The 112,760-nt window shown below is 60.3% G+C and carries 109 protein-coding genes (1 of these 109 running past the window's edge); 54 read left to right on the forward strand and 55 right to left on the reverse strand.

The annotated features are described in order from the left end of the window. Positions 1–601 carry the 3' portion of a PspA/IM30 family protein gene (locus tag D1820_RS01955; protein WP_118069977.1) on the forward strand. It extends 77 nt beyond the left edge of the window, so the window shows 601 of its 678 coding nt (coding positions 78–678); the start codon falls outside the window, past its left edge; its stop codon occupies positions 599–601. Between the two features lie 78 nt (positions 602–679). Then, positions 680–964: a hypothetical protein gene (locus D1820_RS01960; RefSeq protein ID WP_014874314.1), complete on the forward strand. Its 285-nt coding sequence runs from the start codon at positions 680–682 to the stop codon at positions 962–964. A 79-nt stretch (positions 965–1,043) separates the two neighbouring features. On the opposite strand, the gene glyA is transcribed toward D1820_RS01960, so the two are convergent. Continuing rightward, a complete protein-coding gene (gene glyA, locus D1820_RS01965) occupies positions 1,044–2,342 on the reverse strand; it encodes a serine hydroxymethyltransferase (RefSeq protein WP_118067693.1) in 1,299 nt (432 codons plus the stop codon). Positions 2,343–2,512: 170 nt separating this feature from the next. Here glyA and D1820_RS01970 point away from each other — a divergent pair, with 170 nt between their 5' ends. Further along, a complete protein-coding gene (locus tag D1820_RS01970) occupies positions 2,513–3,274 on the forward strand; it encodes an NAD kinase (RefSeq protein ID WP_082035072.1) in 762 nt (253 codons plus the stop codon). A 359-nt stretch (positions 3,275–3,633) separates the two neighbouring features. Here the strand turns inward: D1820_RS01970 and D1820_RS01975 are convergent, their stop codons facing one another. The 3 genes from D1820_RS01975 to D1820_RS01985 form a co-directional block, all read right to left on the reverse strand. Then, complete coding sequence (locus tag D1820_RS01975) at positions 3,634–5,076, reverse strand: amidase family protein (RefSeq protein ID WP_118067694.1); 1,443 nt, start codon at positions 5,074–5,076, stop codon at positions 3,634–3,636. A 144-nt stretch (positions 5,077–5,220) separates the two neighbouring features. Then, on the reverse strand, positions 5,221–7,110 hold the full coding sequence (gene prpE / locus D1820_RS01980) for a propionate-CoA ligase PrpE (RefSeq protein ID WP_118067695.1): 1,890 nt from the start codon (positions 7,108–7,110) through the stop codon (positions 5,221–5,223). Positions 7,111–7,422: 312 nt separating this feature from the next. Further along, positions 7,423–9,711, reverse strand: coding sequence for an NADP-dependent malic enzyme (locus tag D1820_RS01985; RefSeq protein WP_118067696.1), 2,289 nt, complete (start codon positions 9,709–9,711; stop codon positions 7,423–7,425). A gap of 152 nt (positions 9,712–9,863) precedes the next feature. On the opposite strand from D1820_RS01985, the gene D1820_RS01990 reads away from it, so the two are divergent. The 6 genes from D1820_RS01990 to D1820_RS02015 all read left to right on the forward strand — a co-directional run bounded on the left by D1820_RS01990 (position 9,864) and on the right by D1820_RS02015 (position 16,329). Continuing rightward, the gene (locus D1820_RS01990) at positions 9,864–10,961 is read left to right on the forward strand and encodes a cupin domain-containing protein (RefSeq protein ID WP_096788984.1); all 1,098 of its coding nucleotides are present in this window, start codon (positions 9,864–9,866) and stop codon (positions 10,959–10,961) included. Positions 10,962–11,100: 139 nt separating this feature from the next. Next, the gene (locus tag D1820_RS01995; protein WP_118067697.1) at positions 11,101–11,493 is read left to right on the forward strand and encodes a cytidine deaminase; all 393 of its coding nucleotides are present in this window, start codon (positions 11,101–11,103) and stop codon (positions 11,491–11,493) included. A 3-nt stretch (positions 11,494–11,496) separates the two neighbouring features. Continuing rightward, positions 11,497–12,807, forward strand: a complete 1,311-nt coding sequence (locus tag D1820_RS02000) for a thymidine phosphorylase (protein ID WP_118067698.1) — start codon at positions 11,497–11,499, stop codon at positions 12,805–12,807. After that, a complete protein-coding gene (locus D1820_RS02005) occupies positions 12,807–14,027 on the forward strand; it encodes a phosphopentomutase (RefSeq protein ID WP_118067699.1) in 1,221 nt (406 codons plus the stop codon). The genes D1820_RS02000 and D1820_RS02005 overlap by 1 nt, the downstream gene beginning before the upstream one ends. Before the next feature lie 140 nt (positions 14,028–14,167). Continuing rightward, on the forward strand, positions 14,168–14,800 hold the full coding sequence (gene upp, locus D1820_RS02010) for a uracil phosphoribosyltransferase (protein ID WP_118067700.1): 633 nt from the start codon (positions 14,168–14,170) through the stop codon (positions 14,798–14,800). 206 nt (positions 14,801–15,006) lie between these two features. Then, positions 15,007–16,329: an SPOR domain-containing protein gene (locus tag D1820_RS02015; RefSeq protein WP_118067701.1), complete on the forward strand. Its 1,323-nt coding sequence runs from the start codon at positions 15,007–15,009 to the stop codon at positions 16,327–16,329. Positions 16,330–16,417: 88 nt separating this feature from the next. On the opposite strand, the gene D1820_RS02020 is transcribed toward D1820_RS02015, so the two are convergent. Further along, positions 16,418–17,428 (reverse strand): hypothetical protein, encoded by a 1,011-nt coding sequence (locus D1820_RS02020; protein WP_118067702.1) that lies wholly within the window; start codon positions 17,426–17,428, stop codon positions 16,418–16,420. A 113-nt stretch (positions 17,429–17,541) separates the two neighbouring features. Beyond that, positions 17,542–19,170 carry an AMP-binding protein gene (locus D1820_RS02025; protein ID WP_118069979.1) on the reverse strand — a complete coding sequence of 543 codons (1,629 nt, stop codon included), beginning with the start codon at positions 19,168–19,170 and terminating at the stop codon, positions 17,542–17,544. A 169-nt stretch (positions 19,171–19,339) separates the two neighbouring features. Here D1820_RS02025 and D1820_RS02030 point away from each other — a divergent pair, with 169 nt between their 5' ends. After that, positions 19,340–20,005 (forward strand): sulfotransferase family 2 domain-containing protein, encoded by a 666-nt coding sequence (locus D1820_RS02030; protein ID WP_118067703.1) that lies wholly within the window; start codon positions 19,340–19,342, stop codon positions 20,003–20,005. A 164-nt stretch (positions 20,006–20,169) separates the two neighbouring features. After that, positions 20,170–20,859 carry a Hint domain-containing protein gene (locus D1820_RS02035; RefSeq protein ID WP_040173098.1) on the forward strand — a complete coding sequence of 230 codons (690 nt, stop codon included), beginning with the start codon at positions 20,170–20,172 and terminating at the stop codon, positions 20,857–20,859. Between the two features lie 151 nt (positions 20,860–21,010). Here D1820_RS02035 and D1820_RS02040 read toward each other — a convergent pair whose 3' ends face one another. From D1820_RS02040 to D1820_RS02080, 8 genes are all read right to left on the reverse strand, one after another. Beyond that, a complete protein-coding gene (locus D1820_RS02040; RefSeq protein ID WP_118067704.1) occupies positions 21,011–23,212 on the reverse strand; it encodes a 3-hydroxyacyl-CoA dehydrogenase NAD-binding domain-containing protein in 2,202 nt (733 codons plus the stop codon). Between the two features lie 23 nt (positions 23,213–23,235). After that, a complete protein-coding gene (locus D1820_RS02045) occupies positions 23,236–24,447 on the reverse strand; it encodes an acetyl-CoA C-acetyltransferase (protein ID WP_040173105.1) in 1,212 nt (403 codons plus the stop codon). Positions 24,448–24,457: 10 nt separating this feature from the next. Then, positions 24,458–25,096, reverse strand: coding sequence for a glutathione S-transferase family protein (locus D1820_RS02050; protein ID WP_118067705.1), 639 nt, complete (start codon positions 25,094–25,096; stop codon positions 24,458–24,460). Between the two features lie 281 nt (positions 25,097–25,377). After that, positions 25,378–26,529, reverse strand: a complete 1,152-nt coding sequence (locus tag D1820_RS02060; RefSeq protein WP_118067706.1) for an acyl-CoA dehydrogenase family protein — start codon at positions 26,527–26,529, stop codon at positions 25,378–25,380. A gap of 66 nt (positions 26,530–26,595) precedes the next feature. Continuing rightward, positions 26,596–26,808: a hypothetical protein gene (locus D1820_RS02065; RefSeq protein WP_014874334.1), complete on the reverse strand. Its 213-nt coding sequence runs from the start codon at positions 26,806–26,808 to the stop codon at positions 26,596–26,598. A 138-nt stretch (positions 26,809–26,946) separates the two neighbouring features. After that, positions 26,947–28,728 carry an acyl-CoA dehydrogenase C-terminal domain-containing protein gene (locus D1820_RS02070; RefSeq protein ID WP_118067707.1) on the reverse strand — a complete coding sequence of 594 codons (1,782 nt, stop codon included), beginning with the start codon at positions 28,726–28,728 and terminating at the stop codon, positions 26,947–26,949. 80 nt (positions 28,729–28,808) lie between these two features. Continuing rightward, positions 28,809–29,210, reverse strand: a complete 402-nt coding sequence (locus D1820_RS02075) for a MerR family DNA-binding transcriptional regulator (protein WP_014874336.1) — start codon at positions 29,208–29,210, stop codon at positions 28,809–28,811. Between the two features lie 374 nt (positions 29,211–29,584). Further along, the gene (locus D1820_RS02080) at positions 29,585–29,962 is read right to left on the reverse strand and encodes a MerR family DNA-binding transcriptional regulator (RefSeq protein WP_024097600.1); all 378 of its coding nucleotides are present in this window, start codon (positions 29,960–29,962) and stop codon (positions 29,585–29,587) included. A 116-nt stretch (positions 29,963–30,078) separates the two neighbouring features. Here D1820_RS02080 and D1820_RS02085 point away from each other — a divergent pair, with 116 nt between their 5' ends. From D1820_RS02085 to D1820_RS02095, 3 genes are read left to right on the forward strand one after another with little or no spacing between them, the layout of a single operon-like run. Next, positions 30,079–30,501, forward strand: a complete 423-nt coding sequence (locus D1820_RS02085; RefSeq protein ID WP_040178706.1) for a PaaI family thioesterase — start codon at positions 30,079–30,081, stop codon at positions 30,499–30,501. Continuing rightward, positions 30,498–31,064, forward strand: a complete 567-nt coding sequence (locus D1820_RS02090; RefSeq protein WP_118067708.1) for a PaaI family thioesterase — start codon at positions 30,498–30,500, stop codon at positions 31,062–31,064. The genes D1820_RS02085 and D1820_RS02090 overlap by 4 nt, the downstream gene beginning before the upstream one ends. Positions 31,065–31,070: 6 nt before the next feature. Next, positions 31,071–32,402, forward strand: a complete 1,332-nt coding sequence (locus D1820_RS02095; protein WP_118067709.1) for an MATE family efflux transporter — start codon at positions 31,071–31,073, stop codon at positions 32,400–32,402. A gap of 34 nt (positions 32,403–32,436) precedes the next feature. Here the strand turns inward: D1820_RS02095 and arsC are convergent, their stop codons facing one another. The 3 genes from arsC to D1820_RS02110 are packed head-to-tail and all read right to left on the reverse strand — an operon-like array spanning position 32,437 to position 34,168. Then, positions 32,437–32,778: an arsenate reductase (glutaredoxin) gene (gene arsC / locus D1820_RS02100; RefSeq protein ID WP_118067710.1), complete on the reverse strand. Its 342-nt coding sequence runs from the start codon at positions 32,776–32,778 to the stop codon at positions 32,437–32,439. After that, the gene (locus D1820_RS02105; RefSeq protein ID WP_118067711.1) at positions 32,775–33,833 is read right to left on the reverse strand and encodes a quinone-dependent dihydroorotate dehydrogenase; all 1,059 of its coding nucleotides are present in this window, start codon (positions 33,831–33,833) and stop codon (positions 32,775–32,777) included. Before D1820_RS02105 ends, arsC begins: the two co-directional genes overlap by 4 nt. Next, positions 33,830–34,168, reverse strand: a complete 339-nt coding sequence (locus D1820_RS02110) for a DUF952 domain-containing protein (RefSeq protein WP_118067712.1) — start codon at positions 34,166–34,168, stop codon at positions 33,830–33,832. The genes D1820_RS02105 and D1820_RS02110 overlap by 4 nt, the downstream gene beginning before the upstream one ends. Positions 34,169–34,320: 152 nt before the next feature. Here D1820_RS02110 and D1820_RS02115 point away from each other — a divergent pair, with 152 nt between their 5' ends. Continuing rightward, entirely contained in the window at positions 34,321–35,898 is a 1,578-nt protein-coding gene (locus D1820_RS02115) for a bifunctional UDP-sugar hydrolase/5'-nucleotidase (RefSeq protein WP_118067713.1), read from the forward strand. 99 nt (positions 35,899–35,997) lie between these two features. Further along, positions 35,998–36,306 (forward strand): DUF1992 domain-containing protein, encoded by a 309-nt coding sequence (locus D1820_RS02120; RefSeq protein WP_118067714.1) that lies wholly within the window; start codon positions 35,998–36,000, stop codon positions 36,304–36,306. A gap of 101 nt (positions 36,307–36,407) precedes the next feature. Here D1820_RS02120 and D1820_RS02125 read toward each other — a convergent pair whose 3' ends face one another. Beyond that, on the reverse strand, positions 36,408–36,899 hold the full coding sequence (locus tag D1820_RS02125; protein WP_096871091.1) for a MarR family winged helix-turn-helix transcriptional regulator: 492 nt from the start codon (positions 36,897–36,899) through the stop codon (positions 36,408–36,410). Positions 36,900–37,065: 166 nt separating this feature from the next. On the opposite strand from D1820_RS02125, the gene mnmH reads away from it, so the two are divergent. Next, positions 37,066–38,127: a tRNA 2-selenouridine(34) synthase MnmH gene (mnmH, locus tag D1820_RS02130; RefSeq protein ID WP_118067715.1), complete on the forward strand. Its 1,062-nt coding sequence runs from the start codon at positions 37,066–37,068 to the stop codon at positions 38,125–38,127. A gap of 36 nt (positions 38,128–38,163) precedes the next feature. On the opposite strand, the gene selD is transcribed toward mnmH, so the two are convergent. The 7 genes from selD to D1820_RS02165 form a co-directional block, all read right to left on the reverse strand. Continuing rightward, positions 38,164–40,323 (reverse strand): selenide, water dikinase SelD, encoded by a 2,160-nt coding sequence (gene selD / locus D1820_RS02135; RefSeq protein WP_118067716.1) that lies wholly within the window; start codon positions 40,321–40,323, stop codon positions 38,164–38,166. Positions 40,324–40,412: 89 nt separating this feature from the next. After that, positions 40,413–40,793, reverse strand: a complete 381-nt coding sequence (locus tag D1820_RS02140) for a Na+/H+ antiporter subunit G (protein WP_040173140.1) — start codon at positions 40,791–40,793, stop codon at positions 40,413–40,415. A 9-nt stretch (positions 40,794–40,802) separates the two neighbouring features. Continuing rightward, positions 40,803–41,072 (reverse strand): K+/H+ antiporter subunit F, encoded by a 270-nt coding sequence (locus tag D1820_RS02145; RefSeq protein WP_014874349.1) that lies wholly within the window; start codon positions 41,070–41,072, stop codon positions 40,803–40,805. Further along, positions 41,069–41,566: a Na+/H+ antiporter subunit E gene (locus D1820_RS02150; protein ID WP_014879732.1), complete on the reverse strand. Its 498-nt coding sequence runs from the start codon at positions 41,564–41,566 to the stop codon at positions 41,069–41,071. Before D1820_RS02150 ends, D1820_RS02145 begins: the two co-directional genes overlap by 4 nt. Then, a complete protein-coding gene (locus tag D1820_RS02155) occupies positions 41,563–43,125 on the reverse strand; it encodes a monovalent cation/H+ antiporter subunit D (protein WP_118067717.1) in 1,563 nt (520 codons plus the stop codon). Before D1820_RS02155 ends, D1820_RS02150 begins: the two co-directional genes overlap by 4 nt. Next, on the reverse strand, positions 43,122–43,475 hold the full coding sequence (locus D1820_RS02160) for a Na+/H+ antiporter subunit C (protein WP_102897153.1): 354 nt from the start codon (positions 43,473–43,475) through the stop codon (positions 43,122–43,124). Before D1820_RS02160 ends, D1820_RS02155 begins: the two co-directional genes overlap by 4 nt. Positions 43,476–43,477: 2 nt before the next feature. Further along, entirely contained in the window at positions 43,478–46,339 is a 2,862-nt protein-coding gene (locus D1820_RS02165) for a monovalent cation/H+ antiporter subunit A (protein WP_118067718.1), read from the reverse strand. A 264-nt stretch (positions 46,340–46,603) separates the two neighbouring features. On the opposite strand from D1820_RS02165, the gene D1820_RS02170 reads away from it, so the two are divergent. Both D1820_RS02170 and D1820_RS02175 read left to right on the forward strand, forming a co-directional pair. Then, the gene (locus tag D1820_RS02170) at positions 46,604–47,167 is read left to right on the forward strand and encodes a rhodanese-like domain-containing protein (RefSeq protein WP_118067719.1); all 564 of its coding nucleotides are present in this window, start codon (positions 46,604–46,606) and stop codon (positions 47,165–47,167) included. After that, complete coding sequence (locus tag D1820_RS02175) at positions 47,167–48,027, forward strand: PHB depolymerase family esterase (protein WP_118067720.1); 861 nt, start codon at positions 47,167–47,169, stop codon at positions 48,025–48,027. Before D1820_RS02170 ends, D1820_RS02175 begins: the two co-directional genes overlap by 1 nt. 106 nt (positions 48,028–48,133) lie before the next feature. On the opposite strand, the gene mdoH is transcribed toward D1820_RS02175, so the two are convergent. From mdoH to D1820_RS02225, 10 genes are all read right to left on the reverse strand, one after another. After that, the gene (mdoH, locus tag D1820_RS02180; protein WP_118067721.1) at positions 48,134–50,044 is read right to left on the reverse strand and encodes a glucans biosynthesis glucosyltransferase MdoH; all 1,911 of its coding nucleotides are present in this window, start codon (positions 50,042–50,044) and stop codon (positions 48,134–48,136) included. Next, on the reverse strand, positions 50,041–51,564 hold the full coding sequence (locus D1820_RS02185) for a glucan biosynthesis protein (protein ID WP_118067722.1): 1,524 nt from the start codon (positions 51,562–51,564) through the stop codon (positions 50,041–50,043). Before D1820_RS02185 ends, mdoH begins: the two co-directional genes overlap by 4 nt. Continuing rightward, positions 51,561–52,832, reverse strand: coding sequence for an OpgC family protein (locus D1820_RS02190; RefSeq protein ID WP_096871101.1), 1,272 nt, complete (start codon positions 52,830–52,832; stop codon positions 51,561–51,563). Before D1820_RS02190 ends, D1820_RS02185 begins: the two co-directional genes overlap by 4 nt. A 23-nt stretch (positions 52,833–52,855) precedes the next feature. Further along, positions 52,856–54,220, reverse strand: coding sequence for a tetratricopeptide repeat protein (locus D1820_RS02195; protein ID WP_118067723.1), 1,365 nt, complete (start codon positions 54,218–54,220; stop codon positions 52,856–52,858). Between the two features lie 374 nt (positions 54,221–54,594). Then, positions 54,595–55,815, reverse strand: coding sequence for a CaiB/BaiF CoA-transferase family protein (locus tag D1820_RS02200; RefSeq protein ID WP_118069981.1), 1,221 nt, complete (start codon positions 55,813–55,815; stop codon positions 54,595–54,597). Beyond that, a complete protein-coding gene (locus tag D1820_RS02205; protein WP_118067724.1) occupies positions 55,802–57,466 on the reverse strand; it encodes a thiamine pyrophosphate-binding protein in 1,665 nt (554 codons plus the stop codon). Before D1820_RS02205 ends, D1820_RS02200 begins: the two co-directional genes overlap by 14 nt. 81 nt (positions 57,467–57,547) lie before the next feature. Next, entirely contained in the window at positions 57,548–58,075 is a 528-nt protein-coding gene (locus tag D1820_RS02210; RefSeq protein WP_118069983.1) for a DUF302 domain-containing protein, read from the reverse strand. Between the two features lie 99 nt (positions 58,076–58,174). Further along, positions 58,175–59,245 carry a YeeE/YedE family protein gene (locus D1820_RS02215; RefSeq protein ID WP_118067725.1) on the reverse strand — a complete coding sequence of 357 codons (1,071 nt, stop codon included), beginning with the start codon at positions 59,243–59,245 and terminating at the stop codon, positions 58,175–58,177. 88 nt (positions 59,246–59,333) lie between these two features. Beyond that, positions 59,334–59,669 carry a helix-turn-helix transcriptional regulator gene (locus D1820_RS02220; RefSeq protein WP_014879745.1) on the reverse strand — a complete coding sequence of 112 codons (336 nt, stop codon included), beginning with the start codon at positions 59,667–59,669 and terminating at the stop codon, positions 59,334–59,336. Positions 59,670–59,688: 19 nt separating this feature from the next. Continuing rightward, a complete protein-coding gene (locus D1820_RS02225) occupies positions 59,689–60,156 on the reverse strand; it encodes a hypothetical protein (protein WP_118067726.1) in 468 nt (155 codons plus the stop codon). A 300-nt stretch (positions 60,157–60,456) separates the two neighbouring features. On the opposite strand from D1820_RS02225, the gene D1820_RS02230 reads away from it, so the two are divergent. From D1820_RS02230 to D1820_RS02280, 11 genes are all read left to right on the forward strand, one after another. Continuing rightward, a complete protein-coding gene (locus D1820_RS02230; protein ID WP_118067727.1) occupies positions 60,457–61,194 on the forward strand; it encodes a cytochrome c biogenesis CcdA family protein in 738 nt (245 codons plus the stop codon). 49 nt (positions 61,195–61,243) lie between these two features. Then, entirely contained in the window at positions 61,244–61,819 is a 576-nt protein-coding gene (locus D1820_RS02235; RefSeq protein WP_118067728.1) for a thioredoxin family protein, read from the forward strand. 197 nt (positions 61,820–62,016) lie between these two features. Continuing rightward, entirely contained in the window at positions 62,017–62,493 is a 477-nt protein-coding gene (gene soxX, locus D1820_RS02240; protein ID WP_040173172.1) for a sulfur oxidation c-type cytochrome SoxX, read from the forward strand. A 50-nt stretch (positions 62,494–62,543) separates the two neighbouring features. After that, complete coding sequence (gene soxY / locus D1820_RS02245; protein ID WP_118067729.1) at positions 62,544–62,960, forward strand: thiosulfate oxidation carrier protein SoxY; 417 nt, start codon at positions 62,544–62,546, stop codon at positions 62,958–62,960. 49 nt (positions 62,961–63,009) lie between these two features. Continuing rightward, complete coding sequence (gene soxZ / locus D1820_RS02250) at positions 63,010–63,339, forward strand: thiosulfate oxidation carrier complex protein SoxZ (RefSeq protein ID WP_014874370.1); 330 nt, start codon at positions 63,010–63,012, stop codon at positions 63,337–63,339. A gap of 73 nt (positions 63,340–63,412) precedes the next feature. Beyond that, positions 63,413–64,264: a sulfur oxidation c-type cytochrome SoxA gene (soxA, locus tag D1820_RS02255; RefSeq protein WP_118067730.1), complete on the forward strand. Its 852-nt coding sequence runs from the start codon at positions 63,413–63,415 to the stop codon at positions 64,262–64,264. 99 nt (positions 64,265–64,363) lie between these two features. Further along, the gene (gene soxB / locus D1820_RS02260) at positions 64,364–66,061 is read left to right on the forward strand and encodes a thiosulfohydrolase SoxB (RefSeq protein WP_118067731.1); all 1,698 of its coding nucleotides are present in this window, start codon (positions 64,364–64,366) and stop codon (positions 66,059–66,061) included. Between the two features lie 76 nt (positions 66,062–66,137). Then, on the forward strand, positions 66,138–67,409 hold the full coding sequence (gene soxC, locus D1820_RS02265) for a sulfite dehydrogenase (protein ID WP_118067732.1): 1,272 nt from the start codon (positions 66,138–66,140) through the stop codon (positions 67,407–67,409). After that, the gene (locus D1820_RS02270) at positions 67,393–68,442 is read left to right on the forward strand and encodes a c-type cytochrome (protein WP_118067733.1); all 1,050 of its coding nucleotides are present in this window, start codon (positions 67,393–67,395) and stop codon (positions 68,440–68,442) included. Before soxC ends, D1820_RS02270 begins: the two co-directional genes overlap by 17 nt. 160 nt (positions 68,443–68,602) lie before the next feature. Further along, entirely contained in the window at positions 68,603–69,853 is a 1,251-nt protein-coding gene (locus D1820_RS02275) for an Hsp70 family protein (RefSeq protein WP_118067734.1), read from the forward strand. Positions 69,854–70,110: 257 nt separating this feature from the next. Beyond that, positions 70,111–70,851 carry a lytic transglycosylase domain-containing protein gene (locus D1820_RS02280; protein ID WP_254683345.1) on the forward strand — a complete coding sequence of 247 codons (741 nt, stop codon included), beginning with the start codon at positions 70,111–70,113 and terminating at the stop codon, positions 70,849–70,851. Between the two features lie 35 nt (positions 70,852–70,886). Here D1820_RS02280 and D1820_RS02285 read toward each other — a convergent pair whose 3' ends face one another. After that, positions 70,887–71,894, reverse strand: coding sequence for a GlxA family transcriptional regulator (locus tag D1820_RS02285; RefSeq protein WP_118067736.1), 1,008 nt, complete (start codon positions 71,892–71,894; stop codon positions 70,887–70,889). A 275-nt stretch (positions 71,895–72,169) separates the two neighbouring features. Here D1820_RS02285 and D1820_RS02290 point away from each other — a divergent pair, with 275 nt between their 5' ends. From D1820_RS02290 to D1820_RS02300, 3 genes are all read left to right on the forward strand, one after another. Continuing rightward, entirely contained in the window at positions 72,170–72,802 is a 633-nt protein-coding gene (locus D1820_RS02290) for an ATP-dependent Clp protease proteolytic subunit (protein WP_040178225.1), read from the forward strand. A 140-nt stretch (positions 72,803–72,942) separates the two neighbouring features. Beyond that, complete coding sequence (gene clpX / locus D1820_RS02295) at positions 72,943–74,211, forward strand: ATP-dependent Clp protease ATP-binding subunit ClpX (protein WP_040173193.1); 1,269 nt, start codon at positions 72,943–72,945, stop codon at positions 74,209–74,211. Positions 74,212–74,305: 94 nt separating this feature from the next. Continuing rightward, positions 74,306–74,665, forward strand: coding sequence for a RidA family protein (locus D1820_RS02300; protein WP_118067737.1), 360 nt, complete (start codon positions 74,306–74,308; stop codon positions 74,663–74,665). Positions 74,666–74,690: 25 nt separating this feature from the next. Here D1820_RS02300 and D1820_RS02305 read toward each other — a convergent pair whose 3' ends face one another. Continuing rightward, complete coding sequence (locus D1820_RS02305) at positions 74,691–74,978, reverse strand: hypothetical protein (RefSeq protein WP_118067738.1); 288 nt, start codon at positions 74,976–74,978, stop codon at positions 74,691–74,693. 172 nt (positions 74,979–75,150) lie between these two features. Here D1820_RS02305 and D1820_RS02310 point away from each other — a divergent pair, with 172 nt between their 5' ends. The 3 genes from D1820_RS02310 to D1820_RS02320 all read left to right on the forward strand — a co-directional run bounded on the left by D1820_RS02310 (position 75,151) and on the right by D1820_RS02320 (position 76,446). Continuing rightward, positions 75,151–75,537 carry an NADH:ubiquinone oxidoreductase subunit NDUFA12 gene (locus tag D1820_RS02310; RefSeq protein WP_014874382.1) on the forward strand — a complete coding sequence of 129 codons (387 nt, stop codon included), beginning with the start codon at positions 75,151–75,153 and terminating at the stop codon, positions 75,535–75,537. Positions 75,538–75,631: 94 nt separating this feature from the next. Further along, positions 75,632–76,084 carry an outer membrane lipid asymmetry maintenance protein MlaD gene (mlaD, locus tag D1820_RS02315; protein ID WP_014879763.1) on the forward strand — a complete coding sequence of 151 codons (453 nt, stop codon included), beginning with the start codon at positions 75,632–75,634 and terminating at the stop codon, positions 76,082–76,084. Beyond that, a complete protein-coding gene (locus D1820_RS02320; protein WP_102897133.1) occupies positions 76,084–76,446 on the forward strand; it encodes a DUF2155 domain-containing protein in 363 nt (120 codons plus the stop codon). The genes mlaD and D1820_RS02320 overlap by 1 nt, the downstream gene beginning before the upstream one ends. On the opposite strand, the gene aat is transcribed toward D1820_RS02320, so the two are convergent. The 9 genes from aat to D1820_RS02365 form a co-directional block, all read right to left on the reverse strand. Then, the gene (gene aat / locus D1820_RS02325) at positions 76,410–77,042 is read right to left on the reverse strand and encodes a leucyl/phenylalanyl-tRNA--protein transferase (RefSeq protein WP_118067739.1); all 633 of its coding nucleotides are present in this window, start codon (positions 77,040–77,042) and stop codon (positions 76,410–76,412) included. The genes D1820_RS02320 and aat overlap by 37 nt on opposite strands. Before the next feature lie 118 nt (positions 77,043–77,160). Next, positions 77,161–78,513 carry an acetyl-CoA carboxylase biotin carboxylase subunit gene (gene accC / locus D1820_RS02330; RefSeq protein WP_040178231.1) on the reverse strand — a complete coding sequence of 451 codons (1,353 nt, stop codon included), beginning with the start codon at positions 78,511–78,513 and terminating at the stop codon, positions 77,161–77,163. A 9-nt stretch (positions 78,514–78,522) separates the two neighbouring features. After that, positions 78,523–79,026, reverse strand: a complete 504-nt coding sequence (accB, locus tag D1820_RS02335) for an acetyl-CoA carboxylase biotin carboxyl carrier protein (RefSeq protein ID WP_040173212.1) — start codon at positions 79,024–79,026, stop codon at positions 78,523–78,525. A gap of 159 nt (positions 79,027–79,185) precedes the next feature. Then, positions 79,186–79,722: a LuxR C-terminal-related transcriptional regulator gene (locus tag D1820_RS02340; protein ID WP_040173213.1), complete on the reverse strand. Its 537-nt coding sequence runs from the start codon at positions 79,720–79,722 to the stop codon at positions 79,186–79,188. A 196-nt stretch (positions 79,723–79,918) separates the two neighbouring features. After that, positions 79,919–80,674 (reverse strand): ABC transporter ATP-binding protein, encoded by a 756-nt coding sequence (locus D1820_RS02345; RefSeq protein ID WP_040178235.1) that lies wholly within the window; start codon positions 80,672–80,674, stop codon positions 79,919–79,921. An 11-nt stretch (positions 80,675–80,685) separates the two neighbouring features. After that, a complete protein-coding gene (locus tag D1820_RS02350; protein WP_024097550.1) occupies positions 80,686–81,441 on the reverse strand; it encodes an ABC transporter ATP-binding protein in 756 nt (251 codons plus the stop codon). Positions 81,442–81,453: 12 nt separating this feature from the next. Next, a complete protein-coding gene (locus D1820_RS02355; protein ID WP_118067740.1) occupies positions 81,454–82,656 on the reverse strand; it encodes a branched-chain amino acid ABC transporter permease in 1,203 nt (400 codons plus the stop codon). 4 nt (positions 82,657–82,660) lie between these two features. Further along, positions 82,661–83,683: a branched-chain amino acid ABC transporter permease gene (locus tag D1820_RS02360; protein ID WP_014874392.1), complete on the reverse strand. Its 1,023-nt coding sequence runs from the start codon at positions 83,681–83,683 to the stop codon at positions 82,661–82,663. Positions 83,684–83,835: 152 nt separating this feature from the next. Next, a complete protein-coding gene (locus D1820_RS02365; protein WP_014874393.1) occupies positions 83,836–85,182 on the reverse strand; it encodes a substrate-binding protein in 1,347 nt (448 codons plus the stop codon). 232 nt (positions 85,183–85,414) lie between these two features. Between D1820_RS02365 and D1820_RS02370 the strand changes: the two genes are divergently transcribed. The 5 genes from D1820_RS02370 (at position 85,415) to D1820_RS02390 (ending at position 91,748) form a co-directional block, all read left to right on the forward strand. Next, a complete protein-coding gene (locus D1820_RS02370) occupies positions 85,415–86,728 on the forward strand; it encodes a short-chain fatty acyl-CoA regulator family protein (RefSeq protein WP_118069985.1) in 1,314 nt (437 codons plus the stop codon). A 99-nt stretch (positions 86,729–86,827) separates the two neighbouring features. Continuing rightward, positions 86,828–87,271 (forward strand): response regulator transcription factor, encoded by a 444-nt coding sequence (locus tag D1820_RS02375; protein WP_102897128.1) that lies wholly within the window; start codon positions 86,828–86,830, stop codon positions 87,269–87,271. Beyond that, positions 87,268–87,603: a hypothetical protein gene (locus D1820_RS02380; protein WP_040173223.1), complete on the forward strand. Its 336-nt coding sequence runs from the start codon at positions 87,268–87,270 to the stop codon at positions 87,601–87,603. The genes D1820_RS02375 and D1820_RS02380 overlap by 4 nt, the downstream gene beginning before the upstream one ends. Continuing rightward, positions 87,603–90,281 (forward strand): sensor histidine kinase, encoded by a 2,679-nt coding sequence (locus tag D1820_RS02385; RefSeq protein ID WP_118067741.1) that lies wholly within the window; start codon positions 87,603–87,605, stop codon positions 90,279–90,281. The genes D1820_RS02380 and D1820_RS02385 overlap by 1 nt, the downstream gene beginning before the upstream one ends. An 81-nt stretch (positions 90,282–90,362) precedes the next feature. Then, positions 90,363–91,748 carry a FliM/FliN family flagellar motor C-terminal domain-containing protein gene (locus D1820_RS02390; protein ID WP_118067742.1) on the forward strand — a complete coding sequence of 462 codons (1,386 nt, stop codon included), beginning with the start codon at positions 90,363–90,365 and terminating at the stop codon, positions 91,746–91,748. 116 nt (positions 91,749–91,864) lie between these two features. Here the strand turns inward: D1820_RS02390 and D1820_RS02395 are convergent, their stop codons facing one another. The 4 genes from D1820_RS02395 to D1820_RS02410 form a co-directional block, all read right to left on the reverse strand. Continuing rightward, a complete protein-coding gene (locus D1820_RS02395; RefSeq protein ID WP_096871122.1) occupies positions 91,865–92,323 on the reverse strand; it encodes a TIGR01244 family sulfur transferase in 459 nt (152 codons plus the stop codon). 11 nt (positions 92,324–92,334) lie between these two features. After that, on the reverse strand, positions 92,335–92,766 hold the full coding sequence (locus D1820_RS02400; RefSeq protein ID WP_118067743.1) for a DUF6691 family protein: 432 nt from the start codon (positions 92,764–92,766) through the stop codon (positions 92,335–92,337). Then, complete coding sequence (locus D1820_RS02405; RefSeq protein ID WP_118067744.1) at positions 92,766–93,194, reverse strand: YeeE/YedE family protein; 429 nt, start codon at positions 93,192–93,194, stop codon at positions 92,766–92,768. Before D1820_RS02405 ends, D1820_RS02400 begins: the two co-directional genes overlap by 1 nt. Positions 93,195–93,313: 119 nt before the next feature. Then, positions 93,314–94,177 (reverse strand): MBL fold metallo-hydrolase, encoded by an 864-nt coding sequence (locus D1820_RS02410; RefSeq protein ID WP_118067745.1) that lies wholly within the window; start codon positions 94,175–94,177, stop codon positions 93,314–93,316. A 345-nt stretch (positions 94,178–94,522) separates the two neighbouring features. On the opposite strand from D1820_RS02410, the gene D1820_RS02420 reads away from it, so the two are divergent. Then, positions 94,523–94,753, forward strand: a complete 231-nt coding sequence (locus D1820_RS02420; protein ID WP_118067747.1) for a hypothetical protein — start codon at positions 94,523–94,525, stop codon at positions 94,751–94,753. Between the two features lie 111 nt (positions 94,754–94,864). Here D1820_RS02420 and D1820_RS02425 read toward each other — a convergent pair whose 3' ends face one another. Next, a complete protein-coding gene (locus D1820_RS02425) occupies positions 94,865–95,086 on the reverse strand; it encodes a hypothetical protein (RefSeq protein ID WP_014874403.1) in 222 nt (73 codons plus the stop codon). Positions 95,087–95,299: 213 nt separating this feature from the next. Here D1820_RS02425 and D1820_RS02430 point away from each other — a divergent pair, with 213 nt between their 5' ends. The 4 genes from D1820_RS02430 to preA all read left to right on the forward strand — a co-directional run bounded on the left by D1820_RS02430 (position 95,300) and on the right by preA (position 99,150). After that, positions 95,300–95,563 (forward strand): DUF2312 domain-containing protein, encoded by a 264-nt coding sequence (locus tag D1820_RS02430; protein ID WP_014874404.1) that lies wholly within the window; start codon positions 95,300–95,302, stop codon positions 95,561–95,563. Positions 95,564–95,736: 173 nt separating this feature from the next. Then, positions 95,737–96,132, forward strand: coding sequence for a RidA family protein (locus tag D1820_RS02435; RefSeq protein ID WP_118067748.1), 396 nt, complete (start codon positions 95,737–95,739; stop codon positions 96,130–96,132). A 326-nt stretch (positions 96,133–96,458) separates the two neighbouring features. Next, positions 96,459–97,793: an NAD(P)-dependent oxidoreductase gene (locus D1820_RS02440; protein WP_118067749.1), complete on the forward strand. Its 1,335-nt coding sequence runs from the start codon at positions 96,459–96,461 to the stop codon at positions 97,791–97,793. Between the two features lie 52 nt (positions 97,794–97,845). Beyond that, positions 97,846–99,150 (forward strand): NAD-dependent dihydropyrimidine dehydrogenase subunit PreA, encoded by a 1,305-nt coding sequence (preA, locus tag D1820_RS02445; RefSeq protein ID WP_040173250.1) that lies wholly within the window; start codon positions 97,846–97,848, stop codon positions 99,148–99,150. Positions 99,151–99,271: 121 nt separating this feature from the next. On the opposite strand, the gene D1820_RS02450 is transcribed toward preA, so the two are convergent. After that, on the reverse strand, positions 99,272–99,892 hold the full coding sequence (locus D1820_RS02450; protein WP_096789024.1) for a TetR family transcriptional regulator C-terminal domain-containing protein: 621 nt from the start codon (positions 99,890–99,892) through the stop codon (positions 99,272–99,274). Positions 99,893–100,132: 240 nt separating this feature from the next. Between D1820_RS02450 and D1820_RS02455 the strand changes: the two genes are divergently transcribed. The 8 genes from D1820_RS02455 (at position 100,133) to D1820_RS02490 (ending at position 108,827) form a co-directional block, all read left to right on the forward strand. Further along, positions 100,133–101,383 (forward strand): Zn-dependent hydrolase, encoded by a 1,251-nt coding sequence (locus D1820_RS02455; RefSeq protein WP_118067750.1) that lies wholly within the window; start codon positions 100,133–100,135, stop codon positions 101,381–101,383. 123 nt (positions 101,384–101,506) lie between these two features. Next, positions 101,507–102,961 (forward strand): dihydropyrimidinase, encoded by a 1,455-nt coding sequence (gene hydA, locus D1820_RS02460; RefSeq protein WP_118067751.1) that lies wholly within the window; start codon positions 101,507–101,509, stop codon positions 102,959–102,961. Positions 102,962–103,021: 60 nt separating this feature from the next. Next, on the forward strand, positions 103,022–103,861 hold the full coding sequence (locus D1820_RS02465) for an ABC transporter ATP-binding protein (RefSeq protein WP_118067752.1): 840 nt from the start codon (positions 103,022–103,024) through the stop codon (positions 103,859–103,861). Between the two features lie 105 nt (positions 103,862–103,966). Further along, positions 103,967–104,884, forward strand: a complete 918-nt coding sequence (locus D1820_RS02470; protein WP_118067753.1) for an ABC transporter permease — start codon at positions 103,967–103,969, stop codon at positions 104,882–104,884. 85 nt (positions 104,885–104,969) lie between these two features. After that, positions 104,970–105,815, forward strand: coding sequence for an ABC transporter permease (locus tag D1820_RS02475; RefSeq protein ID WP_118067754.1), 846 nt, complete (start codon positions 104,970–104,972; stop codon positions 105,813–105,815). 119 nt (positions 105,816–105,934) lie between these two features. Continuing rightward, the gene (locus D1820_RS02480) at positions 105,935–106,921 is read left to right on the forward strand and encodes an ABC transporter substrate-binding protein (RefSeq protein WP_014874414.1); all 987 of its coding nucleotides are present in this window, start codon (positions 105,935–105,937) and stop codon (positions 106,919–106,921) included. Between the two features lie 147 nt (positions 106,922–107,068). Next, positions 107,069–107,275 (forward strand): DUF6500 family protein, encoded by a 207-nt coding sequence (locus tag D1820_RS02485; RefSeq protein WP_254683346.1) that lies wholly within the window; start codon positions 107,069–107,071, stop codon positions 107,273–107,275. A gap of 292 nt (positions 107,276–107,567) precedes the next feature. Continuing rightward, the gene (locus tag D1820_RS02490; RefSeq protein WP_254683347.1) at positions 107,568–108,827 is read left to right on the forward strand and encodes a 4Fe-4S dicluster domain-containing protein; all 1,260 of its coding nucleotides are present in this window, start codon (positions 107,568–107,570) and stop codon (positions 108,825–108,827) included. A 33-nt stretch (positions 108,828–108,860) separates the two neighbouring features. Here D1820_RS02490 and D1820_RS02495 read toward each other — a convergent pair whose 3' ends face one another. The 3 genes from D1820_RS02495 to acs all read right to left on the reverse strand — a co-directional run bounded on the left by D1820_RS02495 (position 108,861) and on the right by acs (position 112,216). After that, the gene (locus tag D1820_RS02495; protein ID WP_118067757.1) at positions 108,861–109,361 is read right to left on the reverse strand and encodes a flavin reductase family protein; all 501 of its coding nucleotides are present in this window, start codon (positions 109,359–109,361) and stop codon (positions 108,861–108,863) included. A gap of 201 nt (positions 109,362–109,562) precedes the next feature. Next, positions 109,563–110,246 (reverse strand): adenylate kinase, encoded by a 684-nt coding sequence (locus D1820_RS02500; RefSeq protein ID WP_118069987.1) that lies wholly within the window; start codon positions 110,244–110,246, stop codon positions 109,563–109,565. Positions 110,247–110,254: 8 nt separating this feature from the next. Continuing rightward, the gene (gene acs / locus D1820_RS02505) at positions 110,255–112,216 is read right to left on the reverse strand and encodes an acetate--CoA ligase (protein ID WP_118067758.1); all 1,962 of its coding nucleotides are present in this window, start codon (positions 112,214–112,216) and stop codon (positions 110,255–110,257) included. Positions 112,217–112,760: the final 544 nt, after the last annotated feature.

Consider the following 112,760-nt stretch of genomic DNA (forward strand, 5'->3'; position numbering starts at 1 on the left):
TGAGTTAATCGACCAGAAGATCCGCGCCGGTGAGGCAGATCTGACCCGCGCCAAACAGGCGCTGGCCGGTTTGATCCAGAAATCCCGTATGGAGACCCGTCAACTGGAGGCGGTCACAACGCGGATCAACGATCTGACGGAGCGGGCCCGAGCGGCACTTGCAGAGGATCGCCAGGATCTGGCGCAGGCTGCGGCCACCGCCATTGCCGAGCTGGAAAACGAGCAAGCCATGCGTCGCAGCACGGTCGACATGCTGGAGCAGCGCAGCCTGCAGCTGCGCCAATCCGTAGAATCCTGTCATCGCCGTCTGATGGATCTGAAACAGGGCGCAGTTGCAGCACGGGCCACCCGCAAGGCGCAAGGCGCGCATAGTGGCATGGCGCGGGGCGAAGCATCCGGCGACACGCTGGGCGAGGCTGAGGCGCTGATCAATCGTGTGATGTCTGCCGAGGATCCGTTTGAGCATAGCGAAATCCTGAAGGACATCGAAACCGGGCTGAGCCATGGCACGGTGGCAGACGATCTGGCGGATGCCGGGTTCGGCGCCCCGACACGCAGTACGGCTGCGGATGTTCTGGCGCGGCTGACGCCGAAAAGCTGACACATCGCCAGCGCCCAGAAATTGGCGCAGCTTTCTTAAGTATTTGAAAAACCAAGACCACCAACCGGGAGAGACCCAATGACCAACGCACGCAACGACAACAACCTGATCATCACCCTCAATGTGGCCGGTGTGGCCGTGGCTTACGGGATGCTGGGGATTTCGCTCTGGCTTTCGACCGAGGTGCCGCTGGCAACCAAAGGCTTCTGGGGTATGGGCATCATGCTGCTGACACTGAGCCTGATCAACGTTGTGAAATACCGCTTTGACATCCGTTCAAGCGAGGACCGTATCCGCCGCATCGAAGAGGCGCGCAATGAGAAGATGCTGGAAGAGGCGTTGGCTGAGACCAAACCGCTCTGATCCGGTAGGCAGTCACAGCCCAAAAAGACAACCGCCGCGCACCAAGGGTACGCGGCGGTTCTTTTTTCATTCGAACGGCTTAGTGGTTCGGGTAGAGCGGGAAGCGGGCGCAGAGGGCGGCCACTTTCTCACGTACCGAAGCCTCGACCGCAGCGTTGCCATCTTCGCCATTGGCGGCCAGACCGTCGACAACTTCGATGATCAGATCCGCGATCTCGCGGAATTCTGCTTCTTCAAAGCCACGGGTGGTGCCCGCCGGGGTGCCAAGACGGATGCCCGAGGTCACAGTCGGCTTTTCCGGGTCGAACGGGATGCCATTCTTGTTGGTGGTGATATGGGCGCGGCCCAGAGCCTTGTCCACGATGTTGCCGGTCACGCCTTTGGGGCGCAGGTCGACCAGCATGACATGGGTGTCGGTGCCACCGGTGACGATATCCAGACCGCCCTTGATCAGCTGATCCGCGAGGGCCACGGCATTGGCGCGCACCTGCTTCTGGTAGTCTTTGAACTCCGGACGCAGTGCTTCCCCGAAGGCGACAGCCTTGGCGGCGATCACATGCATCAGCGGGCCACCCTGGATACCGGGGAAGATCGCGGAGTTCACCTTCTTTGCGATATCGGCATCGTTGGTCAGGATCATGCCACCGCGCGGGCCGCGCAGGGTTTTATGCGTGGTGGTGGTGGCAACATGGGCATGCGGGAAGGGGGAGGGGTGCTCACCCGCGGCGACCAGACCGGCGAAATGCGCCATGTCGACATGCAGGTAGGCGCCAACCTTATCAGCGATCTCGCGGAAGCGGGCAAAGTCGATGACGCGCGGGATGGCGGAACCACCGGCGATGATCAGCTTGGGCTGATGCTCAACTGCGAGGGCCTCAACCTGGTCGTAGTCAATCAGGCAGTCTTCTTCGCGCACACCGTAGTGAACGGCGTTGAACCATTTGCCGGACTGGTTGGGGCGCGCGCCGTGGGTGAGGTGGCCGCCGGAGGCCAGATCCATACCAAGGATGGTGTCGCCGGGTTTGATCAGCGCCTGGAACACACCCTGGTTCGCCTGCGAACCGGAGTTGGGCTGCACGTTTGCGAATTCACACCCGAACAGTTGCTTGGCGCGGTCGATGGCAAGGTTCTCTGCAACATCAACGTATTGGCAGCCGCCATAGTAGCGACGACCCGGGTAGCCCTCGGCGTATTTGTTGGTCAGGACGGTGCCCTGCGCCTCCATCACGGCGGCGGAGACGATGTTTTCCGACGCGATCAGTTCGATCTCGTCGCGCTGACGGCCAAGTTCATCCGTGACTGAGCCGAACAGCTCCGGATCGCGCTCGGCGAGGGATTGGGTGAAAAAACCGGGGTCGCGGGAAGTGGTCTCGGTCATGCTGCTGGCTCCATGAGTTGGCGTTCCATTTGTGAGATTTCCTATCGGAAACACCACCGCCCTGAAAGCCCGGAATACGACGAATTCCTTGCTGAGAGCGGCAAGACTGGCAATCTTGGGAAAGCTGTGATTGTTTCGGAACGAATTGCGTAACACCGGAAACAGATTTGATGACCATGAGAATCGCCTTTCTGGCCAGCCGGGCTCCGGTGGCGCAGTCAGCACAAGCCGAAATGGTAAGACGATACGGCACTGTGCCGAAGGAAGACGCGGATGTGATCGTCGCCTTAGGCGGTGATGGCTTCATGCTGGACACGCTGCATGAGACGATTGACCTGCCCGCGCCGGTCTATGGCATGAACCGGGGCACCATCGGCTTTTTGATGAACGAGTATAGCGCCAGCGGGCTGCTGGCGCGGTTGCAGGCTGCAGAAGAGGAAATCATCAACCCGCTGTCTATGGTGGCCATGGATGGTGAGGGGCGCAGCCACCGGGCGCTTGCCATCAACGAAGTGTCCTTGCTACGGGCCGGGCCGCAGGCGGCGAAGCTGAAAATCTCTGTCGACGGGCGGCAACGCATGGCGGAACTGGTCTGTGATGGGGCGCTGGTCTCGACGCCTGCGGGATCCACCGCCTATAACTATTCCGCCCATGGTCCGATCCTGCCGATCGGATCCGACGTACTGGCGCTGACCGCTATCGCTGCGTTCCGCCCGCGCCGCTGGCGTGGCGCATTGCTGCCCAGCAATGCCACCGTGCGGTTTGACGTGCTGGAGCCGGAGAAGCGACCGGTGATGGCTGATGCGGACTCTGTCTCCTTTGCCAATATTCGCTGGGTGGAGATCGCAACCCAGACCAAGATCCGCCACAAGATCCTGTTTGATCCCGGCCACGGACTGGAAGAGCGGTTGATCTCGGAACAATTCACCTAACGAAAGAGGGTGCTACCTTAAGGTTGTATCACGCGTTTGTGAACGCGGGCCTCGCGATTTTGTGCGATAATCGAACTCTACATAAGGCCGATGCCAGCGGTGACAGCCAAAGGGCATAGCGTCCCCGACGAGGGGCGCACGATCTACCGGGATGGCCATCGGCCCCTTATTTAAGCACCTAAACTTTGCGTTAGCCGGACTGTGCGGTGGTCACCATCTGCGCGCGTTTGGGTCCTCGAAGGCGGGAAACGCCGGGGCGATGGTCCCGCATCCTTCGTGTGATGATTTTCGTGAACGAGTATCCGGTGGTATCGGAATATCCGGGGGTCGGCGCATACCGAGCCCCGGATTTCTTTGCGTCACCCGCTTGCAATTGGCATCCGTCGCCAAAGTGCGTCGCACATGGGACCAATGCGATCCTCGATTGCGATACAGGCGTCCACCGCCATGTCCTCGCGCCACCGGGGGGCTGCGATCTGTACATTGATCGGCTGTGGTCCGGATGGCAACTCGGCAAGGCGGCTTGGCACTGAGGCGGCGGGCAGGCCCAGAAAATTCATCGCATAGGAATAGACTGCACACCCCAGCACCTCATGCACACCCGTGGCACCTTCCGTGTCACGATCCGGTTTGAAGAAGGGCTGTGGCAGGAAGGGGGTCAGCACAAGCGGGTAGCGCTGCATGAACAGTGACCAGTCTCGCGCGTATTGTGTGCGTTTGGCCATCATCTGCAGGAGCTCCACCCCGGCGAAGGGGGGGAATTCCTGAAAATAGACTTCAAAGATATCGCGCACGGTTTGTGAGCCGGCTGCATCAACGTCGCCCTTCATCAGGGCATAGACCTCCCCCATCAGGGCGCGATAGCCGGTGCGGCCTGCGTCGAAGACATCCGGGAGGGTGACTTCTTCGACCTGATAACCCGCATCCAACAGGGCTGCACGGGCGTCATCCAAGGCGGCGTTGACCTCGGTGTGCAGATCATAGCCGTAGGTCTCCTTGGAGAAGGCAACGCGGATCGGGCCGTCCGGTGCGTCGCCACGCCAAGGCATGGGCACATGGAACGGGTCGCGCGGGTCTGGCGTAATCAGGCTGGGCATCGACAGATGCAAATCGCGGGCGCTGCGGGTGATCAGCCCTTGGACGGACATGCTTTGCGCCAGAATGCCCCGTTCCGCCGATTGGCTGGGATTCCAGGCGGGCACACGGCCAAGGCCGGGTTTTACCGTCACCGCACCATTGGCAGCGGCGGGGAAGCGCAAGCTGCCGCCAATATCGTTGCCATGGGCCAAAGCGCCAATTCCCGCCATCACAGCGGCCCCGGCACCACCAGAGGAGCCGCCCGGCGAGATATGCCGCCCCCAAGGGTTATGCGTACGACCATGCAGCGGATTGTCGGTGTCGGCCCGGAAGGAAAATTCAGGTGTATTGGTGCGCCCGATCACCACTGCGCCTGCGTCCTGCAGGTTCTTCACCACCGGGGCATCATCCGGTGCAATCAGATCCTTCAGTGCGCTGACCCCATTGGAGGTCGCATGCCCCGCCTGATCGACGTTAATCTTGATCGTGACAGGGACGCCGTGCAGCGGGCCACAGGGTGTGCCGCCGGCGCGTGCTTTATCCAGCTTTTGCGCGCGATCAAGGGCGTCGCTGCTCAGATCTTCCACCACCGCATTCAGATCGGGATTTACAGCAGCCATGCGCGTGAGAGAGGCCGTGACCGCCGCCTCCGCCGTCAGATCGCCCGCTATGGTGCGTTGGCTCAGTTCTGTCGCGCTCAATCGCCAGATGTCGCTCTGTGTCATATAGATGCCTCCTTGCTGGCAGGGTAGGCGGGGGCATCCGAGTTGCAAGGGAAACCGCACGGCAAAAAGCCGAAAACCTGTTCAGGTTTCCGGCAACTATTCAGTATCAGAACAAATCTGGTGCCCAGTACGGCCGGGTGCGCGCTACTTCGCGTAGCCAAGCCCCTGCAATGCAGTGGTGATCTCATCCAGAATAGCGGGATCGTCGATGGTCGCGGGCATTTTCCAATCGGTGCCATCAGCGATGTTTACCATGGTGCCCCGCAGGATCTTGCCGGAGCGGGTCTTCGGCAGCCGGTCCACGACGCAGGCCAGCTTAAAGGCGGCAACCGGTCCGATTTTCTCGCGCACCAGCTTGACCACCTGCGCGACAACCGCGTCATGTGGGGTCTCACAACCGGAATTGAGGCAGAGGAAGCCGAGGGGCATCTGCCCTTTCAGACTGTCGCTGACGCCAATGACCGCACATTCGGCCACATCTGGGTGGCCTGCCAGAACCTCCTCCATCGCGCCAGTGGACAGGCGGTGGCCCGCGACATTGATGACATCATCCGTGCGCGCCATGATATAGAGATAGCCGTCCTCATCCTTCATGCCGGCATCACCGGTTTCATAATATCCGGGGAAGGTGGTGAGGTAGCTTTTCCTGAACCGGTCTTCGGCATTCCACAGCGTCGGCAGCGTGCCAGGCGGCAGTGGCAGTTTTACCGCAATCGCGCCCAGTTCGCCTGCCGCAACAGGGTGGCCGCCCTCGTCAAGGATATCGACCTCATAGCCGGGCATCGGCACCGCAGGCGAGCCAAGCTTGGTCGGCAGTTCTTCGATCCCCAGCGGGTTGGCGGCAATCGACCAGCCGGTTTCTGTCTGCCACCAGTGGTCAATTACCGGCACCTTCAGCTGTTCCTGCGCCCAGGTAATGGTGTCAGGATCCGCACGCTCACCGGCCAGATAGACCTGTTTGAGGCCGCTGAGGTCGTATTTCTTGACGTATTCGCCCTTTGGGTCTTCGCGCTTCACTGCCCGGAACGCGGTGGGGGCGGTAAAGAAGCTTTTGACGTTATGTTCGGAAATCACTCGCCAGAACGTGCCCGCATCCGGTGTGCCGATGGGTTTGCCCTCAAACACGATGGTGGTGTTGCCATGGATGAGCGGACCGTAACAGATATAGCTGTGGCCCACGACCCAACCCACATCTGAGGCCGCCCAGAACACATCGCCAGGATCGACGTTGTAGATGTTCTTCATCGTCCAGTTCAGCGCCACCAACTGCCCGGCGGTGTGGCGGATCACGCCCTTGGGCTGGCCGGTGGTGCCGGAGGTATAGAGGATATAGGCTGGGTGATTGCCCTCAACCGGGACGCATTCTGCGGGTTCGACGCCATATTGGAACCCGTGCCAGTTCACATCGCGGCCTTCGACCAGCTCTGCCACTTCCTGCTCGCGCTGGAAGATCACGCAGAAGTCCGGTTTGTGGGTTGCCAGCTCAATCGCGCCGTCCAGAAGGGGTTTGTAATGCACCGTGCGCCCCGGCTCCAGCCCGCAGGAGGCGGCGATGATCGCCTTGGGCGTGGCGTCATCGATGCGCACGGCGAGTTCATTGGCCGCAAATCCACCAAAGACCACAGAGTGCACAGCCCCCAGACGGGCACAGGCCAGCATGGCCTCCAGTGCCTCGGGGATCATGGGCATATAGATGATGACGCGGTCGCCTTTCTCCACGCCCTTGGCGCGCAGGGCGCCGGCCAATGTGGCGACACGGTTGCGCAGTTCAACATAGGAGATTTCGCGCTTCGTATGGGTGATCGGGCTGTCGTAGATGATCGCTGTCTGCTCGCCGCGCCCCTGTTCGACATGGCGGTCGACGGCGTTGTAGCAGGTGTTCACCTTGGCATCGGCGAACCACTCATAAAGGTCATCGCCTTTGTCGGTCAGGGCCTTGCTTGGTGGGCTGTCCCAGCTGATCGCCTCAGCTGCCTCCATCCAGAATTGTTCCGGATTGGCCTTCCAGCCCTCATAGACCTCTGAATACGACATGCGGTTCCTCCTCACTCATCCTTGGCAATGAGTTAGGCGCATGGACCGTCACCGGGCAAGCGCGCTGCGCGACGTCGCGTCAGATTGGCGCAAGAAATTTGCATTTTTTGCCAATTCTATGTTGCAAAGTTTTGCAAACAGGGTCCGTTCGCGGAATTAACAGCAAGATGGCGGTGGGTTTGCAAAGTCTAGCTGGTGACTGCGCGTTGGACCCCTGGCAGAGGTCAGGTCGCAGGCGCAGTGATTCTATGCGTGCGCCTGCGGGCATTTTGCGTGTTGCTGACAAGTGACCGGCAAGTCGGATGTCAGATGTCAGCTATAATGGGTGACTGGTGTCCCGGCGATGGCGGCCATGTTCAGCAGCCCCCGTGCGGTGATCGACGGGGACACGATATGCGCCCGGTTGCCCATGCCCATCAGGATTGGCCCGACCTCCAGCCCTCCGGCGCGCATTTTCAGGATATTGCGCACGCCGCTCGCCGCATCGGCATGGGCAAAGATCAGCACATTGGCTTCACCCTCCAGCCGTGAGTTCGGGAAAATCCGCGCGCGCAGTTCGGGATCCAGCGCGGTGTCGATATTCATCTCGCCCTCGTAGATGAAATCGCGGGGCGTCTCGTCCAAAATCTGGATCGCAGCGCGCAGGCGGGCACCGGAATCGCAACGGGTGTTGCCAAACTGAGATTGTGAACAGAGTGCAATTTTCGGCTCCAGACCGAACCGACGGACATGACGCGCGGCACCGATAACGGTCTGCGCAATCTGTTCGGGGGTGGGTTCAATCCGCACATGGGTGTCCCCGATGAACAGCGGCCCATCCTCAAGGATCACCAGTGACAACGCACCATGTGGCTCATAGGTGCCGCCGCCAAGGACCTGGTTCACATAGTTCATATGCCAGCGATATTCACCAAAGGTGCCACAGATCATGCTGTCGGCCTCTCCGCGATGAACCATGATGGCACCAATGGCGGTGGTGTTGGTCCGCATGATCGCCTTGGCCAGATCGGGTGTCACGCCTTCGCGCTGCATGACGCGGTGATAGCTGGTCCAGTAATCATAGTAGCGCGGATCGTTTTCCGGGTTCACAATCTGGAAATCGGTGCCGGGACGAATACGCAGTCCAAGGCGTTCGCAGCGGGTTTCGATCACCTCTGGGCGACCGATGAGGATCGGTGTCTCGGTGGTTTCTTCCAGAATGCCTTGGGCAGTGCGCAACACGCGCTCATCCTCGCCCTCGGTGAAGACGATGCGCCGTGCGGCGGCCTTTGCCGCCTCAAACACCGGTTTCATCAGGAGCGCGGATTTGAACACGGTTTGGTTCAGTTTGGCCCGATAGGCTGCAAGATCGTCTATGGGGCGTTGCGCAACGCCACTTTCCATCGCGGCCTTGGCCACGGCGGATGACACCACCCCAACAAGGCGCGGATCGAATGGTTTAGGGATGAGGTAGTCCGCACCAAAGGTCAGCTGTTCCCCCTGATAGGCGGCGGCGGCTTCGGCAGAGGTGGTCATGCGCGCCATTTCGGCGATGCCCTCGACGCAGGCGATCTGCATCTCGTCGTTGATCTCTGTCGCGCCGACATCCAGCGCTCCGCGGAAGATGAACGGGAAGCAAAGCACGTTATTGACCTGATTTGGGAAATCGCTGCGGCCGGTGGCGATGATCGCATCAGGAGAGACCTTGCGTGCCACATCCGGCAGGATTTCCGGGTTGGGGTTGGCGAGGGCAAAAATGATCGGCCGGTCGGTCATCTTGGCGACCATCTCCGGCTTCAGCACATTCGGACCAGAGAGGCCGAGAAAGAGGTCGGCGCCGTCAATGACCTGATCCAATGTGCGCAGATCGGTCTTCTGTGCAAAGGCCGATTTATGCGGATTCATATCCTCGGTGCGGCCCTCATAGACCAGACCGTGTAGATCGCAGAGCCAGATATTCTCGCGCTTCACACCCAGTTTCACCAGCATATTGAGGCAGGCAATGCCCGCAGCGCCGCCACCGGTCGACACGATTTTGATATCTTCAAACCGTTTTCCCGCCACATGCAGCGCGTTTTTGGCGGCAGCACCCACGACAATCGCGGTGCCGTGCTGGTCGTCGTGAAAAACCGGGATGTTCATCCGCTCGCGGCAGATTTTCTCAACGATGAAGCAATCCGGGGCCTTGATGTCTTCAAGGTTGATCGCGCCGAAGGTTGGTTCCAGCGCACAAACAATATCGGCGAGCTTTTCTGGATCGCTCTCGTTCACCTCAATATCGAAACAGTCGATGCTGGCGAATTTTTTGAACAGGACGGCCTTGCCCTCCATCACGGGTTTGGAGGCCAGCGCACCGATATTGCCCAGACCCAGAACCGCCGTGCCATTGGTCACCACCGCTACCAGATTGCCGCGTGAGGTGTATTTTGCCGCATCCGCCGGATCGGATTTGATTTCGATACAGGCCTCGGCGACTCCGGGCGAATATGCGCGCGCCAGATCCCGGCCATTGGCCATCGGCTTGGTCGCGCGGATCTCCAGCTTCCCCGGATTGGGATAGGCATGGTAATGCAATGCGGCGTCGCGCAGGGTTTGGGTATCGGATTTCGGATTTTTGGTCATCAGGCGCTCCAGAGACTATAGTTTAGTGTTAAACGACTTTTGACGTCAGGGAAACAGGCTATTCATGGCTGCCGCTGCAGGGGTGGGCAAGTGCTTGCACCTGAACACGCTTCGTCTCACTGTGGTGAAAAAATACCTCAAGGGAGCGACAAATGACCGATACGATTGCGGAGCTGCGATTGCCCACGCAGGAGCTGCGGGACGATATTCCATTTTATACCAAAACACTTGGAATGAAGCTCGATTCCATCTACCCGGCAGATGATCCGGCGATCGGGGTGTTCTCCGGCCATGGTCTGCGGCTGCGGATCGAACGGGGCGCGAGTGAAGCCCCCGGCACCATTCGTATTTTGACAGACGATCCTGACGGGTTTGCAGAAGGCGCCCGCCGGTTGACAGCCCCCAATGGCACCAAGATCGAGATTGAGGAGCGCAACCCGCCACTGGTGATGCCGGAAACTGTTCACAGCTTTGTGGTGCGGCGACTGAAGGATCAGGCCCCCTGGATCATCGGGCGGGCTGGCATGCACTACCGTGATCTGGTGCCGGACCGGTTGGGCGGGTCAATCATTGCCAGCCATATTCGCATCCCTGATGGGGGGCCGGTTCCGGATATGGTGCATTTTCACAAGGTCGGCTTTCAACTGATCTTCTGCATCCATGGCTGGGTTGATGTGGTCTACGAGGATCAGGGCGAGAAGATGCGGCTGACGGCGGGCGACTGTTTCATTCAGCCGCCGGAGATCCGTCACCGGGTGCTGGAAGCCAGCGACAATGTGCAGGTGATCGAAATTGGCGTGCCCGCTGAACACGTGACCGAGATCGATCATGAGATGACGCTGCCGACACCCCATCTGAGACCAGAACGCGAATGGCAGGGCCAGCGGTTTGTCTACAACACGGCCGAGGGTGCCGAATGGGCGCCGTTCCGCCTGCCGGGGTATATCTGCCGCGACACGTCGATTGCCGAGAACACCAAAGGCGTGGCCGGGGTGCAGGTGGTGCGCCGGGGCGAGGGCGCGCCGCAGTGGGCGGCCCATGACACCGATATTCACTTCACCTTTGTAATGAATGGCACGCTGACCCTCGAAGGGCAGGGACGAGAGCCGTTTCAGCTGGAACAGGGCGACGCATTCGTCATTCCACCGGGCATGAAGACCCGGTTGAGCGCGCCTTCGGCTGATGTGGAGCTGCTTGAAGTGACCTTGCCCGGGGTGTTCAACACCACATTGGGCGACCCATCAGCCTGAGGCGCGATCAGCGGGTGGCGGCTTGGGCCGGATGGTGTGTTACAGTCGCCAGCATGTGCCGGGGGGGCTTTCACTCCCTCGGCAAAATCCGCTAGGGTCACCAATTCTGACCAAATGATCAAAAAATTAGGGAATCGCCATGAACCTCAAAGACGCTGCCACCGCCGTTCGTGAAAACGCACACGCGCCCTATTCCAATTTCAAGGTCGGCGCAGCGATCAGAGCGGCGTCCGGAACCGTCTATGTTGGCTGCAATGTTGAAAATGTTGCCTACCCTGAGGGGACCTGCGCTGAGGCGGGCGCCATTGCGGCCATGGTGGCTGCCGGTGAGACGCAGTTGGAGGCTGCCTATGTGATTGCCGACTGCCCCGCACCGATCCCGCCCTGCGGGGGCTGCCGTCAGAAACTGGCCGAGTTCGGCGCCGCTGACGTGCAGGTGACGCTTGCCACAACCGACGGTCTGGAGCGTGAGACCACCATTGGTGACCTGCTTCCGGGGGCCTTTGGCGCGGATCACATGGAGCGGAGCTAAGCTATGGATGCGCGCGCAATCATTGCCAGCCTGCGCCGGGGAGACACCCCGCGTGACGCAGATTTACGCTGGTTTGCTGAAGGGCTGGCCAATGGCACGGTGTCCGATGCGCAGGCCGGCGCTTTTGCTATGGCGGTGTGTCTGCGGGGATTGGGCGTGGAGGCCCGCCGGGCGCTGACGCTTGCAATGCGGGACAGCGGTGATGTGTTGCGCTGGGATCTGGATGGGCCGGTGTTGGATAAACACTCCACCGGCGGCGTCGGCGATTGTGTGTCGCTGCTGCTGGCCCCGGCCTTGGCGGAATGCGGGGCGTATGTTCCGATGATTTCGGGGCGGGGGCTGGGCCATACCGGCGGCACGCTCGACAAGATGGAAGCCATTCCGGGCGTCAGCACCCAGGTGTCCGAGCAGGACCTGATGGCCATGATGCAGAGCGTGGGCTGTGCCATCGTCGGGGCCACGGCGCAGATCGCTCCGGCGGACAAGCGGCTATATGCGATCCGCGATGTGACGGCCACCGTGGACAGTCTCGATCTGATCACCGCGTCCATCCTGTCGAAGAAGCTGGCCGCAAGTACAGATGCGCTGGTGCTGGATGTGAAGATCGGCTCCGGTGCCTTCATGAAGACGCTGGAAGAGGCGGAGGCCCTCGCGCGCAGTCTCAGTGAGACGGCGAATGCGGCAGGGTGCCGAACCTCGGCGTTAATCACTGATATGAACCAGCCGCTGGCACCTGCCTTGGGCAATGCGCTGGAGGTGGCGGAGGTCATGCGGGTGCTGACCGGCGTGTCAGGTCAAAGCGGTGCATTGGCGGAGCTGACGGCGGCGCAGGGTGGTGTGTTGCTGGCCCATGGTGGGCTGGCGGCGGATGCCGAGGTGGGGGCTGCGATGATCCGCAAGGCGATTGCCAGCGGAGCCGTCGCTGAGCGCTTTGCCCGGATGGTGGCCGCCATGGGGGGACCGGGTGATTTTGCCGAAACCTGGCAGAGCATCCTGCCGACCGCGCCGGTGCAACGCGTTATAAAAGTGGAGCAGGCCGGCTATGTCAGCGCCATTGATGGCGAAGCGCTAGGTCTGGCGGTGGTCCAGCTGGGCGGCGGACGCATGATCGAAAGCGATGTGGTGGACGCTGCTGTTGGGCTGTCGGAACTGGCGCCGCTGGGCCGGAAGCTATCTGCAGGCGACCAGCTGGGGATCGTTCACGCAGCGGATGAGGCGGCGGCGGAAGTGGCCGAGGCACGTCTGCGCGCGGCCTATCAGCTGTCAGAGGCTGCGCCGGAGGTGCCGCCCCTGATCTACAAAAGGATTTCATAATGCCGCGCGCGTTTCTTGTGGTGATGGACTCGGTCGGGATTGGCGGTGCGCCGGATGCCGGGGCTTATTTCAACGGCGATCTACCTGATCTGGGCGCCAATACGCTGGCCCATATTGCCCAGACCTGCGCAGAGGGACGGGCGGAGGAGGGGCGCAGTGGCCCCCTGCACCTGCCCAATCTGGATCAGTTGGGCCTGGGAGCTGCGGTCGCGCTGGCGTCCGCTGTGCCCTGCCCGGATCTTGGGGGCGCCGGGATCACCGGGCGTTGGGGCGCGGCCCGCGAGATCAGCCGGGGCAAGGACACGCCATCGGGTCATTGGGAACTGGCCGGGCTGCCGGTGCCATGGGATTGGTGTTACTTCCCCGATCAGACACCGGCCTTTCCGGACGACTTGGTTGCACATGTCTGCGCAGCGGCAGGAACCGAGGCGATCCTTGGCAATTGTCATGCATCGGGCACTGCGATCATTGCCCAACATGGCGCCGCGCATATGCAGTCGGGTTTGCCGATCTGCTATACCTCTGCTGACAGCGTGTTTCAGATCGCAGCGCATGAGGAAACCTTTGGTCTGGACCGATTGCTGGCGCTCTGCGAGGCGGTGGCGCCTTATCTGCATCAAATGAAAGTGGGTCGCGTCATTGCGCGGCCCTTTACCGGAACACCGGAGGTTGGATTCCAGCGCACCACCAATAGGCGTGACTATGCCATTATGCCACCTGCGCCGATCCTGACCAATTGGGTGCAGGACGCAGGCCAGCCGGTGCATGCCATTGGCAAGATTGGTGATATCTTCTCTATGCAGGGGGTAGATACGCTGAAAAAAGGCGACGATGCGACCCTGATGCAGCATCTCCACGATGCGGTGGCAGAGGCCGAGGAGGGGAGCCTTATCTTTGCCAATTTTGTGGAATTTGACAGTCTCTATGGGCACCGGCGCGATATCTCGGGCTACGCGAGGGCGCTGGAATGGTTCGATACAGAAATCGGTCGATTGCTGCCACTGCTGCGGGACGGAGACCTGCTGATCCTGACTGCGGACCACGGCAACGATCCCAGCTGGCCGGGGACCGATCACACGCGTGAACAGGTGCCGGTGCTGATCGCCGGGGCCGGGGTCGGCCCCCTGGGCACCATTGGGTTCGCGGATGTGGCGACGACGGTTGCCGCGCATCTGAACGTGCCTGCGCGGGGGCCGGGGCGACCAGCACTCAGGACATAATGAAGCGGGCCGGTGAAGGATCCCGGCCTGTTATCCCCGTAGTGTTTGCGGGGTATTACGCCAATACACGGCAAATCCGCCTTGCCTGTCCTGCGGTGCAAGGACTAAGAGAGTTTGAATTTTCCTGAAAGGAGTGCCCAATGTCCGATCACCTGACCGTTGTCGATCACCCGCTGGTGCAGCACAAGCTGACCCTGATGCGCGACAAGGGCACGTCAACCGCCGGGTTCCGTCGCCTGCTGCGCGAGATCACCCAGCTGTTGGCCTATGAGATCACCCGCGAGATGCCGCTGACCACCACCACCATCGACACACCGATGGAAGAAATGGAAGCGCCGATCCTTGCGGGTAAGAAACTGGCGCTGGTGTCGATCCTGCGGGCGGGCAATGGCATGCTGGACGGCGTTCTGGAGCTGATCCCCTCGGCGCGGGTCGGCTTTGTCGGCCTCTACCGGGATGAGGAAACGTTGCAGCCGGTTCAGTATTATTTCAAGGCCCCGGAGGAGCTGAAGGATCGTCTGGTGATCGCGGTTGACCCGATGCTGGCCACTGGCAACAGCTCTGCGGCGGCGATTGATCTGCTGAAAGAAGCCGGTGCCAATGACATCCGTTTCCTGTGCCTGCTGGCCTCGCCCGAAGGGGTGGATCTGATGAAAGAAACGCACCCGGATGTGCCGATTGTAACAGCCTCTCTCGACCGTGAGCTGAACGAGAAAGGGTATATCCTGCCGGGACTGGGCGACGCGGGCGACCGGATGTTCGGGACCAAGTAGCCATTTGCTGTTTCGGCATGTGCCGCACGTAGAAACAGGGGCGTCCGATTGCGGGCGCCCTTGCTGCATTGCGGGGGGCTCCCTGCTTGATCCGGGCCTATCGGGCGCGCTGATGCCTTTGGGAACTTTCGCTAATTTGCGGAAACCCTGCTTTACTCAGATTCGCTTTTCAGGCATCCTGCCGCCATATATTGTGGGGCTTTCGGATGACGCTTACTAGAATTATTGCAAGTGCCTTGATCGCGGCGGCCAGCTTTGGCGGGGCGCATGCGCAGTCAGCCCGCACCACCGAAGCCCCGGCTGAGTTTCCGCCTGCCTCCTTTGAGGGCAAGCAATATGTCGACAGTCGCGGGTGTGTTTTCATCCGGGCGGGTATCGACGGCACTGTCACATGGGTGCCGCGCGTGACCCGAAGCCGCAAGCAGCTGTGTGGTTTTGAGCCGACACAAGTGGCTGCCGCACCAAGCGCGCCGAAAGCGACCTCTGCACCGGGACCTGAGTTGATCACGTTGCCAGCAGACCAACGCGCGAATGGCGCGGAGATCACCGTCGCAGAAGAGAGCACACCCCTGGTCGCAGCATCGACCGCGCCGCGCAGTGTCACGACCATCAAGCCACAGCGCAGCGCGGTTCGGCAGGCCAAGCCGGTGCGGACTGCGGCCTCTACCGGCTCGGTGCCGCGACAGCGCCCGCTGCTGGATGACGCCTATCGCCCGCCCACCGCCGCGCCCACCGTCGTCAGTCAGGGCTATGGCCGCTGTCCCGGTGCTTCGGCGCTGAGCCAGCAATACATCAACCAGACTGGTAATGTGCGCTGCGGCCCGCAGGGGGGCAGCAACCGCCTGTCATCGGTTCTGGACCCTAACACCCGCGTGGTTCCCAAACATGTCTATCAGGAACGCGCGCTGAGCCGTGGTCTGAAGGTGCCTGAGGGCTATCGTCGGGCCTGGGGCGATGATCGCCTGAACCCGCGTCGGGCCGAAATGTCACTCGGCGGTGTTCTGGCGCGTGCCAATGGCGGGGTGCCTGCCGGATACGTGCGGGTTGCCCGTCAGGACCGTTACAATCCGAACCGGGGGCCGCAGGGGACCGCAATCTGGACACGCACCGTCCCGCGCGAGGGGATCCGCCGCCCGGTAGACCGGCCTGTTGTGACCCTCTCTGCAAGACAGCGGGCTGATGCCGCGGCAGCCGTGGCGCAGGATGATATCCTCGTCACCCGTCTGTCCACGCGTTCGCAACCTTCGGCGGGCACCACCCCGCGCCGAGAGGCCTCAGCGGCCATGTCTGCGCCTGTTGCGCCCTCCCGCTATGTGCGGGCCGCGACCCTTGCCGATGTGACGCAGGCGGAAGCGGTGGCACAGCGGCTGCGCCAAAAGGGACTGCCGGTACGTCTGGGACGGGTCAACCGCAAGGGACAAACCTTGCAGGTGGTGCTGGCCGGGCCATTCACTGGTGGGCAGGCGGCTCAGTCGGCCCTGTCCAAAGTGCGCGCAGCAGGTTTTGCCGGGGCGCGGTTGAGCAAGTAGGCAGCAGATCAGCAGATTGGCACAGGGCATGCTAAGGGCGCGTGGTTTGCGACGTCTCAGGATCCCCGTGAGAGCAACTTGGGCCGGTTCAGCCGCAGATGCTCTGCAATTGAACCCAGTCACGATCATTCAGCACCGGCTGTAGCTCGCGCCCGGCCATCGGGTCGGCTTCGATCAGGCCAAGCACCGTTTTACCGGTGATGTCCTGCGCATAGGCGTAGGGGCTGGAGGGCACCGCTGCGCGCGCGAACTCCGCGAGCGTCGTGGTCTCATCCGGGGTCGGGCGCGGCGCGCTGATGACGGTTTCTGCGTAACGGTCCAAGGTCGCTCGTGTCAGCTCACCGGTTGTCAGCATCCTGAAGGTCGCCCGGATGCCCCCGGCGGCCAGCAGTTCAGCCAGCGGGTCCTGTTCCACAGCGCGGGCGCGTTCAACCAGAACGGCGCCAGCTGCGACAGCCGGATCTTCGTGATCCTCGACCAGATCACGGTTCAGCAGGACGATACCGCCAGGCAGATAGAGGCTGCTGGCCACACCGCTGCGCAGGATGACCAGCTGGCGTACATCCAGCCGCTCCGCCAGCCGGTCCAGAATGGGCGCGGTCTCCAGCGTGCTGCAGGCCTGACCCGACACCCGCTCAATCCGGCCGAGCAAGGCCTGCCCCAGCGCCTTGCGCTTGATATCCGGCACCACGTCGACCGTATGGGACAGCAGCGCATTGGGCAGCCAGAACACGGCAAGCCCGGCCGCAACCGCTAATGTCGAGAGCAGCGTAACAGCGCGCAGGCGGCCCGGGCGGGCCCGCGCGCGGGTGAGGGCAGATTGCAACCGGTTGATCGCATCCAGCATGGCCGTTTCATCTTCGGCAATCTCCAGCGTCTCGCCGTGATCTCCGTAGGGATGAAAGAGGGCCGGGAAACTGCCGGGATTCTGGCGTTCAAGTGCTGCAAGGGACCAATGCGCCAACGGCCGGTCATTCATATCGGCGATGGTCAGGGTTGCGTCCCCGACCGAAACGATAACATCGCGCCGCTGCGCATCAGGGGCGGCGCGCCACAGGGCTGCAGCCTCAAGCCGTTGATATTCCCGCAATGCCGTCATGAAAAACGATGCACCCTTACCGCTAATTGTTCACAGATCAAATAGCACGGCGATCCGGGCGTCAGCAATTGACTTTGCGACAGTTCCGTCCGCGCGTGCTTTATGAACCCATGTCAGAGTGCCTTGGCCTGCTGGCGCAGTTCAAATTTCTGGATTTTCCCGGTCGAGGTTTTCGGAAGCTCCTGAAAAATCACCTGTTTTGGGGCTTTGAAACCTGCCAGTGTTTCGCGGGCAAAGCGGATCAGATCGGCGGGGTCCACGGTTGCGCCGGGCTTCAGTTCGACAAAGGCGCAGGGCACCTCACCCCACTTATCGTCGGGTTTGGCGACCACGGCTGCAAGGTTTACATCCGGGTGCCCCATCAACACGCCCTCCACCTCAACCGAAGAGATATTCTCGCCGCCGGAGATGATGATATCCTTCGCGCGATCCGCGATCTGGATGTAGCCATCCGGGTGCTGCACAGCGATATCACCTGAGTGGAAATATCCGCCTTGGAAGGCTTCGGCGGTGGCATCGGGGTTCTTCAGATAGCCTTTCATGACCGAGTTGCCGCGCATGACAATTTCGCCCTGATCCTGGCCGTTCATCGCGATCTGCTGCATGTCATCGGACATGACCGTGATATGATCCATCATCGGGAAGGCGACGCCCTGACGGGCCTTGATTGCGGCACGGCCCTGCTGGTCCAGCGTATCCCAGCTGTCACCTTTCCACAGGCATTCGGTGACATGGCCGTAGGTTTCCGTCAGCCCGTAGACCTGTGTGACATGAAAGCCGAGCGCCTCGATCTTCTCCAATGTCGCAGGGGCGGGCGGGGCGCCTGCGGTAAAGACCTCAACCGTGTGATCGAACTGGCGACGGTCGTCCTCGGCGGCGTTCACCAGCATATTGAGCACGATGGGCGCGCCGCCGAAATGGGTCGCGCCTTCATCGGCGATTGCATCGTAGATCGCAGGCGCGGTGATATCGCGACAGCAGATCAGCGTGCCCCCCAGAACCGGCATCATCCAGGTGTGGTTCCAGCCGTTGCAATGAAACAGGGGGACAATGGCAAGGTATTTCGGCTGCATCACCATGCGCCAGGAAATCACCGTGCCCATGGTCATGAGGTACGCGCCGCGATGGTGATAGACGACACCTTTGGGCCGACCCGTGGTGCCGGAAGTATAATTTAGCGCAAGGCTTTCCCATTCGTCCTGCGGCATGATCCAGTCGAAATCATGGGCCGCAGCGGCAAGGATATCCTCATAGATCGGATGGCGGCCTGATGCCGGGTGGCCCGCTTGATCATCCGGCACCTCGATAATCAGCGGTCCCGGGCCATCGCAGGCGGCCTTTGCCTCCTCGGCGAGGGTGAGGAACTGGCTGTCGACCAACACCACCTTGGCCTCTCCATGATCGAAGATATAGGCGACCGTGCTGACATCCAGCCGTGTGTTGATGGTATTCAGCACAGCGCCACAGGCGGGCACCCCGAAATGCGCCTCGGCCTGGGCCGGCAGATTGGGGATCAGCGTGGCGACGACGTCACCGGGGTGGACACCCATCCCGGCCAGAGCTGAGGCCAGCCGCGTGCAGCGGTCGTAATAGGCGGCATATGTCTTGCGATGAGTGCCGTAGACCAGGGCAGGCACATCGGCAAACACATGTGCGGCGCGACGCAGATGTGACAACGGTGTCAGTGGCACATAGTTGGCGGCTGTCTTCTCCAGTCCTGACTCGTCCGACATCCAGCCCATTTCGGCCTCCTCAAGATGATTCATGCGTCGTTGGTTCAAGATATTGCGCATAGTTACACCCAAGGGAAGGCATAAGGCAGTTTTGTTTTTCAATGACAGCGGGCGACCACGCTGCCACACCGTGTCAGCCCGGGTTTTCTTCGGGGAGTAAACCGCTTAGCTTGGCGCCATGATCCTGTCACCCGGCCGTTCCTACGTCTTTGTGCATATTCCGAAGACCGGAGGCACCGCGTTGTCGCTGGCGCTGGAGGCGCGGGCCATGGCGGATGATATGATGCTTGGCGATACGCCAAAGGCCAGCAAGCGGCGGCGACGCCTCAAGGGCGTTAAAACGCGGGGCCGATTGTGGAAACATTCAACACTGGCGGATATCGACGGGCTGGTGCCCGAGGCGCAGCTGTGGGGTCTCTTTGCCTTTACACTGGTGCGGAACCCGTTTGATCGGGTGCTGAGCCTTTATCACTGGCTGCGGGCACAGAGCTTCGATCACCCTTCGGTTCCGCTGGCGAAGACGCTGGATTTTCCCGATTTTGCCTGTCATCCCAAGATGCTGGCAGCGTTTCGTGCCACCCCGGCGCGCGCCTATATGCGGCGTGCGGACGGGGTGGAACAATGCGCGTGCTATATCCGGCTTGAGCATTTCGCGCAGGACGCCGCACCCCTGTTCGATCACCTGGGGTTTGAGCTGCGCCTGCCCGTAGCCAATGTCTCTGAGCGCCCGCGCGGCTGGCAAGCGGCCTATACAGATGCGGCACGTATGGCGGTGGCAGAGGCCTGTGCAATGGATCTTGCCCAGTTTGAATACTCTTTTAACGATTCACCGATAGACCAGTAGTCGAGAGATGGAATCACGGGGTTTTCGAAGCCTCCGCCAAAATGGCGCAGCTTTGATCCGAAATCGTGAACAGCTTTCCCGCAGGTCGGCTCTTGTCGCCTGTCGGACGGGTAACGTGACGGGTCATGCAGAACGTATGGCTGCCTTGGTGAAAGGGAAAACCGATGCTGGATTGGCTGCTGAAACGCAAGCTCTCTCCGATGGCCGAGGCTCTGGCGACAGAGTATCCGTTGGTCGCAGCCGGACAGGGCGGGATCCTGTCGGGCACGCATGTGGCCTCACATCTTGGCTGGCGCCCGATTGAGGCCCTGGCCGTGGGCGATATGGCCCTTACCTTTGACCATGGGATGCAGCCCATCGTCGATATCCACCGCGAGACGCTGTTGCTGACCAGCGGTGCCCCCAATCCACTGACATGTCCGGTCTATATTCCGCAGGATGCGCTGAACAATCGCGCGCCGCTTTGGGTGATGCCGAACCAGGGAATTCTGATCGAAAGCGATCTGGCCTGTGACGGGCAGGGCGATCCCTTTGTGGTGGTGCCAGCCTGCGCGCTGGAAGGCTATCGCGGGATCCGCCGCGCGGAACCAGAGACCCGGCTTGAGATCGTCGTACCGCGTTTTGCACAGGACGAAGTCATATATCTGGAGGCGGGCCTGCTGGGGTTCAGCGTCTCACCGCGTGACCTGCTGTCGTTCGACACAAGCGCGCAGCCGGATCTTTATCGCGTGCTGCAGCCCGAGACCGCCCGAGAACTGGTGATCGATATGATCACTGAGGAAAGCGTCTGGGCCACGACCCTGCCGATGGGGCCGGGTGGTCATGGCGCGGCAGAATATGCCGCGATGGTCTAAACCGCCGAACACAGACTGCGTCGACCAAGGCCGCCATCCGATCCGGAGGCGGCTTTTTTCGTGTCTACATGCCCTTCATCGGATGTGTTGACGTGAAAAAGCGGCGCCCAAGGGCGCCGCTTTCAGATGCGTTTGGACTGCGGTGGCCTGATCAGGCGGCCTTCTCGGCCTCAGGATTGAAGCGACCGTAGAAGGTCTGACCTTTCTCCGCCATCTCCCGCAGCAGCGGCGGGCAGGTGAAGCGCTCACCGTATTTCGCAGTCAACTGATCGCAGCGCTCAGCCGCATAGGGCGTGCCGATGATGTCGAGCCAGCTCAGCGGACCACCGGACCACGGCGCAAAGCCCCAGGCCAGAATAGCGCCCACGTCGCCTTCGCGAATGTCCATCAGAACGCCCTCTTCCAGTGCGCGCACGGCTTCCAGAACCTGTGCGAACATCAGGCGTTCCTGCACCTCGATCAGATCGGGCTGCTCTTCGGCCTGCGGGTATTTCTCCTGCATGCCCTTCCAGTAGCCCTGACGCTTGCCCTTGTCGTCATAGTCAAAGAAACCAGCGTTGGACTTGCGCCCGAGACGGCCCTGTTCTTCCATCCAGAAGATCAGGTCATCCGCTGCACTCTCCGGATAGGCATCACCCATCGCCGCCTTGGTGGCGCGGGCAATTTTGGCGCCCAGATCGATCGAGGTCTCATCGGTCAGTTGGATCGGCCCAACGGGGAAGCCCAGCTGACGTGCGGCATTGTCGATCAGCGCCGGGGCGACGCCCTCGGTGATCATCCGTGCGCCTTCGTTCACGTAAGGGATGATGCAGCGGTTACAGTAGAAGAACCGGGCATCATTGACCACGATCGGTGTCTTGCGGATCTGACGCACATAGTCCAGCGCCTTGGCGACCGCGCGGTCACCGGTTTTCTCACCTTTGATGATCTCCACCAGGAACATTTTTTCCACCGGCGAGAAGAAGTGAATGCCGATGAACTGTTCCGGGCGCACCGAGGCCTCTGCCAGGCCGGTGATCGGCAGGGTCGAGGTGTTGGAGGCGAAGATGCAATCCTCAGGGATGATCGCCTCGACCTTTTTGGTCATCTCGGCTTTGACGCCGGGATCTTCAAACACCGCCTCAATGATCAGATCACAGCCTTTGAGCGTGTCCAGATCCGGGGTTGCGGTGATGCGTGACAGCATCGCCTCTTTCTTCTCGGCGGTGACTTTGCCGCGCTTGATGCCCTTGTCGAGATAGCTCTCGGTATAGGCCTTGCCCTTGTCAGCGGCGTCCTGATCACGGTCAACCAGCACAACCTCCATGCCAGCCTGAGCGGAGACCAGCGCGATGCCTGCCCCCATCATGCCAGCACCCAGAACGCCGATTTTCTTCACGGACTGATCCTCGATGCCCGCAGGACGCACGGCGCCTTTTTCCAGCGCTTCCTTGTTGAGGAAGAGCGAGCGGATCATCGCCTCGGAGGAGGGGTTCATCAGCACATGCGTGAACCAGCGCGCCTCGATCTTCAGCGCGGTGTCAAAGGGCACGAGCGCGCCCTCATAGACGGCACTCAGCAGGGCCTTGGCCGCCGGGAAGGCGCCGAAGGTTTTGCCATGCACCATCGCAGCGGCACCAAGGAAGGTCATGAAGCCCGCAGGATGATAGGGCGCGCCACCGGGCATCTTGTAGCCCTTCGCATCCCAAGGTTTGACGATATCGGCGTCTTTCGCCTCCAGAACCCAGGCACGCGCAGCGGCCAGAGGATCTTCGACAACTTCGTCGATGATGCCAGCGCCCTTGGCTTTCTTTGGATCAACCAGCTTGCCTTCCAGCAGGAAGGGAGCCGCTGCCATGGCGCCCATCTTGCGCACCAGGCGGGTGGTCCCACCAGCACCGGGGAAGATGCCAACCATGATCTCCGGCAGGCCGATCTTGGCCTTTGGGTTGTCGGCGGCAAAGATACGATGCGTGGACAGCGGCAGTTCCAGACCAATGCCAACGGCGGTGCCGGGCAGGGCTGCTGCGACCGGTTTGCCACCCTTGTTGGTCTTGGGATCCATGCCGGCCCGCTCGATCTTGCGCAGGCCTTCGTGCATTTTCATGATGCCTTCGAACAGGCCCCGCGCGGGCTCGTCACCGGCATCCTCTTTCATCTTGGCCAGCACATTGAGGTCCATGCCACCGGCAAAGTCTTTCTTGCCAGAGGTGATCACGATGCCCTTGACCGCGTCATCGGCCAGCGCGTCCTCGACCAGACCGTCGAGGTTGATCATGGCTTGGCCGTTGAGCACGTTCATAGTCTTGCCGGGGCAGTCCCAGGTGATGATGGCGACGCCGTCGGCGTCTTTTTTCATTGTGAAATCAGACATATCTTCTTCTCCTGCCGCCTGGGTTACACGCGTTCAATGATGGTGGCCGCGCCCATGCCGGACCCGATGCAAAGCGTAGCAAGGCCAGTCTCCCGGTCGCTGCGCTCTAGCTCATCCAGCAGCGCGCCGAGGATCATCGCGCCGGTGGCCCCCAGCGGGTGGCCCATTGCGATGGAGCCTCCGTTGACGTTCACCTTGTCGTGGTCCACGCCAAAGGCCTGCTCAAACCGCATCACAACACTGGCGAAGGCCTCATTGACCTCAAACAGGTCGATATCGCCAATTGCCATGCCATTGTCGCGCAGGATTTTCTCCGTAACAGGCACGGGACCGGTCAGCATGATGGTGGGGTCGGTGCCGATCTTGGCTGTTGCTTTGATGCGCGCGCGCGGCTTCAGGCCCATCGCCTCGCCGAATTCCTTGTCGCCGATCAACACAGCAGCGGCGCCATCCACGATACCGGAGGAGTTTCCGGCGTGGTGAATGTGATTGATCCGCTCCAGATGCGGATACTTCAGCATGGCGATCTTGTCGAAGCCGGGCATCTGCTCGCCCATCATTTGGAATGCGGGGTTCAGACCGCCCAGCGACTGCATATCGGTGCCGGGGCGCATGTATTCGTCGTGGTCCAGGATGGTCAGCCCGTTGATGTCACGCACGGGTACGACGCTGCCAGCAAACCGGTTGTCGTCCCATGCAGCCTTGGCGCGGCGCTGGGATTCCATTGCCATTGCATCAGCGTCATCACGCGAGAACCCGTATTCGGTGGCAATGATATCCGCTGAAATCCCCTGTGGGACGAAATAGTTGTCGATTGCGATAGCGGGATCAACCGCGATGGCGCCACCGTCCATGCCCATAGGCACGCGGCTCATGGATTCCACGCCACCCGCGATATAGGCGTGACCGGCGCGGCCACGGACCTGGTTGGCGGCCATGTTCACCGCTTCCAGACCGGAGGCGCAGAAGCGGTTGATGGAGACACCGGGGATCGATTCATCCAAGTCAGACGCCAGAACAGCGGTCCGCGCCAGGCAGGCGCCTTGCTCACCGACTTGGGTGACATTGCCCCAGATCACATCCTCAACCGCGTGACCTTCGAGGTTGTTGCGGTCTTTCAGAGCGTTGAGAGCCACTGCCGACAGCCGCGCGGCTGTCACTTCATGCAAGGATCCATCCTTGCGACCCTTGCCGCGCGGGGTGCGCACGGCGTCATAGATATAGGCTTCGGTCATATCAGTCTCCTCAGGCTCGGTCCGACGGGTTGCCGGGCATTAGATCGTAAGGGGCTTTCCAGCCCGGTTGGGCGCTCAGCCGTGAGAGCCAAGCGTCGATATTAGGCCATTCAGCTCGCACGAAGCCGAAGGGTTCTGGGTAATAGAGATAAGAACAGCAGGTCAGATCGGCGTTGGTGAGGCCGTCGCCCACGATCCAGTTGCGTCCCTCAAGGTGTTTGTCCAGGATCGCATAAGCCGCCTTCAGCCGACCTTGCAGGAAGGCGATTACCTCCTGCGGGCGTTTGTCAGCGGGCAGGAAATTCATCAGGAAGCGGCAGAGCCCGGCGTTGGAGGACAGTTTGTGATTGTCCCACAGTTGCCAGCGCAATATCTCACGCGCCTCTTCCGCTGTCTTGCCGCCAAATTTGCCATAGGTATCTGACAGATACTGCTGGATCACACCAGACTGGCTGAGCGTCAGATCTCCGTCGACCAGAACCGGGCATTCTCCCATGTCATTTACGTCGCTGCGAAAGGTCTCGCCGCGTGTGGTGCCGCTGAAGAAATCAACAAAGACCGGCTCCCAAGCGATCCCGCCCAGTTCAAGCGCCAGCGCGGCCTTGTAGGAATGGCCGCTCTCACCGAAACAATGGAGTTTGATGCTCATGACATGTCCTTCCTGTCGCCGGAGCGCGTGGGGGTTTCACACCCCCACACCCCCGTGGAGTATTTGTGGAAAGATGACGGAGTGTTCACTCCGCGTTAACAGTGGTGACGCGACGATGGCAGTGCGGGACAGGCTGGAGAGCCGATGCTCGTGAAAGGTGACGGCGCGCCGACCCATTAGGCGGAGAGCTCGGGGGGAGGCGCGTCTCATCCTTTCACCTTTCCCCAAATACTCCCGCCGGAGGCATCCGGCACTGTCAGTATGGCCTGCCGTTTGCCGTGTCACAGGGACCTCGCAATCAGTTCCTTCATGATCTCATTGGTGCCGCCATAGATCCGCTGGACGCGGGCATCTGCCCACATTTCTGCCACAGCATATTCCTGCATGAAGCCATAGCCACCGTGCAGCTGAACACACTCATCAAGCACATCGCCCTGAGTGTCCGTGATCCAGTATTTCGCCATCGCGGCCTTCTCGACCGTCAGCTTACCCTGGAGATGTTCGACCATACATTCGTCCAAGAAGGCCCGCGCGACCTTGGTTTTGGTCTGGCATTCCACAAGTTTGAACCGGGTGTTCTGAAACTGGGTGAGCGGGCCGCCAAAGGCTTCGCGCTCCTTGCAATAGGCGATGGTGCGTTCCACGGCGCCTTCCATCGCGCCAACTGCGCCACAGGCAATGATCAGCCGTTCCTGGGGCAGCTGCTGCATCATCTGGTAGAAGCCCTGGCCCTCGGTCCCGCCCAGGATATTCTCTGGCGCGATTTCCACATTGTCAAAGAACAGTTCCGATGTATCGGCGGCATGGAGGCCCACCTTGTCGAGGTTGCGACCACGGCTGAAGCCATCGGCTCCATCGGTTTCCACAGCCACCAGAGAGATGCCTTTGGATCCTTGCGAGGGGTCGGTTTTGGCGGCAATCAGGATCAGGTTAGCGTGCTGGCCGTTGGTGATGAAGGTTTTCTGACCGCTCAGCCGATAGGCGTTGCCGTCTTTGACGGCCTTTGTCTTGATGCGCTGGACATCCGACCCGGTGGAGGGTTCTGTCATTGCCAAGGCGCCGACCAGCTCACCGGTGATCATCTTGGGAAGCCAGCGCTGTTTCTGCTCTTCAGTGCCATAGGCCAGCACGTAATGCGCGACGATGCCTGAGTGGATACCGTGTCCCCAGCTGGCAAGATTGGCGCGGCTGCCTTCGATCAGGATCGCGGCCTCATGGCCGAAATCACCACCGACACCGCCGTATTCTTCCGGTACGGAAGGGCAGAGCAGGCCAAGCGCGCCGGCCTCATTCCAGGTGGAGCGATCCATCATTCCCTGCTTGCGCCAGGTCTCGAATTTTGGCGCCCATTCACGCGTGATGAACTGCGCTGTCATATCAGCCAGCATCTGGTGCTCGTCGGTCATCCAGCTGGAGTGTTGCTCTGCGCTCATGGGGCTCCCCTTGGTGTCTGTATCGTGCCTTGTGGCATCTGTTGTCTGCTGGTGGTGCGTGCCCACCTATCGTTTGCGGTCCTCAAGCTCGGCATTGAAGAGCCGCAGCCGGTGGGTGAGGTTGTCGCTGTCTGTCACGCTGTCGAAATTCTCAAACAGAAAGGACAGGGCCTCGCCTTCGTCGAGGCCAGCCTCCTGAGAGAATTTTCGCAACCGGCGGTAGCCGTCTTCGGTCATGGCGACCGGCAGGCGGCGTGTGAGGCGAAAGCGTTTTGGCATGGTCTCTCCTCCGATTGCGGCACACCGAAACGTGTCCGGAGCGCCAGTCTGTTATGTCGGCCCCGATGTCAGATAACCGGGGGCAGGTCACGGAGCCCCCTATGACAATAAGGGGCTCCGATCTTCTTAAATCGCGGCTCAGAACTGGTCTGCGGCCAGCGCCATAACGGTGTCGCCACCGGTCTGGATACGGCTGAGATGCAATGCAGTCGCAGGCAGTTGGCGTGCCATGTAATAGCGCCCGGTCGCGATTTTTGTCTCGTAGAACGCGGCGTCAGAAGACCCGGCGTCAAGCTCAGCCTGCGCAGCCTTTGCCATCTCGGCCCACATCAGGCCGAGGCAGACATGGCCGAACATGTGCATGAAGTCATAAGAGCCGGAGAGTGCGTTGTTCGGGTTGGTCATGCCGTTTTGCATGAAATACATGCCAGCGGCCTGCAGATCCTTCGACGCAGCTTTCAGAGGTTCAATGAACTCCTTGCTGTAAGCCTCGGAGATATCGCCGTTTTCCTTGCAGAAGCCTTTGACCATCTCAAAGAACGCCATGACATGCTTGCCGCCGTCCTGCGCCAGCTTACGGCCAACCAGATCCAGAGCCTGAACGCCGTTGGCGCCCTCATAGATCATCGCGATCCGCGCATCGCGGGTGTACTGCGACATACCCCATTCTTCAATATAGCCGTGGCCACCATAGATCTGCTGGGCCTGAACGGTCATGTCATAGCCCTGATCGGTGAGGAAACCTTTGATCACCGGGGTGAGCAGCGAGATCAGCCCGTCGGCGTCCTTGTCCTCGGCGCGGTGCGCCTGGTCGATCATCTTTGCCCCCCAGAGGATAAAGGCGCGCGCGCCTTCGGCAAAGCTTTTCTGATCCATCAGGTTGCGGCGAATGTCCGGGTGAACGATCAGCGGGTCTGCCGGGCCATCCGGGTTCTTCACGCCGGTGACATCGCGCCCCTGAAGACGATCCTTGGCGTATTCCAATGCGTTCTGATAAGCGGCCTCGGCCTGGGCCAGACCCTGCATGCCAACACCGAGACGGGCCTCGTTCATCATGGTGAACATGGCGCGCATGCCCTTGTGCTCGGTGCCGAGCAGGTAACCGGTGGCGCTGTCATAGTTCATCACACAGGTTGAGTTGCCGTGGATGCCCATTTTCTCTTCGATCTTACCGACCGACACGCCGTTACGGTCGCCGAGTGAGCCGTCTTCCTTGACGATGAACTTCGGGACGATGAACAGCGAGACGCCCTTGATTCCGTCGGGGCCGCCGGGGATCTTGGCCAACACCAGATGGATGATGTTGTCGGCCATGTCGTGATCACCGGAGGAGATGAAGATCTTCTGACCGGTGATTTTATAGCTGCCGTCGTCCTGTGGCTCGGCCTTGGTGCGCATCAGACCCAGATCGGTGCCGCAATGCGGTTCGGTCAGGTTCATGGTGCCGGTCCATTCGCAGGAGACCATCTTCGGCAGGTAGGTGTCTTTCTGCGCGTCGGTGCCATGGGCGAGGATGGCGGAGGCGGCCCCATGGGTCAGGCCCTGATACATGGTGAAGGCCTGGTTCGCGGCAGAGAACATCTCTCCCACGGCGGTGCCCATGATATAGGGCATGTTCTGGCCACCGTATTGCTCCGGCATGTCGAGACCGGTCCAGCCGCCTTCCTTCACTTGCTCAAACGCGGCTTTGAACCCGGTGGGGGTATAGACCACGCCGTTTTCCAAGCGGCAGCCCTCGGTGTCACCTACGGTGTTCAGCGGGTGCAGCACTTCGCTTGAGATCTTGCCGGCCTCTTCCAGAACGGCGTTGGTGAAATCGGCGTCCAGCTCGTCGTAGCCGGGGATGGCCTTTTCAGAGATCTTCAGAACATTGTGCAGAATGAACTGGGTGTCTTTGATCGGGGCGGTATAACTGGGCATCGCGGTCCTCGCTGTGGTTCTGCGGTGTCTGTCTGGATCGCCTCTCCCGCAATCGGGACAGGCAAGCATGGGGCCGGGATCTATTCCGCGGCTTCTTGTTTGGCGGTCATTGAGGCGATCACGCGATCCCCCCAACGCAGTTGCTCTTTCAAGTCGTCAATCGCCTCGTTCAGCTCATCGCGTTGGCGCTCCATATCGGCGAGACGCTCGCAGGCGATGTCATAGGTACGGGTCAGCTGTGTCAGCTGCTGGTCGCCCATATGATAGAGGTTCAGAAGTTGCCGGATTTCCTCGAGGCTGAAGCCAAACCGCTTGCCACGCAGGATCAGCTTCAGCCGGGCCTGGTCGCGTTTGGTGAAGAGGCGTTTCTGACCCTCGCGGATTGGAAACAACAGCTCTTTGGCTTCGTAAAACCGCAATGTGCGCGGCGTTACGCCGAACTCATCGCACATCTGGCGGATGGTCTTGGTTTCATCGGTCATCGTCGTAACTCATAACTGCTGGGTTGTGAGACTAAGGTGAGCAGCTTGCCCGGCGTTTACAACAGTTAGTTGACGTTGACGTAAGTTGAACGCTGCGTCACTTTTTGAGGTGACGTAGGATCCGGTAGAGTGACGCAGCGTTATCTCGTTTGTGTCGCAACGGTTTGCCCTGTGAAATAGGGGTGTTTTGAAGTTTTACGGGCATAATATGCGCGGATTTTGCGTCTATTATGTTCGATTAATTGGACTGAAGTCGCCGCGCTGCGATCGCAAAAATCGTGGGGTGATTTGGGTGGAATCACAAAACGCCCCACCAAACTGGCGGGGCGTTTCGGGTGGTGAGCCGATGATAAGTTCCCCCACAGGGGCAACGGTCAGGCGTCTTGCGACAGCAGGCTCAGCGTCGTGGCGCGCAGGTCGTGAAGCTCCTGCAGGGCCTCGTCCAGCTGCTCGCGCTGCTTGCGCAGCTCCCCCATCTGGCGGTCGGCCATTTCGACAAACGCGCGGTTTTGCGCCTCATCGCCCTCATTCTCATAGATCAGCAGCCATTGGCGGATCTCTTCCAGCTGAAAGCCGAACTTACGTCCACGCATGATCAGCTTCATCCGGGCGCGCTCACGGGCGCCATAAAAGCGGGATCGACCTTCACGGTCGGGCTGCAACAATTCGATGTACTCATAGTAGCGAAGCGTGCGCGGGGTCACGTCGAATTCGCTGCACATCTCCTTGAATGACAATTTCTGTTCGGTCATTCTCAATTCTCCCTTACCCGCAAACTAAGCGCAACCGACAGGGGGTTCAACCGCTGGGCTTGCTCTTCGGCCAAGGTATGGCTGATAAAGAGGAAATCAAAACAACGGGGGGCCTCATGGTCGACAAGACGCGATTTGCGCGACAGTTCATAGAAGCCATTCCTCACGCGCAGGAGCTGGGGATGAGGCTGACGGAACTGGGGGAGGGCACCGCCGAGATTATCATGCCCTATGATGAGAAGCTGATTGGGGATCCGGAAACTGGGGTTATTCATGGGGGGGCTGTATCGGCGCTGATGGATACCTGTTGCGGCGCTGCGGTGATGTGCCATCCTTCGGGACCAGGGGGGACTGCAACCATTGATCTGCGCATTGATTACATGCGCGCGGCAACTCCCGGACAGCGGATCCTGACCCGTGCCACCTGTCATCACATGACCCGCAATGTCGCCTTTGTGCGCGCCACCGCCATGGACGAGGACGAGGCAAACCCGGTCGCGACCGCTGTTGGCGCCTTTACAGTGGAGAGCAAGTTTTGAGCCGCCCCCGTCCCGAACCCGTCCAAGTGGTGAAACAGCGGCGCGATGCAGCGCTCGCCGCCCTTGTGGCGTCCGTGCCCTATGCGCGCTTTCTCAACATCACATTTGACCGCCGCGGGGATGAGCTGACGGCCCAGTTGAATTTTGACCACAAACTGATTGGGAACCCATTTCTGCCTGCCATTCACGGGGGCGTGACAGCCGCGTTTCTGGAGATGACAGCAGTCATGACCCTGACCTGGGCTAACCTCTGGGAGCGCATCGAAAGCGGCAGTCTTGATGTTGAGGAATTGGCCGCTGGTAAGCTGCCGCGCCAGCCCAAGACCATTGATTTCACTGTGGACTACCTGCGGTCTGGCCTGCCGAGGGATGCCTACGCACGGGCCACGGTGTCGCGGTCTGGTCGCCGCTATGCCTCTGTCCATGTAGCGGCTTGGCAGGATCACCGGGACAAGCTCTTTGCCCAGGCAACGGGTCACTTTCTGATGCCGCAGGAGGCGGCCACGCACTCCTCGACCTCGCCGGAATTTGTGGCGGATGCTGCGCCGGGCGATAAGGCTTAGGCACAGATGACAAGCGTCGCCGCCGAAGGGGCCAAGCCGATCACCCATAAGCGCGTGTTGAAAATCGCGCTGCCGATCGTGCTGTCAAATGCCACCGTCCCGATCCTGGGCGCGGTGGATACCGGCGTGGTTGGCCAGATGGGGCAGGCGGCGCCAATTGGCGCGGTTGGCATCGGGGCGGTCATTTTGGCGACGATCTACTGGATCTTCGGATTTCTGCGGATGGGCACCACAGGGCTCGCTGCGCAGGCGCGGGGTGCTGGCGACTGGGCCGAGACAGGCGCGCTGCTGACCCGGGGCATCCTACTGGCTTTCGCTGCGGGCGCCATGTTCATCGCCGGACAGGCCGCTGTGTTCTGGGGCGCCTTTGCGCTGGCGCCAGCCAGTGCCGAGGTCGAAGGGCTGGCGCGGGCCTATCTGGAAATCCGGATTTGGGGCGCGCCCGCGACCATCGCGCTTTATGCGGTGACCGGCTGGTTGATCGCGGTGGAGCGGACGCGCGGGGTCTTTGTGCTCCAGATCTGGATGAATGGCCTCAATATCCTTCTGGATCTGTGGTTTGTGCTGAGCCTTGGCTGGGGCGTTGAGGGTGTCGCCGCCGCGACCCTTATTGCGGAGTGGAGCGGTCTTGCGCTGGGGCTTTGGCTGTGTCGCGATGCCTTTGCGGGGCGTCAGTGGCGCAACTGGGCGCGGGTCTTTGATCCGGTTCGGCTCAAGCGTATGATGCAGGTGAATGGCGACATCATGATCCGCTCCGTCTTGCTGACCGGATCTTTCACCACCTTCCTGTTCATTGGGGCCGATCTGGGCGATGTCACGCTGGCGGCCAATCAGGTGTTGCTGCAATTTGTTGAAATCACCGCCTTCGCGCTAGACGGCTTTGCCTTCTCCGCAGAGGCGCTGGTCGGCAGCGCTGTGGGGGCCAAGGCGCGGATGCAGCTGCGGCGCGCGGCGGTTGTAGCCAGCCAATGGGGCGTTGGCGGCGCAATTGCGCTGGGGCTGCTCTTCTGGCTTGGCGGTGGGTGGCTGATTGACGTGATGTCCACGTCTGAGGAGGTGCGCGCGGCGGGACGTGATTATTTGATCTGGGCGGCCATCCTGCCGCTGATCAGCGTCGCCAGCTATATGTTTGACGGCATTTACATCGGCGCCACCTGGACCCGCGATATGCGGATCGCGATGATGCAATCAGTGGCAATCTACGCCGTTGCGCTTGTTCTTCTGGTGCCAACACTGGGCAACCACGGGCTTTGGGCGGCGCTGATGGTGCTGAATTTGGCGCGCGGCACCACGCTTGGTCTGCGCTATCCACGACTGGAGGCGCAGGTCGGCAGCTAGCGCGGCGGACTTTTCTCGAAATACTCGGGAGTGGTCAGAGGAGCGCAGTGAGACCCTCGGTTGGACGACCGATAATTGCGGTCTCCTCGGTGATTGCGATGGGACGCTCAATCAGGATCGGGTGGGCCGCCATCGCTGTAATCAGGCGCGTGTCGTCATCGGCCGTGCTGAGGGTCAGCTCTTTGAAGATCTTCTCACCCTTGCGCATCATATCGATTGCGCGAACACCAAGCTTTGCCTGAACCGCAGTCAGCTCAGCCTCTGACGGGGCATCTTTGAGATAAAGCCGCACAGTCACCGTCGCGCCGCGTTCTTCCAGCAGGGCCAGACCCGCACGGGATTTGGAGCAGCGCGGGTTGTGCCAATATGTGATCATAGCCAGTCTCCTCTTTTACTGCCAACGGCCTCAGCGACGTTGGAGAACCCGTCTCCCGCCAGCAGCTGATCCAGCCCCCGCGCGATGTCACCGGCCAGCGACAGCCCCGCATAGACCATGGCCGTATAGAATTGCACCGCCGTGGCGCCGGCGCAGATTTTGGCATAGGCCTGCTCCGGGGTGGAGATGCCACCGACCCCGACCAGCGGCACACGACTGTCGAGCAGCTCAGACAGCTGCGCCAGAACGCGGGTGGATTTCTCAAACAGTGGCGCTCCAGACAGTCCGCCCGCTTCGCCGCGATGGGCGCTGTTCAGCCCTGTCCGCTCAAGCGTGGTGTTGGTGGCAATCACCGCATCAATCCCGGTTTCAACAACGACTTCGGCGATATCTTCGATCCCGGCGCGATCAAGGTCCGGGGCGATTTTCAGGAATACAGGCACCCGCCGATCCAACCCGTCGCGGGTCTCGATCACGCCGTTGAGCAGGGCCGAGAGCGCCGCCTTGCCCTGAAGGTCGCGCAGTTTTTCGGTGTTGGGAGAGGAGACATTGACCGTGGCGAAATCCAGATGCGCGCCGCAATGGGCCAGCACTTTAGCAAAATCTGCCGCGCGGTCGCTGCTGTCCTTGTTGGCGCCAAGGTTGAGGCCGATCACAGCATCCTTTGGGCGGGCCGCGAGGCGCTGGCCGATCACGGCCATCCCCTCATTGTTGAAGCCGAACCGGTTGATCGCGGCCTGATCTTCGGTCAGGCGGAACAGGCGGGGCTTGGGGTTGCCGGGTTGGGGCCGGGGGGTGGCGGCGCCTACTTCAATGAACCCGAAACCGGCCTGGCTCAGCGGGCGCAGCGCCTCGGCGTTTTTGTCGAACCCTGCAGCCAACCCAACCGGGTTGGGCAGATCAAGGCCCGCGATCCGCGTCGTAAGCCGCGCAGATGTGACCGGGCCAGGCGTCGGCGTCAGACCCATTTTCAGGGCCTTGATCGACAGGCTATGGGCAGCCTCTGGATCACAGCGGTGCAGCGCCGCAAGGGCGAGACGTTCGGTCAGGCTCACGCCATGTCCTCCGGGAATTGATGGGTGCCATCAACCAGCGGCAGCGGCTTGGCCCAGAGCACGTCCTCCATGGTCATCTTGCGATAGAGATGCGGGAACTCGGCCCCACCGCGCGAGACCTCCCAGCGCAGGTCATCGCCAAGGTGATCGGCCTCTACCGCGATCAGCCAAAGTCCGTCAGCCCCTGCGAAATGTTTGGCCGCTGTTTCCTGCGATTGGCTGGCGGTGGAGAAATGAATGTAGCCATCGCTGAGGTCGATCGGGGCGCCGAGGGTCTCGCCCTCTGTCTGCAGGTTGGTCCATTCGTCGGTGCGGAAGATTTTATAGATCAGCATGGCGCGGTGATGCCCTGCGTGTCCGGCTGAATCAAGGCCGAATATGGTGCCTGTTGACGCAAGGGCAGTGGGGTGGTGGATTTTTCCCCTTTGACTGCGCCCGCGTTTCCCCGCACCATTCGCCCAATAGAACAATAAGGGAGTATGTTTTCATGATGACGCGTTTTTTGACGTCTGTTGCCGCGCTTGGCCTGACGGCGGGGGTCGCCGCAGCGGATTACAAGCTGACCATTCTGCACACCAATGACTTCCACTCGCGGTTTGAGCCGATCAGCAAATATGACAGCGGCTGCCGCGAAGGTGACAATGCCGAAGGCAAGTGCTTTGGTGGATCCGCGCGTCTGGTGACCGCGCTTGCAGATGCGCGCGCGCGCAGCAACAACAGCATTCTTGTGGATGGGGGCGACCAGTTTCAGGGGTCGCTTTATTATACCTACTACAAGGGCAAAGTTGCCGCCGAGATGATGAACAAGCTGGGCTATGACGGTATGACCGTTGGCAACCATGAGTTCGACGATGGGCCTGAGGTGCTGCGCGGCTTTATGGACTCTGTTCAGTTCCCGGTTCTGATGTCCAATGCGGATGTCAGCGGTGAGCCGACACTGGCGGATGTACTGAAGAAATCCACCGTGATCGAGCGCGGCGGTGAGAAGATTGGCCTCATTGGTCTCACCCCTGAAGATACGCCTGATCTGGCGAGCCCGGGCAAGAACATCACCTTTACCAATCCGGTAGATGCGGTGCAGGGCGAGGTCGACAGGCTGACTGCCGAGGGCGTGAACAAGATCATCGTGCTCAGCCATTCGGGCTATGCTGTGGACCAGCGGGTTGCGGCCGGCACTACAGGTGTCGATGTGATCGTCGGCGGTCACAGCAATACGTATCTCTCCAACACCTCGGACAAGGCGGCAGGCCCTTATCCGACCACAGTGAATGACGTGGCCATCGTGCAGGCCTATGCCTATGGCAAGTTCCTGGGCGAACTGAACGTGACCTTTGACGATGCCGGGAATGTCATTGAGGCGGTGGGTGAGCCGCTGATTATGGACGGCACCGTTACGGAGGACGAAGGCACCGTTGCTCGTATCGCTGAGCTGGCCAAACCGCTGGATGAGATTCGCAACAAGGTTGTTGCAGAGAGCGCAGAAGCGGTTGACGGCGACCGCAACAATTGCCGCGTTCAGGAATGTCAGATGGGCAATCTGGTGGCCGATGCCATGCTTGACCGGGTGAAGGATCAGGGCGTCAGCATCGCCATCGCCAACTCTGGCGGGATCCGCGCCAGCCTGGAACCCGGTGAGGTCACCATGGGCGAGGTCCTGACGGTGCTGCCGTTCCAGAACACGCTCTCGACCTTTGAAATCACCGGTGAGGAGGTGATTGCCGCGCTGGAGAACGGGGTAAGTCAGGTTGAAGAGATCAAGGGCCGCTTCCCGCAGGTCGCTGGTCTGAAGTTCACCTGGGATCCCAAGGTTGCCCCTAATGAGGGCCGCATTCAGGATGTCATGGTTGGCGAAGGTGACAGTTTCGCACCGATTGATCCGGCCAAGACCTATGTGGTCGTCACCAACAACTACGTTCGCAATGGCGGCGACGGCTACAAGGTCTTCGCGGGTGACGACAAGAACGCCTATGACTTCGGCCCGGATCTGGCTGACGTGATGGCAGAATATCTGGTCGAAAATTCGCCCTATAAACCCTACACCGACGGCCGCATCAGCCAGAAGTGAGTGACGGCAGCGGCTGCGCTGCTTATTAAAGTAAACCGGACCGCGCCATATATCTGGCGCGGTCTTTGTTTTTTGCCTTTGTTGGGGCATAAGACGGTTATGGACCACCCGCTGATTGACCTTATCAATGCCCGCATCGAGAAGGCGGAGGCCGATGGCGCTTTTGACAATTTGTCAGGGGCAGGCAAGCCGCTGCGCCAAGTCGATGATCCGGAGAACGCGCTGGTCAATCGCTTGGTTCAGGAGACTGGCGGGGTGCCGGAATTTGTCAGCCTGTCCCGGACACTGGCCGATCTGCGACAGCAGCTGATCGATACAGGCGACCGGACAAGGCGTCAGGACATCATGAAAGAGATGTCGATGCTTGAGGCCCGTATCGATCTGGCACGTAAGGCATATGGAAAATAACGCCCCATCGGTGGATGTTTGCTGGTAGGGGCCGGTCGGGTCATCCCGTCGTTCGTAACGTGCCGATATTATTCAGCCCCTTGGGCGTTATGGGAGTTTAGTCAGTCGTCTTTCAGCGGGGCTGCCGGGGCACGGTGCGGTGCGCGGCGCAAACGGTCGCCGACCTGCGTAGCCTTCGTCAGCAGCGTGGTCATCTGCACCTGCTCGGCGGGGCTGAGGCCGGTCAGAATATCGGCCTGCAATTCCTCAACTATCGGTAGGGCGCGGCGCAGCAGAGAATGCCCGCTGTCGGTCAACGTGACCACCCGAGCGCGCCGATCCGTCGTTGAGACATCGCGCTGGATCAGCGCTTTGGCTTCCAGCCGGTCGATCACCTTGCCAAGCGTCGCCCGATCATAGGCTATGCGGGCGGCAATCGTGGCCTGATCTACGCCGGGTTCATGGGCCACCGCTTCGATGGCGGCAAACTGAACCGGGGTCAGGTCGATGTCATTGCGCGCCATATGGTCCGCAAACAGCGCTACAGAAATTTGGTGCAATCGCCGGATCAGATGGCCCGGGAACTGCAAGGTATCTACCGGTGGCTCTGACATGTCCTACCTCCCGTTGGACAAAAGGATCCCATGCACATCCGACAGGGCCGGGTGCGGTGGAACAATAGATAGAATTTCAAACGAATCTTCGAGCCATAATAAAATGTTTACAGGGCGAAGGGAATGCGACTTTTCCTTACGTCCGTGGCGCTGTAGATCATCGGATATGGCCATTCGTTTTACATCGCTATCCGATATCCTCGATCAGGACTACGATTGTGTCATTGACGTGCGGAGTCCCGCCGAATTCGCCGAGGATCACTGGCCCGGTGCCATCAACCTGCCGGTTCTGGACAATGAAGAACGCGCCGAAGTCGGAACGATCTACGTTCAGCAAAGCCCGTTTTTGGCGCGCAAAGTGGGTGCGGCCAAAGTGTTTCGCAATGCCGCTGATCATGTCGAGCAAAGCCTCAGCCATCACCCCGGCTCCTGGCGGCCACTGGTCTATTGCTGGCGGGGTGGTCAGCGCTCGGGCAGCTTTACCTGGTTGCTGCAACAGATCGGTTGGCGCGCGGACGTGGTTGAGGGCGGCTATCAAAGCTACCGCCGTCTGGTGAATGACTATCTCTATAATACCGAACTGCCGCATCGTTTTGTGGCGCTTGATGGCTATACTGGCACCGCGAAAACCGACATTCTGAAACGGGTTCAGTCCCTTGGTGGGCAGGTTTTGGATCTGGAAGGGCTGGCGCATCATCGCGGCTCACTGCTGGGCGATCACCCGACGCCGCAGCCGAGCCAGAAGGCGTTTGAGTCTGAAATAGCTGGCCAGTTGGCGCGGATGACACCGGATCGCCCTGTACTGGTGGAGGCAGAATCCAGCAAGATTGGTGCGCGGATCATTCCGCCGCGACTGTGGTCCGGAATGAAACGCGCCCCGCGGATTGAGATTGAGGCTTCCATTGCTGCGCGCTGCCGCTACCTGTTGGCGGGGTACGACGACATCCTGTCCAACGGGGATATGCTGCGCGTCCGGTTGGATGGGTTGCGGGCGCATCGCTCCAACGCTGTGGTCGATGGCTGGTTGCAGTTGATTGATGCAGGCGACAAACCAGCGCTGACCGAGGCGTTGATGGTGCAGCATTACGATCCGGCTTATGAGGCTGCGCGCCGGAGCATTGGTGCCGATGTTGTCGTGACACTTCGGGCCGGGGATCTTGGGGAGGCTGATCTGGATCGGCTGGCCGCAGATCTGCTTGGTGAACTTGATCAGTTGTCGCTCGGATAACCTCCCGTGCCGGAGGTCTGCAACGCTACACCCACCTTAGACGAGGGTAATCGCGCCTGCCGTATCTGACATATGGCCGATGATGGTGGCATTCGGGGCATGGGTGCGCAGTTGCGGCAACAGGGCTTCTGCCTGCCTCACGGGGAGCGCAGCCAGCAGGCCACCGGCCGTTTGCGGATCAAACAACAGATCCTGCACACCACCGGTGGAAATCTCCGGCAACTGGGCGGCGTTTTCCGCAAACAGAGAGGACCGGATCCCCCGCGCCGACAGGGCAGCGGCACCGGGCAGATAGGGCATCGCATCAAGACGAAGCTCAGCGCCGAGCTTGGATGCCTCGCGTATTCCAAGGAGATGCCCCAGCAGCCCGAACCCGGTCACATCCGTCATCGCATGGGCACGGCACAGCAGCTCAGCAGCCTGGCCTTGCGGCTGGCTCATGGAGGTCAAAGCCCCCGCCACGACCGCCCCATCAGCAGCCCCGGTCATTTCAGCGGCCATGATCACACCGGTGCCAAGCGGTTTGGTCAGGATCAGCGCATCTCCGGGCTGCGCCCCGGCCAGGGTGATGGGCTGTCTGTGACAGAGCCCGGTGACACTAAACCCGATGGTCAGCTCATCCCCGACAGAGGTGTGGCCTCCAACGATATCGGCCCCCGCGTCGCGGATGATCTCACCGGCGGCGACCATGATTTCATGCAGGGTCCGGGCCTGCAGCTCCGGTGACAGTTTTGGCAGGATCAGATTGGCGGTGGCGGCCTGCGGGGCGGCGCCCATGGCCCAGATATCGCCAAGCGCATGCACCGCCGCGATCCGCGCCATCACAACAGGGTCCGCAGTAAAAGCCCGCAGGTGATCGGTGCTGAGAACCTGTTGCTGCCCTCCAGTCATCAACAGCGCTGCATCATCACCGGGCAGGGGCGTGATATCCGCGCGCCGCACCTCTGGCGCTGAACTGAGCGTGGCCTTCAGCGCGCGGGCGCCAACCTTCGCGCCGCAGCCACCGCACATTGGCTTTTCTCCAAGTACCTCGGGCAGGTCATGGGTGTGTTCCGGGGGCAAAGCCGGGGTTTCCATCTGCGGAAGGTCGCGGAACTGCGCCATGAAGGTCTGATCAATGTGGTCTTTCCACCGCCAGATCCAACTGCCGGAGAAGGTCAGGCCGAAGCGTTCGCCAACGGCACTCTTGTCGCCCATGGAGATCAGTTTCAGATAGTCCTTTTGCGGTTGATACTGGCGCAGCGGATCCTTGGTCAGGCTGGCACGCAGATTGTGAAAAAGCACCGGCGCCTGACGCACTGCGTAGACCCCGGCCTTGGGGTGTGGATCCGTGCTGAAATGGGCGCAGTCGCCGCTGGCAAAGACATCTGTCTGGCTGGTTTGCAGGGCGCGGTCCACGCGGACAAAACCATGGTGCAGGTCCAGACCGCTATTGGAAATCCAGGCATACGGGCGCGCGCCCGCCGCGCCTGTTGTGAAATCGGAGTGGATGGCCCGACCATCATCCAGCACCACATGGGCGGCTTCAATCTGTGTGATCGTAGCCTGCTCAATCACGGTAACACCCAAATCATGCAGCGCTTTTCGCAGCTGGGCCTGAGCTTTGCTGCCTGCGTCATCAAGGATGGTGCCACGGTCAATCAGCGTGGCCTGGGCCAGTCGCCTGCGGGCGCGCAGGGCATGGGCCATGGCGAGGATCAGTTCCACCCCGGCCACGCCACCGCCGATCACCGCAACATGGGCCGGGCCATCTCCCTCCAGATATGTAGCCCAGCTGGCGGCAAAGCGGCCCAGCGGCTTGGCCGGGATCGCGTGGTCCATGAAACCGGCCATGTCCGGCATCGCGGACGTGATGCCGAGATTGATCGCTGCAACGTCGTAGGCAATAGGCGGGCGGCCCGCGACATGTACCTGCCGGGCGGTCGTATCGATGTGTTCCGCAGCCCCGAGAATAAGCCGCGCCCCTGCAAAGCGCGCCAGCTTAACCAGATCAATGTCCAGCGCGCCCCGATCATAGTGCCCGGCGACGAAGCCGGGCAGCATCCCGGAGTAGGGCGCGGTGGGGCCGGGGTTGATCACGGTCAAACGCGCGCCTGCCAGGGGGCGCATTCCCCATTTGCGCAGCACCAGCGCATGCGTGTGCCCGCCGCCGATCAATACCACGTCTTTGGTCAGGGGGAGGGGGGCTGCATGCATTGTTGTCGTCCACCGGTCTGCGCAGGGTCACCCGGACAGGTTGGGTCCCGGATGAAAGACCCCCGCCGAAAGGGGCGGGGGGTGTTTGGTCAGACCTCAGGCCCGATCACCTCGTTCTCGGGCTTCTTATGGGTCGCCCAGATTTTGTCCTCGCCTGCGTCCGGCAGGCTGTCCGGGGTGTCATGGCGGTGGATATGCACCTTGGCAATGAAATTTGCCGTGATCGGGGCGGTCAGGAACAGGAACAGCGTAATCATCAGCTCATGCACGGACAGGTGGTGCTCATAAACCGCTGCATGGGTCATTGAGGCCAACAGCACACCGCCGACGCCCAGCGTTGTTGCCTTCGTTGGCGCATGCAGCCGCGACATGCGGTCGTTGAGTTTCAGCAGGCCAAAGGAGCCGACGATACCGAACACCCCGCCGATCACGAGAAACCCGGCAATGACGATGTCAAAGAATTGGTCCATGGTCTCTCCTCACTCGATGATATTGCCGCGCAGGATGAACCGCGCATAGGCCACAGTGGAGACAAATCCCAGCATGGCGATGATCATTGCCGCCTCAAAGAAGATCTCAGTCCCAAGCGCCAAGCCGTAAAGCACCATCAGCGCGATCGCGTTGATGAACATGGTGTCCAGAGCAAGGATCCGGTCAGCAACATCCTCGGCCGAGACGACCTTCCAGAGGTTCATCAGCAGCGACAATGCAAAGCAGACGAACGCAAAAATTGCAGCAGTTTCGATCATTCGAAGATCTCCTTCAGGCGACGTTCGTAGCGGTCTTTGATGTCGTCGCGCACCGCCTCCGGATCGGGCGCATCCAGGCAATGCACAAGCAGCGCATGGCCCTCGGCCGAAAGGTCCGCCGACACGGTGCCCGGGGTCATGGTGATTGTTGCGGCCAATACCGTGATTGCCTCAGGTGTGCGCAGCTCCAGCGGCACAGTCACCCAATTGGGGTGACGGCGGGAATTGGGTTTGAACAGCACGATCTTGGCGACCACCAGATTGGCAACCACAATATCGTAAAGCACGATGAGGACATAGCCGATGATCTTCATCGGGCCTTTCATCTTCAGCTGTTGCGGCCAGTAGGGCTGCGTCAGGAAGGGGATCAAAACCCCCAGCATGAAGCCAAAGACCAAGGAGTTCAGAGACCAGCCGTTGACCAGCAGCAGCCAGGTCACAGTCAGAACCAGCGTTAGGATCGGGTGCGGCAGTATGCGGCGCATCAGCTTCATTTTGAGCCCCCCCCGAGGACGGTTTCGATATAGGCGATTGGCGTGAACAGCTGGGCCGCGGTTGCATCGGCATAACGCGTCATCGGCCCGGCAAAGACGGTGAGCATTACAAGTGCGGTCATCAGGGCAAAGCAGACCACCAGCGGCAGGACCGGTGCCGCCGCAGGGGCTGCGGTTGCCTCGCCGTCAAACAGGTCGTCACTGTCAGCCTCTGTGTCTGCGTCACTGTCGCTGTCTGGCAAACCATGGCTTTTCCAGAAGATCAGCGTGCCAGCACGGGCCAGGCCGATGATCGTCACCAGAGAGCCGATCAGGATTACCGCCCAGATCCACCAGACCAGATCATGATCGCGGGCGGCGTCCATCACCAGCAGCTTGCCAATGAAGCCGGAGAGCGGCGGCATCCCCGCCAGCGCAATCGCAGCAACAAAGAACATCACAGACAGAAGACCGCTCTGCGGCATCAACCGCATCGCCGCAACCGCGCCGCCCTGACGTTCCATCACCTGATCGGCTATCAGGAACATCAGTGCTGTCGCTAGCGTCGAATGGACAATGTAGTAGAGCGCCGCGCCGGTGGCAGCAGGGGTAAACAGCGCGATGGAAATCAGCAGAGTCCCCATCGATGTGATCGCGCCAAAGGCCACCAGCCGTCCGATCTCGCGGGAGCCGAGGACACCGACAGCCCCCACCGCAAGCGTCAACAGCGCCGCAGGCAGCAGCCAGTCGCCAACCAACCCTTCGGTGATTGCGACGTCCGGGCCAAAAATCAGGGTATAGACGCGCAGGATCGAATAGGCGCCGACCTTTGTCATGATCGCAAACAGGGCAGCAACAGGCAGGGGCGCATGGCTGTAGGAGGCCGGCAACCAGAAATGCAGCGGCAGAACCGCAGCCTTGATCGCAAAAACCAGGAGCAGCATCACTGCGCCCACTCTAAGAAGCGCGGTTTCTTCGGCGGACATCTCGGCCACACGGACCGCCAGATCCGCCATGTTCAGCGTGCCGGTGACGGCGTAGATGGTGCCTAGGGCAAACAGAAACAGGGTGGAGCCCAAGAGATTATAGACCACATATTGCACACCGGCCTGAAACCGTTTGGCACCGCCTGCGTGGATCATCAGCCCGTAGGACGCAATCAGCAGCACCTCGAAGAACACAAACAGGTTGAAGGCATCCCCGGTCATGAAGGCCCCCAGAATGCCCATGATCTGGAACTGAAACAACGCGTGGAAATTAGCACCACGAGAGTCCCAACCGGTGCCAATTGCATAAAGCACCACCGCCAGCGCCAGCACCGAGGTGAGGACGATCATCATCGCCGACAACCGATCCAGCACAAGCACGATCCCAAAGGGGGCCGGCCAGTCGCCCAATTCATAGACCTGCACGGTGCCATCCGCCGCTTGCGCGGCCAGCGCCAGCGTCAGGCACAGCACCAGTACGCTGCTGGCAACGGAAAAGATCCGTTGCAGGTCCAGATGGTAGCGCAGCACCATGATAATGAAGGGTGCGACAAGGGCCGGCAGGACAATCGGCGCAATCACAAGGTGGTTCATGCGTCTTCTCCTGCTTTCGCATCGTCGTCGCTGAGGTTGATCCGGTCATCCTGCGACGACAGATAGGCCCCAAGCGCGATCATCACGACAACGGCAGTCATGCCAAAGGAGATCACGATCGCGGTGAGCACCAGCGCCTGCGGCAGTGGATCGGTATAGGGCACCTCTTCGTATTTGTTGAGGATCGCTGGCGCGTTGGTCATCAGGCGTCCGGTGGCAAACAGGAACACGTTCACCGCATAGGACACCAGCGACAGCCCAAGAATAACGGGAAAGCTGCGACGGCGCAGGATCAGGTAGATGCCGGCCGCGGTCAGAACGCCCACGGCCGAAGCGACTAGAATTTCCATAATCAGCCCTCGTTCTCGGTCTTGGCCACATCATCGCGGGCCGGGTTGATATCCATCGCATGGGTGCTGTCGGTCCCCGGCTGCCAGGCAAAGCGCGACAGGCTCTCCAGCGCCAGCAGAACCGCGCCGACAACCGCCAGGAACACGCCCAGATCAAACAGCGCCGCAGTGGCCCATTCAAACTCCTCCAGCGGTGCCCAATGGATGTAGCCAAAGGCGCTGGTCAGGAATGGCTGGCCACTGAACCACGACCCCATGCCGGTTGCGGCGGCAATCAGCACGCCGGATCCGATGATGCCATGGTAGGGGTAGCGCTGCCGCTCGGTCGCCCAGGCAAAGCCAGACGCCATATATTGCATGATGACAGCAATCGCTGCGATCAGACCGGCGATAAAGCCACCGCCGGGCAGGTTGTGCCCGCGGAAGAAGATATAGGCCGCCACCATCAGTGCCAGCGGCATCATCACTCGGGTCGCCACCACCATCATCATCGGATGGGAGTCACCGGCCTGTGGCAGATCCGGTTTACGGTTCAGCAGATAGGCCCGCACGCGGGTGCCCAAGACCGCTTCGGTCAGGGCAAAAATCACCAGTGCAGCAATCCCCAGCACGATGATCTCGCCAAAGGTGTCAAAACCCCGGAAATCGACCAGGATTACATTGACCACATTGGTGCCGCCGCCGCCCTTGTAGGAGTTCTCAAGGTGAAAGCCGGAAATCGTCTCGCCGATGAAATCACGGGTCATGAGGGCATAGATCAGCCCGCCGACGCCCAGACCTGCAACGCTGGCAATGGAGATATCGCGCAGACGGGCACCGCCGGAGCTTTCGACCGGGGTTTCCTTCGGCATGAAGTTCAACGCCAGCAGCATCAGGATGATGGTGACCACCTCGACCGAAATCTGCGTCAGGGCGAGATCCGGGGCCGACATGTAGTTGAAGCCCATGGAGACCACGAGACCAACAACGCCAATCAGCACCAGTGCCAGCAGGCGATTTCGGTGCATCGCGACAAGGAAACCGGTGGCGATCAACAGGCTGGCCCAACCGAGGATCGGGATCAGGCCCACATCCTGAAGGGTTCGTGTCGGCGCCGCCAATGTGCCGGATTGGTAGGCATAATAGGACAGCACCGCCGTGAAGGTGATCATGATCCCGCCATACCGCGGCATAGAGCCATTGTGCATCCCGTCGGTGATCCCGCGCGCGAGGCGGGTCAGGGCAGCAATCAGCGCCTCGAAAATCACCTTTGCCTCAGGGCGCGGAGTGGCATTCCACAGTCGCATCAGTGGCTTGTGCAGCATCAGCAGCACCACACCGCCAACAACCGCGACCATCGACATATAGAGCGCCGGGGTAAACCCGTGCCAGAGTTTCAGAGAGTAATAGGGCAGCTTCTCGCCACCGATGACCGCAGAGGCTGCTGTGGCGACAAGTGGCCCGACAATCTTCGCCGAGAACAGGCCGATCAGCACCACCAGACCCACAAGGAACGCAGGCGCCAGCCACATACCGGCACCCGGATCATGCGGGGTCGCCGGATAATCATCTCGTTTCGGACCGAGGAAAACATGGGCGATAAACCGGAACGAATACGCCGCAGAGAACAGCGCCCCGAGCAGCGCGAGGCCAGGCACCAAGTAATGTGAGCCAGCCCAGGCCGTGTGCACGGTTTCCTCGAGCATCATTTCCTTGGACAGGAAGCCGTTGAAGGGCGGAATACCGGCCATCGACAGTGCCGCAACCGTCGCAATGGCAAAGGTGATCGGCATCAGGTGCCGCAGGCCGCCAAGACGCTTGATGTCACGTGTATGGGCCTCGTGGTCGACAATGCCGGCACTCATAAACAACGCCGCCTTGAAGGTCGCGTGGTTGATGATGTGGAACACTGCGGCCACCGCCGCAAACTTGGTGCCAAAGCCCAAGAGCATGGTGATCAGCCCCAGATGGCTGACGGTTGAAAACGCCAGAAGCGCCTTCAGATCATCCTTGAACAGGGCGATGATCGCACCCAGCACCATGGTGATCAGCCCGGTTGTCGCAACGATATAAAACCACTCAGGCGTGCCGGCCAGAACGGGCCACATCCGCGCCATCAGGAACAGACCTGCTTTCACCATCGTGGCAGAGTGCAGATAGGCCGATACCGGGGTGGGCGCCGCCATTGCGTGGGGCAGCCAGAAATGAAACGGGAACTGGGCTGACTTTGTGAAAGCGCCGATCAGGATCAGGATCAAGGCGGGAAGATAGAGCGGCGAGGCCTGAATGACCTCCTTCGCGCCGAGGATGACGGTCAGGTCATAGGAGCCAACGATATTGCCGAGGATCAGCATGCCCCCGATCATGGCCAGACCACCCGCACCGGTGACAGTCAACGCCATGCGCGCGCCCTGGCGCCCTTCCGGCAGATGCTTCCAATAGCCGATCAGCAGAAAAGAACTCAGCGAGGTGAGTTCCCAGAAAATCAGCAGCAGCAGGATGTTATCGGATGTGACAATCCCCACCATCGCGCCCTGAAACAGCAGCAGATAGGTGTAGAAATTGCCCATCGGATCTTCGCGCGACAGGTAAAACCGCGCATAAAGGATGATCAGCAGACCAATGCCAAGGATCAACCCCGCAAAGAGGAAGCCTAGTCCATCAAGAAAGAAGTTGGCGTTCAGCCCCAGGGCGGGCAGCCAGTCGAATTGCGCCTGAATGACCTCACCGCGCATCACCGCCGGGGCGTGCAGCATCAGTCCGACAAACGCGAGCAATGTTGTCAGGCCTGCCGCCGATGCCGAGGCATTGCGCCCGGCACGGATCAATAGCGCGGGGAAAACCGCGCCCAGAAAGGGCAGGGCTGCAATCAGGAACAGGGACACGTGCGGTTCTCCTCCATGCACAGGGCCAGATCGTTTGCTGCCTAAGCAATTTTTCGCAACTGTGCCAGCCCCGACCGCGCCTGCAAACCCTGCAAAAGCGGCGATCAGGTTAGTTTTTTGCGCACCGCACCGGTTTGATGCGATCTGGTGTCAGGTTGACAAGAACTTGATCACCATGCGGGATGTCTCATGCTGAACACTATGCAGGAACCTGCTAGGTCTTGGATCATGTAGGACGGCGCCTGTAGTGAGGGGAGAGGCCAGATGTCGCATTCTCAATCAAAACGGTCAGATAATTCCAATCCTCAGTCCAAAGGCGGCGACGGCACTCCACAACTCACGTCCGGGCTGGGCGGTTCTGTGATCTCGCGGCGTCGGTTCCTGCGTGCCGGTGTGGCTGTTGGCGGGTTGGCCGTTGCGGGTGTCGGTGGATACGTCTGGTGGCGCCGCCAGCCCCCGGACCATGATTTGCCGCGCCTGACGGTCGAAGAGGCCTTTGCAAAAGCCAAGGCAGATGAGCTGATCCTGGTGGATATCCGCACCCCGCGCGAATGGCGGGCGAGCGGCGTACCCGTTGGCAGCCATCAGATTGATATGCGGCGCGACGATTTTCTGGCGGCGCTTGATCAGGTTACCGGCGGCAATCGCAGTGCGGCGCTGGCGCTGATCTGCGCGCGCGGCGTGCGTTCGGCCCGTGTGACCCTGGCGTTGGATGCGGCGGGGTATTCCAACGTGATCGACGTACCGGAGGGGATGCTCGGCTCTGCCGCTGGTCCGGGCTGGTTGCGCAGCAATCTACCCGTCGCCCGCTGGACGGGGCAGGGCTGATGCGTCCCGCGATTGTGCGCGCTGGTCGCTGGTGCTTCGGTTTTGCTGTGGCGTTGTCCGGGGTCTCACTCGCATCTGTGGCCGTGGCTGAATGTGGCCCACGGGATGATGCCTGTCAGATAAAGGAGGGGGATTATCACATCGTCCTGCCTGACACGCAACTCGGCGCGGCAATCCCGGCAGTGATGTTTCTGCACGGCTATGGCGGCTCGGGCGAGGCCGCCCTGCGCAATCAGGCGATGGTCGATGGGCTGACCGGGCGCGGCTATGCGGTCATCGCACCCACGGCGCTGCCCCGCAATCCCGGCGGCCCGCGCTCTTGGGCGTTTTTGCCAGATTTCGGTGGCCGTGACGAATCCGCCTTCTTCGACGCAGTCATGGAAGATGCCGAAAAGCAGTTTAACATCGACCGAGAGGCGATTGTTTTATCAGGATTTTCCGCAGGTGCCTTCATGGTCAGCTATCTCGCGTGTTCGTCACCTGATCAGTTCCTTGCCTATGCAACGGTGTCGGGCAGTTTCTGGCGGCCTCAACCAGAGAGCTGCGCGGGCCCAATCCGCCTGATGCATACTCATGGATGGGCGGATGAGGTGGTGCCGCTGGAAGGGCGCTATCTGGGAAATCGGCGCTTCCAGCAGGGCGATATCTTTGCCGGGCTGGAGTTGTGGCGGGATACCAACGGGTGCGACACACATGCGCCAAGCCGCAGTTGGTCCGCTGGCGGTCAGCTGCGGCGTCGCTGGGACTGCGGACCGAACGCGGATATCGAATTGGTGCTGTTTGCGGGCGGTCACCGGGTGCCACGGGATTGGACCAATTGGCTGTTGGATTGGGTCGAGAACAGCGCACTGTCGCAATGAGGCAACAAGTTTCGCGGTCATATTGATGTCGATATCTCAATAAAAATACCCTGAGAAATTTCCTAAAATCTCTCAGGGTTTACGTATTCACACAATTTCGGGCGTGTCACTCAGCTGCGGTGCGATGCGTCGGCACGGTCTCCAATGCCATGCGCAGCCGATTGCGTCGGGCGCGGGCGATGCGGGTGATGCGGGGTTCTTTGTGGACTTCGCGTGTTGCCAGAAGGGCCTTGGCAAAGCGCTGCAACGGCACACCAGAGAGCGCCGACAGCGGCACCGCCAGCACCAGCGATAGCGCGATCGGCAGCAGCCAGACAGAGACCACACCCGCCAGAATACCGCTCCAGAGGGCAACCCCGCTGACAGTTTCCAGCGCATGGCACGTTATCAGCGTCCGCCAGGAATAGCGGCCACCGTCGCGTGCCTGTGGCGACCAGCCTTTTTGCAGGCCGAAGGTGGTACGCAGCACAGCAATCATCTGCTGTACCATCAGGATAGGTGCATAAAGGATTGCAAGTAGGATTTCCACGAACAGCGACAGGGTAAACCGCCCCGCGCCACCATATTCGGAGAACCGGCTGCCGGTCATTGGCAGGGCGACAACAGCCAGCAATTTTGGCGCCAGCAACATGGCATAGATCAGCAGGATCACCAGCACATGGCGTGGCTCTGACATGTCGGGCCAAGACGGCATCAGCGGGTTGGTTTCGCTGAAGTAGGTGAGGACAGAGGCCTCCTCGCCGCGTCCGATCAGTGCCCAGATTACCAGCAACGCGAACCAGACCGGTGCCATCAGATAACCGATGGCCCCATGCAGCAGATGGAACCGCGACAGCGCGCGAAAGCCCTTGGCGTTCAAGAGGTTCAGGTGCTGCAGGTTGCCCTGACACCAGCGCCGGTCCCGTAGCACGTGATCAATCAACGTCTGCGGTGTTTCCTCGTAGGAGCCACGGATACGCGGCAGGAACTGAACACTCCAGCCTGCACGGCGCAGAAGGCCCGCTTCGACGAAGTCATGGCTCATGATCAGCTTCTCACCGCCAAAGACCGAGCGCAGCGGTGGCAGCCCTGCGCAGGCGGCAAAGGCGCGGGTGCGGATGATCGCGTTATGGCCCCAGTAGTTGCCCTCGTGTCCAGCCCAGCGGGCCAGCCCCTCGGCCAGCGCCAGACCGTAGACGCCATTGGCGAATTGCTGCATCCGGCCAAAGACAGACTGCGCGCCGATCAGCTGGGGGTAGCTCTGAATGAGGCCCGCGCCGGGATCGCGGGCCAGCGCATCCGCCAGATGGGCGATCGCGCGTCCCGTCATCAAGCTATCGGCATCCAGCACCAGCATGGCATCCCAGCCCGCGCCCCAGCGGCGCACCCAATCGGCGATATTGCCAACCTTGCGGCCAGCGTTATCTTCGCGGCGGCGATAGTAAAGCTGGGTTCCGGCAGGCAGCATCGCACGCAGAGCCTCTACGCTGGCGCGTTCCTGCGCGGCGATGGCGTCATCGCGGGTGTCGGACAGGATGAACATTGCATAGTCATGAACCCCGCCACGGGCATGCAGTTCTTCCAGCATCGACTGGGCATTGCCCAGCACATACCAGGGCACCTCATTGTAGATCGGCATCAAGAGCGCGACCTTCATCCGCTGGGGGCGGCCTCGTCCCAGGGCGCGCGGCCGTTGCGAAAGACCCCAGAGGCCTAGAAGAACGGTCGAGACCGAAAAGCAGATCCAGAAAAAGTTGAAGGAAATCAGTACCAGAAGCGCGATTTCCAGGGTGGAGAACCCGTCAGCAGCAAACCAGTCCTTCATCCCCCAGGTCAGCAGGCCAGTTGCCGCCATCGCCGGGGAAAAGGCCAGCACCCGCCAGAGCGCAACCTGCCCTTGCGTTGCCTCACCCGTCTGTGCGGATGTGGGGATCCGGTCAGCGAGAGCAGGGCAGGCCTGATCCTGAAAATAGGCGCCGAAGTTCTGCTCCGGCATGGCAAGTGGCTGTTCCGGCGGGGTCAGCGAAAAATTGGTCATTTGGTCCACCGGTATAGCCAGACTTCTGACGCGGGCTGACCGTCCTTGCGCAGCTCTGCGCGCAGCTCGACATGATCGCGCTCGCCCGGATCAAAGGCAAACGCCAGCCGCAAACCACCGGTTTCCGGGTTTTCCTGCAATACGCCTTCGGTCGGGGTGACATGGGGAGAGGTGATATGCGCCTCAAGATCATCCACACCGCCCGCGAACATCGGGTGGGCGGCAAAATCGATGGTCATGATGCGACCGGGATCCCCGAAAATCCGCGCACCGGCCGCCGTGTTGATCACCTGTGGCACAGATAGGTCCGGACCATCGCCCCAGGTCAGCCGGTAGTCGATATTGATTTCGGAACCGGGCGCGTAACTCTCACGTGGGCGCCAATAGGCGACGATATTATCGTAGATTTCTTTGTCGGCCGGGATTTCCACCAATGTGACCGCGCCCTTGTCCCAATCCCCCTTCGGCTCCACCCACAGCGCCGGGCGCTGGTGATAATGGGCCTCCAGATCTTCGTAGTCCGACAGCAGCCTTGGGCGCTGCATCAGGCCAAAGCCACGCGGGTTTTCATCGACAAAGGAAGACAGTTGCAGCGTTTTCGGGTTGGCCAACGGCCGCCATAGGGTTTCGCCATTTCCGTTGACCACCAGCAACCCGTCGCTGTCATGGACTGCTGGGCGGAAATCATCAAACCGGTTGCGGTTGGTCTGATCGAAGAGGAACATCGACGTGAGTGGTCCAAGCCCGATATTGTCCAGCTCTTCGCGGGCAAAGAGGCGCGCCTCGACCTCCATCACGGTGTTCTGACCGGGCAGGATATCGAACCGGTAGGCACCAGAGACCGAAGGGGAATCCATCAGAGCATGGACCACCATATTCTTTTGCCCTGGCACTGGAGCTTCGAGCCAGAACGATATGAATTCAGGGAATTCTTCACCCTTTGCGGTGGCCGTGTTCACGGCCAGTCCCCGTGCCGACAGCCCATAGGTATGGGCGGCCCCGATGGCGCGGAAGTAACTCGCCCCTTGAAAGACGCAGAACTCGGTTTTCTTGCCCGGTTCTTTCAGATCGGTGCGCAGGCGAAAGCCGGAATAGCCAAGGCTGTCGTCAATGCTGAGATCAGGCGCCTTATCGGTTTTGTCAAACAGGGACAGATCAAAGGCCACCGGCTGTGCCAGACCATTTTCAACGGTGAAAATCTCTACCGGGCGGGGGAAGTAGAGCCCCGGCAGGAAGAAATCGACGTTGTAACTGCGCGGGGTTTTCGACCAGAGCGCGTCACGGCTGCGGAACCAGCGGGTCTGATAGTCCTCATAGCTTTGCTCCTGCCAGTCCTGCGGAACGCTGGCGCGGGGCGCATAGGGGGCGGCTGCGAGATCGCGGGCAAGGGACACCACGGTTTCGCGCGAAAAGGCAGGACCACCCGTCGCCAATGCGGGCGATGTCAGCGCCCCAAGCGCAAACGGAGCGGTGCTGGCCAGGGCCGTTGCCAGAAAGGTGCGTCGCGAAAATGCTCTCATCTCTTGGTTTTCCATGGATGCGATTTGAACCAGGCAGCGATATAGGCGCAGCCAATGATCAGGCCAAACCCTGTGAGGTTGAAAAATGCGGTTGTCAGGACAGACCGGTCCGTCAGGTCCATGGCAAAGCCAAGGAGCCGTGCCAGTGCCATTGAGAAGACAAAGACCGCAAGCGATTGCTGACCGACCTTGGTGATCAGCGACAGGAGCACGGCCCAGATGCGGGCCGCCGTAGACTGGCCGGATGCGATCAGCCGTCGACCACCTTCACCAGCGATCACCCAACCGAGATAGGCCAGCGACAGGAAGTGCCCAAAGCGCAGCAGGCCAAAGTCGGTTTTCTCCCGCCATTCCGCCGTCTGTTTCCAGGTAGGACGGATGAGGTCGGCAAGATCCTGGTTCCAGGCCTCGACCCAGAGAAAGACCTTCCAGGACCCAAACGGGGCCAGCAGGACGAGGTAGGCTGCGGCCACGACCACCAGCACGCGGGAAACGGGCGGGGCTGGCAGCCAGCCCTTCATGAAGGCAAAACCGGTAAAGAACAAAAGTTGCCAGCCAAAGGGATTGAAGAACCATTCCCGGCTGGACCAAGGTTCAGCCGAGAGCGACAGCCCATCCGGCCCAAGGCCAACCATATAGGGGTTGGCGAGCAGCCAGATCCCGATTGAAGCGGCAGCCACCGCCCAGATCCCGATACGTTCCAGCCCCATCATCAGCGGCATCAGCGCCAGAACAACCAGATACATCGGCAGGATGTCGAAATAGTTCGGCACATAGCTGAGCGTCATCAGCCCGACCAGCTGCGGCACCGGGTTTTCAAAGAACGGGCGCAGATTGAGCGAGGCGATATAGCTTTTGTCGAAGCTGCCATAAAGATCCAACGCCGCCATGCTGGTCGCGATAAACACAAACAGCCCGATATGGGCCCAGAACACCTGCCAGCAGCGAAACAGAACCCGTGCGCTGCCCATCAGCCATCCTTGACGGCCAAAGGTGCCGCCGAAGGCGATGGCCGATGCCATGCCGGAACAGAAGACAAAGATCTCTGTCGCGTCTGAGAAGCCAAACCGCGCCGGGATCCATCCTGTCCAGCGGTTGCCGGGGATATGGGCACAGAGGATGATGAACATCGCTATGCCCCGGTAGAAATCCAGACGTGGATCACGGGGTGCACGCGGCTGCACATCCGATTGCGGAGCAACCGGGCGATTGGCCACTGGTGTGGTCTCGGTGCCCTTGGCACCGGGAAAGGGCGAGATGGTCGCCATAGGCTGTTGTGTCCTTACTTCGGTTACTCTGCCGGGACGCTTTGTGCGCCTGGCGCACCACGTCCGGCAGTAATCAGGGCGCGGCGCGCCTGGGCATAGCTGTCTTCGGCGCCGCCTCGCTGGGCCCGCCGTTCATTGAGGATGGCCTCCACCGCATCCAGACGCCCCGCCCGGAGGCCTGCATCAATGGTTACGCGTTCAAAGACATCCCGCTGGGCATGACTGCCACCGGCCAGTTGCAGCGAACTGCGACCCGTCGCCAGATAACCGAAGGCCTCGCTGTAGTTGCCTTCGCCAAACGCCTCCAGCCCCAGTGCCAGACCACATCCGGGCGTCGCCATACGGGCATCGCTCTCACTTGCGCCGCGACGGGCGTCGGCATGAATACGTTGCACCAGCTGGCCGGCCTCAAGTTTGCGGTCATCACCAACCAGCGCCAGCAGATAATGCAGGTCAGCAAAGATCAGACAGCCATCCTCGGTTCTGTTAGCACAAAGCTCGGCCAATTCTTCCCAGCGATCGCCAATGGCCACGCCCTCCAATTCCAGCCGCATCAGCAGTGAGGTGGCGTTGGAGATGTCGCGGTAATCATCCGTTTTGTCTTTGCGAATTTCATGATCATAGAGCGCCAGAACCTGTTCGGTTTGACCCTGATCCAAGTGCATTAGCGCTTTGTGCCACCAGACGTGGTAGCGGAAATTGTTGCAATGTGCCCAGGCCTCCTCGCGCCCAGTGAGCCAGTCCAACCCGGCGCGTGAATTGCCTGTCATGTCATGCACATGGGCCACTGCGTGCAGGCCCCAGGCATCATCCGGCGCCATCCAGAGCGCCTGTCGGCCAGTCGCGTCGGCCAGATCGTAAGCGCCCGTCTCCTCAAGCGAGAAAGCATGACAGCCAAGCAGATATCCCCGCCCGGCGTGATCAGGCGCATAGGCAGGCAATACGCGTTCAATGGATCGACGCATGCCCGTGCTGTCACCCAGAATGAAGCGGATCGCATGGCTCAGTTTCATCGCCAGCGCATCCTCCGGGTGGCTGCGCAGCACCGTCTCCATCTCGGCAATTGCAGCGGAGGGACGCCCCTCTAGCCAGGCTCCGAGTGCTGCAATGTAGTGACGCTCGCGCGGGAGGGCGCCGTCTTCGGTAGCCTTGGCGGCGGCATAGGCGTCATGGGCGGCCTGCATCAGCTCTGCCCGGCCCAAGAGCAGGACAAACATGCCCTTGGCAGCCTGCGCCAGTGCAAATTCCGGGGCGGCGTCCAGCAGGGCACCGAGATGCGTTGGCGCCGCGGCGGCATGTGACAGAACCCCCATCTGTACGGCGTTCCAGTTCTCTAGGGCTACGGCGTCTGTCAGGCTGGTGTCCTGGCCAAAAATATCTTGCATCATCGTTTGTCCGATCCGTGTCAAAAACGAAAGCAGTGGCGCTTTGTCGTCGAGCCTAAAGCACGCTATCGCGTCTCGCGATGCCCGCTCGCGGTTTGGTGAAGTGGCGTGTGCAATCTCGTGGGAATAGGGAGCCAACCATGTCGATTGGCAGCGATTTCCCGCATTTTTGCCTATCTGGCAAGCCCGGGATGCCTGACTTTGGCCGAACACCGCCAGTTTCTGTAACACTCGGCCAGATCCTGCCGGTTGCAAAGCGCTAAACGGACTGTTTTCTGCGGGTTCTTAAGGGGATAGGGGCGGCGACCGCCGCGAATCCGCCCGCGTCAACGCAGGCGGATTAAGGGAGCAGAGGTGCTGTGTCGCCGCAAGCGGGGTCAGCGACTCTCTTCGGCAAAGGGGTCCGCCCCCGGTGCCAGAAGGTCAGTGCTGTCGCCACAGGTCGGTGGCGCGTGCCGATAGGTGACCGGTGTGCGCGAGAATTTCAGCGGGTTGCCCAACAGCCTGACAGGCCCGGCAGCAGAGGTCATCTCAATTGTCATCTCGCGGGCCGCAACCTGATCGCTGGCAAAAACCTGATCCAGCGTTTGCACCGGCCCGGCAGGCACCTTGCGGGCCTCCATCGCGGCGATCACCGCGTCGGTGCTATACTGGCGGAGAGCAGGCACCAGAATATCGGCCAGCGCATCGCGGTTCTGCAACCGTGCTGGATTTGTGGCAAACCGCGGATCCCGCGCCAGTCCATCCAGCCCGAGAAAGGACAGGAACCGGCCAAATTGCGCGTCATTGCCCACCGCCAGAATCACATGCCCATCGGAGGTTTCATATAGCCCATACGGCACAATGCTCGGATGCTCATTGCCGCGCCGTTTCGGGGCGGTCCCTGTATTGAGCGTGGCAACACCTTCGTTGATCAGCCAGGCGATCTGCGCATCAACGAGCGCGATATCAACCTGCTGGCCCTCGCCGGTCTGCTCCCTGTGGCGCAGGGCAGCCAATATGCCGACGCAGGCATACATGCCGCACATCACATCGGCGATGCCGACGCCGACCTTCATGGGGCGCCCGTCCGGTTCACCGGTCAGCGACATGATCCCGCCGTAGCCCTGCGCCATCAGATCATAACCGGGCTTCTGCGCGTTGGGGCCGGTCTGCCCGTAGCCTGAGATGGACCCATAGACGAGATGCGGAAACTCTGCATGCAGGCTGTCGTAATCGAGCCCGTATTTGGCCAGCCCGCCGGGTTTGAAGTTCTCCAGCAGAATATCTGCTTCGGCGGCGAGGCGGCGGATCACCTGCTGCCCCTCGGCGGTGGAGATATCCACCTCGACGGAGCGTTTGTTGCGGTTCGCGGCCATGAAATAAGCTGAAAGATCGGATTGCTGACCCTCGGCATCGACCACATAGGGTGGTCCCCACTGGCGGGTGTCATCGCCGCCGCTCTGCGGATTTTCCACCTTCAGCACGCTGGCGCCCAGATCGCCCAGCATCTGGGTGCAGGTTGGTCCCGCCAAAATGCGGGAGAGGTCCAGCACCTTGATGCCTGTGAGGGGACCGTGGGGCAGTTTGCCGTCGGTGGTTGAATCAGATGAGCCCATCATAGGCCTCCCGGTCAAATTCTGCGGCAATAACGGTGAAATGTTCGGCCTGCTGTGCCTCATTCAGGGCGGCGCGCAGGCTGGCGCGGTCGCGAACGCGCACACCGTTACCGCCAAAGGCACGGCCCATGGCGGCAAAATCATGCAGGCCAAAATCAACACCGGCATTGTCGAGGCGGCGCTGGCGTTGTTTGAGGTCAATCAGCGCAAGGCTCGCATCGACAAACACCACGAAAATCGGGGCCACCCCCAGTTCCGCCGCGGTGGACAACTCCCCCGCGACCATGAGGAAGCCAGCATCGCCGGAGAAGCTGACAACCGTGCGCTGCGGCTCGGCCAGTTTGCGGCCAATGGCCATCGGCACCGCGCAGCCCATGGTGCAAAGGCCCGAGGATTGGATCAGCGCGCGGGGCTCCTGACAGCGCCACATTTGCGAGAGCAAAATCCGATGTGCGCCGCTGTCCGCCGTGGCGAGCGTATCGACGGGCAGGACTGACTGACATTCTGCGATAATCGCGGCGGGTCCCCAGTCGGCATCTGCCGCAAATGCCGCAGCAAGGGCGCCGCGAGCCGCTTCCGGCTGTCCGTCAGGCCAGTGCTGATGTGCTTGGGCCGTATCATCAGCAAGCTGTGCGCCGACGGTCAGTGCCCGCAGGCTGGGGGCGAGGCCTGCCACAACAGTCAGGCTGGCGCTGTGCATGTAATGGGTGTTGTCTTCGGCGCAGATGTCGATCACCCGCTGGCGGCTGCAATCCCAAGCGTTGCGCCAGCCCGGGCGCATTTCAATCGGGTCATACCCCAGCGCCAGGATCAGATCGGCCTCCCGCACCAGCGGCAGCAGGTGACGATCCGCCAGAGGCGACAGCCCGGCACCGCCGAGGCAGAGCGGATGATCCTCAGGCAGGATACCCTTGGCCTTGTAACTGGTCACAAAGGGGATCTGGTAATGTTCAAGAAAGGCGCGCAGGCTTGCCCCGGCGTCTTCGGCAACAGCATCAAGACCGATCACCGCAAGGGGGCGGTCTGCCTCCGCCAGCCATGCGCGCGCCTGCGCCAGGTCAGCGGGCTGGGGCTGCGTGGCTCTGGCAGGCGCGAGGCAGGGGCGGTGAGTGCCGGCAGGGGCATCAGCGACAGAAATCGGCACATCGACATGCACCGGCCCGTTGCGTGGCTGGGTTGCAACGCGCAGGGCCTTGTCTGCAATCACACCAGCGGCCTCTGCATCAAGGCGATAGCTGGCTTTGGTGATTGGGGCGAACACTGCCTGATGATCCAGCACCTGATGGGTGTAGGTCGCAGCCTCGACCGCATCGACGCAGCCGGTCAGCACCAGCATCGGCACGCGGTCCTGATGGGCATTGGCCACCACATTCACCCCGTTCAGCGCGCCGGGGCCAAGGGTGGCGACCAGAATAACCGGCGCGCCATCGCTGTGATGCACACCTTCGCCCATGAAGCCGGCACTGTTTTCATGCTTGGCGAGGTGAAAGGTGATCCCCACCTTGGTCAGGGCATCGACAAGGGTCAGAACCTCACCGCCGGGCATGCCGAAGGCGTGGCGGCATCCCGCCGCATATAGCCGCTGTGCCAGCACATCAGCGGCGCGCAGTGGGTCAGTGGCCGCCGCGGCTGCGGAATTGGTTTCAGTCATGAAATCTGCCCTTCGTGAACCTGTCCCGCCAAATTGCCGGAACCGGGCAATGTTGCAAGCCTCCTCACGGGGGTGTGAGCGTCAAGGTGCCGACTGCACAGCCTTTTGCGCAATAGCCTCAAGATGTTGGTCCAGCTCGGCTGCGATGTCTGCGAGCTCTGGCCCGCCCTCCGCCAGATAGGGGGCAAAGACATGGATGGCGGTTTTGTAAGAGAGAGTGGCGTCACCGTTGTCCTCTTCGATCACATAAAGTCGGATCGGTGCCTCGATCATTGCGGCAGTTGAGCGGCGCAGAACCCGCACCGCGTAGTCATTGTTGAAAACACCGATCACCCGATTGCCGGGAATGGTGATGCCGCGCGCGGCGGCGGCCTTGGTCGGGCCTGCTTGGGTGACAACAACTAGGCCCTGTGACTTGGTGGCCGTGATTACGTCGCGGACCAGCTGCGCATAAGGTTTGGTGGTGTGATGTACGGCCCAGCCAGGACGGTTGGTGAGCGGGCCTGCTGCGACGACAGCCGTCTGCAGCAGTGCGAGGCCTGTCAGGACGACGACGGCAGCTGCGCGTTGCAGCGACATCCTGCTGAGCCGGATCAGATCCCTAACCATTGCCATGAACTCCCTCTGTTGCCGACAGTCTATGACGTCTGCAGGTGTTCCCCCGGTCACATTTTTGTGGTCCCCGACAGGCTCTTGGGCTGGCGCGCGTCAGGCCACGCGGCGAAACCCGGTGATCAACTGGCGCAGCCCCAATGCAGCCCCGGCGAAGATCGACAGGAAGGTCACCGGCGCCGACAGCGACAATAGAGAAAACGCACTCAGCCCCTGACCAATAGTGCAGCCCATGGCCAGCACGGCGCCAATCCCCATAATTGCGGCCCCGATGATCTGGCGGCGCAGCTCTCGCGGATCATCGCAGGCTTCCCAGCGGAAATGCCCCTTGATCAGCGAGCCGATGAAGGCGCCCAGCCAGACACCGCTGACCGAGCCGACAGCAAAGCTGATCGGGCGCAGGCTGCCGGTCATGGTCCACATGATGGTCTCTCCCAGCGGCGCGGAAAACGAATGCGAGACAACAGGCACCGCGTCAAAACCGGTGCGCGCGATATAGCTGCTGCCCGCCCAGCCGCTGACAACGGCAAGCGCCACCAGCGCCGCCCAGCCGATGGCGGCAGGGGCCTCGCGCACCTCCCGCCCCGAGATGGAAAACAGCAGGATTGCCCCACCAATGGCAAAGCCGATGGGTGTGAGCGCCAGCCCGAGCCGATCGGCCAGATGATGTGCAATTCCTGCAGGCAGGTCGTCGGTGATGGGATCCTGAAAAAAGATCAGGTTGCGAAAGGGGGCGAGGGGGCCTGACAACACCACAAAGGTGGACACCCCCATCACCAGAACAATGACAAAACTGCGCAGATCGCCGCCGCCGAGACGTGCAATGGCGCCATATCCACACATCCCGCTGAGCGCCATTCCGTAGCCAAAGAGCAGCCCGCCCGTGATTGAGGCCAGCGGCATCCAGCGGATGGCGAGGTATTGCGATTGCACCGGTTCAAACCAGCCCAGTGCAATCAATCCGAAACTGCCAAGGATTGCCATACCGATGGCCATGCCCCACATCCGCATACGCAAGGAAGAGCCGCCATAGAGCAGATCCTCAATCGCGCCCAGCGTGCAGAAGCGACCCAGCCGCGCAGTCAGCCCCAGAAGCACGCCACCAAACAGCCCCAGAAGGGCGGTCAGATGCGTGTCGCTGATGAGATCGGACAGGGCTTCGGGCATCAGAGGCGGGCTCCGCCGGTTTCAGGTCTGCGGGGGTGGCCGAACATGACGGCTCCGCAAACGAAACCGGAATGGCCGGTCGCTGCGGTCAGCCGTCTTTGCAGAACAGCTCATAGACCACTTCGAGAATGCGGCGCGGGCGGTCATCGGCCAGCCGGTAGTAGATGGCCTTGCCCTCACGACGAGGAATGACCAGGCCTTCGAGGCGCAGGCGTGACAGCTGCTGTGAAACAGCGGCCTGCCGTGCGGACAGCAGTTCTTCCAATTCGGTGACCGATTTCTCACCCGATACCAAATGGCACAGGATCATCAGGCGCCCCTCATGGCTGATGGCCTTCAGAAAATTCGAAGCACGGGTGGCGTTGTCCACCATCGTGTCGAGATCTTCGGGATCCATATCGGCGGAAAACTGTGGCAGGGCCATATCGGTGTTCTCTCCTGGTTCAACCATTGGTGGCCAAGGGGGCGGTGGTCTGGTCGGGGGCGCTGTGCGAGGAGCCTGTCGGCACGAAACCGGCATGTTCCTGCAGTAGCCCGGTGATCAACGGCCAGAAGAAATCCTCTCCCGGATAGCCTTCCAGTCTGGCCATTTCATGCCCGTCTTCAACGATCAAGAAGGTTGGCGTGAATGTGACCCGGCGTGACAGGGTCAGATCCTCCGGCATCGCGCGCAGATCGGCCCGGCGTAGCGGGGCAAAGCGACCTTCGGCGGTTTTGGGGTAAATCGGCGCAATCTCGGCGTCCCAGCGCGCGCACCAGGCGCAGCCGGGTTGCTCGACCATCACCAGTTCCGCGGCATCGGCAGTCTTAGCCAAAATGCCCGTCGTCGCCAAAAGGGCCAACGCCGCCAGGGAGGCACTGGCAGCGCGACGAATGCGGTGCAGTAGGGGTATCAGAGGGGTGAAGGCCATGATTGTTGGGTCTCGATGATCAGCTGTGTGTCCGTGATGCGCTAGTGGCGGGCCAAAGTCGGGCCATTGACGGCCCGGTCTGGTCGGTGTCTATATGTACTACGTAATTTGAATATGTGAATAGTACAAGTTTCACAGAGCAGACTGTGCCCTCAGGACGTCGGCGGGCGCTGCCACCTCTGCCACGCACCCGCGGCGATCTCGTTCGTGTCAGCAATTGGCGGGACATCGCTGTCGGTGCGGCGCGGCGATCACGGTCTGAACAGGTCGAACACATATGGTCGCAAGGGACCCAAGAACATGCTGGAAATTTCCCTGTTTGGGGCTGTGATTGCCGGGCTTTTGTCGTTCTTCACCCCCTGTGTTCTGCCGATGGTGCCGTTTTACCTGTCCTACATGGGCGGGCTCTCCATGGCTGAGCTGCGCAGCGAAGATGACATTGCGCCAGGCGCGCAGCGTCGGCTGGTGCTGGCGTCGATCTGTTTTGCCGCTGGCGTGACCACCGTGTTTGTACTGATGGGCATGGGCGCCACTGCGCTGGGGCAGTTGTTCGGGCAGTATCTTGATATCCTTGCCTATGGGGCGGCGGCCCTGCTGCTGGTGTTTGGTCTGCATTTTCTCGGGGTCGTGCGCATTCCGCTGCTGTACCGCGAAGCCCGGGTTGAGAGTAGCGCGTCGCCCGCGACCTATGCCGGGGCATATATGATGGGGCTGGCTTTCGGCTTTGGCTGGACGCCCTGTGTGGGGCCTGCCTTGGCCTCGATCCTGATGATCGCCTCTGGCATGGGCGATATCTGGCGTGGTGGGCTGCTGTTGCTGGTCTATGGCGCGGCGATGACCGCACCTTTTGTGATCGCAGCCCTGTTTGCGCGTCCGTTTCTTGGCTTTGTGGCGCGCCACCGGGCGGCCTTTGCCTGGGTGGAGAAGGGGATGGGGGTCATGTTGATAGTTTTTGCGGTGCTGATCGCGACCGGCAGTGTGCGCTATATTGCCGAGGCGATGATCCGCTGGTTTCCTGCCTTTACGAACATTGGCTGATCAGTGGTGCGCCGTGCGTCTATTGTGAACCTGAACGGGAGGATGAGAGATGAGACGATTGTGGATTGCCGTGCTGTGGCTGCTCTGCGCCGGGCCCGTTTTGGCAGTAGAGCTGGGCGACGATGGCCTGCACAAAACCCCCTGGATGCGCGAGACCTTCAAGGATCTGCGCGAGGATCTGGAGGAGGCCAACGCCGAAGGAAAACGGCTGGTTCTGTTCTTTGAGCAGAGAGGCTGCATCTACTGCACCAAAATGCACGAGGAGGTGTTTCCCAAACCTCAGATCAGCAGCTACATCGCGGACAATTTCTTCGTCGTGCAGCTCAATCTTTATGGTGATGTGGAGGTGACGGATTTCGACGGCGAAACCCTGTCCGAAAAGGATATGGCGCGCAAATGGGGCATCCTGTTTACGCCGACCATGATGTTCCTACCCCAAGAGGTGCCCGCGGTTCCGGCCCCTCAGGCGGCGGTGTCGATCATGCCGGGGGCCTTTGGCGTTGGAACCACGCTGGACATGTTCACCTGGGTTAAGGAAGAGCGCTACAATCTTGATAACGGTGAAGATTTCCAGCGTTATCATGCCCGTCGCATTCAGGAGCGCGACAACGGCTCTGCTGATTGAGGGGCTGCGTGCCCCGTGCCTGACATGCCAGCCAACCTGCAGCAGCTGCGTGTTGCGACCTCTCTTGGGCGGGTCATATGAAACGACATAATAAAATTCAAATTACTGAATTTGATGTTGCGTAAAGCGGGTGAGGTCGCCTAGGGTAACCGCCAGCGAAGCACGCCAAAAGCGCGTGGGAGCCAATGGGAGGAAACATGAAGCAAATATCTCTGACACTGGCAGCTTGTCTGGCCGGGACAGTTGCGTTTGCCGCTGAGATTGCGCCGAAAGACGTCGGCTACGACGAAGATGGCGCCGTTGCCGCATCGCTCAGCGGGGCTGCCGGGGATGCCGCCAGTGGCGCATTGCTGGTTGGCGATAAATCCAAGGGCAATTGCGTGGCCTGCCATCAGGTGACCGCGCTGTCCGATGTGCCATTCCACGGCGAAATCGGCCCCGCGCTTGACGGTGCAGGCAGCCGCTGGAGCGAAGCCGAACTGCGCGGCCTCGTGGCCAACGCCAAGATGACATTCGACGGTACGATGATGCCGGCCTTCTACAAGGTCGATGGCTTCATTCGTCCGGGCGATGCCTACACGGGCGAGGCGGGCACTGAGCCGCTGCCGCCCATCCTGACCGCTCAGGAAATCGAAGATGTGGTCGCATTTCTTGCGACCCTGAAAGAAGACTGACGCAAAAGACCGGGATCTTTTTGCGCCATCAACGTCAAAGGAGACATACGATGGAGTTCTCACGTCGCGACACACTTGGTCTTGGCCTTGGGGCCGCTGCTCTGACCATGCTGCCCCTGCGTGTCGTTGCTGCAACCGAGGATCGGATTGCAGAATTCACCGGTGGTGCGAAGATGGCCGACACCGGCCTGACACTGACCGCGCCGGAAATCGCTGAAAACGGCAATACGGTTCCAATCGCGGTCGATGCCCCCGGTGCCACCGCCATCATGATTCTGGCGACCGGCAACCCGACCCCTGGCGTGGCGACCTTCGCCTTTGGCCCGCTGGCTGCCAGCCAGTCTGCCTCCACCCGGATCCGCCTTGCAGGCACGCAGGATATCGTGGCCGTAGCCAAGATGGCCGACGGCAGCTTTGCCAAGGCCAGTTCCACCGTCAAGGTAACCATCGGCGGCTGCGGCGGCTAAGCGCGACCTGTCATTCAGGCTCACCCCATAGATATCAGGAGTTTACGACATGGCATCCGGTGTAAAACCCCGCGTCAAAGTCCCCAAGAAAGCAGCCGCAGGCGAAGCGGTGACCATCAAGACGCTGATCAGCCACAAGATGGAAAGCGGTCAGCGCAAAGACAAGGAAGGCAATGTCATTCCACGGTCGATCATCAATCGCTTCACTTGCGAATTCAACGGCGAGAGCGTTGTCGATGTGACCATGGAACCTGCCATTTCCACCAACCCGTATTTCCAGTTTGATGCGACCGTCCCCGAAGCGGGCGATTTTGTCTTCACCTGGTATGACGACGACGGGTCGGTCTACACGGAACAAAAGTCGATCGCGATCGGCTGATCCCTTCCGGATCCATAGGCAAACGCCCTGTCCGGGACACCGGGCGGGACGACCACCCAAGGGAGGAAACAACATGAACAATAAGGCAATCACTGCAATTGCCATGGCGATGGCGCTGCCTGTCGCGGCTTATGCCGAGGCAGATGACGACACGCTGGTCGTCAACGAAGAGATTGAAATGGTCACCAAGACCACGGCACCTGGCCATATCTCTGACGCGCTGGACGAGGTGATGTCGGGCTGGCATTTCCGCTCGGACGAGACGCAGGCGCTGCAAATGGATGATTTTGACAACCCCGCGATGGTGTTTGTCGATCAGGCCATTGATACTTGGTCCAAGGTTGAGGGCACCGCGGAGAAATCCTGCGCTTCCTGTCACGACGATGTCGAGGAAAGCATGGCAGGTGTCCGCGCGGTCTACCCCAAGTGGAACGAGGACGCAGGAGAGATCCGCACCCTTGCGATGCAGATCAACGACTGCCGTGAGAGCCAGATGGGCGCCGATAAGTGGAAATACACCGGCGGTAAAATGGCGGCCATGGAGGCGCTGATTTCAGTGCAATCACGTGGGATGCCGGTGAATGTGGCCATCGACGGACCGGCCCAGTCCACCTGGGAGCAGGGCAAGGAACTCTATTATACCCGCACGGGTCAGCTGGAACTCTCCTGCGCCAATTGCCATGAGGACAACTATGGCAACATGATCCGCGCCGACCACCTGAGCCAGGGGCAGATCAATGGTTTCCCGGTCTACCGGTTGAAGAACACCAAGCTGAACACCGCCCATGCGCGGTTCAAAGGCTGCGTGCGCGACACCCGCGCGGAGACTTACAAGCCGGGGTCGGCTGAGTTCGTGGCGCTGGAGCTCTATGTGGCTTCTCGGGGCAATGGCCTCTCGGTCGAGGCGCCGTCTGTCCGTAACTGATCTAGCGTGGCCCCGTATCAGCAATGGTACGGGGCGCGTTTCCACTTATTTCATTCAAACATGCGAATATATCGCATGTCTCAGTAGAAAGATAACCCAATGATCTCGCGGCGTGATTTCATGCAGGTCTCCATGGCAGCCTCCGCTTTGGTCGGTGCCTCCGGTTTTGGCAACTGGGGTCGGTTGGCGGCCCAGCAGAAGCTGACACAGGATCAGCTTTTGCAGTTTGACACTTATGGCAATATCAGCCTGGTCCATGTCACCGATATTCATGCCCAGCTGAAGCCGATCTATTTCCGCGAACCGTCGATCAATCTGGGCGTTGGCGAGAACAAGGGCCAGGTGCCTCACATCACCGGTGCGGACTTCCGCAAGGCGTATGGGATCGCTGATGGCAGCCCCTCCGCCTATGCGCTGACCTACAATGATTTTACGTCGCTTGCGCAGGGGTATGGCCGCGTTGGCGGCTTGGACCGGGTATCCACAATTATCAATGCGATCCGGGCCGACCGCCCGGATGCGCTTCTGCTTGATGGCGGCGACACTTGGCACGGCTCCTACACCTGCCATCACACGGTCGGCCAGGACATGGTCAATGTGATGAACGCGCTGAAGCCGGATGCGATGACCTTCCACTGGGAGTTCACGCTGGGCTCTGACCGGGTGAATGAGATCGTGGAGGGGCTGCCCTTTGCGGCTCTTGGCCAAAACATCTTTGATGCGGAATGGGATGAGCCGGCTGAGCTGTTCAAACCTTATAAGTTCTTCGACCGTGGCGGCGCGAAGGTCGCCGTGATCGGTCAGGCCTTCCCCTATATGCCGATTGCAAACCCCGGCTGGATGTTCCCGGAATACTCCTTCGGGATCCGCGATGAGCATATGCAGGAGATGGTCGACGAGGTGCGCGCCGCTGGTGCGGATGTTGTCGTGGTGCTGTCGCACAACGGGTTTGACGTAGATAAGAAAATGGCCGGAGTGGTCAGCGGCATCGACGTGATCCTGTCGGGCCATACCCATGACGCGCTGCCCGAGCCGGTTCTGGTCGAGCAGACCCACATCATTGCCTCTGGCTCCAACGGGAAATTTGTCTCCCGCGTCGATCTGGACGTGCGCGATGGCCAGCTGATGGGGTTGCGGCATAAGTTGATCCCTGTGTTTTCTGATGTGATTGCGCCCGATCCGGTGATCACTCAGCTGATCGACGATCAGCGCGCCCCTTATGAGGCCGACCTGGCTGAAGTGATCGGACAGACTGATGAGCTGCTCTATCGGCGCGGTAACTTCAACGGGACCTGGGATGACCTGATCTGCGACGCGTTGCTAAGTGAACGGGAGGCCGATATCGCCCTGTCGCCCGGTGTGCGCTGGGGACCGTCCTTGTTGCCGGGCGATGACATCACCCGCGAGGATATCTGGAACGTCACCTCCATGAGCTATGGTGCCGCCTATCGCAATGAGATGACCGGCGAATTCCTAAAGGTTGTGATGGAGGATGTGGCCGACAATATCTTCAATCCCGATCCCTATTACCAGCAGGGCGGCGACATGGTGCGGGTTGGCGGCATGGGCTACCACATCGACATTACCAAGCCGCAGGGTGAACGGATCAGCAATATGACGCTGCTCAAGACTGGGGAAGCGATTGATCCGGCCAAGACCTACATCGTTGCTGGCTGGGCCAGCGTGAATGAAGGCACCGAAGGCCCGCAAATCTGGGATGTGGTCGAAAACCACATTCGTAAGATGGGCACCGTCACCCTTTCCCCGAACAATTCCGTACAGGTGTCGGGCGTCTAAGCCCGGCATCCGCCAAAAAATTTTACGCTGATGAATTCACGAAAGTGAATTTTTCGATGTAAGGAGACGATCAGAGATGAACGACAAACCGAAACAAACCAGCCCTTCACGCCGCCAGTTTCTGGCCGGTGCTGCGGCGGTCGGGGCAGGGGCGGTGACGGGCCGCTCGGCACAGGCCGCGACCCCTGATCCGCTGATCACCGAGGTGCAGGACTGGGCCTCTGGTCTGGGCGACGGAGTGGATGCGACGCCCTATGGCTTGCCCATTGAGTATGAGGCAGATGTGATCCGGCGCAATGTGGAGTGGCTGACGGCGGACACCATCTCGTCGATCAACTTCACCCCGATCCACGCGCTGGACGGCACCATCACCCCGCAGGGCTGCGCGTTTGAGCGGCACCACTCGGGCGCGATTGAACTGCGCAAGGAAGACTACCGGCTGATGATCAACGGGCTGGTCGATACCCCCTTGGTGTTCACCTATGCGGATCTGGAGCGTTTCCCGCGCGAAAACCGCGTCTATTTCTGCGAGTGTGCGGCGAATTCCGGCATGGAGTGGGCGGGCGCGCAGCTGAATGGCGCGCAGTTCACCCACGGTATGATCCACAATATGGAGTATTCCGGTGTTCCGCTGCGCACTCTGCTGGAGGAAGCGGGTGTAAACCCCGCAGGCAAATGGGTCTACGTGGAGGGCGCGGATGCCTCCTCAAACGGCCGCTCCATCCCGCTGAAAAAGGCGATGGATGACGTGCTGGTCGCCTTCAAGGCCAATGGCGAGGCGCTGCGCAAGGAGCATGGCTATCCCGTGCGCCTGGTGGTGCCGGGCTGGGAGGGCAATATGTGGATCAAATGGCTGCGCCGGGTTGAGGTGATGGACCAGCCGGTCGAAAGCCGCGAGGAAACCTCGAAATACACCGATACGCTGGCTGACGGCACCAGCCGCAAATGGACCTGGGAGATGGACGCGAAATCCGTCGTCACCAGCCCCAGCCCGCAATCGCCGATCAAACATAGCACGGGGCCGCTGGTGATCACAGGGTTGGCCTGGTCGGGTCGTGGTGCGATCACCGGGGTTGATGTGTCGGTAGATGGCGGCAAGAGCTGGCAGGAGGCACGTCTGGCGGCTCCCGGCACGGACAAGGCGCTGACGCGCTTTTACCTCGATACCAACTGGGACGGCTCCGAGATGTTGCTGCAAAGCCGTGCCCGCGACGCCTCCGGCTACGTGCAACCGACCAAGGCGCAGCTGCGCGAGGTGCGAGGGCTGAATTCGATTTATCACAACAACGCCATCCAGACCTGGTGGGTCAAGGCAAGTGGGGAGGCGGAAAATGTCGAAGTTTCCTAAGCTTATCACAGCAACAGCCGTTGCAGCGGCTTTGGCGGTTCCGGTTTATGCAGAGGGGTTTGGCCTGGGCCGTCCTGCCATGCCGGAGGAAATCGCTGCCTGGGATCTGGACGTTGCCCCTGACGGCACCGGCCTGCCGGAAGGGTCAGGCGATGTGTTCACCGGCGAAGAGGTCTTTGCCGAGAAATGCGCCGTCTGCCATGGCGACTTTGCCGAAGGTGTCGGCAACTGGCCCAAGCTCGCAGGTGGGCAGGGCACATTGGATCATGATGATCCACTGAAGACCGTCGGCAGCTACTGGCCCTATCTCTCTACCACTTGGGACTATGTGAACCGGTCCATGCCATTTGGCGATGCGCAGTCGCTGACCCCGGATGAGGTCTATGCCATCGTGGCCTATATTCTCTATTCCAACGATCTGGTGGATGATGAATTTGTGCTGTCGGATGCGACCTTCGCCGATGTGGAGCTTCCCAATGTGGATGGATTCGTCTTGGATGACCGGCTGGAGGCGGAGAAGCACTTCTGGAACCCGGAACCTTGCATGGAGAATTGCAAGGACGGCGTTGAAATCACCATGCGCGCCATGGTGCTGGATGTGACGCCTGAGGAAGACCGGGCCGAAGCACCCGCCGACGTCGAACCGGTTGAGGACACAGCAGCCGAGCAACCCGCAGAGGTCCCTGCCGACGTGGTTGTTGCCTTGGACCCGGAACTGGTCGCCAAGGGCGAGAAAACCTTTCGTAAATGCAAGTCCTGCCACCAGATCGGGGCGGGGGCCAAATCGAAAACCGGTCCGATCCTGAACGGGATTATCGGCGCGCCGGCGGCCCATGTTGAGGGGTTCCGTTACTCAAAAGCAATGAAAGCCGCTGCCGAGGGTGGTTTGGTCTGGGATGAGGCCGAACTTGCCGCGTTTCTCGCCAAGCCGAAGAAATACATGAAGGGCACCAAGATGTCCTTTGCGGGACTGAAGAAAGACGCCGATATCGAGGCGGTGATTGCCTATCTGAAAGCCGCTACTGCCGAATGACGCCGGGGGCATCGCCCTGCACACCACCTCCGCAACCGACAGGGGCGGGGGTGGTTTCATTTCAGGCGCGTCGATCCTGTGTCACATGTCTCTGGGCCCTTGTTTTGCGCAGGCCCTTGCGATACTTACGCCGGTTCTTTCTGAGCGACAGGTGCCCGACATGACCCATCCCAACACCCTTGGTATCGACTTTGGCACCTCGAACTCCGCGGCGGGTGTCGCCGTGAACGGGCGCCCTTGGCTGATTGAGGTCGAGCCGGGGGAAACCACCCTGCCGACGGCGGTGTTCTTTGACATAGACAGCCGCAGTATGATCATCGGGCGCCGGGCCACACGGGCACTGATCAACGGCGACGAAGGGCGGTTTATGCGCGCCTTGAAAAGCCTGCTTGGCACCCCCTTGATGCATGAAAAACGCCGTCTGAACGGAGAACTGGTTGATTTCGTAACCATAGTGGCACGGTTTTTGGCAGCGCTGAGGACGCGTGCCGAGGTGGCCACCGGACAGACCTTCACCCATGCGCTGTCCGGCCGCCCGGTGTTGTTCCACAGCAAGGATGCCACCCGCAATGCACAGGCAGAGGTGGATCTGCGCGCCTGCTATATGGCGGCAGGGTTTGAGGATGTGCGCTTCATGCTGGAACCGGAGGCGGCTCTGCGGTCGGCCCGCGCGCAATCCGGTATCGGGCTGATCGTCGATATCGGCGGCGGCACCTCGGATTTCACCGCGTTTGAGCAAACCACAGAGGGCACGACCCGCATTCTGGCCTCTCACGGTGTGCGCCTTGGCGGGACAGATTTTGATCGGCAGCTGAGCATTGATCACGTCATGCCGCTTCTGGGCCGGGGCAGTGCTATTCGCAACAGCTTCGGCGGTGGCAGCCTGCCCGCACCTAATCGGTTGTTCAACGATCTGGCGACTTGGCAGATGATCCCATTCCTCTATGCTGCGGATAGCCGCCGGGCCGCACAGGATCTGGCGCGCAATGCCGAGGAGCCGGAAAAACTGGCGCGCTTGCTATCCGTGCTGGAGGATGAGCTGGGCCATGATCTCGCCTTTGCGGTGGAGCGGGGCAAAATTGCGGCCAACCAACCGGGAGAGCGTAGTGCGGTGATTGATCTGAAAGTGCTGGAACGGGGCCTGTCGGTGCCGCTGGCTGCTGAGGGTCTTCAACGCAGCCTTGCCGCCGATATCGCCGAGATTACCGCCTGTGCCCAGGAAACCCTGTGCCGCGCCGATTTGCGCGCGGAGCAGGTTTCGCGGGTGGTGCTGGTGGGCGGCTCAGCCCTGTTGAAGGGGGTGCAGCAGCAGATGCAGCAGCTTTGCCCAAAGGCGGAACTTTACGCCGAAAACGCGATGACCGCCGTGGCGGATGGTCTGGCGTTGGCATCCGGCAGCGTCTTTGCCTGAGCGAGGGTAAGGGCATCGACGCGAGCAAGGGGAAAAACGCTGATCCTGTGACTGGCTTTGATGCGGAAATCCGCTAGACTGGAAACCCATTTCCCAAGCGTTGGACCCAGGTTTTTATGATTTTCCAGTTGTTTCGTCGATCTCTCTCACAATCTGTTACGGCCAATACCCGCAAAGAAACAGCGCAGCGGCGGGCAGGGGGATGGTTAGCCACCACTCTGTCTGCGGCGCTACTGTGTGGTCTGCCGTACACCGCTATGGCCGCGACCTGCGGCAATACCTCTGCCGGATTTGACAGTTGGAAACGCGACTTCGCCGCTGAGGCCAAACGGGCCGGCGTGCGCCAGGCCGGGCTGAATGCGCTGGCCAACACAACCTACGCCCGTCGCACCATTGCTGCGGATCGCAACCAGAAGAGCTTTCGCTACTCTCTGGAGAAATTCATGCAGATCCGTGGCGCCAATACGATCATTGCACAGGGGCGCAAGCGGAAGGCACGCAATGCCGACTTCTTTGCCGCGTTGGAACGTAAATACGGCGTGCCTGCCGGGATCCTGATCGCCATCCATGGTATGGAAACCGCCTTTGGCAACTACATGGGCGATAGTCAGGTGGTCTCTGCCATCGTCACACTGACCTATGATTGCCGCCGTTCTGAGTTTTTCAAACCCCATGCCATTGGCGCGCTGAAACTGGTGGATCGTGGTGCGATCACCGGCGCGACCAAAGGGGCTAAACATGGCGAATTGGGCCATACCCAGTTTTTGCCCGGCAATGCGCTGAACTATGGTGTCGACTGGGACGGCAACGGGCGGGTGGATTTCTACAACATGGGCGATGCGCTGGCCTCAACCGCCTATTTTCTACGCAAGAAAGGCTGGAAACCGGGACGCGGCTATCAGCAGGGCGAGCCCAACTATAAGGTGCTGAAACAGTGGAATGCGGCAACGGTCTATCAGCAGTCCCTGGCGATCATGGGGCGCAAGATCGACGGCTGACCGGGCCAAATAACAGCTGTTACCGCAAGGGCTGTTTAGTTCCAGCCTTTGCGGAAAAAATGCGGGCTGGCGCCGAATTTGCGTTTGAACTGGCGCGAGAAATGCGTGGCACTGTTGAATCCGGACGCCAGCGCGATCTCTGTGACGGACATCGATGTTTCATTCATCAGCGCAAACGCATGGCTGAGGCGCATGTCGAAATAGACATGCATCGGGCTTTGGTCGAGATAGCGGGCAAACAGCCGCTCCAGCTGGCGGCGCGAAATGTCCAGCCGATCACACAGCTCCCCAATGGACAGCGGTTCCTCAATCGATTCCTGCATCAGTTGCAGCGCGTTCAACAGGCGCTGGTTGCGGCTGCCAATGGCAACAGCATAGTTGGATTTCTGCGGCGTACTCTGACCGCCGGTGCGCACATGCAGGCACATATCCGCCACGATGATCGCCAGCTGTTTGCCGTGGCGGTCTTCGATCAGGTTCAGCATCATATCCGTGGCTGCATTGCCGCCGCCACAGGTCATCAGCGTATCGCTGATCTCAAAGATCCGGGGGGAGGGCAGCAGATCCGGGTAGCGTTCGACAAACCCAGGCTGGTTTTCCCAATGGAGGGTGAAGCGATGATCGCCCAGCAACCCGGCCTGCGCCAGAGCAAAGGCGCCGGTGCAGATCCCGCCGATGGAACGGCCAAACCGGCGCTCGCGTCTGAGCCAGTTCAGCACCGCGTCACTGGCGGCATTCTGCGGCTCCACACCGGAACAGACAAAGGCCAAGGCGTCCCCCGGAAGCGGTCCCATCGGCAGATCGGGGGTGATGGTCATCCCATTGGAGCATTGGATCGGCGTGCCGTCGGGCGTCATCACATACCAGCGATAGAGCTGCGTGTTGGTCACCTGATTGGCAATGCGCAGTGGCTCCACAGCGGCCGCAATCGGCAGCATCGTCGCCTTTGGCAACAACAGGAAATAGAAATCCTGAGGCTCCCCGTCAAAGGGGATGGTCAGATTGGCCGAAGCCCCTTTTTGCACAAAATAATCGTCGATCATATTGGGGAGCCTGTAACACGCCGGTTTCGGTTGGGTCTGTGATCTATGCTAGTTAACCCCGATCTGCGGCTTGCATCCAACGTTTTGCGACGGCGGGACTGCGGTTTTCGACGCCGACCGGACTGTTTGCGCCATCGCGGCCGCCGGTTCGGGGCTGGCCACAACGGAAGGCAAAAACAAACACCGCCCCTTGCAGCCCAAATGTGCCGGCACTAAGACTCAGGTAATACTCAGTCGGCTATGATGCCGACACAATCCAAAGCAGGCAGGTCAATATGGTCGATCCAAGAGAAACATACATGAACACGCTGGTGCCGATGGTGGTTGAGCAGACCAGCCGCGGTGAACGCGCCTATGATATCTTTTCCCGCCTGCTGAAGGAGCGGATCATTTTTCTGAATGGTCCGGTTCACGACGGGATGAGCTCGCTCATCGTGGCGCAGTTGCTGCATCTTGAGGCAGAAAACCCCTCGAAAGAGATTTCGATGTACATCAACAGCCCCGGCGGCGTTGTGACCTCCGGCCTGTCGATCTACGACACCATGCAGTACATCAAACCGAAGGTCTCGACGCTGGTGATTGGTCAGGCGGCCTCCATGGGCTCGCTCCTTCTGACCGCTGGCGAGGCCGGCATGCGCTTCTCGCTGCCCAACAGCCGCGTGATGGTTCACCAGCCCTCAGGTGGTTTTCAGGGTCAGGCAACGGATATCATGATCCACGCCGAAGAGACGCTGAAGCTGAAGAAGCGTCTGAACGAAATCTACGTCAAGCACACCGGTCAGGAATACGACAAAATCGTGGACGCGCTGGAGCGCGACAACTTCATGTCGCCTGAGGATGCAAAAGACTTCGGTCTGATCGACGAAATCGTTGAAAACCGCAGCAAGCTGGACCCAGAGGACAGCTGATCAGCGGTGTGAGCTGACAAGTGTGCCCCGTCGTCATCGGGGCACACTTTGCGATTGTGGCGGCTGTGCCGGTGGCATAAGCTGCCAATATTACGGGTGGCGCAGGAGGCGCATGCACGCCCCGGACGGAAAGGTAGACCATGGCAACGAACTCAAGCGGCGACAGCAAGAACACGCTTTATTGCAGCTTCTGCGGCAAGAGCCAGCATGAGGTGCGCAAGCTAATTGCGGGCCCAACCGTGTTCATCTGCGACGAATGCGTCGAATTGTGCATGGACATCATCCGCGAAGAGACCAAGGCCTCTGGCCTGAAATCCACCGACGGTGTGCCCACACCGAAGGACATCTGCGAAGTTCTGGACGACTATGTGATCGGTCAGGCCATGGCAAAGCGGGTGCTGTCGGTTGCGGTGCACAATCACTACAAGCGCCTGAACCACGCCCAGAAGGCCGGTTCGGACATTGAATTGTCGAAATCCAACATCCTGCTGATCGGCCCTACTGGTTGCGGCAAGACGTTGCTGGCGCAGACGCTGGCGCGGATTCTGGATGTGCCCTTCACCATGGCCGATGCCACCACCCTCACCGAGGCGGGTTATGTCGGTGAAGATGTTGAAAACATTATTCTGAAGCTGCTGCAGGCGTCGGAGTACAATGTCGAACGCGCGCAGCGCGGCATTGTCTATATCGACGAGGTCGACAAGATTACCCGCAAGTCGGAAAACCCGTCGATCACCCGCGATGTGTCGGGCGAGGGGGTGCAGCAGGCCTTGCTGAAACTGATGGAAGGCACCGTAGCCTCGGTTCCGCCGCAGGGCGGGCGCAAGCATCCGCAGCAGGAATTCCTGCAGGTTGACACCACCAATATCCTGTTCATCTGCGGTGGCGCTTTTGCTGGTCTGGATAAGATCATCAAGCAGCGTGGCAAGGGCTCTGCCATGGGCTTTGGCGCGGATGTGCGTGATGACAGTGATGCGGGTGTGGGCGAAACCTTCAAGGATCTGGAGCCGGAGGATCTGCTGAAATTCGGTCTGATCCCGGAATTCGTCGGCCGCCTGCCGGTTCTGGCGACGCTGGAAGATCTGGACGAAGATGCGCTGATCACCATCCTGACCAAGCCGAAGAACGCTCTGGTCAAACAGTATCAGCGTCTCTTTGAACTGGAAGACACCGAACTGGACTTCACCGACGAGGCGCTGAGCTCCATCGCGAAGAAAGCGATCGAACGCAAAACCGGCGCCCGTGGGCTGCGCTCCATTCTGGAGGACATCCTGCTCAACACCATGTTTGAGTTGCCGGGCATGGACAGCGTCGAAAAAGTGGTCGTCAACGAAGAGGCCGTGACCTCTGACGCACAGCCCCTGATGATCCACGCTGACGCCGAAAAAGAGCCGGCCACAGCGGGCTGAACCTAAGCGCGACACGTGTTCAACGCGTGACGATTGATTTCAGGCGGCGCAGGGGGAACCCTGCGCCGTTTTTCTATGACGAAGGACAGTTGTGATGATCAGACGTATCTCCTCAGGTGGTGAATTTGAGGCCAAGATAGGATATTGCCGCGCGGTGGTTGCAGGCGGGTTTGTGCATGTCGCGGGGACCGTGGGGCAGGGCGATGATGTGGTGGCGCAGTGTCAATCGGCGCTCGACACCATTGGTGCTGCATTGGCTGAGGCGGGCGCCAGTTTTGCCGATGTGGTGCGGGTGAATTACTACCTGCCGGATCGGGCAGACTTCGAACCCTGCTGGCCGTTGTTGGCGCAGACCTTTGGCGACAACCCGCCTGCTGCCACGATGATTGAATGCGGGTTGATCGACCCCAAGTTTCGGATCGAGATTGAGGTCACGGCTCTGGCGCCGGGCTAATGCGGCGTCGACAGAGCAGGGACGGCTAGAATTCGAAGGCACGCATCGGTGCCGTTTCTTTGCGCCGTCGGTCCATCAACTGTTGTAGCTCGCTTTTCTCCGGTTCCGGCTCAAGGCCCAGCACAGTTTTCGCGGCGGTCAGTGTCTTCTCTGTCATCTTTTGCCAGTCTCCGGTCTCTGGTTCGGTCAGGCGGATTGTCTTTGCCCCCTGATGGGCGCGGTTGCCGTGGATCATCAGGCTGGTAACCTGCATCAGATCCAGAACGGCAACACTGACAATAAGGGTCGCAACCAGAGAAAGGATGAAGCGCACGCGCGGCCTCGCTATCGGATGTTAAGATTTCGAGATCAACATGGGCCGCAATTGTGGCCTGTTTGTGCACTTGTCCAAGAAGTTTTGCGACAATCCCCACGGGCGGGTGCGGCGTGTCTGGACCTTGGCGGCAAATTGCGCCATATCAGAAGCGAAATTTTCGGAGGAACCGATGGGAATCCTGAACTCTCTCTTGCGGGCTGTAACCTGGTGGAACGGCTCGACCTTGAATACGCGTATTTTCACCGCCCGTAAGGGGCTCAAGGTGGGCGAAGACGATCAGGGCAACGTGTTTTACCGCAATGCCGATGACAGCAAGCGCTGGGTGATGTTCAACGGCGAGGTCGAGGCCTCCCGCATTGGCGCGGATTGGCATGGCTGGCTGCACCGCACCTTTGACGAGGTCCCGTCGGAAAAGCCGCTTGCCCATAAATCCTGGGAAAAGCCGCATCAGGAAAACCTGACCGGCACCATGCTGGCCTATGCGCCGGCCGGGTCGATCCGGGCCGCAGGCGCCCCGAAGGAACGCAGCGACTATGAGGCGTGGTCGCCGGAGTAAGTCCGGCCTATCCATGTGAGACAGCAGCGCCGGGATATGGCGCTGATCGGTTGGCAGGAACGTCGACCCATCCAAGGGCAGGGGCTGAAACAGCATGTCGCATAACACTACTGAGGTTCTGGCAGGTGGGCTGGTTCTGGCCGCCGCAATCGGATTTGCCGTCTATGCGGGGCAGGCCGCGGGTCTGTCTCGGGCCGGATCAAGCTATGAACTCAATGCCTCCTTTCGTTCACTGGAGGGGGTCAGCGTCGGCACCGATGTGCGCCTTGCCGGTGTCAAGATTGGCACCGTGACCGGGGTTGATCTGAACCCACAAACCTTCCGCGCGGATACCCGGTTTTCGGTGAAAGATGGGATTGAGATCCCGGATGACAGCGCGGTGGTGATTTCCTCCGAAGGTCTGTTGGGTGGCAATTTTGTCGAGGTAATGCCGGGCGGATCGCCCTTTGCCTTTGAAGCAGGTGATGCGGTGGAAGATACCCAAGGCGCGGTCAGTCTGATCTCGCTTCTGGTAAAGTTCGTCGCAGGTGGCGGGGACGAAGGCTGATGCGTCTGCTCTCGGCAGTCTTGGCATGTGGATTGAGCATTGGCACCGCCTTTGCGCAGGGCGCTGCGGAAACGGGCAGTTCGGCTGTTCTGCGTGGTCTCGACAAGGTCAACGGTCAGACACAGGATCTGGAAATTCCTGTCGGCGGCAGCGCGGAAATTTTTGGCGTGATCGTCAGTCTGCGGGAATGCCGCTATCCGGCGGACAACCCGACGGGCGATGCCTATGCCTATCTGACAGTGCGTAACCCCAATGATGCCACAGTGTATTTTGACGGTTGGATGATCGCCTCAAGCCCGGCGCTGAATGCGTTGGATCACAGCCGTTACGACGTTTGGGTCATGCGCTGCACCAGCACCTGAGGATCGGGCAGCTCAACAGCGGTGAAGTCTGCGGCGATATCCAGCGCGTCGCGCAATTGGCGCCGATAGCTGGCACGGGTGATTTCGATCGCCCCGAGCGAGGCCAGATGCGGCGTCAGAAACTGCGTGTCGCAGAGCGTGAACCCTGATTGCTGTAAGCGGTCCATGAGATAGGCCAGTGCAATCTTGGACGCGTCACGCCGCCGTGAGAACATGCTCTCACCAAAAAATGCACCCCCCAGCGCAACGCCGTAGACACCGCCCGTCAGCGCGCCAGCATGGTAGACCTCAAGCGAATGGGCGTTGCCCTGATTGTGAAGGTCAATGCATCTGGCGCGAATTTCCGGGTTGATCCAGGTTTCTTCGCGATCCGCGCAGGCGTCCAGCACAGCTGCAAAATCCCGGTTCACTGCGATCTGATACCCGCCCCGACGCAGGGTTTTGGTCAGGGATCGTGACAGGTGAAAGCCGCCAATGGGAAAGACGCCACGCCGCTTGGGATCTACCCAGAACACCTCCGGGTCATCCCGGCTTTCAGCCATTGGAAAGACGCCGACAGAATAGGCGTGCAGCAGCAGGTCTGGCGTGAGGGTCATGGCGTTAGTCTAAAACGGGAGTGGGTAGACACGGAACCGGAAAAACGTGCCGCGCAAGGCAAAGTTCTGGCCGGTGCAGGAAGGAAGAAAGGGCGGCCCGTTGGACCGCCCCGATCTCTTAGGCGTTGCCGAGGTTGGTTTCCAGCCAATGCTCCAGCCAGTGAATATTATACTCACCGGTGTGGATGTCTTTTTCCTCAAGCAGCGCGTGGAACAGCGGCACGGTGGTGTCGACACCATCCACGATCAGCTCTCCCAAAGCGCGGCTCAGACGGGCCAAGGCCTCGGGCCGGTCGCGACCATGCACGATCAGCTTGCCGATCAGGCTGTCGTAATAGGGCGGGATCGAATAGCCGTCATAAAGCGCCGAATCCATGCGCACGCCCAGACCGCCTGGGGCGTGATACTGGGTGATCTTGCCAGGGCAGGGTGCGAAGTTCGGCAGTTTTTCTGCGTTGATCCGCACTTCGATGGAGTGACCGTTGATCTCCAGATCGTCCTGGCTGAAGGACATCGGCAGCCCCTCGGCTACGCGGATCTGCTCGCGCACCAGATCGACACCGAAGATGCCCTCGGTCACCGGATGTTCCACCTGAAGTCGGGTGTTCATCTCGATGAAATAGAACTCGCCGTTCTCATAGAGGAATTCGATGGTGCCGGCGCCGATATAGTTGATCTTGGCCACGGCCTCGGCACAGGTTTTGCCGATGCGGGCGCGCTCCTCAGGGGTGATGCAGGGGCCTGGGGCCTCCTCAAACACCTTCTGGTGGCGGCGCTGAAGCGAACAATCCCGCTCGCCCAGATGCACGGCCTTGCCTTTGCCATCGCCGAAGACCTGGATCTCGATGTGGCGCGGCGTGGTCAGGTACTTTTCGATATAGACCTCATCGTTGCCAAAGGCGGCCTTGCCCTCGGCGCGCGCCGTCATGAAGGCCTGCTCCATGTCGGCAGCGGTCTTGGCCACCTTCATGCCGCGACCACCCCCACCGGCGGTGGCCTTAATGATCACGGGGTAGCCGATGTCTTCGCCGATCTTCTTGGCAGTTTCCAGATCTGGCACACCGCCGTCAGAACCGGGAACACAGGGAACGCCGAGGTCCTTCATCGTGTCCTTGGCGGTGATCTTGTCACCCATGACGCGGATGTGTTCGGCGGTCGGCCCGATAAAGGTCAGCCCGTGATCCTCAACGATCTGCACGAAGTTGGCGTTTTCCGACAGGAAGCCATAGCCGGGGTGGATCGCCTGCGCGCCGGTGATCTCGCAGGCGGAGATAATGGCCGGGATCGACAGGTAGCTTTGTGTTCCGGAAGGCGGGCCAATACAAACGGATTCATCGGCCATGCGCACATGCATAGCATCCGCATCTGCGGTGGAATGTACGGCAACCGACTGGATGCCCATTTCCCGGCAGGCGCGGATCACGCGCAGGGCGATCTCACCGCGGTTGGCAATCAGGATCTTGTCAAACATGGTGGACCCTTACTCGATGATGACCAGCGGTGTTCCGAATTCGACCGCTGCGCCGTCTTCGACGAGGATACGCTTGATGGTACCGGCCTTGGGTGCCGGGATGTGGTTCATGGTCTTCATGGCTTCGACGATCAGCAGCGTATCACCCTCGGCCACCTGATCACCCACCTTCACGAACGTCGGCGCGCCGGGTTCGGGCTGGGTGTAAACGGTGCCCACCATCGGCGACGGGACAGCGCCCGGATGGCTTGCGGGATCGTCATTGGCGGCAGCAGGCGCTGCGGCAGGAGCAGCCGCGGCCGGGGCTGCGGGAGCGGCAGCGACAGGCGCCGGGGCTGCGTAGGCCTGCACCGGGGCAGGTGCGGCGATGGTCTGACGCGACACGCGCACATTCAGGCTGTCGTCTTCGCCGTAGTCACGCTTCACCTGCAGTTCGGTCAGGTCATTGTCGCGCAGCAGTTCCGCCAGCGCTTTGATGAAGGATACGTCTGCTTCGTGGGTCTTATTTGTCATTTTTGTCCTCAGCCGGTTCCGACAGGCCCACAGAAGCTGCGGGCATAAGATTTGAAGGCGCTTATAGGGTATGCTTTACCACAAGGAAAGCGCTGACAATATGGACGCTAACATGGGCGCCCTTGAGGTGATTTGCAATCTTGCGGTGCGGATCGCTGTTCAGAGCGGCATTCCGGTTAGTTTCGCCACCAGTTCCGGCAGTTTGCGGGCGGAGAACTTGACCAGAAGATGCGCCCGGTGGGTTTCGATCGTGCGATAGGACAGGTTCAGCTCAGCGCCGATTTCTTTGGCTGAAAGTCCGCGACAGGTCAGGATTGCCACATCACGCTCGCGCGGGGTGAGGCTGACCACGGGCCGGTCGTCCGAGATGTCGGCGAAACTCCAGACACCGCTGCGAAAATGGTGCTCCGGCGTCAGGGAGCGCCCGCGCACCCGGCACCAGAACAGATCGCCGGTGCGACGGCGCATGATCCGTTCGTCGTTATACTGCCCCGACTGCGCGTCGGGCTGTTGCAGCCGGTCGCCGATGCGCTGGAAGTCTTCTTGGCTGGGGTAAAGCTCAGCAATGGGCAGGCCGACGTAGCTGCCGCTATCCCCCCCAAAGGTTTCGGCAAACTGCTGGTTGCAGCGCTGGATCACCCGTTGATCGAGCAGAGCCAGCCCCACCGGCGCAAATTCAAAGGCAAGATCGGTCATGGGGGCAGATAACCGCTGTTCCGGCGCAAAGCAAAGCAAATTCAGGGCGCAAAATGCGTGGTGGGGTCCTTTGTGGCCACTTGCAAACTGGCATCACGGGTTCCAGAAAACGGGAGCAAAAAAGGGCTGATGCCACCGCATCAGCCCCAAGGTGCCAAGGCCGGTACATGAACCGGCCCGACGGGGAGTGTTGGGGTTAGATGGCCAGGTATTCGGCGCGCAGGTCCTCGTTTTCGAGGACTTCAGCGGCGGCGCCATCGAAGACAATACCGCCGGTATCAAGGATCACGGCACGGTCGGCCAGCTCCAGTGCACGCACTGCGTTCTGTTCAACGATGACCGTGGTGATGCCCTGTTGTTTGATGTGAATGAGGGTCTTTTCGATCTCATCCACGATAACGGGCGCCAGACCTTCATAGGGTTCATCCAGCAGCAACACCTTGATGTCGCGGGCCAATGCACGGGCAATCGCCAGCATCTGCTGTTCGCCACCGGAAAGCGTGACACCCTCCTGCTTGCGGCGTTCGCCAAGACGTGGAAACAGCTCATAGAGCCTCTCAAGAGACCAGCCGATGGGCGGGGCAATCTGCGCCAGCTGCAGGTTTTCCTCAACGGTGAGGCCGGGGATAATGCGGCGATCTTCGGGGACGAGCCCCAGACCCGCGGCGGAGGCCTCATGCGAGGACATCTTGTGCAGGGGCTGATGGTCCAGCCAAATCTCGCCCTTAGTCACCATCGGTGAGCCGGTGCGCGCGATGGAGCGCAGGGTCGAGGTCTTGCCAGCGCCGTTGCGGCCCAACAGGGCGAGGATCTCACCTTCGTGCACGTTGAAGGAAATACCCTGCACGATGTAGCTCTCGCCGTAGTAGGCATGCATGTCCCAGACCGACAGAAAGGCTGGTGCCGTGGTGGCGTGGTTGGCGTGTTTGGAAAAGTCGGGTTTGACGTTCATCTGTGATCTCCTTACGCCGACTCGCCGAGGTAGGCTTCGCGCACCTTCGGGTTGCCTTTGATGTTCTGCGGATCGTCCTCTACCAGCGGGGTGCCCTGCGCCAGTACAGTGATCCGATCCGCCAGTGAGAACACGACGTGCATGTCGTGTTCGATGATCGCGATGGTGATATCGCGCTCGGATTTGATCTGTTTCAGCAGGTCGATGGTGTTGTTGGTGTCGGCCCGCGCCATGCCCGCTGTCGGCTCGTCCAGCAGCAGAAGACGCGGTTCCTGACTGAGGCACATGCCAATCTCAAGCCGCCGCTTATCCCCGCGTGACATGGAGGCGGCGTTCATGTGCCGTTTGTCGGCCATGTTCATCTCCTCCAGCATGTGCTCTGCCTTCTCCAGAATGTCGCGCTGGCCAGAGACGGCGCTGATCGCATTCATTTCAAAAGCGCCATCGCGTTTGGCAAAACAGGGGATCATCATGTTTTCCAGCACCGACAGGTCGCCAAAGATCTCAGGCGTCTGGAACACACGGGAGATGCCCATCTGGTTGATTTCGTAAGGCGCGCGGCCCAGGACGGATTTGCCATCGAACATCACCGATCCGGTGTCCGGGATCAGCTTACCCACCAGACAATTCAGCAGCGTGGACTTGCCCGCCCCATTGGGGCCGATGATGGCGTGGACAGTGTTTTCGCGCACGCTGAGGTTCACCTCGGACAGTGCCTGAAGGCCACCGAACCGCTTGCCCACGTTTTTGACTTCAAGGATACCCATTGGTCTTGCTCCTTATTCCGCAGGTTCAGTTTTGCCCGAGGGGCCGTCTTTTTTCGCTTTGCGCCCTTGGATCCAGCCGCGCAGCTTCTGTCCGCCTTCAACCAGGCCACCGGGCAGGAAGATCACCACCAGCATGAACAGAATGCCCAAGGTCAGGTGCCAGCCTTTGCCGATGAAGGGATGCACGATGAAGACCATCGCATCCTCGATCCCGTCGGGCATGAAGCTGAACCAGCTGTGCAGCACGTTGTCGTTGATCTTGGAGAAGATGTTCTCAAAGTATTTGATGAAGCCTGCGCCCAGAACCGGCCCGATCAAGGTGCCGGCACCACCGAGGATGGTCATCAGCACCACTTCGCCGGAGGCGGTCCACTGCATCCGCTCAGCGCCTGCCAGCGGGTCCATTGAGGCCATCAGACCGCCAGCCAGACCGGCATACATGCCCGAGATCACAAAGGCAGCCAGCGTGTAGGGCCGGGTATTCAGGCCGGTGTAGTTCATCCGCTGCTGGTTCGACTTCACGGCCTTCAGCATCAGGCCAAAGGGCGAGCGGAAGATGCGGATCGACAGGTAAAAGGCGGCCAGCAGGATCAGCGCGCAAAGATAGTAGCCCGCATTGAACTGGAACGCCCAGGGGCCAACGGCCATCTCGAAGGTGGAGCGCATCTCCAGGCCAAAGAGGCTGGTCACCGGGATGGAGCCATCGGCGGTCGCCGACACGCCCAGAACACGGGGGTCATCCAGCGTCAGCTGCAGGCCGGTTTCGCCATTGGTGATCGGGGTCAGCACCGAATAGGCCAGGTTGAACGACATCTGTGCAAAGGCCAGCGTCAGGATCGAAAAGTAGATGCCGGAGCGACGCAGGCTGACATAGCCGATCACCAGTGCAAACAGGCCTGCGACGATCACCGACAATATGATGGCGGGCACCACGTTCATGCTCAGCAGCTTGAACATCCACACCGCCGAATAAGACCCGACACCAAGGAAGGCGGCATGGCCAAAGGAGAGGTAGCCGGTAAGGCCAAACAGGATGTTGAAGCCAATCGCGAAGATGCCGAAGATTACAAATCGCTGCATCAGATCAGGATAGCCCGCATTGAACTGCGCCATCGCGCTGCCCGTCGGGAAAGGGTTCAGGATGAACGGTGCAAACAGGGTCAGGATGGCAACGACCAGCAGCAGCGTCTTATCTTTTTTGTTGAGTGCGAACATGTGCTTAGTCCTCCATCACACCTTTGCGGCCCATCAGGCCCCGCGGGCGGGTGAGCAGAATGATGATTGCGACCACATAGATGATGATCTGGTCGATGCCGGGGATCAGGGATTTGATTTCATTCATCGAGGCGAAGCTTTCGAGCACGCCAAGAAGAAACCCCGCCAGTACGGCGCCGGGGAGGGATCCCATGCCGCCGACAACCACCACGACGAAGCTCAGCACCAGAAAATCCATGCCCATATGGTAGTTGGGGGAGTTGATCGGGGTGTACATCACGCCAGCCAGACCGGCGACGGCGGCGGCAATACCAAACATGATGGTAAAGCGGCGGTCGATATTGATGCCCAGAAGGCCCACGGTCTCCCGGTCTGCCATGCCTGCACGCACCACCATGCCAAATGTGGTGAACTGCAGGAAGGAGAAGATGCCGCCGATAATGACCACAGCAAAGAAGAAATAGACCACGCGCCAGACCGGATAGACGATGTCCATCCCAATGATGGACCCCAGATTGACGACACCATTCAGGGCGTCCGGGGCAGGGGTCTGGATCGGATTTGCGCCGTAGAAGTATTTCACCACCTCCTGCAGCACGATGGCGAGGCCGAAGGTCACCAGGATCTGGTCTGCATGGGGGCGCTTGTAGAAATGCTTGATCAGCCCGCGTTCCATCACGTAGCCGACGCCGATCATGATCGGAATGGCAAAGAGGATCGCAAGCGGCACCGCCCAGTCAATGATCGCACCGCCCACCTCGGGGCCGAACCAACTTTCGACATAGGGGGTTTTCACCTTGAGCGGATTGCCCAGAAAATCCTTCTGGGTTTCATCTACGGTTTCAAAGCTGAGGCTCAGGACCCGTTGCACGGTGACCGCACAGAAGGCGCCGATCATGAAAAGCGCCCCATGGGCAAAGTTCACCACGCCAAGCGTGCCAAAGATGAGTGTCAGACCCAGCGCGATCAGCGCATAGGCCGAGCCCTTGTCGAGCCCGTTTAAGATTTGCAATAGGATTGCGTCCATTGTCCCCACCTTCGGTTGGTCCGTCTGGAATTGGCATAAGTCGGCTGTTCAGCGCCGCTGGCGCTGGTCCTGTCGTCGTGAATTGTCAGGCAGGTTGACGCCGGGAGAGTGGCAGGGCGGGCACATGATCTGCGCCCGCCCCATGTCTGTGATCAGGCGCCGCTGTTGCAGGTGCCCAGGGCACCGCCTGCGAACATCGGATGATCCGGCGCGTAGGTCACCTGTTCGGCCGGGGTCACTTCGACAACTTCAAGGAGGTCGAACTCCGAGGTCGGGTTTTCCTTGCCGCGCACAACCAGTACGTCTTTGAAGCACTGGTGGTCTTCGGCACGGTACAGCGTCTTGCCATTGCCCAATCCGTCGAATTCAAACCCTTCGAGGGCCTCAACAACCGCGCAGGGGTTGAAGGAGCCCGCGCGTTCGACTGCATCTGCATAAAGCAGGGTCTGGCAGTAAACGGTGTGTGCCGCCTGGCTCGGCGGGAAGCCATATTTGGAGCCGAAGGAGCGTACAAAGGCTTGCGAGCCTTCGTCCTGCAGCGACCAATGCCAGTTCGTGGAGCCGTGGATGCCCTTCACGTTGGCACCGGCACCCTTGGCCATCAGGCGGGAGTACAGCGGAACAACGATTTCGAAGTTTTTGCCGTTTACGACCTTCTCACGCAGACCAAACTGGACCGCATTGGTCAGCGAGTTCACCATGTTGCCGCCATAGTGGTTCAGAACCAGCACGTCGGCACCGGAGTTCAGAACCGGCGCGATATAGGACGAGAAGTCGGTGGCAGCCAGCGGCGTGCGGACCTTGTTCACGGTGTTCCAACCCAGCGCCTCAGTGGCGGCGGCGATGGATTCTTCCTGGGTCCAGCCCCAGGTGTAATCCGCCGTCAGATGATAGGCATTCCGGTCCGTGCCATAGAGGTTCTTCAGCACCGGTGCCAGTGCCGCACCGGACATGTAGCCGTTGAAGAAATGGCGGAAGCCATTGGCCTTCTTGTCTTTGCCGGTGGTGTCGTTGGAGTGGGTGAGACCCGCCATGAAGATCACGCCAGCCTCCTGGCAGAGACCCTGTACAGCAATCGCCACACCGGAGGACGACCCGCCGGTGATCATCACGGCGCCGTCTTTTTCGATCATCGACTTGGCCGAGGCACGGGCCGCGTCGGATTTGGTCTGGGTGTCGCCGGTGACGAATTTGACTTCCTTGCCCATGATCCCGTTGCCCTGCAGGGCCTTGGACGAGAAGGTGTTCATCATGCCGCCGTCGCCGCCGCCATTCAGATGTTCAACGGCCAGCTGATAAGCGCGCAACTCATCCGCGCCCTCATCCGCGTAGGGGCCGGTTTGGGGTACGTTGAAGCCCAGCGTCACAGTGCTGCCGGTCGGCTCATTTGTAAACGCGGCTGCAGACGATGCGGTAAAGATCGTCGGAAGCGCCACGCCGGCGCCCGCGATGGCACCGGTCTTCAGCACACCGCGACGCGATACGTCAGTCTTGGACATGTAATCCTCCCTTATGTGTAACGACGGCAACAGCTCCTCACTTCCGCTGACGTCCGCACGTTTTCGTGCAAAACCAGTATGGGCGCGGCTTGTAAAATCACGCAATAAAACCCTTGAAATGCTGATTTATTCTGTAAACAAATGAACAGGTGTTAAGGGTTTTCTGTAAAGAAACTTATGTTGCAGCGCAGAAAGCCCTTGATCCGCCATGCTTTTGGAAGGGAGTGCCGCCATGGGGCGTGACACGCTGACAGGGAGCCGCATCCGCGAGCGGCGGTCGATGCTGGGGCTGCGCCAGGCCGAATTGGCGCGGCAGGTCGATATCTCTGCCTCCTATCTGAACCTGATTGAACACAACCGGCGCAGAATCGGCGGCAAGCTGCTGGTTGATCTGGCGCGCGTGCTGGCGGTTGAGCCGTCGATGCTGACCGAAGGGGCGGAGGTGGCGCTGCTGTCGACCCTGCGTGAGGCTGCTGCGGATTTGCCCAGGCCGGTGGCAGAGCTGGACCGGGTGGATGAATTTGCAGGCCGGTTTCCGGGCTGGGCCGAGGTGCTGGCGCAAAGCCAGCAGCGTATCGCCAGCCTGGAGCGCACGGTGCAAACCCTGTCGGATCGTCTCACCCATGATCCGCAGCTGGCGGCCTCGCTTCATGAGGTGCTGTCCACTGCGGCGGCGATCCGATCAACCGCGTCGATCCTGGCGGAGACCGGAGAGCTGGAGGTCGAATGGCGTGACCGCTTCCACAACAACCTGAATGAGGATTCGCTACGCCTTGCAGAGAGTAGCCGCGCTTTGGTGAACTTCCTTGATGAGAGCAATACCTCCGCAGAACGTCGTGGTGTCCCTCAGGAGGAGGTCGAGCAGTTCTTCGCCAGCCACGGTCATCACTTTCCGCAGCTGGAAGCGGCAGGGCCTGAGGCGCGCGGGGATTTGATTGAGGTGCTGATTGCGCAGGGGGGCGATCTGGTGAGTGAGGCAGGCCGTACCATCGCCCGCGCGGCCCTGCTGCAATATTGCGCCGACGCCGCAGTGCTGCCGTTGATGCCGTTGACTGAACGTCTCGCCAGTGGTGGGATTGCCCCGGTCAGCTTGGCTCGTGCCTTTGATTGTGATCTGCCGACCGTGCTGCGCCGGCTTGGAGCGTTGCCGCCTGCGGTGCTGGGCCAGGAGGCGGGGCTGGTGGTCTGCGATGCCTCTGGCTCCATCCTGTTTCGCAAGCCGGTCACGGGGTTTGCATTGCCAAGGTTCGGCGCCTCCTGTCCGTTGTGGCCGCTGTATACCGCGCTTTCGCGCCCGCAGGTGCCCGTGCGCCGGGATGTGGTGCAGCAGGGGCGCAGTGCCGTTGGTTTCGATTGTCTGGCGGTCTCTTGGCCTCATCAGCGGCCAGATTTTGACAGTGACCCGCTGTATCACGCGGTGATGCTGATCCTGCCTAAGGGCGAGGTGGCGGAGACAGCCCAGCCAGTGGGCGCGAGCTGCCGGATCTGTTCGCGCCGCGACTGTGTGGCACGGCGCGAACCGTCGATCCTGAAGGAAGAGTTTTGACAGCAGCGCAACCGCAACGCTACTGTTGCGCCAGGGACGGAGACGCCTTGAGGCAATGACCTCGCGAAGGATCGGGCGTAGGGGAGGAATATCCACACAATGGGCAGGCATGTTGTTCTGGTCGAAGACGAGCCGAATATCACCGAGGCAATCCGATTTCTGCTGACCCGCGATGGCTGGCAGGTCGACAGCCACGCCGATGGTAGCGATGCGGTTGAGGTGATCTGCACGGCGAAGCCGGATCTGGTGATCCTGGATCTGATGTTGCCCGGCAAAAGCGGGCTGGAGATCATTCGTGAATTGCGCGACAGCGGGCAGCTGCCGGGTCTGCCGGTTCTGATGCTGACCGCACGAGGGCAGCTGCGCGACCGGGAGATGGCAGAGCAGGCCGGGGTCACCCGGTTCATGACAAAACCGTTCTCCAACAATGAGGTTCTGACCGCAGTCCGCGACCTTCATGCGCAGGCGGCGCAGAACCGTGCGGGTGTGTCTGAGGCTGGCGCTGCGGCTGCTGATCTGGCTGAACAGGCCCGCCAGGGATGATCCGTGGCGACGGCGCTGAGAGCGAGGGCGAAACCGGCGCGCCGTTTGTTGAACGCCGGACCTATCGTCGCCGCCGTCTGATGGATGTTGCTCGCCTGTTGCCTGTCTTGGGTGCGCTGTTGCTGCTGGTGCCGCTGATGTGGCCCGACCCAGACCCCTATCCTGCACCGGACAGTATGTCAGGCATGCCGCTGTCACGGGCGATGATCTACATTCTTGTGGTCTGGGCGGGGCTGATTCTGGCGAGCTTTGGTTTTGCGCTTGCGGTGCGGCGCTGGGCGGAGCACTGGACCGAAGGTGGCGAACCGCGCCGGGGCGGGGACGCGGACTGATGGCGTCGCTCAATGTGTTGGCGCTGGTCTGTCTGAGCTATGTTGCGCTGCTGTTTATCGTGGCTTTCGCCGCGGATCGTCATGCCAGCCATGGACGCACTGCCCGTTGGATGCGGTCACCGTTGATTTACACGCTGTCGCTGTCGATCTATTGCACCGCTTGGACCTTTTACGGGGCGGTGGGTTACGCGGCGCGCTCGGGATTGGAATATATCACCATCTATCTTGGTCCCACACTGGTCATGGTCGGCTGGTGGTGGGGCTTGCGTAAGCTGGTCCGTATCGGGCGCAGCCAGCGGATCACCTCCATCGCGGATCTTTTGTCGGCGCGATATGGCAAGTCAAATCTCTTGGCGATTGGTGTCACGATCCTCGCCGTGATTGGCACGACACCATACATTTCATTGCAATTACAATCTATTACGCTGTCGTTTGCGATCTTCGCAGAAGCAGACCCGCTGCGCAGTGTCAATGAAACACAGACGGTGTTCTGGGTGGCGGCCGGGCTTGCGGCCTTTGCCATTCTGTTTGGCACGCGCAATCTCAACGCCAATGAGCGCCACCACGGCGTCGTGACCGCCGTGGCACTTGAGGCGGTGGTGAAGCTGGTCTCGCTGCTGGCGGTGGGAATCTTTGTTGTGTGGGGAGTTGCGGGTGGGGTGGGCGAGACCATGGCCCGGATTGATGCCTCCTCCATCGGCCGGTGGCAGGTTGATGGCGGGCGCTGGGCGACGATCACTTTCCTATCGGCAGCGGCCTTTGTCTGCCTGCCGCGTATGTTTCAGGTCATGGTGGTCGAGAATGAGGATGAACGGCATCTGCGCGTCGCGGCTTGGGCGTTTCCGCTCTATCTCCTGCTGATCTCGATCTTTGTGGTGCCGATTGCCGCCATCGGGTTGGAGCTGCTGCCGGTGGGATCGAACCCGGATCTGTTTGTCCTGACCCTGCCTCTGGCCGAGGGCCAGCAGGGGCTGGCGATGCTGTCTTTTCTGGGGGGGTTCTCCTCTGCAACATCCATGGCGATTGTCGCGGCGATGGCGCTGTCAACCATGGTGTCAAACCATATCGTCATGCCGATCTGGCTGCGCTGGCAGGAGGTTGGCGCCTCCGTCTCCGGCGATGTGCGCCATGTCGTGCTGCTGTCGCGGCGGCTGTCGATCGCGGGCATCATGGCGCTGGGCTATTTCTATTATACGTTATCGGGCGGCGGTGCGGCGCTGGCGGCTATCGGTCTGATTTCATTCACCGGCATTGCGCAGATGCTGCCGAGCCTTGTGGGCGGGCTGTTCTGGCGTGGCGCGACCCGCAGCGGAGCGCTTGCAGGCTTGTCCGTTGGGTTTGCAATCTGGCTTTACACGATGCTTTTGCCAGAACTGGGCGGTGGGTTGCTGCCTGCGCATGTACTGGCGGATGGGCTGTTGGGCCTGTCGTGGCTGCGCCCTCATGCGCTTTTTGGGATTGAGGGGTTGGACCCTACGGTCCATGCGGTTCTGTGGTCGATGGCATTGAACACAGCGGCGTTCCTGATTGGATCTCTGCTGTCCTTTCCCAGTCCGATGGAGCGCCTTCAGGGGGCGCAATTTGTGCATGTATTTGACCATTCTTCGGGGCCGCGTGGCTGGACTGGATCCGTGGCGCAGAGCGAGGATCTGATGGTCATGTCTCAGCGCATCCTGGGGGCGGGTGAGGCACAGACGTTCTTTCAGAGCGAATTGGCGCGCCAGGGCGGGCGGGGGCCGCTGCCCGAGCCGACCCCAGCGTTTCTGGAGCGTCTGGAACGCGAGCTCAGCGCCTCTATCGGCGCAGCGGCGGCCCATGCGATGGTCGGGCAGATCGTCGGCGGGTCTTCGGTCTCCGTGCAGGACCTATTGGCGGTGGCGGATGAGACCGCGCAGATCCTTGAGTATTCCAATCGGCTTGAAACACAGTCCGAAGAACTGTCAAGAACGGCACGCAAACTTCAGGAAACAAATGAAAAACTGACACAGTTGTCGCAACAGAAAGATGCGTTCCTCAGCCAAGTGAGCCATGAATTGCGCACGCCGATGACCTCCATCCGGGCGTTTTCCGAGATCTTGCGTGATACCGAAAACCTGGCGTCGCAGGATCACAGTCGCTATGCGGGCATTATCCACGATGAGGCGCAGCGGCTGACCCGTCTGCTGAACGATCTGCTGGACCTCAGCGTGCTGGAAAATGGTCAGGTGAGCCTTAACATCAGTGCCGGACGTTTGGGCGATGTGCTGGACCATGCGGTGGCCACTGCGCTGGCCGATGGATCGGCGCGGCTGCGGGTGGAACGTGACGTGGCGACGGATGATATGCGGCTTTCCTCTGATCTGGACCGGTTGGCGCAGGTGTTCATCAACCTGATCGCCAACGCCGACAAATATTGTACCGCAGCGGACCCGGAACTGCGGATCACCGCCCGGCAAAGTGGTCATTGGATGTTCATTGATTTCATCGACAATGGTGAGGGGATCCCGCCAGAGTTTCGCACCACTATTTTTGAGAAGTTTTCGAGGGTTAGCCCGGAACGGGCAGGCGGCGCGGGCCTTGGTCTGGCGATTTGCCGGGAGATCATGCAGCGCCTTGGCGGAGATGTGGCCTATCTTTCGGGGGAGGTTGGCGGTGCCTTTCAGGTTTCCTTACCTCTTCGTCAGGAAAACCCGGTTTAACTGTTTATCGTAAAGTTATTGGTAACCACTCTTGAGGTAGACCTAGGGCAAAGCGGTGCGAGAGGGGCAGGTTTACAACCTATGTCTGAAACGAAATCGGAAACGGCAGCGAATGGTGGCGGCGGGGTCCTGGCCCGCAAACTGGCAGCCACCAAAGAGGGCAAGGGCGGACTGACCAGTTCGTTGACCCTTAAGGCTTTGCGCCGCTCGATTGCGCGGGCGGCAGCGGATCTGTGTGACCTTCCCGTGGCAGTGCTGGCCGCGCGTCAGGCCAACCGCATTCCCGAGGACCTGCCACCACATCTGTCGGACAAGCATCTGCTGGTGGTGTTGGACGGACCGCACGGGCGGATTGGTGCCGCCACGCTGGATGCGCCCACCGTGACCGCGCTTATCCAACAGCAGACCATGGGGCAGGTTCTGGGCAAGGCGCCGAGTGAGCGGAATTACACCCCGACAGACGCCGCCATGGTTGCCGATTTTCTTGAGCGCACCTTTGCCAAGGTGGTCTCCATGCTGGCCCAGCAGAAAGATGAGGCGATTTTCTCCGGGTACCGTTTCGGAGCGCAGGTCGAGGATGTGCGCAGCCTTGTTCTTGGGCTTGAGGCGGAAGACTACCGGGTGATTGAACTGACGCTGGATCTTGCCTGCGGGGCGATGCAGGGCGGGCTGACCCTGATCCTGCCTGAACCCTCACCCGAGGATCTGGGCGAGGCAGGTCAGAACGCCCATCAGGCCGGCCCATCGCTGGGAAGCAATATGGGGTCCATGCGGGCCGAGTTGCGCGCTGTTTTGTGCAAGATGAAGGTTCCCGCGAATGAGTTTTCCTCACTTGAAGAGGGGGATTTGCTGCCGTTGGATCAGGCCTTCCTCTATGAGACGGAGATGATATCCATCAGTGGTCAGGCTATTGCGCAGGGGCGTCTGGGCCAGATGAACGGCGCACGCGCTGTCAGGCTCACTGATCCGCGCACGAAGCTGGTGAACGACAGTGCGGCTGATGAGAGTGCGTTTTCGTCCCACATGGGCGGTGGTGCCGGTGCTTTGGATCACGAACCGCCAACCTTGGATCTCTCCGTTGCGGCTGACGGGTTGCAGGATCCCATGGGTGACATGGGCGGAGGCCTGGGGGATGGGCTCGGTGACCTTGGAGGAGATCTAGGTGGCTTTGGCGGCGATCTGGGTGGTGACCTCGGAGCGGATCTGGGCGGCGACCTTGGCGGTGATCTGGCGGGTATGCCGATGGCGGGCGATCTTCCTGATGGCCTGAATGACGGTCTGGGTGACGCCATGTCCGGCGATCTGCCAGATCTTGGAGATCTACCAGACCTCGGTGCGATGCCGATGGGCGACGGTCTCGGGGATGGCTTAGGTGACGGCTTGGGTGACGGGCTGGGCGATTTCAGCGCGGATGCGGCTGCGATGGAAATCTCCGATCTTGCCGGGCTGAACAGCGGTACCGGGTGACCCTGCCAAACCGGGCAGTCGAAATGGAAAACGGCAGCGCATGATCTGCACTGCCGTTGAATTTCAGCACCTTACACGGTGAAGCTTATCTGAAGTCAGGGCTCTAGCTGACGATGTCAGCTTTCGTTTGCTGTCGGGGCTACCTGCGCTGCCTGAGTGGCCACGGCCATCAACGTCGGGCGCAGCCCATCAAGCTGATATCCGGCCTCTGCAGTGGTGGCGAGGATCTCATCCACCGGCATAAGCGGCGCTTGGCCCAATGCCCAAACAACCGAGCAGCGGGTACCGGATGCGCAATAGGCCAGTACCGGGCCATCCGAAGCCTCAACAAACGCTTGCTGCTTGGCGACATTCTCTGGCGTCATAGTCTGGTGGGTCAGCGGCAGCACTTCGAACCGCAACCCCTGCGCCTCGGCAGCGGTGCGGATGGCATCGGCCTGATGGCTGGGCGGGACCTCAGCATCAGGGCGGTTGCAGATCACCGTGGTAAAACCGGCGGCGGCCAGTTGCGGCAGGTCCTCAACCGAAATCTGCGGCGAGACGGAATAGCGGGGGGTCAACGTGCGTGGGTCCATGATCCGGCCTTTTACGTGCTTGCAGCCGCGCGGTCCAGTCGCTGGGCGACCGGGGGCGCTGCCATCATGCCGATGAGCAGTGCTGTGATGAAAATGATGCCGCCGGTGCCGCCATAGCTAAGCGAGGCAATCGCCGGCCCGGGACAGAGGCCAGCCAATCCCCAGCCGATGCCAAACAGGACAGATCCGATGATCAGTCGTCGGTCAAGCTCCTGCCGTGGCGGGGCTGGAAAACTGCCGCCGACCACTGGCGCGCGACCGCGGGTCAATTGCCAGGCCAATGCCATTGGCAGTATGGCCCCGCCCATCACAAAGGCCAGCGTCGGATCCCAAGCGCCGAATATATCAAGCCAGCCCTGAACCTTTTGTGTGTCGGTCATGCCAGAGAGGAACAGGCCGAGGCCAAACAGCCCGCCCGCTGAGAAAGACAGAAGAAGACGCATCAGATCAGCCCCCAGACATGGCGAAACAAAGCAAGTGTCAGACCACCGGCAAGAATGTAGATGACGGTTGCGATCAGCCCGCGCAGGGACAGTCGGGAGATGCCGCAGACGCCGTGACCGGAGGTGCAGCCATTGGCAATCCGCGTGCCAAGCCCCACCAGAAGTCCGGCGGCGACAATCACCGCCGTGTTCGAGGTGAGATGTGTGTCCGGCGCCTCGGCGACGGTCAGCCACATCACCAGCGGGACCAGAACAACGCCTGCAACGAAGGCCAGCCGCTCAGCCGCGTTGTTGCGACCGCTGCCATCAATCAGGCCGCCAAGAATGCCGCTGGCGCCCATGATGCGCCCATTGCCGAGCAGGTACACCGCACCGCCCGTGCCGATCAGCACGCCGCCAATCAGCCCCCAGATCCAGTCTATATTCATGGTGAAATCCTTGTGGTCTATCAATCTGTGACAGGGAGCCCAGGGGTTATTCGCACCGGATCTCGCAGCCGTCTGCGAAATGGGCGGCGCGAGGACGGCCCCAACCGGAAGTTCTGGGATCAGAGTTTGTTGATCGGCACCTTCAGGTAGACATTGCCGTCGGTATCGGCGTCCGGCATTTGGCCCGCGCGCATATTGACCTGCAGAGATGGCAGGATCAGTCGGGGCATGGACAGTGTTGCGTCGCGGGCATCCCGCATGGCGACGAAGTCCTCAATCGGGCGGCCTTGACCGATATGGATGTTCAGCGCTTTCTGCTCCCCCACCGTGGTTTCCCAGGCATAATCGTCTCTACCCGGTGCCTTGTAGTCATGGCCGACAAAAATACGTGTGTCGTCGGGGAGCGTCAGGATTTTCTGGATCGACTGGAACAGGGCTTCGGAGGAGCCACCGGGGAAATCGCAGCGGGCGGTGCCAAAGTCGGGCATGAACAATGTGTCGCCAACAAATGCAGCGTCCCCAATCACATAGGTAAGACAGGCAGGTGTGTGGCCGGGCGTGTGCAGCACATCACCGCGCAATTGCCCGATGTGGAAACTGTCGCCCTCGTTGAACAGCGCGTCGAACTGGCTGCCATCGCGTTGAAATTCGGTGCCTTCGTTGAAGACCTTGCCAAAGGTATCCTGGACCAGGGTGATATTGGCGCCGATGCCAATTTTCCCTCCCAGATGCTCCTGAAGGTAGGGGGCGGCTGAGAGGTGGTCGGCGTGGACATGGCTTTCGAGGATCCACTCAACCCGCAGGCCCTCGGCCTTTACCCAGGCGATCATCTCATCAGCAGAGCGGGTATCGGTGCGACCGGCAGCGTGATCGAAATCCAGAACGGAATCGATCAGGGCGCAGGCGGTGCCATCCGGCTCACGCACGACGTAGGATACGGTGTTTGTCTGTTCATCAAAAAACGCTTTGACGATTGGCTTCATGGGGGATCTCCTGCTGCTAGCTAGTACATATATAGAAAAATGAATATGTGCAAGGGCAGAGGCGGGGAAATTTGATTGGTCTATGGTCTACGTCGGAATCTGCTGTGTTCGGCGCTATGACTTGCGGGATCATTATTTCACGTTATGGTTGATCTTACTCAAGGTCACGTGGCGGGATATCTGCTATCGTGGCGGCAGCGGTGAGGTGAGCCGCGATGACCTGCGCCAAAATCCGGATGCCGGGATGGAGCGGGAGGCCGTTGTGCAGCCTCCCACAGTTCTACCAGGCCTCTGGGTTATGCCGCCGATGCGGCCCGATGGGCAGGTCCAAGGGAGGAGTGCAGAATGACCAGTGAGAACAGAAAGAGCGATAGTCTGATGCAGCAGGCCCAAGGGCTTGAGCGCCGCGTATTGGCCGCGCACCGGTTGGACCGGCTTGTTTTATATCCTGAGTTCAGCCGAACATTGGCCCGTTTGCGGGTCGCGGGGGAACGCGTTCCAAGCCGCATGTTGCGGTTGGAGCAGATGCTCAGTGAGGAAGCGGCTGAGGAAATGTTCGACAACATGCCGGTCTGAGGCCGGGCCGGTCGGGTTTGTTTCCGGCAATAGATTTAGTGCTGAGGTCAGAAGTTGCTGCGAATGACTGATCGCCCCTCTGGCCCGGCCTTCGCCGTTTTGCGTCAGCGATCAGCCGCCCAGTGTCAGCCCCAGCATGACCAGCATTAGCCCGATGACCGACAGGAACAGCGCACCAAGGTTATAGGGCAGCACCTTTTGGACGACAGCGCGCAGGGCGTCGTCGTCCAGCTTTTGCCGTTTGGCCTGCATTACGCGCACCACGCTCCACATCAGCCCGATCAGACCTGCTACCGATACGGCCGCGCCGGCCCAAACCATAATCTCGTACATCGCACTCTCCGGTGGTGGTGTCGGCCTGCGCCTACCTGATTGACGGGGGCAGGGCAAGCCAGCCGAGGTCGGGCGCAGACACTGACCGGGGTGGTTTTTGCCTATTCGGACGGGTCCTATGTCGGATCTCCCTATCACCGCTTGCGGAGCAGGGGGCACGATTGTATCTGGAGGGCTGATCCGAGTTTCCACCCTTTGCCGACGGAGCCCACGATGGATATGACCGAAGACGAAAAAAGCGACAGCTACCGTGTGACCGCTGGTGAATTGCGCCAGTTTATCGAACGGTTTGAGCGTCTGGACGCTGAGAAGAAAGATCTTGCTGAGCAGCAGAAAGAGATCATGGCCGAAGCGAAGGCGCGCGGCTACGACACCAAGGTGATCCGTAAGGTGATCGCGCTGCGCAAGCGCGACAAAGACGATATCGCCGAAGAAGAAGCGGTTCTCGAAATGTACAAGGAAGCGCTCGGCATGTGAGCCGATATGGCCTTACGTGATGGCGCAAGCCTGTTTGGCCCTTCGCGTTCGCGGAGGGCTTTTTTGTGTTCTTTAAGTTTGTATAGTTTAAGCTTGAAGTAAATTTCATCCTGATGGATATTGGGAGCTGAAAGTGGTTGCGCGGATCGTCGCGCTCAGGACAGGAGCCCAACATGCCGACAGTGAATGTGCACCCCGAAGGCTGGAAACCGGCCAAAGGCTATGCCAACGGCATGATCGGCGAGGGGCGGATGCTGTTTGTTGGTGGCCAGATTGGCTGGACTGCGGATCAGGTCTTTGAGACGGACGACTTCATCGGTCAGATGAGCCAGGCGCTGGAGAATATTCTGGCAGTCGTGCATGAGGCCGGTGGCAGCGCCAGCGACATCACCCGGCTGACCTGGTATGTGACCGACAAGGCCGAGTATCTGGCGCATCAGCGGGAGGTCGGGGCGGCCTATCGCGCTGTCATGGGCTACCATTTTCCTGCGATGACGATGGTGGTGGTTGCGGGGCTTGTCGAAGATCGTGCCAAGATCGAGATTGAAGCCACTGCGATGCTCGCCTGACCAGGACCGCGCATCTAATCAGATCTTATTGAAGCCGCTTTTCTGTTCGATTGTTTCGGGCAGAGGGTCGGCTTTTGCCTTCTTTGGGGCAATGGTGCTGACCCTGTTTGCCGCACGGCAATAGCGTAATTCCGCTGATCGGGATGGTTTGCCGCAGCCGCCCAATATTTGTGCTGGGGCAGTTTTTTGTTCTTCTGCAACGTATTGGCCCGTTGTCTTCGTAGTTGCGCTTCAAAAAACTGACTGATCAAAAATTTTACCAGTTGATAAAAAATCAAACTGTGGCACTCTGATTTGCATAAAAAACAAATCCAGGGAGACACCCAATGGCGACCAGCCATCAGGCATCCGGCATTCAGGCAGGGCGTTTGTCCGCCTCAGAAATTGCCGACAACTTTGGAGACCTGCATCCCCAGTATGAGGCGCATGAGGCGGCAGTGGCGGCGGATCGCTGCTATTTCTGCTATGATGCGCCTTGTATGACGGCATGCCCGACCTCCATCGACATTCCTCAATTCATCCGTGAGATCCAGACCGGCCATCCGGAAGCGGCGGCGAAGACCATTCTGGAACAGAACATCCTTGGCGGGATGTGCGCTCGGGTGTGTCCGACCGAGACACTCTGTGAGGAAGCCTGCGTCCGCGAGGCGGCTGAGGGCAAGCCGGTTGAGATTGGTCGCCTGCAGCGCCATGCCACCGACACGTTGATGGAAAAGGGCGTGCATCCCTTCACGCGCGCAGCAGCAACGGGCAAGCGGGTCGCTGTCGTGGGCGCGGGACCTGCAGGTCTGGCAGCAGCGCACCGTCTGGCAATGCTGGGCAACGATGTGGTTATCTATGAGGCCCGGCCAAAGGCGGGTGGCCTCAACGAATTTGGGATTGCCGCCTATAAATCGACCGAGAATTTCGCCAGCCGCGAAGTGGACTGGCTGCTGCAAATCGGTGGGATCACCGTGGAATACGGCAAAAAACTCGGTGCGGAACTCAGCTTGGACGCGCTCAAGGCCGAGTATGATGCGGTGTTCCTGTCGATCGGTCTTGGCGGCGTCAATGCGCTGCGTGCCGAGGGCGAGGACAAGGATGGCGTGCGTGACGCGGTCGACTTTATCGCCGAGCTGCGTCAGGCCGATGATCTGACCAACTTGCCGGTTGGGCGCAATGTTGTCGTGATCGGCGGCGGGATGACGGCGGTGGATGCTGCGGTGCAGTCCAAGCTGCTCGGTTCAGAGACTGTGACCATCGCCTATCGCCGGGGCCGTGACGCCATGGGCGCGAGCCGGTTTGAGCAGGATCTGGCCGCAACCAAGGGGGTGCGCCTGTTGTTCAATGTTCAGCCTGTCGCGGTGCATGGCAACGGTGCCTGTGCTGAAATCGAGCTGGAATATACCAAAAGCGAGGGCGGCCAGTTGAGCGGCACCGGAGAGACGGTGCGGATAGCAGCGGATCAGATCTACAAGGCGATTGGTCAGACCCTTGAAGATCAGCCTGATGCGCTGACGCTTGAAGGGCGCAAAATCAAGGTGGACGCGCGGGGCCGCACGTCGCTTGCCGGGGTCTGGGCTGGGGGGGATTGCGCCTCTGGCGGAGAAGACCTCACCGTGACAGCCGTCGCCGAGGGTCGCGACGCCGCTATGGATATCCACGCCAGCCTGATGGGCTAAGCCAGCCACAGGGCAGACCCGGCCCTGTGTTGCCAGTGTAAGGAACAGATAAATGGCTGATCTGACAGCAGATTTCCTGGGGATCAAATCTCCGAACCCGTTCTGGCTCGCCTCTGCGCCGCCAACGGACAAAGAATACAACGTGCGCCGTGCCTTTGAGGCCGGCTGGGGCGGGGTGGTCTGGAAGACCCTTGGCTCCGAAGGGCCACCGGTCGTCAATGTGAACGGGCCCCGCTATGGCGCCATCTGGGGCGCGGATCGCCGACTTCTCGGGCTCAACAATATTGAGCTGATCACCGACCGCCCGCTTGAGGTGAACCTGGAAGAGATCACCCGGGTGAAGAAGGACTATCCGGATCGTGCGATCATCGTGTCGCTGATGGTGCCCTGCGAGGAGCAGGCGTGGAAAGATATCCTGCCGCGGGTCGAGGCCACTGGCGCGGACGGCATTGAACTGAACTTCGGCTGCCCGCATGGGATGGCGGAGCGCGGTATGGGATCTGCCGTGGGGCAGGTGCCGGAATACATCCAGATGGTTACGGAGTGGTGCAAGAAATACTACTCCAAACCGGTGATCGTGAAGCTGACGCCGAATATCACCGATATTCGCCAGCCTGCGCGTGCGGCCAAGGCGGGTGGTGCAGACGCGGTCAGCTTGATCAACACCATCAACTCCATCGTGTCAGTAAATCTCGATGCCATGGCGCCAGAGCCGACCATTGGCGACAAGGGTACACACGGCGGGTATTGCGGCCCGGCAGTGAAGCCGATTGCGCTGAATATGGTGGCTGAAATCGCCCGTTGCCCGCAAACTCATGGCCTGCCGATTTCTGCCATTGGCGGCGTCACCACCTGGCGCGATGCGGCGGAGTTCATGACCATGGGCGCTGGCAATGTGCAGGTCTGCACCGCTGCCATGACCTATGGCTTCAATGTCGTGAAGGAGATGATCTCTGGCCTGAACCAGTGGATGGACGACAAAGGCTATGACCGGTTGGATGATTTCGTCGGCAAGGCTGTGCCGAATGTCACCGACTGGCAGTATCTGGATCTGAACTACGTCGCAAAGGCCAAGATCAATCAGGATGATTGCATCAAATGCGGTCGCTGCTTTGCCGCCTGCGAGGACACGTCACATCAGGCTATCGCCATGAGCGAGGATCGCGTTTTCACCGTGAAGGATGATGAATGCGTGGCCTGCAACCTCTGCGTCAATGTTTGCCCGGTTGAAGGCTGCATCACCATGGAGGAGGTGCCCGCCGGGCAAATTGATGAGCGCACGGGCGAGGTTGTTTCCGACGATTATGCCAATTGGACAACCCATCCCAACAACCCCTCAGTGACCGCTGCGGAGTAAGCGGAGGTCACCGGCCTGCCATCGTTGGATGGAATGATATAAGAAACGGCGCGCCCTGATCGGCGCGCCGTTTTCTATTTGTCTTGTCAATAAAGGGGGCGACTTTCAGCAAGTGCTGGTGTCAGCGGGTGTCGGCGGGTGTCAGCATGCGTCGGAACATTCGATCCAGATGCTCTGGGGCCGCATCAAAAGGATCCTCATCCCCCATCAACGTCCGCACCTGAACATCGAAATCCGCATAATGCTGGGTCAGCGACCAGACCGAGAACAGCAAATGTTTCGGATGGGTCGGGTTCAGCTTCCCAGCGTCCATCCAGCCCTTGATCAGATCCGCTTTTTCTTCCAGCAGAGGTTTCAGATCCTTAGACAGGGTGTCCAGCATCCGCGGCGCGCCTTGCACGATTTCATTGGCAAACAGACGGCTTTCGCGCGGGAAATCCCGGCTCATCTGCAATTTGCGCTGCACATAGGCCAGCAATTCTTCCAGCGGATCGCCATCGGGATCAATGGCGCGCAGCGGATCCAGCCAGGTATCGAGAAGGCCGGACAGCAGTTCGGTAAAAATCGCCTCCTTCGAGGGGAAGTAATACAGCAGATTGGGCTTGCTTAACCCGGCGGCGCGGGCAATCTGGTCCACGGTGGCTCCGCGAAACCCGCTGTTGGAAAACACCTCAAGGGCGGCCTCCAGAATAGTGGCGCGATTCTTTTTCTGAATGCGGGTCGGGCTGCGATCCTTGGGCATCGGGCTGTTCGGGCTCTTCCTGGGGGCCGCAACACCGCTGCGCGCCTGATTTTCACTCAACCGGCTCTGCCTGCCGGAGTTTTCTTGCTTCGTTAGACGCAATTTCTTGACTGAATGTCCACCCGTGATAGCCTGAGTTTGACCAGTTGGTCAAATCATGACCAGCGTTTCAAAGCCACCGACAAGGCGCAAAGCCGCACGTCCCTGCGAAAAAGCAGGGCAACAGGGAAGGAAGCTGAGATGACGTCGCTTGGACAGAATCTGAAGATCAATGGCGACAGGCTGTGGGACAGCCTGATGGAAATGGCAAAAATCGGCCCCGGTGTCGCAGGCGGTAACAACCGTCAGACCCTGACCGATGCGGATGCCGAGGGGCGCGCACTGTTTCAGTCGTGGTGTGAGGCGGCTGGCTGCACCATGGGGCTGGACACGATGGGCAATATGTTTGCCCGGCGCGAAGGAACTGATCCCGAAGCGCTGCCGGTCTATATGGGATCGCATCTGGACACGCAGCCCACAGGCGGCAAATATGACGGTGTCCTCGGGGTGCTTGGTGGATTGGAAGTTGTCCGCACGCTCAATGATCTTGGCATCAAGACCAAACATCCGATTGTCGTGACAAACTGGACCAATGAGGAGGGCACGCGGTTTGCGCCCGCGATGCTGGCCTCTGGTGTGTTTGCCGGAAAACACACGCAGGATTGGGCCTATGCCCGCGAGGATGCTGACGGCAAAACATTCGGTGATGAACTGAAGCGTATTGGCTGGGTCGGTGACGAAGAGGTCGGCGCCCGCAAGATGCACGCGATGTTTGAGCTGCACATTGAACAGGGGCCAATCCTTGAGGCGGAAAACAAGGATATCGGCGTTGTCACTCATGGTCAGGGATTGTGGTGGCTGCAATGCACAGTCACGGGCAAGGATGCGCATACCGGCTCCACCCCGATGAACATGCGGGTCAATGCGGGCTTAGGTATGGCGCGCATGACAGAAGCCGCGCATCAGATCGCCATGGCGCACCAGCCCCACGCGGTGGGCGCCGTTGGTCACTGCGATGTCTATCCAAACTCCCGCAATGTTATCCCCGGCAAAGTGGTGTTCACGGTCGATTTCCGCTCGCCTGATCTGGGAAAGCTGACCTCAATGCGGGCGCAATATGAGGTGAAGGCGAAGGAAATCGCTGATGAGCTTGGCCTTGGACTTGAGATTGAGCCGGTCGGGCATTTTGATCCGGTAACCTTCGACGAGGGCTGCGTGAGCGCGGTGCGTTCCGCCGCTGAGCGGCTGGGCTATAGCCATATGGATATCGTCTCCGGCGCCGGGCATGATGCCTGCTGGATCAATGATCTGGCCCCGACCGCGATGATCATGTGCCCCTGCGTTGACGGGCTGAGCCACAATGAGGCGGAGGATATCTCCAAGGACTGGGCGGCAGCTGGCACAGATGTCATGTTGCACGCAGTTCTGGAGACTGCTGAAATCGTCGCATAGGGGGCGCTGCCCCCGCCGCGCCAGCGCGGCTCCCCCGGGATATTTCGGGCCAGAAGATGCCTGTGCCGTTGGGGGTAACAAGAAAGATGCGGCAATGACCGCGCTCTCACAGGGAGATAGACCATGGCGAAAGTCATCAAGAACGGCACCATCGTGACGGCGGATCTGACCTATAAGGCGGATGTGCTGATCGAGAACGGTGTGATCACCGAGATCGGTCAGGGATTGAAAGGGGACGAGGAGCTGGACGCGACCGGCTGTTACGTGATGCCGGGCGGCATTGATCCGCATACGCATTTGGAGATGCCCTTTATGGGGACATACTCCAGTGATGACTTCGAGAGTGGGACGCGGGCGGGGCTAGCTGGTGGCACCACCATGGTGGTGGATTTCGCGCTGCCCAACCCGGGTGAGAGCCTGCTGGACGCGCTGAAGCGTTGGGACAACAAGTCGACGCGGGCCAATTGCGACTATTCCTTCCACATGGCGGTGACCTGGTGGGGGGAGCAGGTCTTTGACGATATGAAGACCGTCATTGAAACGCGGGGCATCAACACCTTCAAACACTTCATGGCCTATAAAGGCGCGTTGATGGTGAATGATGATGAGCTGTATGCCTCCTTCCAGCGGCTGTCTGAGCTGGGTGGCATTGCCATGGTACATGCCGAAAACGGCGATGTGGTGGCTGAATTGTCGGCCAAGCTGTTGGCGGAGGGCAACAACGGTCCCGAGGCGCATGCCTATTCCCGCCCGCCGCAGGTCGAGGGCGAGGCCACCAACCGCGCCATTATGATTGCCGATATGGCAGGCGTGCCGCTTTATGTGGTGCATACCTCCTGCGAAGACAGCCACGAGGCCATTCGCCGTGCCCGCATGCAGGGCAAACGCGTTTGGGGTGAGCCGTTGATCCAGCATCTGACGTTGGATGAAAGTGAGTATTTCAATCAGGACTGGGATCATGCGGCGCGTCGGGTGATGTCGCCGCCGTTCCGCAACAAGCAGCATCAGGACAGTCTGTGGAACGGGTTGCAATCTGGCTCGCTGTCGGTTGTGGCGACGGATCACTGTGCCTTTACCACCGAGCAGAAGCGTACTGGTGTGGGCGATTTCACCAAGATCCCCAATGGCACTGGCGGGTTGGAAGACCGGATGCCGATGCTGTGGACGCATGGGGTGGCCACAGGCCGCCTGACACCGAATGAGTTTGTCGCCGTGACGTCGACCAATATTGCCAAGATCCTGAATTGCTACCCCAAGAAAGGTGCGGTTCTGGTCGGGGCGGACGCGGACCTGGTGGTCTGGGATCCTGAAATGACCAAGGTCATCTCGGCGGCGAGCCAGCAGTCGGCGATCGACTATAACGTCTTTGAAGGGCATGAGGTGAAGGGGTTGCCGCGCTTTACCCTGACCCGTGGCCATGTGGCGGTTCATGACGGCGAGATCCGCTGTCAGGAGGGCCATGGTACCTTCGTTGAGCGCGAGGCCAATGCGACGGTGAACAAGGCGTTGTCGACCTGGAAAGATCTGACGGCGCCCCGTCCCGTCGAGCGGTCAGGTATTCCGGTGACAGGTGTGTAATTCAGGGACGGGCTGCCAGGAATGGCGGCCCGTTTTCCTGTGTGAAATCAAGGCGAATAGATGAATATGGAAACGACCACCCAGGCGCTCAATTCCCAGGCCGCCGCTTCCGATATCACCCCGCAGGCGCCGGTCATCGAGGCGCGCAATCTGGACCTGACCTTTCAGACCAATGACGGCCCGGTGCATGCGCTGAAGGACGTGAGCCTAGAGATCAACAAAGGCGATTTTGTCTCCTTCATCGGCCCGTCTGGGTGTGGCAAGACCACGTTCTTGCGCTGCATCGCGGCGTTGGAACAACCCACTGGCGGTGCGCTGACGGTCAATGGAATGACGCCGGATGAGGCCCGCAGACAACGCGCCTACGGCTATGTGTTTCAGGCTGCCGGGCTATATCCCTGGCGGTCGATTGCCAAGAACATCAAACTGCCACTTGAAATCATGGGCTATTCCAAAGCGGAGCAGGCCGCGCGGGTCGAGCAGGTGCTGGAGCTGGTGGAACTGGCGGGGTTTGGCGGCAAATACCCCTGGCAGCTGTCGGGGGGAATGCAGCAGCGGGCCAGCATTGCGCGGGCTCTGGCGTTTGATGCGGATATCCTGTTGATGGATGAGCCCTTTGGGGCGCTGGATGAGATCGTCCGGGATCACCTGAATGAACAGCTGCTGAAGCTGTGGGCGCGGACCAATAAAACCATCGGTTTTGTCACACATTCCATTCCGGAGGCGGTCTACCTGTCCACGAAGATCGTGGTGATGTCACCGCGTCCGGGGCGCATTCACGATGTCATCGACAGCCCGCTGCCCAAGGAACGGCCTTTGGACATTCGCGACAGCGCTGAGTTTATCGAGATCGCCCACCGGGTCCGTGACGGTCTGCGCGCGGGGCATGCCGATGACTGATCGGCGCAGCGGCAAAGATACGCCACCGGAAAATTTGAATTTTTCGGGGAGTTTTCTTCAGAGAAAATTGGCGTCGCATGTGATCGTGTGGAAAGGGGCAGGATCATGAAAACAGCGCTTGCTGTCTTAAGCGTCCTCGCGGCAATTGCCGTGATCTGGTACGCGGCCTGCGTTCCGATGAACATCAAAGGGGTTCTGGATGCCGCGGAGCGAGCGGGGGCTGAAGTGGTTCCGGCCACCGCCCGCGAGCGTCGCGACATGGGCCCGATTGGACTGGTTGCGGCCAATTCCTTTGCTATCGGGGATGTCTGGTCGCAGGACCGGCCGCGACTGCCTGCGCCGCATCAGGTGGCAGGGGAGCTGTGGGAGACCACGGTGGAGAAGAAACTCACCTCCAAGCGGAGCCTGATCTACCATGGGCAGGTGACGCTTTCGGCGACATTGCTGGGGTTTGTTATTGGCACCGGTCTGGGGATCCTCTTGGCGGTTGGCATCGTACATAGCCGTGTGATGGATATGTCGGTGATGCCCTGGGCGATTGTCAGCCAGACCATTCCGATTATCGCTCTGGCCCCGATGATCATCGTGGTTTTGTACTCTATCGGCGTGCAGGGGATCCTGCCGAAGGCGGTGATTTCGGCCTATCTCAGTTTCTTTCCGGTTGTTGTTGGTATGGTCAAGGGGCTGCGCAGCCCTGATCAGATGCAGCTGGATTTGCTGAAGACCTATAATGCGAGCCTGGGGCAGGGGTTCTGGAAGCTGCGCCTGCCGGCCTCGATGCCCTATCTGTTTGCCTCTTTGAAAATTGGCATCGCAGCTTCGCTTGTTGGGGCCATCGTTGGGGAGTTGCCAACCGGTGCCGTTGCCGGGCTTGGCGCGCGGCTTCTGGCGGGCAGCTACTATGGGCAGACCGTGCAGATCTGGTCAGCGCTGTTTGCCGCTGCGATTCTGGCCGCCGCATTGGTCGCCCTGCTTGGCGTGATTGAGCGGCTGGTTCTGAAACGGATGGGGGTGCAGGTATGAGCACCGGTGGGATTGAGGGCGCTGCCCTCGCCGTTTTGCGGCTCACCCGGGATAATTCGGGCCAGAAGAACGGGGGGCGTGGCCGATGGTGATGGTGTCTATGGCGCTGCTTATATGGTGTGCAGGTTGGTGGCTGAACGGTCGGTTGGCCAATAGCCCGGCGTCGAATACGTCTGCGGTGAAACTGCTGGTTCCGGCCATTTTTGGCGTGACGCTGCTGATTGTCTGGGAACTGCTGGTGCGCGGGCTTGAGGTCTCTTTGGTGATCCTGCCAGCTCCCAGCGTGATTGCCGCGCGCTTTGCCACCAGCCTGCCGGTTCTGTGGCAGGATTTTCAGCAGACGATCCTGAAGGGCGCGCTGTCGGGCTATATCATCGGCTGCGGTGCTGCGTTGCTGATGGCGATTGCGGTGGACCGCAGCGATTTCCTGCGCCGCGGACTGTTGCCAGTGGGGAATTTTGTCGCGGCGCTGCCCATTGTCGGCACGGCCCCTATCCTCGTGATGTGGTTTGGGTTCGACTGGCAGTCAAAAGCGGCGGTGGTTGTGGTGATGGTGTTCTTCCCTGTCCTTGTGAATACGGTGGCAGGACTGCGCGATACCTCAGCGATGCAACGTGATCTGATGCAGACCTATGCGGCCAGTTATTGGCAGAGTTTTTTCAAACTGCGCCTGCCGGCTGCGCTGCCGTTTATCTTTAACGGGCTCAAGATCTCTACGACGCTGGCATTGGTTGGGGCCATTGTGGCGGAGTTCTTTGGTTCACCGACTGTGGGCATGGGATTTCGGATCTCGACCTCGGTGGGGCAGCTGGCGCTGGATATGGTCTGGGCCGAGATTCTTGTGGCAGCACTGGCCGGGTCGGCATTTTATGGCATGATGGCGCTGATTGAGAAAACGCTCACCTTCTGGCACCCGTCGCAACGGGGATAGGCAGCTTTGCGACCTGCGTTTGGAAGTTGGCGCCAACTGGAAGAAAACCTTTGGAGACAGCGGGGTAACTCGCGCAGAATTCAGGACTACAACCAGATATAACAACAGGGAGAAGACAGATGAAAACACTGCTGACCGCCGCCGCCATGGCGCTGGGGGCTGCATCGGTGGCGCAGGCCGCCGATGAGGTGAAACTGCAGCTGAAATGGGTCACCCAGGCCCAGTTTGCAGGCTATTATGTCGCGTTGGATCAGGGGTTCTATGAGGCTGAGGATCTGGACGTCACCATTCTGCCTGGTGGCCCGGATATTGCGCCGACCCAGGTGATTGCCGGGGGCGGCGCGGATGTCACGGTTGAGTGGATGCCTGCCGCGCTGGCTGCGCGGGAGAAAGGTCTGCCGCTGGTCAATATCGCCCAGCCCTACAAGAGTTCCGGCATGATGCTGACCTGTTGGAAAGACACCGGCATCGCTGCGCCTGAAGATCTGGCCAATCGAACCCTTGGCGTCTGGTTCTTTGGCAATGAGTTTCCCTTTATGAGCTGGATGAGCCAGTTGGGGATTTCGACCGAAGGCAAAGGCGAGAAAGGTGTCGAGGTTCTGAAGCAGGGCTTCAATGTCGATCCGCTGTTGCAGCGTCAGGCGGATTGTATTTCGACCATGACCTATAATGAATATTGGCAGGTGATTGATGCGGGCGTGGCCCCGGATGAGTTGATTACCTTCAAATATGAGGATCAGGGCGTGGCAACGCTTGAAGATGGTCTTTATGTGCTGGAAGAAAACCTGAACGATCCGGCCTTTGTCGATAAGATGCAGCGCTTTGTGCGCGCCTCGATGAAAGGCTGGAAATGGGCCGAGGAAAATCCGGACGACGCGGCAGAGATTGTCTTGGACAATGATGCCTCCGGCGCCCAGACAGAGGAGCACCAGAAGCGGATGATGTCTGAGGTGGCGAAACTCACAGCCGGCAGCAATGGCGCGCTGAGCGAGGCGGACTACCAGCGCACGGTGAAGACGTTGCTTGATGGCGGTTCAAGCCCGGTGATCACCAAAGAGCCTGAGGGCGCCTGGACGCATGTTATTACCGACGCTGCGCTGAACTAAGTTCGCGCATGTGGAATTTGTCCCGTCCGCCTCTGCGGGCGGGATTTTTATTTGTCGTGAGATATGTGTTTAGCGGGCTGATTTTATTGCGTATTGATGGCGTCGAAACCGTCGGAAACTTATAGGATAAAGACGATGAGAGACAGTTTGCGGCAGAAAATCGTCACGGTTTGCGACGAGAAAATAGCAAAAAAAGGTGAAAGTGTGGGGCTGTCCTTTTATGCGTTTTTTGCCAACCGGAATGACGATCCGGTGCAGCTGATGGAGGCGGCGGAATGGTGGATCAAACGCCATCAGTTGGATCATTTTGAAAAGGCTGTAAAGATTAGGGGTATGGTGAAGGACGGCCTTTGATAGGACGGCTATTCCCTGTTTCCTATTACGGACCTCGGCTCCTGACCGTGTTTCAACTCGCGAAAGATCCGGCCTGTGCGGGGTGCTGAGCCCGGGTGAAACACTCCCTCTCCGTTGAAGAAAACTCGATTTTATGCGTCCGGCATGGCGGATATTTAAGAATAAATGACAGTTAAAAGTTGAGTCTTATTTTCGATTAACCGTTACAGCTGGGAATTCCGTGTTAGCCTCCTATTATCAAACGATGGAGCGTTTTAGCTGTGGTTTGGTTCTCAATCCGAAGGGAGAGACCATGACTGTCTGGGAAAATGTCCAACTGTGTCTGCGCTCTCAGCCCGATGTGCGGGATAGATCTGAGCGCAAGACAGCGGTCCGGGTGTCGCATCCCGGATCCTCCTACCGGCGGTATAATCCGGAGAGCCAGGTCCGTTGGCCGTTGGCCGACCTCTGTGAGGCTGCGGCGCGGCGCCGTGGACATCACTGCGACAACACCGGCCCCATGCGGGGGGCCGATCAGGTGTTGGTGATGTATGATGCCGGGCGCGACGTTGGCTTGGCATGGCTGAAAGATCGGGTGTCCCTGACTGGTATGGACGTCACGGCGGCATCGACCCTGGGGCTGGAACGTGCAGGCCATGCCGATCTGTTGCACGCGATCTCGGACGGTTTCGACTGGGTTCTGCTGGAAGCCGCGGTTGAGGAGAACGCGCGTCTTGCCCAGCTGCGTGAGATGGAGCTGGCGGCCTGCCTTGGACTGGAAGACCGCGTCGTCCTGTTTCATTCCTCGGACCATCTGGAACAATTGCTGACCGAAGGTATTTCACAGCTTCCGGTGCTGGAACACCGCTATATCGACAATGAGAATAGGGCCAAACCAACCCGTCGGCGCGAGGCCTTGCAGTTATTTGCAAGCGTGACCCTGTCTGCAGAGGTGGATGTGATCGCCTTACCGCAGGATGCGCCCTACGGTGGGATTGAGCTGACCGGTGATTGCACCCTTTGCCAGGCCTGCACCTGGGTGTGCCCTACCAATGCGCTGATCGGGGCGGAGAATGGCGGGGGGCTAGACTTCGTCGAGGCGGACTGCATGCAATGCGGGTTATGTGTGTCGGTTTGTCGCCAAAACGCGATCCGGCTGGTGCCACGGCTGGAGCTGTCACGACACCGAATGCCGGTGTCGCTGACACATCAGGATTTTTTCTGGTCAGATGGGGTGTCCGGTCCCAATGCTGCAGATTCTGTTGCCGCCAGTTTGGTGCGGGGACAGGGCCTGCTGACGACGGGCAGCGTCCCAATTATGCCTGCGTCGGAAAACCACCCTCTCCGGGATGAACGGGATGACCGGGATGATGAAGACCAACAGGGGCCAGATGATTGGCCCAATGGCGGCACCGGCAGTTGGGCAGGAGAGGCGGCGGCGGATGTGGCAGACCGGGCGCCTGCGACACGGCCAACGCTCCGACAGCTTTCAGACCTGCGGCGCGCGCCGTGGCCGGATCTGGCGCGCATCTTGGCATTCTTTGGGGCTGATCGGGCGGATAAGTTATCCTAGCGCGCGATCGGGCCGCTGTCGCAGGTCACGTGGCTAGCCCTGTTCCAGAAACCCGCCATATTGACCTCGCTTGAAAATCAGACCCTTGCCGGAGCGGCTGGTGGTGCGCAGAACAGCCCCCACCAGGATGCTGTGATCGCCGCCATCATGGCAGGCGTGCTTGCAGCAATCGAAACGGGCAATGACATTGGGCAGCACGGGCACACCATTGTCGTTCTGGTGCTCCGGCACGCAGGAAAAATCCTCACCGTTGCGGGCAAAATGCATCGCCATGTCCAGCTGATCCTCTGCCATCACGTGAATGGCAAAATGGGAGGCTGCGACAAAGGGGTCGTGACGCTTAGACTGCCGTGCGGGGCACCATAGCAACAGCGGCGGATCCATGGAGACAGATGTGAAACTGTTGGCTGTGATCGCCAATGGACCCCGGTCTGTGCGGGTGGTCACAACAGTGACTCCGGTGCCGAAGCATCCCAGAGCATCGCGATAGGCCCGCAGGCTGTCTGGGCCGGGAATAAAGCTGGTTTCGGACATATCGCGCGCGCTTTCACTTCAGGTCTGTGCTGGGTGCCATGGGAGGGATCCCATGTCTACCCGCTTCCAATGTGGCACGCGCATCAACAAAAGCCAGAGCGGATTGAAAACAGGCCCACATTTTTATGTGGGCCTGTTCAATAGGTTGGTGGCCGGGCGCTGTGCTGGCGCCTGACCGGCTCTCGTATTTCAGGATGTCGCTTAGACGGTTGCCGATTTGACCACCGCATTCAGCGCGGTGGCAATCTGGTTGATCTCGCCCATGGCATCGATTCGGTTCAACACGCCCTTGCTGTCATAGTAGCTGATCAGCGGGGCCGTCTGCGTATGATAGGCGGCCAGCCGGCTGGTGACGGTCTCGGCGTTGTCATCGGCGCGCCGCGTCATATCTGTGCTGCCACACGCATCGCAGGTGCCAGCCACGCGTGGTTGTTTGAACTGGTCATGATAGCCCTCGCCACAGCCGCCACAGGTGTAGCGCCCGGCCACGCGGACCACCATCGCGGCGTCGTCCACCTCAAGGCTGACAGCGGCATTGATCCGCTGACCCGATTCCGCCAGCAGCCGGTCCAGCGCCTCGGCTTGCACCGTGGTCCGGGGAAACCCGTCGAGGATCACGCCCTTGGCGCAGTCAGGCTCGGCCAGCCGGTCGCGCAGAATGTTGATCACGATCTCGTCGCTGACCAGCTCCCCGGCCTCCATCACAGCCTTTGCAGCAAGGCCGGCAGGGGTGCCGGCTGCAACAGCCGCCCGCAACAGATCGCCGGTCGACAGTTGTACAAGGCCAAACCCTTGTTCCAGTTTGCGCGCTTGCGTCCCTTTGCCGGCACCAGGAGGGCCGAGCAGGATCAAGACAGCGGGGCGGGTAAGAACTGCGGTGTCCATATCGGCAATCATCCTTTATCGGCTCGGTTTGCGATCAGATCATCCACCACCGACGGATCGGCGAGGGTTGAGGTGTCGCCAAGGCTGCCAAAATCATTCTCCGCAATCTTGCGCAGAATGCGGCGCATGATCTTGCCGGAACGGGTTTTCGGCAGGCCCGGCGCCCATTGGATCACATCAGGAGAGGCAATCGGGCCAATCTCGGTCCGGACCCAGGTGCGCAGCTCCTTCAGCAGCTCATCCGACGGTTCGCGGTCGTTCATCAGGGTGACATAGCAATAGATGCCCTGGCCCTTGATCTCATGCGGGTAGCCGACGACAGCGGCCTCCGCCACGGCGGCATGGGCCACCAGCGCGCTTTCAACCTCAGCCGTGCCCATGCGGTGGCCGGACACGTTGATCACGTCATCGACGCGGCCGGTGATCCAATAGTCGCCATCCTCGTCACGGCGGCAACCATCACCGGTGAAGTAGTAGCCTTTGTAGTCGGAGAAATAGGTCTTCTCGAACCGCTCATGGTCCCCCCAGACGGTGCGCATCTGACCGGGCCAGCTGTCCTTGATGCAGAGAACTCCTTCGACGCTGTTACCGTTGATTTCCTCGCCGGATTGCGGGTCCAGAACCACGGGGGCCACACCAAAGAAGGGCTTCATCGCGGCACCGGGTTTGGTTGCATGGGCGCCGGGCAGCGGGGTCATCAGATGCCCACCGGTTTCAGTCTGCCACCAGGTGTCGACGATCGGGCATTTACCTTTGCCAACGACATCATTGTACCAGGTCCAGGCCTCGGGGTTGATCGGCTCGCCCACGGTGCCAAGGGTGCGGAGGGAGGACAGGTCGCATTTCTCGACCCATTCATTGCCCAGACCCATCAGGGCGCGCAACGCAGTGGGGGCGGTGTAGAACTGTGTCACCTTATGCTTGTCGCAGACCTGCCAGAACCGGCTGGCATCGGGGTAGGTTGGCACGCCCTCGAACATCAGCGTGGTGGCACCATTGGCCAGCGGGCCATAGACGATGTAGCTGTGGCCGGTGACCCAGCCCACATCCGCGGTGCACCAGTAGATATCGCCGTCATGATAATCAAAGGTGATCTCATGCGTCATCGCGGCATAGGTCAGGTAGCCGCCGGTGGTGTGGACAACGCCCTTGGGCTGGCCGGTAGAGCCGGAGGTGTAGAGGATGAACAGCGGATCTTCTGCGTTCATCTCAGCGGGTTTGGAGTAGTCATTCGCCTCCAACGCCATCTCGTTGTAGTCGTAGTCGCGCCCATCCACCCAGGTCGTCTGGCCGCCGGTGCGTTTGACCACCAGACATTTCACAGTGTCCTTGGTGTGCAGGAGCGCGGCGTCGGCGTTGGATTTCAGCGGGGTCTTGCGGCCACCGCGGGGGGCCTCATCCGCGGTGATGAGGACCTTGGCATCGCAGCCATTGATCCGCGCGGCGAGCGCATCGGGGGAGAAACCGGCAAAGACAATGGAGTGAATTGCGCCAATCCGGGCGCAGGCCAGCATGGCATAGGCGGCTTCGGGGATCATCGGCAGATAGATCACCACGCGGTCCCCTTTGCGCACGCCCATGGTTTCCAACACATTGGCCATACGGCAGACGCGGGTGTGGAGCTGCTTGTAAGAGATGTGCTGCGCAGCCTCATCCGGGCTGTCGGGCTCCCAGATGATCGCCGTCTGATCGCCGCGGGTGTCTAGGTGGCGGTCGATGCAGTTGGCGGCAACATTCAGCGCGCCATCTGCGTACCAGTTGATTGAGACATTGCCGAGCGTGAAGTCCACATCCTTCACCTGGGTGAAGGGTTTGATCCAGTCGATCCGCTCCGCCTGCTGACGCCAGAACCCTTCTGGATCCTGCATAGAAGCGGTGTACATCTCGTCATATTGTGCGGCGTTGACATGGGCGCGTGCTACCGTCTCCTCCGACGGCGCATAGGCTTTGCTGTCGCTCTCCTGGGTCATCTTGTGTCCCTCCCTCCAGTCTGTTCTCGGAATGGCACACCACAGCGCACGGCGGGATGTGTCAAACCTTTTCCGTCCTCCGCAGCGATAATACCCAAGCTTGAAAATAAGGAAATAAGTGTCCGTGGAATAAGGGTTTACCTGTAAAGCTATTTCCCCATAGGTGGCGTAACTGTAAATCACGTGGGCATGTGCGGCAGTAATCTACTATTTATCATAATGTTAGCTGTAAAATATTGGCTTGGGTTTCGGGGCTGCTATTTTGGGCACAGCACAGTGCTGGCGCTATCAGCCTGCGGCGACTGGCCCCATCGCCTGCGGCAAACTGTGACAGGCGGCCGGGCGTCGGGCCGTTGTTCGAGCGTTGATGGCGGTCATGAAGGATCCATACGCTCATGATGTGAGCAGGTTTTGTGCCCATGCCGCACGGCTGTCGTGTGGGGTTGGCAGCGCCGTGGCTTGGCGCTAGCGTGGTGCCAGATGCTCGTCACTTTGCACCTATGACGGGCCTCAATCTGACGATTGTGGTCAGGCCAGCGCTCAG

It is taken from the genome of Phaeobacter sp. LSS9, from assembly GCF_003443595.1.
In the GTDB taxonomy this organism is placed as follows: Bacteria; Pseudomonadota; Alphaproteobacteria; order Rhodobacterales; family Rhodobacteraceae; genus Phaeobacter; species Phaeobacter piscinae.

Bases quoted from the DNA above. Each gene is read 5' to 3' on its own strand.
- D1820_RS01960 (WP_014874314.1), top strand. From the start codon at position 680: ATGACCAACGCACGCAACGACAACAACCTGATCATCACCCTCAATGTG.
- glyA (WP_118067693.1), bottom strand. From the start codon at position 2,342: ATGACCGAGACCACTTCCCGCGACCCCGGTTTTTTCACCCAATCCCTC.
- D1820_RS01970 (WP_082035072.1), top strand. From the start codon at position 2,513: ATGACCATGAGAATCGCCTTTCTGGCCAGCCGGGCTCCGGTGGCGCAG.
- D1820_RS01975 (WP_118067694.1), bottom strand. From the start codon at position 5,076: ATGACACAGAGCGACATCTGGCGATTGAGCGCGACAGAACTGAGCCAA.
- prpE (WP_118067695.1), bottom strand. From the start codon at position 7,110: ATGTCGTATTCAGAGGTCTATGAGGGCTGGAAGGCCAATCCGGAACAA.
- D1820_RS01985 (WP_118067696.1), bottom strand. From the start codon at position 9,711: ATGACCAAAAATCCGAAATCCGATACCCAAACCCTGCGCGACGCCGCA.
- D1820_RS01990 (WP_096788984.1), top strand. From the start codon at position 9,864: ATGACCGATACGATTGCGGAGCTGCGATTGCCCACGCAGGAGCTGCGG.
- D1820_RS01995 (WP_118067697.1), top strand. From the start codon at position 11,101: ATGAACCTCAAAGACGCTGCCACCGCCGTTCGTGAAAACGCACACGCG.
- D1820_RS02000 (WP_118067698.1), top strand. From the start codon at position 11,497: ATGGATGCGCGCGCAATCATTGCCAGCCTGCGCCGGGGAGACACCCCG.
- D1820_RS02005 (WP_118067699.1), top strand. From the start codon at position 12,807: ATGCCGCGCGCGTTTCTTGTGGTGATGGACTCGGTCGGGATTGGCGGT.
- upp (WP_118067700.1), top strand. From the start codon at position 14,168: ATGTCCGATCACCTGACCGTTGTCGATCACCCGCTGGTGCAGCACAAG.
- D1820_RS02015 (WP_118067701.1), top strand. From the start codon at position 15,007: ATGACGCTTACTAGAATTATTGCAAGTGCCTTGATCGCGGCGGCCAGC.
- D1820_RS02020 (WP_118067702.1), bottom strand. From the start codon at position 17,428: ATGACGGCATTGCGGGAATATCAACGGCTTGAGGCTGCAGCCCTGTGG.
- D1820_RS02025 (WP_118069979.1), bottom strand. From the start codon at position 19,170: ATGGGCTGGATGTCGGACGAGTCAGGACTGGAGAAGACAGCCGCCAAC.
- D1820_RS02030 (WP_118067703.1), top strand. From the start codon at position 19,340: ATGATCCTGTCACCCGGCCGTTCCTACGTCTTTGTGCATATTCCGAAG.
- D1820_RS02035 (WP_040173098.1), top strand. From the start codon at position 20,170: ATGCTGGATTGGCTGCTGAAACGCAAGCTCTCTCCGATGGCCGAGGCT.
- D1820_RS02040 (WP_118067704.1), bottom strand. From the start codon at position 23,212: ATGTCTGATTTCACAATGAAAAAAGACGCCGACGGCGTCGCCATCATC.
- D1820_RS02045 (WP_040173105.1), bottom strand. From the start codon at position 24,447: ATGACCGAAGCCTATATCTATGACGCCGTGCGCACCCCGCGCGGCAAG.
- D1820_RS02050 (WP_118067705.1), bottom strand. From the start codon at position 25,096: ATGAGCATCAAACTCCATTGTTTCGGTGAGAGCGGCCATTCCTACAAG.
- D1820_RS02060 (WP_118067706.1), bottom strand. From the start codon at position 26,529: ATGAGCGCAGAGCAACACTCCAGCTGGATGACCGACGAGCACCAGATG.
- D1820_RS02065 (WP_014874334.1), bottom strand. From the start codon at position 26,808: ATGCCAAAACGCTTTCGCCTCACACGCCGCCTGCCGGTCGCCATGACC.
- D1820_RS02070 (WP_118067707.1), bottom strand. From the start codon at position 28,728: ATGCCCAGTTATACCGCCCCGATCAAAGACACCCAGTTCATTCTGCAC.
- D1820_RS02075 (WP_014874336.1), bottom strand. From the start codon at position 29,210: ATGACCGATGAAACCAAGACCATCCGCCAGATGTGCGATGAGTTCGGC.
- D1820_RS02080 (WP_024097600.1), bottom strand. From the start codon at position 29,962: ATGACCGAACAGAAATTGTCATTCAAGGAGATGTGCAGCGAATTCGAC.
- D1820_RS02085 (WP_040178706.1), top strand. From the start codon at position 30,079: ATGGTCGACAAGACGCGATTTGCGCGACAGTTCATAGAAGCCATTCCT.
- D1820_RS02095 (WP_118067709.1), top strand. From the start codon at position 31,071: ATGACAAGCGTCGCCGCCGAAGGGGCCAAGCCGATCACCCATAAGCGC.
- arsC (WP_118067710.1), bottom strand. From the start codon at position 32,778: ATGATCACATATTGGCACAACCCGCGCTGCTCCAAATCCCGTGCGGGT.
- D1820_RS02110 (WP_118067712.1), bottom strand. From the start codon at position 34,168: ATGCTGATCTATAAAATCTTCCGCACCGACGAATGGACCAACCTGCAG.
- D1820_RS02115 (WP_118067713.1), top strand. From the start codon at position 34,321: ATGATGACGCGTTTTTTGACGTCTGTTGCCGCGCTTGGCCTGACGGCG.
- D1820_RS02120 (WP_118067714.1), top strand. From the start codon at position 35,998: ATGGACCACCCGCTGATTGACCTTATCAATGCCCGCATCGAGAAGGCG.
- D1820_RS02125 (WP_096871091.1), bottom strand. From the start codon at position 36,899: ATGTCAGAGCCACCGGTAGATACCTTGCAGTTCCCGGGCCATCTGATC.
- mnmH (WP_118067715.1), top strand. From the start codon at position 37,066: ATGGCCATTCGTTTTACATCGCTATCCGATATCCTCGATCAGGACTAC.
- selD (WP_118067716.1), bottom strand. From the start codon at position 40,323: ATGCATGCAGCCCCCCTCCCCCTGACCAAAGACGTGGTATTGATCGGC.
- D1820_RS02140 (WP_040173140.1), bottom strand. From the start codon at position 40,793: ATGGACCAATTCTTTGACATCGTCATTGCCGGGTTTCTCGTGATCGGC.
- D1820_RS02145 (WP_014874349.1), bottom strand. From the start codon at position 41,072: ATGATCGAAACTGCTGCAATTTTTGCGTTCGTCTGCTTTGCATTGTCG.
- D1820_RS02150 (WP_014879732.1), bottom strand. From the start codon at position 41,566: ATGAAGCTGATGCGCCGCATACTGCCGCACCCGATCCTAACGCTGGTT.
- D1820_RS02155 (WP_118067717.1), bottom strand. From the start codon at position 43,125: ATGAACCACCTTGTGATTGCGCCGATTGTCCTGCCGGCCCTTGTCGCA.
- D1820_RS02160 (WP_102897153.1), bottom strand. From the start codon at position 43,475: ATGGAAATTCTAGTCGCTTCGGCCGTGGGCGTTCTGACCGCGGCCGGC.
- D1820_RS02170 (WP_118067719.1), top strand. From the start codon at position 46,604: ATGTCGCATTCTCAATCAAAACGGTCAGATAATTCCAATCCTCAGTCC.
- D1820_RS02175 (WP_118067720.1), top strand. From the start codon at position 47,167: ATGCGTCCCGCGATTGTGCGCGCTGGTCGCTGGTGCTTCGGTTTTGCT.
- mdoH (WP_118067721.1), bottom strand. From the start codon at position 50,044: ATGACCAATTTTTCGCTGACCCCGCCGGAACAGCCACTTGCCATGCCG.
- D1820_RS02185 (WP_118067722.1), bottom strand. From the start codon at position 51,564: ATGAGAGCATTTTCGCGACGCACCTTTCTGGCAACGGCCCTGGCCAGC.
- D1820_RS02190 (WP_096871101.1), bottom strand. From the start codon at position 52,832: ATGGCGACCATCTCGCCCTTTCCCGGTGCCAAGGGCACCGAGACCACA.
- D1820_RS02195 (WP_118067723.1), bottom strand. From the start codon at position 54,220: ATGATGCAAGATATTTTTGGCCAGGACACCAGCCTGACAGACGCCGTA.
- D1820_RS02200 (WP_118069981.1), bottom strand. From the start codon at position 55,815: ATGGGCTCATCTGATTCAACCACCGACGGCAAACTGCCCCACGGTCCC.
- D1820_RS02205 (WP_118067724.1), bottom strand. From the start codon at position 57,466: ATGACTGAAACCAATTCCGCAGCCGCGGCGGCCACTGACCCACTGCGC.
- D1820_RS02210 (WP_118069983.1), bottom strand. From the start codon at position 58,075: ATGGTTAGGGATCTGATCCGGCTCAGCAGGATGTCGCTGCAACGCGCA.
- D1820_RS02215 (WP_118067725.1), bottom strand. From the start codon at position 59,245: ATGCCCGAAGCCCTGTCCGATCTCATCAGCGACACGCATCTGACCGCC.
- D1820_RS02220 (WP_014879745.1), bottom strand. From the start codon at position 59,669: ATGGCCCTGCCACAGTTTTCCGCCGATATGGATCCCGAAGATCTCGAC.
- D1820_RS02225 (WP_118067726.1), bottom strand. From the start codon at position 60,156: ATGGCCTTCACCCCTCTGATACCCCTACTGCACCGCATTCGTCGCGCT.
- D1820_RS02230 (WP_118067727.1), top strand. From the start codon at position 60,457: ATGCTGGAAATTTCCCTGTTTGGGGCTGTGATTGCCGGGCTTTTGTCG.
- D1820_RS02235 (WP_118067728.1), top strand. From the start codon at position 61,244: ATGAGACGATTGTGGATTGCCGTGCTGTGGCTGCTCTGCGCCGGGCCC.
- soxX (WP_040173172.1), top strand. From the start codon at position 62,017: ATGAAGCAAATATCTCTGACACTGGCAGCTTGTCTGGCCGGGACAGTT.
- soxY (WP_118067729.1), top strand. From the start codon at position 62,544: ATGGAGTTCTCACGTCGCGACACACTTGGTCTTGGCCTTGGGGCCGCT.
- soxZ (WP_014874370.1), top strand. From the start codon at position 63,010: ATGGCATCCGGTGTAAAACCCCGCGTCAAAGTCCCCAAGAAAGCAGCC.
- soxA (WP_118067730.1), top strand. From the start codon at position 63,413: ATGAACAATAAGGCAATCACTGCAATTGCCATGGCGATGGCGCTGCCT.
- soxB (WP_118067731.1), top strand. From the start codon at position 64,364: ATGATCTCGCGGCGTGATTTCATGCAGGTCTCCATGGCAGCCTCCGCT.
- soxC (WP_118067732.1), top strand. From the start codon at position 66,138: ATGAACGACAAACCGAAACAAACCAGCCCTTCACGCCGCCAGTTTCTG.
- D1820_RS02270 (WP_118067733.1), top strand. From the start codon at position 67,393: ATGTCGAAGTTTCCTAAGCTTATCACAGCAACAGCCGTTGCAGCGGCT.
- D1820_RS02275 (WP_118067734.1), top strand. From the start codon at position 68,603: ATGACCCATCCCAACACCCTTGGTATCGACTTTGGCACCTCGAACTCC.
- D1820_RS02280 (WP_254683345.1), top strand. From the start codon at position 70,111: ATGGCCGCGACCTGCGGCAATACCTCTGCCGGATTTGACAGTTGGAAA.
- D1820_RS02285 (WP_118067736.1), bottom strand. From the start codon at position 71,894: ATGATCGACGATTATTTTGTGCAAAAAGGGGCTTCGGCCAATCTGACC.
- D1820_RS02290 (WP_040178225.1), top strand. From the start codon at position 72,170: ATGGTCGATCCAAGAGAAACATACATGAACACGCTGGTGCCGATGGTG.
- clpX (WP_040173193.1), top strand. From the start codon at position 72,943: ATGGCAACGAACTCAAGCGGCGACAGCAAGAACACGCTTTATTGCAGC.
- D1820_RS02300 (WP_118067737.1), top strand. From the start codon at position 74,306: ATGATCAGACGTATCTCCTCAGGTGGTGAATTTGAGGCCAAGATAGGA.
- D1820_RS02310 (WP_014874382.1), top strand. From the start codon at position 75,151: ATGGGAATCCTGAACTCTCTCTTGCGGGCTGTAACCTGGTGGAACGGC.
- mlaD (WP_014879763.1), top strand. From the start codon at position 75,632: ATGTCGCATAACACTACTGAGGTTCTGGCAGGTGGGCTGGTTCTGGCC.
- D1820_RS02320 (WP_102897133.1), top strand. From the start codon at position 76,084: ATGCGTCTGCTCTCGGCAGTCTTGGCATGTGGATTGAGCATTGGCACC.
- aat (WP_118067739.1), bottom strand. From the start codon at position 77,042: ATGACCCTCACGCCAGACCTGCTGCTGCACGCCTATTCTGTCGGCGTC.
- accC (WP_040178231.1), bottom strand. From the start codon at position 78,513: ATGTTTGACAAGATCCTGATTGCCAACCGCGGTGAGATCGCCCTGCGC.
- accB (WP_040173212.1), bottom strand. From the start codon at position 79,026: ATGACAAATAAGACCCACGAAGCAGACGTATCCTTCATCAAAGCGCTG.
- D1820_RS02340 (WP_040173213.1), bottom strand. From the start codon at position 79,722: ATGACCGATCTTGCCTTTGAATTTGCGCCGGTGGGGCTGGCTCTGCTC.
- D1820_RS02345 (WP_040178235.1), bottom strand. From the start codon at position 80,674: ATGAACGTCAAACCCGACTTTTCCAAACACGCCAACCACGCCACCACG.
- D1820_RS02350 (WP_024097550.1), bottom strand. From the start codon at position 81,441: ATGGGTATCCTTGAAGTCAAAAACGTGGGCAAGCGGTTCGGTGGCCTT.
- D1820_RS02355 (WP_118067740.1), bottom strand. From the start codon at position 82,656: ATGTTCGCACTCAACAAAAAAGATAAGACGCTGCTGCTGGTCGTTGCC.
- D1820_RS02360 (WP_014874392.1), bottom strand. From the start codon at position 83,683: ATGGACGCAATCCTATTGCAAATCTTAAACGGGCTCGACAAGGGCTCG.
- D1820_RS02365 (WP_014874393.1), bottom strand. From the start codon at position 85,182: ATGTCCAAGACTGACGTATCGCGTCGCGGTGTGCTGAAGACCGGTGCC.
- D1820_RS02370 (WP_118069985.1), top strand. From the start codon at position 85,415: ATGGGGCGTGACACGCTGACAGGGAGCCGCATCCGCGAGCGGCGGTCG.
- D1820_RS02375 (WP_102897128.1), top strand. From the start codon at position 86,828: ATGGGCAGGCATGTTGTTCTGGTCGAAGACGAGCCGAATATCACCGAG.
- D1820_RS02380 (WP_040173223.1), top strand. From the start codon at position 87,268: ATGATCCGTGGCGACGGCGCTGAGAGCGAGGGCGAAACCGGCGCGCCG.
- D1820_RS02385 (WP_118067741.1), top strand. From the start codon at position 87,603: ATGGCGTCGCTCAATGTGTTGGCGCTGGTCTGTCTGAGCTATGTTGCG.
- D1820_RS02390 (WP_118067742.1), top strand. From the start codon at position 90,363: ATGTCTGAAACGAAATCGGAAACGGCAGCGAATGGTGGCGGCGGGGTC.
- D1820_RS02395 (WP_096871122.1), bottom strand. From the start codon at position 92,323: ATGGACCCACGCACGTTGACCCCCCGCTATTCCGTCTCGCCGCAGATT.
- D1820_RS02400 (WP_118067743.1), bottom strand. From the start codon at position 92,766: ATGCGTCTTCTTCTGTCTTTCTCAGCGGGCGGGCTGTTTGGCCTCGGC.
- D1820_RS02405 (WP_118067744.1), bottom strand. From the start codon at position 93,194: ATGAATATAGACTGGATCTGGGGGCTGATTGGCGGCGTGCTGATCGGC.
- D1820_RS02410 (WP_118067745.1), bottom strand. From the start codon at position 94,177: ATGAAGCCAATCGTCAAAGCGTTTTTTGATGAACAGACAAACACCGTA.
- D1820_RS02420 (WP_118067747.1), top strand. From the start codon at position 94,523: ATGACCAGTGAGAACAGAAAGAGCGATAGTCTGATGCAGCAGGCCCAA.
- D1820_RS02425 (WP_014874403.1), bottom strand. From the start codon at position 95,086: ATGTACGAGATTATGGTTTGGGCCGGCGCGGCCGTATCGGTAGCAGGT.
- D1820_RS02430 (WP_014874404.1), top strand. From the start codon at position 95,300: ATGGATATGACCGAAGACGAAAAAAGCGACAGCTACCGTGTGACCGCT.
- D1820_RS02435 (WP_118067748.1), top strand. From the start codon at position 95,737: ATGCCGACAGTGAATGTGCACCCCGAAGGCTGGAAACCGGCCAAAGGC.
- D1820_RS02440 (WP_118067749.1), top strand. From the start codon at position 96,459: ATGGCGACCAGCCATCAGGCATCCGGCATTCAGGCAGGGCGTTTGTCC.
- preA (WP_040173250.1), top strand. From the start codon at position 97,846: ATGGCTGATCTGACAGCAGATTTCCTGGGGATCAAATCTCCGAACCCG.
- D1820_RS02450 (WP_096789024.1), bottom strand. From the start codon at position 99,892: ATGCCCAAGGATCGCAGCCCGACCCGCATTCAGAAAAAGAATCGCGCC.
- D1820_RS02455 (WP_118067750.1), top strand. From the start codon at position 100,133: ATGACGTCGCTTGGACAGAATCTGAAGATCAATGGCGACAGGCTGTGG.
- hydA (WP_118067751.1), top strand. From the start codon at position 101,507: ATGGCGAAAGTCATCAAGAACGGCACCATCGTGACGGCGGATCTGACC.
- D1820_RS02465 (WP_118067752.1), top strand. From the start codon at position 103,022: ATGAATATGGAAACGACCACCCAGGCGCTCAATTCCCAGGCCGCCGCT.
- D1820_RS02470 (WP_118067753.1), top strand. From the start codon at position 103,967: ATGAAAACAGCGCTTGCTGTCTTAAGCGTCCTCGCGGCAATTGCCGTG.
- D1820_RS02475 (WP_118067754.1), top strand. From the start codon at position 104,970: ATGGTGATGGTGTCTATGGCGCTGCTTATATGGTGTGCAGGTTGGTGG.
- D1820_RS02480 (WP_014874414.1), top strand. From the start codon at position 105,935: ATGAAAACACTGCTGACCGCCGCCGCCATGGCGCTGGGGGCTGCATCG.
- D1820_RS02490 (WP_254683347.1), top strand. From the start codon at position 107,568: ATGACTGTCTGGGAAAATGTCCAACTGTGTCTGCGCTCTCAGCCCGAT.
- D1820_RS02495 (WP_118067757.1), bottom strand. From the start codon at position 109,361: ATGTCCGAAACCAGCTTTATTCCCGGCCCAGACAGCCTGCGGGCCTAT.
- D1820_RS02500 (WP_118069987.1), bottom strand. From the start codon at position 110,246: ATGGACACCGCAGTTCTTACCCGCCCCGCTGTCTTGATCCTGCTCGGC.
- acs (WP_118067758.1), bottom strand. From the start codon at position 112,216: ATGACCCAGGAGAGCGACAGCAAAGCCTATGCGCCGTCGGAGGAGACG.